Genomic DNA, 113327 nt, shown 5'->3' on the forward strand with positions numbered 1-113327 from the left:
CACTCCTCCGAGTACCTCGACAACCGGCAGCGCATCCTCGGCGCCGACCACGTCACCGTCATCGGATCGGGCCAGTCCGGAGCCGAGGTCTTCCTCGACCTGCTCCGCTCCCGTCCCGCCGGCCGCGAACGCCTCACCTGGCTGGCCCGCACCCCCTCCTTCGCCCCCATGGAGTACTCCAAGCTCGGGCTGGAACACTTCACCCCCGACTACACCCGCTACTTCCACTCCCTCCCCGAACCGGTCCGCGACCGCCTCGTCCCCGCCCAATGGCAACTCCACAAGGGCATCGACGCCGCCACCATCGCCGCCATCCACGAGGAGCTCTACCGCCGCACCCTCGACGGAGGCTGGCCCGAGGCCGTCCTCACGCCCGGAGTCAGCGTCCGCACCGCAGGCCGCGTCGCCACCACCAAGGTCGAACTCCACCTCGAACACGTGGACCAGGGCGCCCGCTCCCGCCTCACCACCGACGCCGTCGTCCTCGCCACCGGCTACCGCGAACGCCCCCTCTCCCGCCTCCTCGCCGGACTCGACCCCTACCTGCGCAAGGACTCCTCCGGCCGGCCCCGCATCGACGACCGCTACCGGATGATCACCGACCCGGCCGTCACAGGAAGCGTCTTCGTCCAGAACGGCGAACGCCACACCCACGGCGTCGGAGCCCCCGACCTCGGCCTCGCCGCCTGGCGCAGCGCGGCCATCCTGAACACCCTGACGGGCAAAGAGCCCTACCCCCAGCCCACCCGCACGGCCTTCACCACCTTCGGCCTCGAACAGCGGGAGCACACCCGGCCCCAACCCGCCGGGGAACTGCTCCCACTGGTCGAGCACCCGTAAGGAGAAACGTTTAGAGCACCATCGGCTAGAAGACAGGTGCCCCGGCTCGGGTCAGCCGCCAGTCCACGGACGCGAACTGCGCCGGGTCCACCGTCCCCTTCGCCTTCACCCACTGGATGATCGTGTTGCGTATTTCATCCGAGTTCGCCCACAGCTGCTTCGACTGCGGCACGTGCGGGAAGTTCCCACCACCCGAAGCCCGGTAGTTGTTCACCGCCAGCACGAACTGCGCCGCCGGATCCACCGGCTTCCCCTGGAAGGACAGCCCCGAGATCCGCGAGCCCACCGGCTCGGAGATGTCGACGTCGTACGTCAACCCGTACACGGCGTCGTAGTTGTAGTCCGGCGTACCCTCCGCGTTCGTCAGCTTCGCCGGATCCACGACATCGCCCGGCGCCGTCCGCACGTAGTACCTCGCCGAATACTCCAGGTAGTCCTTGACCTGCGCACCCGTCAGCAGCCGCGCCTCCAGGGTGTTCTCGAACGGATACAGACCCGCCGCATCCCTGATCGTCACCTGCCCGGCCGGAATGGACGCCGTCCGCGAGAAACATGAAGCCTGCGACAGCACCGGCAGCGCAGCCCACTCCGTACCCGCCAGCGCACCCTTCACCGTCTCCGCCTGCACGTGGTTGATCAGATCGATGATCGCCACGTCCTTCACCGGGCCGTCCACCGAAGACATCGCCTGCGTCGACGTACCGATCACCTGGTTCACATACGCCACGACCTTGCGGTGCTCGTCCGACAGAAGTCCCACGATCGCCGGGTCCTCCACCGCCGTATTCGAGTTCAGCACCCGGGCCGACACCTTCGACACCGACCAGCAGCCCTTCGCCCACGTCAGCTCGAAGTCGAACAGCGTCAGCCGCTGCCCCCACTTCAGCGGCTCGGACAACACCACGTCCTTGCCCGTCGCCTTGTTCCGCACCCGGTACTCCGGGATCTCCGTATGCGCGTGCCCCACCAGGATCGCGTCGATCCCCGGCACCTGCTCCGCCACCAGACCCGCAGCGTTCTCGATGTACGGCAACTGGTCCCCGTAGCTCGACGTACCACTCGAACCCGAATGCGCCGACACGATCACCACATCCGCACCCAGCGACCGCAGCCGCGGCACGTACTTGGCGGCCTGCTCCTCAAGACCAGGGAACGTCATCTTCCCCTGCACGTTCGCCTTGTCCCAGATCGCGATCCCCGGATTCGTCAGACCCAGCACCGCCACCTTCACGTCCCGCCCGTGCGGAGTGCGCAGCCGGTGCATGCTGTACGGCGGGAACGCCGGCCGCAGCGTCTTCGCATCCAGCGCGTTCGCCCCCAGCAACGGGAAGTCGCACTGCTCCTCGAACTTCCGCAGCACCGGAATGCCGTAATTGAACTCGTGGTTCCCCAGCGCCGCCGCGTCATAACCGATCGCGTTCATCGCCTGCGCCATCGGGTGAACCGGACCGCGCCGCGCGGTGATCGGATCCACCTTCGCGTAGTAGTACGAAAGCTGCGTCCCCTGAATGGTGTCCCCGGCATCGATCAGCAGCGTGTTGCGCCGCCCCTTCTCCGCCCGCACCTGGTTCACCAGCGTGGAGATCTTCGCCAGACCGACGTCGTTGTGCGCCTTGTCGTCGAACTCCTTGTCCGTGAAGTAGTCCCAGTTGAAGACGTTCCCGTGCAGGTCCGTCGTCCCCATCACCGTGAACGCGTACGTCCTCGCCCCCGAAGCCGAAGCGCCGCCGGCCACCGCGTCCGCCGCGGCGGCCGGGGTGCTCGTGGCCCCCGCCAACGCCACAGCCGCACCCGTCGCAGCTGAAGTGCCCAGAAATGTCCTACGGTCCAAAGCCATGCCATCTCCCCTTGTGAGGTGCGTGCACAGATAGGCAACGCGCGTAGATTCTGACCCAGCAGTAACAAGCCGCAACACCCCCAGCAGGTTTCGATCCGATGACCACCCCCGTACGAGCAGCAGTGCGAGAGTGAATCCATGACCCAGGACGCATCGCACCAGCCCTACGGAACCCCCGAAGTCCCCCGCGTCGCAGTCCGCGGCGAAGCCACCCTCGAAGTCGACCCCGAAATCGCCCGCATCGGCATCACCGTCAGCGCCCGCGGCACCGACCGGCGCACTGCCCTCGAAGACCTCACCCGCCGCAACAACGCCGTCCTCGACCTCGTCAAAAGCTACGGCGACCCCGTCGAAAAACTCGAAACCGGCGCCTTCTCCATCACCCCCGAACTCACCCGCCACGGCCGCGGCGAACGCATCCGCGCCTACCACGGACGCGTCCACCTCACCGCCGAACTCAACGACTTCACCACCCTCGGCGAACTCACCACCCGCCTCGCCGACCTCGAACTCACCCAGGTCGACGGACCCTGGTGGGCCCTGCGCCCCACCTCGCCCGCCCACGGCGAAGCCCGCCGTCAAGCCGTCCTCGAAGCCGTCCAGCGCGCCCGCGAATACGCCGCCGCCCTCGGAGCCGACCTCGCCGCCCTCGTCGAACTCGCCGACCTCGGAGCCGAGAACGCCCCCGCCCCCTTCCAGGCAGCCGGCGCCGGCATGCGCACCATGGCCTTCAGCGCCGCCGAAGACACCGGCGCCCCCGCCCTCGACCTCGAACCCCAACGCCAGACCGTCTACGCGCAGGTGAACGCACGCTTCACGATGACCCCTCCCCAGCTCTGAAAACCCGAACAATCAGCGCCCCGGGGGTGCTCATCAGAGCACCCCCATGCACATTCAACAATTGTCAACAAGCTTTTGCTCAAAGGTTGTTGAGTGGACACTCGGAACCAATTTCCTACTCCCTGGTAGGGGCATACGCTCGCCTCATGCGCCGAGCGAAAATCGTATGTACCCTGGGCCCCGCCACCGACTCATACGACCAGATCAAAGCCCTGGTCGAAGCCGGAATGGACATCGCCCGCTTCAACCTCAGCCACGGCACCTACGCCGAACACGAGGACCGCTACCAGCGCGTCCGCAAGGCTGCCGACGAAACCGGCCGCAGCGTCGGCATCCTCGCGGACCTTCAAGGCCCGAAGATCCGCCTTGGCCGCTTCCGTGAAGGCCCCGTACTCCTTGAACGCGGCGACGAATTCACCATCACCGTCGAAGACCACGAAGGCGACCGCCACACCTGCGGCACCACCTACAAGGGCCTCGCCGGAGACGTCACCACCGGCGAACGCATCCTCGTAGACGACGGCCGCGTCACCCTCGAAGTCACCGCCGTCGACGGCCCCCGCGTCCACACCCGCGTCATCGAAGGCGGCATGGTCTCCGACAACAAGGGACTCAACCTCCCCGGCGTCGCAGTCTCCGTACCCGCCCTCTCCGAAAAGGACATCGACGACCTCCGCTGGGCCCTGCGCATCGGCGCCGACATCATCGCCCTGTCCTTCGTCCGCAGCGGCAGCGACATCGAAGACGTCCACCGCATCATGGACGAAGAAGGCCGACGCCTCCCCGTCATCGCCAAGGTCGAAAAGCCCCAAGCAGTCGAAAACATCGACGACATCGTCGCCGCCTTCGACGGCATCATGGTCGCCCGCGGAGACCTCGGCGTCGAAATGCCCCTGGAACAAGTCCCCATCGTCCAGAAGCGCGCCGTCAAGCTCGCCAAGCGCAACGCCAAGCCCGTCATCGTCGCCACCCAGATGCTCGACTCGATGATCGACAACTCCCGGCCCACCCGCGCCGAAGCCTCCGACGTCGCCAACGCCATCATCGACGGCACCGACGCCGTCATGCTCTCCGGCGAAACCAGCGTCGGCAAATACGCCATCGAAACCGTCCGCACCATGGCCCGCATCGTCGAAGCCGCCGAAGAAGACATCCTCGCCAAGGGCCTCCCCCCACTCACCGACCGCAACAAGCCCCGCACCCAAGGCGGAGCAGTCGCCCGCGCCGCCGCCGAAATGGGCGACTTCCTCGGCGCCAAATTCCTCGTCGCCTTCACCCAGAGCGGAGACACCGTCCGCCGGCTCTCCCGCTACCGCTCACCCATCCCCCTCCTCGCCTTCACCCCCGACCCCGCCACCCGCTCCCAGCTCAACCTCACCTGGGGCGTCGAAACCTTCCTCGGACCCCACGTCGACTCCACCGACGCGATGGTCGCCCAGGTCGAAGAGGAACTCCTGCGCATCGGCCGCTGCGTACCCGGCGACGTCGTCGTCATCACCGCCGGCTCACCCCCCGGCGTCAGCGGATCCACCAACCTCGTCCGCATCCACCACATCGGCGACGCAGTCCGCTGACACCGCCCGCAAGCGGCTACAACACCTCACGTATAAGACGCACCGCGTCGGGCAACACCAAACGGCTCTCACCCGTACTCGGGAAGTGCCCGCCCGACGCGGTCACCCGCGCCTCCGCGCCCAGTTCCCGCGCGAACCGCACCACATGCTCACCCGTCGCCTCCCCGGTCACCGGGTCGTCCGCCGCGTGCAGCACACGGAACTCCCGCGCAGCCTTACGGATCCGCTGCCAGTCGAACTCCGGCGAGAAGAACGGCGCCAACGCGTCGTACCCCACCTCGCCGGACATCGACGCCACGAACACCACCCCCGCGAACGCCCCCTCGGCCTCGGTGTCGTGCTCCTGCAGCAGCCGCAGCACATTCACCCCACCCAGACTGTGACCCACCAGCACCGTCTCACCGGCCGGCGCACCCTCCACCGCCGCCTCCAGCTCCTTCAGCCACACACCGGGCTCCGGAGCGAACGGTTCGGGGAAGTTCGGAATCCGCACCTCGTGCCCCTCCGCGGCAAACTCCTCACCCGTCGCCGCATACCAGTGCTCCCCGGCATTCATCCCGTACCCGTGCGCGATCACGATCTTGCCCATGGCTCCGCCCCTCGTGGCTCTCGGTCGATCCTTAAATCGAAACGCTACGCCGCGTTTCGATAAAACGCTAGGGCTATCGTGAAGCCGTGTCAATCACTCCTTCGGGCAACCCGCCCCGCACCGGCGGCCGCCTCCGCAACGAAGACGCCCACCACTCCGTCCTCGAAGCCACCGCCGCACTCCTCGTCGAGAACGGCTACGGCGCCCTCACCATCGAAGGCGTGGCCAAGCGCGCCAACGTCGCCAAAAGCACCGTCTACCGCTGGTGGAAGTCAAAGCCCGCCCTCGTCATGGACGCCTACGCCCACGAAACCGCCGCCCGCGTCCCCGAACCCGACACCGGCACCCTCACCGGCGACCTCACCGCCTTCGTCACCGACCTCTACCGCGTCGGCCGCGACCCCGTCCGCGCCAAAGCCCTCACCGGCCTCATGGCGGAAGCCCAGCTCGACCCCGCCTTCGCCGAACCCTTCCGCGCCTGGGTCGCCACCCGCCGCGAGGTCGTCGCCACGCTCCTGACGAGGGCGGTCACCCGGGAAGAACTCCCCGCCGCCACGGACCTCGACCACGCGGTCGACCTGGTCTTCGGCCCCTTCTGGTACCGCCTCCTCATCGCCCACGCCCCCCTCGACCCCGCTGACGCCGAAGCCCACGTGGCCACCGTGCTGCACGGCCTGGCGGGCCGCGTAGGCGAATGAGTGCCAAGTCGCCTTGACCTCAAGCCGACTTGAGGTCATACGCTCGCAGTATGACGATCAAGGAATACACACAGGACCAGCTCGCGGCCCAGCCCATCGGCTACTGGGCCCGCGAGGCCGCCAACCTCGCCATAGGCGGCCTCCGTGCCGCCCTCGCCGAGGAGAACCTCACCCAGCCCCACTGGTGGACCCTCAACCACGTGGCCGCCTCCCCGGCCCAGTGGAAGCGAACGGACCTCACGGAGAAGCTCACCCCGTACGACGACCAGGACACCGACTTCGAGGCCCTCTACGACGACCTGGTGGCCCGGGGGTGGCTCACGGAAGCGGATGGGACGCTGACCCTGACCGAAGCGGGCGAAGCCGGCCGGGTCCGCGCGCACGACCGCAATGCGGAGGTGCACGCGCGGATGCGGGAGGGTGTGGACGATGCGGCGTACGCGGCGACCATAGACGGCCTGCGCCGCATGGTCGCCAACCTCGGCGGCAGCGGCGACCTGCCGGGCTAGTACTTCGGCCCGATGTGGGCGTCCATGAGCGCGACGGACTCCTTCCTCGCGATGGACACGTTGAAGGGGTCGCTGCCGCGGGCGAGGATCGTCCACCGGACGCCGACCTTGGCGAGGGTGTCCGTGCAGAGCTTCCGGATGTCGTCGGACTTGTTCGTGAAGAAGTACCGGGGGTACTCGTAGCGCTTGCCGTTGCGGACGGTCCAGTTGGTGACCCGGCACCCGTCGGAGTGGATCAGCCCCCGGATGAACTCCCACGGGTTCGCGTCGACGATTGCCTGCTGCCAGTCCTCCAGGGCGATGCGGCGATCATGCTTCTTGCCGGGTCCATGCTGAGGGAACAGGCACGTCCAGTGGTGGGTGTAGGACTTGACCTCCACGCAACCCTGCCGCTGGACCCGTCCCACTTTGGGGAAGGACATGACGAGGTGCATCGCTGCTTCGGCGGCGTCGATGAGGCCGGGCCAGGAGGCGTCGCACCAGATGGACAGGTGGTGCTGTTTGTACTTGGAGATGATGTGGCCGTCGCCGAGGTGGAGCCCCAGGAGATAGGCGTACGCGGGCTGGTTGATTTCTCGGACGGTGCATCTCGGGCAGTCGGTCGGCCGGACGTACGCCTCACCGCGGTGTCTTCGGTCCTCGGACCGCCACCAGCCGATGGTGCCGCGCGGTATGCCCAGGTGTTCGGCGACCACTCGATTGGTCACGCCCCGGCGCATCAGTAGGACTGCTTCTTCGCGTATCGAAGGATTGTGCTCCACCCTTGGGAGCTTCGTCGCTGTTCGTCCAGTTGGTCGCAATTCGAAGTTGCGTTCACTGCGACGAGTGAAGATCCTAAAATCGCTCGGCGACCTTGGAAACGAAGGAGAAGTGCCCCGGGTCGGATTCGAACCGACGCTGAATGGGTTTTGAATCCATGGCCTCTGCCGCTGGGCTACCGGGGCCCCTTCGAAACGAAGGATACCTAAGACCCTCCGTGTCACAAACATACAGGAGCTAGGTAGGCTCGGGGGAGCTGAATCGCCTTGCACCAAGGAGCCCCCGTGACCGCCGAGCACGAGTCGACGCCCACGCCCGACGCCGACCAGTCGCACGTTCCGCCGCTGACGACCCGCGTCGTCATCGCCGAGGACGAGGCGCTCATCCGTCTCGACCTCAAGGAGATGCTGGAGGAGGAGGGCTACGCCGTCGTCGGGGAGGCCGGAGACGGCCAGACCGCCGTCGAGCTGGCCCGGGAGCACCGTCCCGACCTGGTCATCCTCGATGTGAAGATGCCCGTCCTGGACGGGATCTCCGCCGCCGAGAAGATCGCGGAGGAGTCCATCGCCCCCGTGCTGATGCTCACCGCGTTCTCGCAGCGCGATCTCGTCGAGCGCGCCCGCGACGCCGGGGCCATGGCGTACCTCGTGAAGCCCTTCAGCAAGAGCGACGTCGTCCCCGCCATCGAGATGGCCGTGTCGCGCTTCGCCGAGCTCCGCGCGCTGGAGAAGGAGGTCGCCGACCTTTCCCTCCGCCTGGAGACGCGCAAGCTCGTGGACCGCGCCAAGAGCATCCTGCAGACGCAGTACGGGCTTTCCGAGCCGGCCGCCTTCCGGTGGATCCAGAAGACCTCCATGGACCGCCGCATGTCCATGCAGCAGGTCGCCGAGGCCGTCATCGAGGACGCCGAGGAGAAGAAGGCCGCCGCCGGCAAGGGCGAGTAGGACGTAGCGAGAACGAGTGAGGCCCGCCTCCGGATCCTGGATCCGGAGGCGGGCCTCACTCGTACACGAAGGGTGCTCAGTCCTCGCCGAGGTACGCCTTGCGGACGTCCTCGTTGACCAGGAGCTCGCGGCCCGGGCCCGACAGGACGACCTTGCCGATCTCCATCACGTGGCCCTGGTCGGCCAGGGAGAGCGCCGCCTGGGCGTTCTGCTCGACCAGCAGGATGGTGGTGCCCTGTGACTTGAGCTCGGCGATGGTCGCCATGATCTTCTGCATCATGATCGGCGAGAGGCCCATGGAGGGCTCGTCGAGCATGAGCAGCTTCGGGCGGGACATGAGCGCGCGGCCCATGGCGAGCATCTGCTGCTCGCCGCCCGAGAGGGTGCCGGCGGCCTGCTTGCGGCGCTCTCCCAGGATCGGGAAGAGGTCGTAGGCGCGCTGGACGTCCTTCTGGATGCCGTCCTTGTCCTTGCGGAGGAAGGCGCCCAGGAGGAGGTTGTCCTCGATGGTCATGCGCGGGAAGATGTGCCGCCCCTCGGGGGAGTGGGCGAGTCCGAGCGCGACGATGTCGTGCGCGGGGATCTTCTTGAGGGACTTGCCCTGGAACTTGATCTGGCCGCCGCGCGGTTTGATCAGGCCCGAGAGGGTGCGCAGGGTCGTCGTCTTGCCGGCGCCGTTGGTGCCGATGAGGGTGACGATCTGGCCGGCGTCGACGCTGAACGAGATGCCCTTGACGGCTTCGATCTTGCCGTAGGCGACGCGGAGGTCCTCGACCTCGAGGAGTGCGGTCACCGGTCTTCTCCGTCCGTGCTGCTGGTCGTGCTGTCCGTCGCCTCGTCGTGTGCGGCCTCGCTGTGTGCTTCGGCTGCTTCGACTTCGGCGAGTTCTTCGGCGCCGGGGGCGCCTTCGAAGGGTTCGCCGAGGTAGGCGGCGATGACGCGCTCGTCGCCCTGGACCTCGGCGGCGGTGCCTTCGATGAGCTTTTCGCCCTGGACGAGGCAGGCGACGCGGTCGCAGAGGTTGAAGATGAAGCGCATGTCGTGCTCGATGACGAGGACGGCGATGCCCTGGTCCCGGATGGCGAAGATGAGCTCTTCGGTGGCGCGGGTTTCCTGCGGGTTCATGCCGGCGGTGGGCTCGTCCAGGAGGATGAGGCCGGGGTCGCTGGCCAGCGCGCGGGCGATTTCGAGCTTGCGCTGTTCGCCGTAGGGGAGGTTGCGGGCGAGGTGTTCGGACTTGTGGGCGAGGCCGATGAACTCGAGGAGTTCCATGGCCTTCTCGCGGCTCGCCGCTTCTTCCCGGCCGAAGCTGGGGAGGCGCAGGAGGGAGGCCCAGAGGCCGACCTTGGTGCGGGTGTGGCGTCCGACGAGGACGTTTTCCAGGACCGTCATGTTGTTGAAGAGACGGATGTTCTGGAAGGTGCGGGCGACGCCGGCGGCGGTGACCTTGTACGACTTGGGCGGCAGGACCTTGTCCTTGTACCGGACTTCACCCTCGGTGGGGATGTAGAGGCCGGTGAGGCAGTTGAAGAAGGTGGTCTTGCCGGCGCCGTTGGGGCCGATGAGGCCGACGATCTCGCCGCTGCGCACGGTGAGGTCGACGTTCTTGACGGCGGTGAGGCCGCCGAAGCGCATCGTGACGCCGCGTGCGTCGAGGACGGTCTCCGCCGTGGTGGCGGGGGGCGTGTCGGTGGTGGTGGTCGTCATGGGTTCAGACCCCTGCCTTGCCGAGAACCGTGGGCGCTTCCATGTCCTCGTGGAGTTCGAGCTGGTTGCGCCGGTTGGGGATGATGCCTTCGGGGCGCAGGCGCATCAGGACGATGAGGGCGAAGCCGAAGACGAGGAGCTGGTATTCGCCGAGGAACTGGAGCTTGTTGGGGATCAGGAAGAGCAGTGATCCGCCGACGAGGGGTCCGGAGATGGTGCCCATGCCGCCGAGGACGACGGCGGCGAGCAGGAACGCGGAGTTCGGGGGCACGGCGTTGGCGAAGGTGTACTGGTCGGGGGTGACCGTGTAGCTGACGTGTGCCTGGACGGCTCCGGCGAGGCCGGCGAGGGTGGCGCCGAGGGCGAAGGCGATGAGCTTGACGCGGAAGCCGTTGATGCCCATGGCTTCGGCGGCGGTCTCGTCCTCGCGGATGGCGACCCAGGCGCGGCCGATGCGGGATTCCGCGCTGCGGCGGAAGACGAGGATCACGATGAGGGTGATCAGCAGCATCAGCAGGAAGTAGTTGGCGAAGCGGCCGATGGTGAATCCGGCGATGGTGTGTGTGGCGCCGAAGTCGAATCCGAAGAGGTTGACGTTCGGGATGCCGGCGATGCCGTTGGGCCCGTTGGTGATGTCGGGGCCGGAGGTGCCGTCGAGGTTGTTCATGGAGATGCGGAAGATCTCACCGAAGCCGAGCGTCACGATGGCGAGGTAGTCGCCGCGCAGGCGCAGGGTGGGTGCTCCGATGAGGACGCCGAAGACCATGGAGGCGGCGGCCCCGAGGAGGAGTGCGGCCCAGAAGGGGAAGTGCACGCCGAAGGGGGAGTTGGGGGAGCCGGAGACCAGGGCGGCGGTGTAGGCGCCGACGCCGAGGAAGGCGACGTAGCCGAGGTCGAGGAGGCCGGTGAGGCCGACCACGATGTTCAGGCCGAGGGCGACGGTGGCGAAGATCAGGATGTTGACGCCGAGGTTCGCGTACTGGTCGTCGGTCTGGGTGAGGGGGAAGGCGGCCGCGGCTGCGAAGGCGCCGACGAGGGCGACGTTGCGGTGGCGGGTGGTGAGGGCGGTGACGCGGGCGAAGAGGCCCGCCTTGTTGAGCGCTGCGGCACCGAATCCGGCGGTGATCAGGAAGCCGACGAAGAGTTCCTGGTACGGGGTGGTGATGCCGTAGGTGAAGACGGTGAGCGCGAGGCCGAGGACGGCGGCGATCAGGAGGATCTCGGCCCAGGCCGGGAGGGCGCGGGCGGGCTTGACGGGGCCGGAGGCGAAGGCGGCCTTGAAGGTCGTCCAGCGGTTGCCGGCTTCGTGCTTGTACTTGTCCCAGGCGGTGTCGTCGGGGTCGGGGCCTTCGAGCGTGGGGCGCTCGAAGGGGAGTCCGAAGGCGCCGATGACGGCGATGAGGCTGACCAGGGCGGCGATGCCGGCTCCGGGTTCGAGGTCTACGAGGAGTCCGAGTTCGAGGACGATCGAGACGACGGTGTACCAGGTGGTGGCGAACGCGGCGAGAGCGGCGAGTTTGATCGCTGCGTCGGCGCCGGCGGGGGTGAGCCAGCCCAGGCCCTTGGTGCCGTAGGAGGCGAGTCCGAAGAGGGCGGTGAGTGCGCCGCCGATGAGGACGAGCCACTGGAGGCCGGCGGGGGAGCCGTAGTAGGTGAGGTCCCCGGGGAAGGCGGTGCTCCAGGTCCAGGAGAGGAACGCGGAGACGACGGTGAGTGCGCCGCCGGCGGTGGCCAGCGCGCGGGCCGTCTTCTCGGGGAGGGGGATGAGTCCCTTGGCCGGTGCGGTGGTCTTCACGGTGTTCTCGGTGTTCGCGGTGTCCGCGGTGATGTTCGTCATGGAGGTCACACCCTGTCCGCCACGCGCTGGCCCAGCAGGCCTTGTGGCCGGAAGAGGAGCACGAGGATGAGAAGTACGAACGCCCAGGTGTTACCCCAGGACTGGCCGCCGAGCTGTTCGAAGCCGGGGATGTCGGCCACGTAGACGGTGGTCAGGGTTTCGGCGAGTCCGAGGACGAGGCCGCCGACCATGGCACCGTAGATGTTGCCGATGCCTCCGAGGACGGCGGCGGTGAAGGCCTTGAGGCCGAGGAGGAAGCCCATCTTGAACTGGACTTCGCCGTACTTGAGGCCGTAGGCGACGGCTCCGATGGCGGCGAAGACGGCTCCGAGCGCGAACGCGGTGGTGATGATGCGGTCGGTGTTGATGCCCATGAGCTTGGCGGTGTCGGGGTCCTGGGCGGTTGCCTGCATGCCGCGGCCGGTGCGGGTCTTCTTGACGAAGAAGCCGAGGAAGGCCATGGATATGGGGGCTGCGATCAGGAGGAAGACGTCGCCGGTCTGGATGGTGACGCTGCCGAGGTGGAAGGGTCCGCCGGGGATCTCGGGGAAGATCAGGGAGGATTCCGCTCCGGGGTACCAGGCCCATACCGCCTGCTGGAGGGCGATGGAGAGGCCGATGGCGGTGATGAGCGGGGCGAGGCGGGGAGCGTTGCGCAGGGGTCGGTAGGCGAAGCGTTCGGCACCGACGGCGATGAGGGTGGCGACGATGACCGCGCCGATGATCATGAGCGGAAGGGCGATCCACATGGTGGTGCCCCCGGGGAGCATCAGCCAGACGGTGAGCGCTCCGAATCCTCCGGTCATGAAGATCTCGCCATGCGCGAAGTTGATGAGCTGGACAATGCCATAGACCATCGTGTAGCCGATGGCGACGAGCCCGTACATGGATCCCAGTAGCAGGCCGTTGACCAGCTGTTGCGGCAGTTCGTGCACCGCAGGTCCTCCGAGTCTTTCGACGGATGTGACTCCGCGCGGGGCGCTTTTTGTGCGCGCCCCGCGCGGCAGGTGGGTCGTGCTCCCGTGGCCGGCCGTTCGAGCGGACTACCGGCTACGGGTCGTTCGGGTGGTCAGTGGGGGTCAGCCGAGGGTGCCGGACTCGACGGACTTCCACTCGGTGCCCTCGACCTTGTAGACGGTGAGCTGCTTGTTGGTGGCGTCACCGAACTCGTCGAAGGAGACCTTGCCGGTCACACCGTCGAAGGAGACGCCCTGGACGGCGGCGAGGACCTTGGCGCGGGCGTCGGCGGGGAGCTTGCCGTTGTTGGCGTCGACGGCGGCCTTGACGGCCTCGATGATCGCCCAGGCGGAGTCGTAGGAGTAACCGCCGTAGGCGGCGAAGGGCTCCTTGTATCCGGCCTTGGTGTAGTTGGCGACGAAGTCCTTGGCGGACGGCAGGCTCTCGACCGGGGCGCCGACCGAGGTGGCGAGGTCGCCCGCGGACTCGGCGCCGGCGAGCTCGACGTACTTCTTGTCGTAGATGCCGTCACCGCCGACGAGCGGGATCTTGGTGCCGGAGGCCTTGATCTGCTTGCTGAGCGGGCCGGCCGCCGGGTACTCGCCGCCGTAGTAGACGACGTCGGCGCCGGAGCTCTTGACCTCGGTCACGATCGCGGAGAAGTCCTTGCTCTCCGGGTCGATGTGGCCTTCGCCGACGACCTGGCCGCCGAGCTTGGTGAACTCGCCCTTGAAGGTGCCGGCGAGGCCCGCGCCGTAGGTCTTCTTGTCGTCGATCAGGAAGACCTTCTTCTTGCCCGCCTTGTTGAAGAGGTACTGCGCCGCGAACGGGCCCTGGATGGCGTCCGTGGTGGCGGTGCGGAAGTAGCTCTTGTAGGTGCGGACCTTCTCGCCGGTGGCCCACTTCGGTCCCTGGGAGAGGGACGGGCTGGTGTTGGCCGGGGAGATCTGGGCGAGCTTGGCGTCGTCGAAGACCTTCTGCATGGACTCCGAGACGGAGGAGTTCAGCGGGCCGACGACACCGAGGACGTCCTTGTCGGCGACGAGCTTGGTGGCGTTCTGCTGGCCGGAGGAGGCCTGGGCCTGGTCGTCGAGGGCCTGGATCTTGAAGGTGACGCCCTTGACGTACTTCTTCTCGTTGGCCTGCTTGGCGGCCAGGTCGGCGGAGTTCTTGATGCCGAGGCCGAGGGCGGAGAGGTCGCCGGTCAGCGGGGCGTCGACGCCGATGACCACCGTGGTGTCGCCGCTGCCGGCGTCGTTGGTCTTTTCTCCGCGCGATCCGCAGGCGGTGAGGGTGAGGGCGCCCGCAGCGAGCGCGGCGGTCACGGCAATGAGAGAACGCTGACGCACGATCAGTCCTTTCCTGGCACTGCGTCCCCCGTGGGACGCACCGTGTCGAACGCGGGGAACCGAACTGAAAGGAATCCGGCTGGTCGCGGTGACTGGCCGTGACTCTAAGCGGGTCTTAGGACGTTATGGAGGGCTGAGGCCAATGATGTGACTCTCTTGTTATGCCACGGCGTAATGCATAGCGGATGTCTGCGGGTGGAAAGGGGGAAATCCGGCCGGTTCGTCTTGTCCGCATGCTGAGACCGGTGAGGAGTGTTGGGTGGTTTGAGTACTGTCACGCCAGGACTCTGGGCCCTTTTGGTCATGACGGAGGCGAGGTGCTCGCGTCTCGATCTTCGGGACAGGCCCTGGTCAGGGCGGTGGAGAGATCTCGCGCATAACGGTCACCGGGGATGTAGCTGTGATCCTCTTTCTCAAACCCATTACTTAGGGTTACTTCCAGGAAAGGGAGTCCGGAATTCCGTGCCACATGCACGCAGTCTGTGACTCGAATCCGTACGGCGAGGTCACGGGCCTCGCCCGGGGCGAGCGTGGCCGGAAGTGGTGGCTGGACCTCGACCGTCAGCGCCCGCGAGGACTGCGTCAGCCGCTCCAGCGTGACGGCCGGACCGGCCCCGGCGCGCACACGCACGGTGAACGCGAAGGCCGCGGCGGAGGGGGTCTGCCCGGGGTCCTGTCCGGCGTCCTGCCCGGCCGGACCGGCGTACGCGAGGGAGAACGCCTGCGAGGGTGCGGGCGGCCGGTACGGGGCGGGGCGCGGCCGGGCCGCGTACAGCGCGGCCCCGGTGGCGAAGACGGCGGACGCGCAGGTCAGCGCCCCGAGGGCCAGGACGGTCCGCCGGTGGCCCTCGTAGGCCTCGCGGAGCCGCCGGACGGCTGGGGGTGTGTGCGGGGTGCGGGGGGCGGCGTGCGGGCCCTCGTGGGCCTCCGTGCCCTCCCCGGGCTCGACCGGGCCGATGCCGCCGCTCACTGCCAGGGACCGTCCGTCGGGGCGCCCGAACGGTAGCGGTCCTCGCAGCGGCGCTCCGCCTCCCGGGCGGTGAGCTCGCGCGCGGCCGCAGGGCCCTTGGTGTCCCGCTCGGCTCGGGCGTCGGCGAGGACGGCGCGCAGGATGTCGTTCTGGCCGCCGGACAGGCCCATGGACTGGTAGTCGAGGGCGACGGCGTCGCGGCCCTCGCCCGCGTCGAGGATGACGCCAGCCCAGTGGGTGATCAGACGGGTGCAGACGTCCTGGGGCGCCGGTGCGGCGGTGGCGGCGGTGGCGGCGGTGGGAGGGATGCCGGTGGGAGGGATGCCGGGATCGCTGCCGGCGCAGCCGAGCAGTGCGACGGTCAGCAGTGCCGTCGCCGTCACCGCCGCGGCCGAGGTGCGCCGCGGCGCCGGTCCGGATCCCATGCGGGAACGCTAGACCGGCGCCGCTGCGAGGGCAACGGCTAGTTGTGGCCGTCCTGTTGCGGGTTCACGTCGCGCAGCAGGCAGGTCAGGCGGGCGGTGCAGACCCGGCGGTCCTGTTCGTCCGTGATGACCACCTCGTAGGTGGCGGTGGAGCGGCCCCGGTGTACGGGGGTCGCGACGCCGGTGACCAGGCCGGACCGGGCGCCGCGGTGGTGGGTGCAGTTCAGGTCGACGCCGACGGCGACCTTGGTGATGCCGCCGTGCATCATCGCGCCGACCGAGCCGAGGGTCTCGGCGAGCACGGCGGAGGCCCCGCCGTGGAGGAGTCCGTAGGGCTGGGTGTTGCCCTCGACGGGCATGGTGGCGACGACGCGCTCGGCGGAGGCTTCGAGGATGCGGATGTCCATCCGCTTGCCGAGGTCGCCCGCCGAGAACAGCGCGGGCAGGTCGATGCCCAGGGCCGTGTACTCGTCGAGGACCTCCTGCGGGAACTTCACCGCGTGCTGCTGCTCGCCCATGGGCCGACTCCGTTCGTCAACGCTCGTTAACCGTCTTGTCCTCAGGTCGTTCTATCAGGCCGGTTCGAAGCGCACGACGACGGACTTGCTCGCCGGGGTATTGCTGGTGTCCGCGGTGGAGTCGAGGGGCACCAGGACGTTGGTCTCGGGGTAGTAGGCGGCGGCGCAGCCGCGGGCGGTCGGGTAGTGCACGACGCGGAAGCCGGGGGCGCGCCGCTCCACGCCGTCGCGCCACTCGCCGACGAGGTCGGTGTACGAGCCGTCGGCGAGCCCGAGCTCGGCGGCGTCCTCGGGGTTGACCATGACCACGCGGCGGCCGCCGGTGATCCCGCGGTAGCGGTCGTCGAGGCCGTAGATGGTGGTGTTGTACTGGTCGTGGCTGCGCAGGGTCTGCAGGAGCAGGCGCCCCGGCGGGAGGTGCGGGTACTCCACGGGGGCGGCGGTGAAGTTCGCCTTGCCGGTCTTCGTGGGGAAGCGGCGCTCGTCGCGCGGGGCGTGCGGGAGCTGGAAGCCGCCGGGGCGGGCGACGCGGGCGTTGAAGTCCTCGAAGCCGGGGACGACGCGGGAGATCCGGTCGCGGATGGCGGCGTAGTCCCGCTCGAAGTCCTCCCACGGGGTCGCTGACGTCTCGCCGAGGACGGCGCGGGCCATGCGGGCCACGATCGCGGGCTCGGAGAGCAGGTGCGGGGAGGCGGGGGCGAGGTTGCCGCGCGAGGAATGGACCATGCCCATGGAGTCCTCGACGGTCACGAACTGCGCCGTGCCCTTTTTGCCGGGAGCGCCGGCCTGGACGTCCTTGTCGGTGCGGCCGAGGGTGGGCAGGATCAGGGCGCGCCTGCCGGTGACCGCGTGGGAGCGGTTGAGTTTGGTGGAGACGTGCACGGTCAGGGAGGCGCGGCGGATCGCGGTCTCGGTGACCTCGGTGTCGGGGGTGGCGCCGACGAAGTTGCCGCCCATGGCGAAGAGCACCTTGGCCTCGCCGTCGCGCAGGGCCTGGATGGAGCGGACCACGTCGAAGCCGTGCTCACGGGGCGAGGTGATGCCGAATTCCTTGTCGAGGGCGTCGAGGAAGGCGGGTGCGGGGCGCTCGAAGATCCCCATGGTGCGGTCGCCCTGCACGTTGGAGTGGCCGCGGACGGGGCAGACGCCGGCGCCGGGGCGGCCGATGTTGCCGCGCAGGAGCAGCAGGTTGACGACCTCGCGGATGGTGGCGACGGAGTGCTTGTGCTGGGTCAGGCCCATGGCCCAGCAGACGATGGTGCGCTTCGAGGCCAGGACCATGGCGAGGGCGCGCTCGATGTCGGGGCGGGTCAGGCCGGTGGCGGTCAGGGTCGCGTCCCAGTCGGTCTCCTGGGCCGTGGCCGCGAACTCCTCGTAGCCGTGGGTGTGTTCGCGGATGAACTCCTCGTCGGTGGCGCCGCCCGCCTCGATGACCAGCTTGTTCAGGAGGCGGAAGAGGGCCTGGTCGCCGCCGATGCGGATCTGGAGGAACAGGTCGTTGAGGGCGGTGCCCTTGAGCATGCCGAGGGGGGTCTGCGGGTTCTTGAACCGTTCCATGCCGGCCTCGGGCAGCGGGTTCACCGAGATGATCTTCGCGCCGGCGGACTTGGCCTTCTCCAGGGCGGAGAGCATGCGGGGGTGGTTGGTGCCCGGGTTCTGTCCGGCGACGATGATCAGGTCGGCTTGGTGGAGGTCTTCGAGGGAGACGCTGCCCTTGCCGATGCCGATCGTCTCGTTCAGCGCGGAGCCCGAGGACTCGTGGCACATGTTCGAGCAGTCGGGGAGGTTGTTGGTGCCGAACTCGCGGACGAACAGCTGGAAGAGGAAGGCCGCTTCGTTGCTGGTGCGGCCCGAGGTGTAGAAGAGGGCCTCGTCGGGGGAGTCCAGGGCGCGCAGCTCCTGCGCGATCACCGCGAAGGCGCGCTCCCAGCTGACCGGCTCGTAGCGGTCGGCGCCCGCCTCCAGGAGCATCGGCTGGGTGATCCGGCCCTGCTGGCCCAGCCAGTAGCCGGAGCGGGTCTCCAGGTCGGCCAGCGGGTGTTCGGCGAAGAAGGCGGGGGTGACCCGGCGCAGGGTGGCCTCTTCCGCGACGGCCTTGGCGCCGTTCTCGCAGAACTCGGCGGTGTGCCGCTTGTCGCCCTCGGGCCAGGCGCAGCCCGGGCAGTCGAAGCCGTTCTTCTGGTTGACTTTGAGGAGGGTGCGGGCGGTACGGGCCAGCCCCATCTGCTCCTGCGCGATCCTCAGGGTGTGCCCGATCGCGGGCAGGCCCGCGGCCGCGTGCTTGGGGGGCGTCACCTGGGGTGCGTCCTGTACGGGATCCCCTGCGGGCGGCTTGGTGGCCATGGCGCTCCCCTTCGAGCGTACGTGCGAATGCAGCACATAGTGCCGCACTTCCGATCCTTTCACGGCCGCCGGGTGGCCGGGAGGGCGGTACGGAGCGTCCGGAGTCCGGACGGGTGCGCCGGGGGCGGCCGCTGCGACGGATGCGCCGGGGGAGCCGGGAGGGCCGGGAGGGCCGGGAGAGCCGGGGGGAAGTCGGACGGCGAGGCTCCCGGGCGGCGGCGGACCGCCCCCGGGAGGGGTGGCGTCCGGACCCGCGCGGGGCCGGGCCCGGACGGCCGTCCACTGACCGGGTGACCACCGGCGCCGGAAATGTCAGTGCGGCGGCCTAGGATCGGGGGCGTGGCAGATTCAGCATCGAAGAAGACCGACCAGCCGACCGCAGCGGACCGCCCCCGCCTGATGCTCATGGACGGGCACTCCATGGCGTACCGGGCGTTCTTCGCGCTGCCCGCGGAGAATTTCACCCTCGCGACGGGGCAGTCGACGAACGCCGTCTACGGATTCGCGTCGATGCTGGCGAACACGCTGCGCGACGAGGCGCCCACGCACTTCGCGGTGGCGTTCGACGTGTCCCGCAAGACGTGGCGCGCGGCGGAGTTCCCCGAGTACAAGGCGAACCGCTCCAAGACCCCCGACGAGTTCAAGGGCCAGGTGGAGCTGATCGGCGAGCTCCTCGACGCGATGGGCGTGCCGCGGTTCGCGGTCGACGGCTTCGAGGCCGACGACGTGATCGCGACGCTGGCCACGCAGGCCGAGGCCCTCGGCTTCGACGTGCTCATCGTCACCGGCGACCGCGACTCCTTCCAGCTGGTCTCCGAGCACACCACCGTGCTCTACCCGACCAAGGGGGTCTCCGAGCTGACCCGGTTCACCCCGGGAGAGGTCGAGGAGAAGTACGGCCTCACCCCCCAGCAGTACCCGGACTTCGCGGCACTGCGCGGCGACCCGTCCGACAACCTCCCCGGCATCCCGGGCGTCGGCCCGAAGACCGCCACCAAGTGGATCACCCAGTTCGGGTCGTTCGCGGAGCTCGTGGAGCGCGCGGACGAGGTCAAGGGCAAGGCCGGCGAGAGCCTCCGGGAGAACCTGGACGCCGTGAAGCTCAACCGGGTCCTGACCGAGATGGTCAAGGACGTCGCCCTGCCCAAGACCCCCGCGGAGCTGGTCCGCGCGCCCTACGACCGGAGCGCCGTCACCGGGGTCCTGGACGTACTGGAGATCCGCAACGCCTCCCTGCGCGAGCGACTGCTCGCCGTGGACCCGGGCGCCGCAGGGGAAGAGGCCCCGGCCCCGGCGTCCGCCGCCGCCGTGGAGCTGGACGGCTCCGTCCTCGGCGCCGGCGAGCTCGCGCCGTGGCTGGAGAGCCACGCGGGCACCCCGCTCGGCATCTCCACGGTCGACACCTGGGCGCTCGGCGCCGGCAACGTCTCCGAGATCGCCCTGGCCTCGGCCGGGGGAGCCGCCGCCTGGTTCGAGCCGTCCGCTCTGGACGAGGCCGACGAGCGGGCCTTCGCCGCCTGGGCCGCCGACGCGGCCGAGCCCAAGGTGGTGCACAACGCCAAGGCCCTGATGCGGGTCTTCCCCGAGCACGGCTGGACCCTGGCCGGGGTCGCCATGGACACCGCGCTCGCCGCCTACCTGGTCAAGCCGGGCCGCCGCTCCTTCGCACTGGACGTCCTCTCCCAGGAGTACCTGCACCGGGAGCTGGCGCCCGCCGCCGCCGACGGGCAGCTCGCCTTCGGCGCCGACGACACCGCCGAGGCGGAAGCCCTCATGGCGCAGGCCCGCGCCGTCCTGGACCTCGGCGACGCCTTCGCGGTGAAGCTGCCCGAGGTGGGCGCCGCCGAGCTGCTCCACGACATGGAGCTGCCCACCTCCGAGCTGCTGGCCCGCCTGGAGCGGGCCGGCATCGCCGTGGACCGCAGCCACCTCGAAGCGATGGAGCAGCAGTTCGCCGCGGCCGTGCAGCAGGCGGTGAAGGAGGCGCACGCGGCGGTCGGCCACGAGTTCAACCTCGGCTCGCCCAAGCAGCTCCAGGAGGTCTTCTTCGGCGAGCTGGACCTGCCGAAGACGAAGAAGACCAAGACCGGCTACACCACGGACGCCGACGCGCTCGCCTGGCTGGCCACCCAGACCGACCACGAACTGCCCGTGATCATGCTCCGCCACCGGGAGCAGGCCAAGCTGCGCGTCACCGTCGAGGGCCTGGTCAAGATGATCGCCGCCGACGGCCGGGTCCACACCAGCTTCAGCCAGACCGTCGCCGCGACCGGCCGGCTGTCCTCCACCGACCCCAACCTGCAGAACGTGCCGGTGCGCACCGACGAGGGCCGGGCCATCCGCCGCGGCTTCGTCGTCGGCGAGGGCTACGAATCCCTCATGACCGCCGACTACAGCCAGATCGAGCTGCGCGTCATGGCCCACCTCTCCGAGGACGAGGGCCTGCTCGAAGCCTTCCAGTCGGGCGAGGACCTGCACACCACCGTCGCCTCCCAGGTGTTCGGCGTCGAGCGCTCCGAGGTCGACGCCGAGATGCGGCGCAAGATCAAGGCCATGTCCTACGGCCTGGCCTACGGACTCTCCGCGTTCGGTCTCGCCCAGCAGCTGAACATCGAGCCCGGTGAGGCCCGCGGCCTGATGGAGACCTTCTTCGAGCGCTTCGGCGGGGTCCGGGACTACCTGGGCCGCGTCGTCGAGGAGGCCCGCGCCACCGGCTACACGGCCACCGTCTTCGGCCGCCGCCGCTACCTCCCGGACCTCAACAGCGACAACCGCCAGCGCCGCGAGGCCGCCGAGCGGATGGCGCTGAACGCGCCGATCCAGGGCACCGCCGCGGACATCGTCAAGGTCGCGATGCTGCGCGTGGACAAGGCGATCACCGGAGCGGGGCTGAAGTCGCGGATGCTGCTCCAGGTCCACGACGAAATCGTGCTGGAGATCGCCCCCGGAGAGCGCAAGAAGGTGGAGGAGCTGGTGCGCCGCGAGATGGCCGCCGCCGTCGACCTGCGGGCCCCGCTGGACGTGTCCGTGGGCGTCGGTCCCGACTGGGAGTCCGCCGCGCACTGATCGCCCGCACCCGTGATCCGGGTAGCGCCCGTTCCCGCCTACTGAGTGGGGACGGGCGTTCTCGTGTCCGCGTCCTTGTCCGTGTCCGCGTCCGTGTCGGCGGACGGGAGGTCGCGGACCCGCCGGTGGCGCAGGCGCACGAGGACCCCGTACAGCAGCAGTCCCACGGCGAGACCGCCGCCCGCGCCGAAACATATGGTCGGGATGATGTCGAGCGGCGTGCGGATCCGGTCGAAGTAGGTGAAGAAGCGCAGCACGCGCATAGTGACCCCGGCCGCCACGCAGACCAGGACCAGCGCGAGCGCGCCCCACACCCCGGCCCGGCCGAGCACGGGGACGGACGCGGGGGCCGGCGAGTCCGGCAGCCGGCGCAGCGCGGTCGCCGTGAACCAGACCAGGAAGCAGGCCGCGAGCGCCGAAGTCCCGTACTGCAGGTACGAGTAGAGGGGAAGTCCGAGGGCGAGCGGTTCGCCCAGCTCCGGCAGGATGCGCGTCCCGAAGCGGTCGACGTGCGTGAAGGCGTCCCACACCACGTGCGTGAGGGAGCCGATGGCCGCCGAGACGTAGAACCACAGGGCCAGCGCGGGCAGTCGGCGCCCGCGCCATTCCTCGCCCCGGACGAAGGCGTGCACCCTGCCCTGCCGGCCGCGGGGCAGGAGTGCGATCAACGGCTCGCGCAGCAGCAGCCAGCACGCCGCGAGGGCGGCGGTCAGGACCGCGTCGGTGGTCAGGACGCCGGGCAGGGAGTGCGTGAAGGTGCTGTACGGCCTGAGGCCCGGCACCACGATGTCGACGAAGTAGAGGGTGTCCGGAGCGAACGACCCGAGGACCAGGGCCGATCCGACGAGGGGGCCGCGCGCACGACCGGACCGGCGGATGGCCGGAAGTACGGCGGCCGCGTGGCTGAGAGTGAACGGCATGAGGACCTTGTCTCGGGTGGCTCGGCTCATCGACCGGTGCGGTGCGCCCGGCGCGTCCAGTATGGGTGGCCTGCGGAACTCATGAGGAAATCGTGAATTCCCGCCCACGATGCGTGCCCTGTTCAGCGAGTTGACGTAGGGTCACGCGGACGTCGAGGGGGAGGGGGGTCCGGCTCATGGCGGCTCGGATTCGAATACCGGCAGGCGCGTCCGCGGGGATACCGGCGCGGTTCGGCCGGGTGATGCGCAAGGGCGGGGCCGCCGTGCTCGTCTCCGCTCTCGTGGCCGCGGTGCTGACCGCCTCGCAGGGACCGCTCGCGGCCGGAGCAGACGCGTCCGCGGTCGCGGAACCCGGGCCCCCGCCCGAGGGCTCCGCGGGCGACGGCTCCTACTTCACCGCGCTGCCGCCGCTGGTGAGCCCCGAACCGCCGGCCGTGCTGCTCCCCGAGGACGGGGCGACGCCTCCTCCCGTGGTGCCGGCCGCCGCGGATCCGGGGCCGCGCAACGAGCCCGCGGCCATGGGGGGCGCCGAGGGCGCGCAGGGCATTCCGGCGAGCGTGCTCGCCGCGTACCGGGGCGCGGAACGGACGGTCGGCGGGAACGACCCCGGGTGCGGACTGCGCTGGCAGCTCCTCGCGGCGATCGGCAAGGTCGAGTCCGGGCAGGCGCGCGGCGGCCAGGTCGACGCCTCCGGCACGACGCTGCGGCCGATCCGGGGGCCGGTGCTGGACGGCAACGGCTTCGCGAACATCCGGGACACCGACGGCGGGGCCTACGACGGGGACTCCCGCTACGACCGTGCGGTCGGGCCGATGCAGTTCATCCCGTCCACCTGGGCCTCGTGGGGCCAGGACGCCAACGGCGACGGCCGCCGTGACCCCAACAACGTGCACGACGCCGCGCTCGCGGCGGGCCGCTACCTGTGCGCCGGTACGCGTGACCTGCGGGTGGAAGCGGATCTGGACCGGGCCGTCCTGTCGTACAACAACTCCTCCGCGTACCTGCGGACGGTGCGGTCGTGGTTCACGTACTACCTGAAGGGCGCGCACGAGGTCCCGGACGGCCGTGGCGGTGGTGGTGGCGGTACCGGTTCTGGTTCCGGTTCCGGTTCGGGTGGCAAGGGCACCCCGGCGGTGACACCTCCGCCGCCGTCCCCGACGCCGAAGCCCACGCCTTCGCCCACCCCGACTCCGAGCCCGACGCCCACCCCGAGCCCGACGCCCACCCCGAGCCCGAAGCCGACGCCCACCCCGAGCCCGACTCCTTCGCCGAAGCCGACTCCGAGCCCCACGCCGACTCCGAGCCCCACGCCCACGCCGAGTCCGACGCCCACGCCGAGCCCGACGCCCAGCCCGACGCCGAGTCCGAAGCCGACCCCCAGCCCGACCCCGACCCCGAGTCCGAAGCCGACTCCGAGCCCGACCCCGTCGCCGACGCCCGAGCCCGCTCCGAAGCCCACGGCTTCGGTCTCCCCGTCGCCGAAGCCCAAGCCGTCGCCCAAAACGTCACCGTCCGCGTCCGCCGCCGCTCCGGCGCCCACACCGGCTCCCTGACGCGCCCGACGCCCCTGACACGCGCCGCCCCCGCCCCCTGAGCGGGGGCGGCGACCCGGCGTGACCCGGCGCGGCCCGGGTCCCCGCGCGAGCAGTGGCGCAAACGGTTCTCATCTGTCACCCGCATTGCTACGGTGCCACCGCCCTGACACCCCATCAGATTCCGGAGGCCCCGGCATGCGCGCATTCGTCGCCGCCGCCAGCGGTCTCGTCCTCGCGGCGCTCCTCGTCTTCGCCATCACGGCGACGGGGGCGCCGGAAGGCAAGACCTCACCCAAGCCCCTGCTCACCACCGCGCCCGCCGCGCCCGGAAAGTAGAGGAGGGCCCGGCCATGCGACGCAGAGCAAGCCTCGTCCTGCTAGCCGTAGCCGTGTTCTGTGCAGCCCTCGCGCCGCTGCTGCGCTGGTACGCGTACCCCCGACTCGCGAAGATCCCGCCGAGCCAGTACCAGGAGATGGTGCTGGAGGCGAAGGACGCGACCCTCATCGACTACGCCACCATGCAGCCGAAGAAGGTCGACAAGGTCACCATCGTCCAGACCCTCAAGGGCAACGTCGAGGCGTCGAAGGAGATAGAGGCCAGCGCGGGCAAGGACGTCGTGGTCTGGGACACCTTGACCCACATCATGGGCCCGGACGGGAAGATGGTCTCCCAGATCCCCGAGCGCTACATCTTCGACGCCCACAGCCAGGACCCGGTGCACGCCACCGGCGAGGCCGTGGACGGGGACCCGGTCAAGCGCGAGGGCATCGAGTTCAAGTGGCCGTTCTTCACCGAGCCGCGCGACTACCTCTACTTCGACGCGCAGACCCGCACCTCCTCGCCCATCCACTACGTGGGGCCGCGCAAGTTCAAGGGCATGGACGTCTACTACTACGAGCAGACCGTGCCGTGGACGAAGGTCGGGCTGCCGAAGAAGATGCCGTTCGACGGCATCGACCCGGCGACGTTCGAGCAGACCACCGGAACCAGCCTCTGGTACACGACCAAGGCGATGTTCTGGGTCGACCCGGTGACCGGGGCGCCCGTCAACGCCGAGCAGGAGATCCAGCAGGAGATGCGCGGCGGGAGCCTCGCGGGCAGCGCGCCCGACGGGAAGCTCACCGTCTTCGCCGGGCACGTGAAGATCCGCGAGGACTACAGCGACTACACCGTCGACCTGGTGAAGTCGAACCGGGTCATGGTCCTCGGGCTGCACACGTACGCCCCGATCGGGCTGGCGGCCGGCGGGCTCGCGCTCTTCGGGCTCGCGCTCTGGCTGGAGGCGCGCGGCCGGCGCCCCCGCCAGGAGGAGCCGTTCAGCGCTTGAGCCGGGCGTTGGTGTGCCGGGTGGGCTCGGCGGTCGCCGGGTCCTCGGGCCACGGGTGCTTGGGATAGCGGCCGCGGAGCTCGGCGCGGACGGCGCGGTAGCCGCCCTGCCAGAAGGAAGCCAGGTCGGCGGTGACCGCGGCGGGCCGGCCGGCGGGCGACAGGAGATGGACGAGTACGGGGACCCCCGCGATCCGGGGGGTTTCGGCCAGCCCGAACAGTTCCTGGAGCTTGACCGCGAGTACGGGCTGCCCGTGCTCGGCGGCGTAGTCGACCCGGATCCGCGAGCCGCTCGGCACCTCGATCCGCTCGGGGGCCAGCTCGTCGAGCCGGACGGCCTCCCCGGTGGCCCAGGGGAGCAGCCGGTTCAGCGCCTGCCCGGCGTCGATCCGTGCGAGGTCGCCGCGGCGCCGGGCCCGCGACAGCTCGGGCTCCAGCCAGTCGTCGGCCCGCTCCAGCAGTTCCCCGTCGTCCGCCACGTCGGGCCAGGGCGGGCCGAGCGTGCGGTGCAGGAAGCCGAGCCGGGCCCGCAGTGCCTGCGCGTCCGGGGTCCAGCGCAGCAGGCCGAGTCCGTCGGTGCGCAGCCCGTCGAGCAGTGCGCTCCTGACGAGGTCCCGGTCGGGGTCGCGCAGGGGCCGCGCGGCGAGCTCGATGGCACCGAGGCGGGTGACCCGGCGGGCCACCAGGTCGCCGTCCTCCCAGTGCACCTCTTCACCCTCGCGGAACAGGTGGCCCGCCGCCGTGCGGGCGGTCTCCTCGTCGAGGAGGGCGCCGAGGCGGACGCGGGCGGAGGCGGAGTGCGGGGGTCTGTCGGCGACTGCGATCGCCAGCCAGGGCGCGCTGCGCAGGCCGGATCCCTCGCCGAGCTCGGCCCCGGTCCCGGAGGCCATGAGGAAGGCACCCTGGCCCTTGGCCTTGGCGACCCGCTCCGGGAACGCCAGCGCGGCCACGAGCCCGGCGGCCGCGTCATCGGGGACGGAAAACCCCGCAGGGCCGCCCTCCGCCGCCGCGCGCTCCAGGCGGCGGGCCTCCGCGCGCCAGCGCGATGCGTAGGGGTCGCCGCCCGCGCGGGCACGCCGCCAGGCCGCGGCCAGGTCGTCGCCGTACTCCCGCGGCGGCTCTTCGCTGAGCAGGGCCACCAGTTCCGCCGCCCGCCGGGGGCCCAGCGCGGCGGAGCCGTCGAGCAGGGCCCGGGCGAGGCGCGGGTGCAGGCCGAGCCGGGCCATCCGCAGCCCCCGCGGGGTCGGCCGGCCCGCCGGGGACACCGCGCCCACCGCGAGCAGCACCTCCCGCGCCGCGGCCATCGCTCCGGCCGGCGGCGGATCGAGCAGGGCCAGGCCGGTCGCGTCCGGGTCGCCCCAGCAGGCGGCCTGGAGGGCGAACTGCGCGAGGTCCGCGATCCGGATCTCGGGGGAGGGGTACGCGGGCAGCCGCCCGTCCTCCGCTTCGGCCCAGCAGCGGTACACCGTGCCGGGGGCCTCGCGCCCGGCTCGGCCCGCGCGCTGGCGGCCGGCGGCGCGGGACGCCCGCACGGTGGCCAGCGCTCCCAGGCCCCGGGCATGGTCGACCCGGGGTTCGCGGGCCAGCCCCGAGTCCACGACGATCCGTACGCCGGGCACGGTCAGGCTGGACTCCGCGACGGCGGTGGAGAGGATGACCCGGCGGTGCGGCGCGGGGGACAGCGCCGCGTCCTGGACGGCGGCGGGGGCGCGGCCGTGTATCTGGAGGACTTCCGCGTCGGCCGCGCCGAGCTGACCGGCGACCCGGGCGATCTCGCCGACGCCGGGCAGGAAGCAGAGGACGTCGCCGGAACGTTCCGCCAGCGCCCGCCGCACCACCGAGGCCACGTGCGTGAGCTGCGCCGGATCCACCCGCATCCCGTGCGGGGGCCGCACCGGGCAGGCCGGCGGGGCCCACACGGTCTCCACCGGGTACGAGATTCCCGCGGCCTCCACCACGGGGGCGCCACCCAGCACCCGCGACCATCCGGCCGCGTCCGTGGTCGCCGAGGCCGCGAGGAGCCGCAGCTCCGGGCGCAGGGTCGCGCGTACGTCCAGGAGGAAGGCGGCGACGGTATCGGCGTCCAGGTGCCGCTCATGGCACTCGTCCAGGATCACCAGGTCGGTTCCGGAGAGCTCCTGGTCGCGCTGGAGCCGCTGGAGCAGCACTCCGGTGGTGACCACCTCGACGACGGTGGACGGTCCGACGTTCCGCTCGCCGCGCACCGTGAAGCCCACGGAGGCGCCGACCGGCTCGCCGAGCAGCCAGGCCATCCGGCGGGCCGCCGCGCGGGCGGCGATCCGGCGGGGTTCGGCGACGACGACCCTGCGGCGCGGCCCGCCTCCCACCAGCCCCGCCAGTACCAGCGGCACCAGCGTGGTCTTGCCGGTGCCGGGCGGGGCGCAGAGCACGGCGGTGCCGTGGGCGTCGAGCGCCGAGACGAGCGCGGGCAGGGCTTCCCGTACGGGAAGGGCGTCGAGGTCGGCCGTACGGATCACGCGCTGTCCCGTCACCGGCTCAGTCCCGCTCGCACACGAAGATCGCCGTACCGGGGATGAGGTTGCCGCGCAGCGGGGACCAGCCGCCCCACTCCTGGCTGTTCCACGCGGGCCACTCCGGCTCGACCAGGTCGACGAGGCGGAAGCCGCCCGCGACCACGTCCCGTACCCGGTCGCCGATCGTGCGGTGGTGCTCCACATATACGGCGCGTCCCTGCTCGTCCTGTTCGACGTACGGGGTGCGGTCGAAGTAGGAGGCGGCGACGGACAGCCCCTCGGGGCCCGGCTCGTCGGGGAAGGCCCAGCGGACGGGATGGGTGACGGAGAAGACCCAGCGGCCGCCGGGGCGCAGGACGCGGCGCACCTCGCGCATGACGTTCACGGGGTCGGCGACGAAGGGGACGGCCCCGTAGGCGGAGCAGGCGAGGTCGAAGGAGCCGTCGCGGAAGGGGAGGCGCCCGGCGTCGGCCTCGACCAGGGGGACGTCGTCGCCGATCCGCAGGGCGTGCTGGAGCTGGCGGTGGGAGAGGTCGAGGGCGACGGGGCGGGCGCCCTGGGCGGCGAGCCAGCGGGAGCACTGGGCGGCGCCGGCGCCGATCTCCAGGACGTCCTTGCCCTTGAGGGAGGCGGCGGGCCCGAGCAGGGCCGCTTCCGCCTCGTCCAGGCCCTCGGGTCCCCAGACGAAGCGGTCGTCGCCGAGGAACGCCCCGTGCTCGCTCTGGTACTCGTCGGCGTTGCGGTCCCACCAGCCCCGGCTCGCGCGGCTGCTCTCCGCTTCCCCCGCGTCACGCCGCGTGGCCTCGGAATCGTCTTCGGCGGCCGATCCGGCTTCGTACGCCTCTTCGGGGGCGTAGTCCTCTTGGTTCATGGGGCCCGTCGTCGTAGTCTGCGAATGTCTGCGGAAAGCGGGCGGGAAGGGCCATCGGCGCCTGCCTGCCCGTTAATTGTGCCGGTTGTGCGGTGATCCGCCCGGGGTGTGCGCCTTCGCGCATTGACCCTGTCCGGCTGCCCCCGTATGCTACAAGTTGCGCTGCGAGCCTGTGCTCCTCAGACCTAGCAGGCTGCGCTTGTATCTGTTGATGTCCCCTCGGTTTTCGAGGCCCCCACCCCGCATTTCGCGGAACTGGGGCTTCCTTGGCTGTCCGGCTTCTTCGGCAGATGCCGATAAGGGCTCCCGGCGTAGCAGTACCTACGACTTTCTGTCCGTAACCGGAGCCCTTACCCACATGACGAGCAGCACCGAGACCACCGCCACCACCCCGCAGGTTGCGGTCAACGACATCGGTGACGAGGCCGCGTTCCTCGCCGCGATCGACGAGACGATCAAGTACTTCAACGACGGCGACATCGTCGACGGCGTCATCGTGAAGGTCGACCGTGACGAGGTCCTCCTCGACATCGGTTACAAGACCGAGGGCGTGATCCCGAGCCGCGAGCTCTCGATCAAGCACGATGTCGACCCGAACGAGGTCGTCAAGGTCGGCGACGAGATCGAGGCTCTTGTTCTCCAGAAGGAGGACAAGGAAGGCCGTCTGATCCTGTCCAAGAAGCGCGCGCAGTACGAGCGCGCCTGGGGCACGATCGAGAAGATCAAGGAAGAAGACGGCATCGTCACCGGTACCGTCATCGAGGTCGTCAAGGGTGGACTCATCCTCGACATCGGCCTCCGCGGCTTCCTGCCGGCCTCCCTCGTCGAGATGCGTCGCGTCCGCGACCTCCAGCCCTACGTGGGCAAGGAGCTCGAGGCGAAGATCATCGAGCTGGACAAGAACCGCAACAACGTGGTCCTGTCCCGCCGTGCCTGGCTCGAGCAGACCCAGTCCGAGGTTCGCCAGACGTTCCTCACCACCCTGCAGAAGGGTCAGGTCCGCTCCGGCGTCGTTTCCTCGATCGTCAACTTCGGTGCCTTCGTGGACCTGGGTGGCGTCGACGGTCTCGTCCACGTCTCCGAGCTGTCCTGGAAGCACATCGACCACCCGTCCGAGGTTGTCGAGGTCGGCCAGGAAGTCACCGTCGAGGTCCTCGACGTGGACATGGACCGCGAGCGCGTCTCCCTGTCGCTGAAGGCGACGCAGGAAGACCCGTGGCAGCAGTTCGCCCGGACGCACCAGATCGGTCAGGTCGTCCCGGGTAAGGTCACCAAGCTGGTTCCGTTCGGTGCGTTCGTCCGCGTGGACGAGGGCATCGAGGGTCTGGTCCACATCTCCGAGCTGGCCGAGCGCCACGTGGAGATCCCGGAGCAGGTCGTCCAGGTCAACGACGAGATCTTCGTCAAGGTCATCGACATCGACCTCGAGCGTCGCCGGATCTCGCTGTCGCTGAAGCAGGCCAACGAGTCCTTCGGTGCCGACCCGGCCTCGGTCGAGTTCGACCCGACCCTCTACGGTATGGCTGCCTCGTACGACGACGCGGGCAACTACATCTACCCCGAGGGCTTCGACCCCGAGACCAACGACTGGCTCGAGGGCTTCGACAAGCAGCGCGAAGCCTGGGAGGGCCAGTACGCCGAGGCGCAGACGCGCTTCGAGCAGCACCAGGCCCAGGTCATCAAGAGCCGCGAGGCCGACGAGGCCGCCGCTGCCGAGGGTGCGGCCGCTCCGGCCGCGGGCAGCAGCAGCAGCGCCGGTGCGGGCATCTCGGGTGGTTCGTACTCCTCCGAGGGTGCGGACGAGACCTCTGGCGCCCTGGCGTCCGACGAGGCCCTCGCCGCGCTCCGCGAGAAGCTGGCCGGCGGCCAGAGCTGATCGCAGCAGCACGGTGTGAGCCGAGCTGATCTTCACCGGTAAGGCCCGTCCCCTAAGGGGGGCGGGCCTTACCGCGTTGTACGGCCGTGCCGCGCGTTCCTGTGAACACCGCCTGCTGAACACCGCCTCGTGAAAACGGTCAGAACCGTCAACTGGGGAATGGTCACGGTTCCTTGGACGTTCTTGCCAGAGAACGCGGCGGAGGAGGAGTGGTGGCAGTGCTTGATCCACAGGGTTTGTACGAATGGGACGCCAAGGGCCTGGCGGTGGCCGACCTGGCGCTCGCCCAGGACTCGGCCGGGCTGGTCATGCTCTACCACTTCGAGGGGTACATAGACGCGGGTGAGACCGGCGAGCAGATCGTCGAGCGGCTGCTCGACACGCTGCCCCACCAGGTCGTGGCCCGGTTCGACGCGGACCGCCTGGTGGACTACCGGGCGCGCCGTCCGCTGCTGACGTTCCAGCGCGACCACTGGACGGAGTTCGAGGAGCCCCGGCTCGAGGTGCGCCTCGTCCAGGACGCCACCGGCGCACCCTTCCTGCTGCTGTCCGGCCCCGAGCCGGACGTGGAGTGGGAGCGCTTCTGCGTCGCCGTCCGGCAGATCGTCGAGCGCCTGGGCGTGCGGCTCTCCGTCAACTTCCACGGCATCCCCATGGGCGTCCCCCACACCCGGCCCGTCGGGATCACCCCGCACGGCAACCGGACCGACCTGATGCCGGGTCACCGCAGCCCCTTCGACGAGGCCCAGGTCCCGGGCAGTGCCGAGTCCCTGGTCGAGTTCCGCCTCGGCCAGGCCGGGCACGACGTGCTGGGCGTCGCCGCCCACGTACCGCACTACGTGGCGCGCTCCCCGTATCCCGACGCCGCGCTGACCGCCCTGGAGGCGATCACCGCCGCCACGGGGCTGGTCCTGCCGTCGGTCGCGCACGCGCTGCGCACCGAGGCGCACCGCACGCAGACGGAGATCGACCGGCAGATCCGGGAGGGCGACGAGGAGCTGGTCAGTCTCGTGCAGGGGCTGGAGCACCAGTACGACGCGGCGGCCGGCGCCGAGACCCGGGGCAACATGATCGCGGAGCCCGCGGAGATCCCGTCGGCGGACGAGATCGGCCTCGAGTTCGAGCGGTTCCTGGCGGAGCGCGAGGGCGAGGGCTGAGGAACCGCCCGGGCAGGGGGTCCGTACGGGCCCCAGGACGCGGGGGCTAGTCTGCCGGGCATGTTGAAAGTTGGCCTGACAGGCGGAATCGGCGCCGGCAAGAGCGAGGTCTCGCGGCTGCTGGCGGGGTACGGGGCGGTCGTCGTGGACGCCGACCGGATCGCGCGGGAGGTCGTGGAGCCGGGTACGTCCGGGCTCGCGGCGGTGGTGGAGGCCTTCGGGGAGTCCGTACTGACTCCCGGGGGCGGGCTGGACCGGCCGAAGCTGGGGTCGATCGTGTTCGCCGACCCGGCGAAGCTGCGGATCCTCAACGGGATCGTGCACCCGCTGGTCGGGGCCCGGTCCGCCGAGCTCGAAGCCGCCGCGGGGGCCGACGCGATCGTGGTGCACGACGTACCGCTGCTCGCGGAGAACGGGCTCGCTCCCCTGTACGACCTGGTCGTCGTCGTGGACGCGGCGCCCGCCACCCAGCTCGCGCGGCTCACGGGGCTGCGGGGCATGGAGGAGTCGGAGGCCAGGGCCAGGATGGCGGCGCAGGCCACGCGCGAACAGCGGCTGGCCGTGGCCACGCTCGTGATCGACAACGACGGGCCGCTGGAGGCGCTGGAGCCGCAGGTGCGCAAGGTGTGGGAGGAGCTCACGGTGCGGGCGGCGGGCGGCGGGTCGTGACCAGGGCCGCGTGACGGGGACGAATGGCGGGGCGGCGTGACCGGCGCCGCGTGACGGGGGCTGCGGCCACGGCCGCGTGACGCTGATCGCGACGGCCGGCCATTGCTCGCCCGACGGCCGGCCCCCGGTGGCGGCCTCCGGTGGCGGCCTCCGGGGCGTGACCGCACGATGCGAGACACGGAGCCGATCCGCCGCTCCCTCCAGCGCTCCGGGCACGTCCCGCCGAAGAAGGGTGCCGCGCATGCCCGTCGACCCGTCCCTCGCCGCCGTACTCGACCAGGTCAACGCCCACCCGGTCCCCCGGGTCATCGACACCGATCCCGAGGTGCTGCGCGAGGTGAACCGCGCGATGGGCGCCGGCTTCGCACTGCCGGAGCCGATCGAGGTCGGCTCGGTGGAGGACACCGCCGTCCCCGGACCCGCCGGACGGATCCCCGTCCGCGTCTACCGGCCCGAGGACGGCGGACCCGTTCCCACGGTGGTCTTCTTCCACGGCGGCGGCTGGCTCACGGGCGACCTCGACACCCATGACGACGTCACCCGGCGGATGTGCCGCGACGTGAACGCCGTGGTCGTGGCCGTCGACTACCGGCTGGCCCCCGAGCACCCCTTCCCCGCCGCCTACGACGACTGCCTCGCCGCCGCCCACCACGTCGCCGACCACACCGACGACTACGGAGGCCGCCGCGACCGCCTCGCCGTGGCCGGCGACAGCGCCGGAGGCAACCTCGCCGCCGCCGTCGCCCTCACCTTCCGCGACGAAGGCCGACCGCTCGCCGCGCAACTCCTGGTCTACCCCGCCACCGACTTCGTCGGCGACCACCCCTCACGCACCGAGAACGCCGACGGCTACGCCCTGCGCACCCAGGACGTCCTGGATCTCCAACACCTCTACGCGGGCGACGACCCCGCCGTCCGCGGCTCCTGGCAGGTCTCCCCGCTGCTCGCCGAGAAGTTCACCGGCCTCGCCCCCGCGGTCATCGGCACCGCCCAGTACGACCCCCTGCGCGACGAGGGCAACGCCTACGCGGAAGCCCTCACCGGTGCCGGCGTGGACGTCTTCGCCCGTACCTACGACGGACTGATCCACACCTTCCTCAACCTCTTCCCCGTCTCCCCGGCCGCCGACGCCGCCGTCACCGAGCTGTACGCCCAACTCGAGGACCGGCTCGGCTGACGGAATAGCGGGCGGCGTGCGGGGCGTTGAACGCGCCTGTAGAGGGAAGGAACAGACCGTGTCCGACACCACGCCGCAGCTCCCGCCGCCCCCTCGGTCCTCGTCGCCCGAGACGCACGTCATCGACTACCGGGCCGCGGAGCAGCTCCTCGCCGCGCGCGACCCGCGCGGTGCGGTGAAGCTGCTCGACTCGGTGATAGCCGCCCACCCGGAGAACACGGCGGCCCGGCTGCTGCGCGCCCGGGCCTTCTTCGCCGCCGCCCAATTGCGGCCGGCGGAGCTGGAGTTCGAGATCGTGCTGGAGCGGGAGCCGGACAACGCGTTCGCCCACTTCGCACTGGCACGCACCCACGAGCGCGCCGGCCGCCCGGACCAGGCCCGCAAGCACTTCCGCCTCGCGGCCGCCCTGGACCCCCAGCCGGACTACCTGGCGGCGGCCCGCTTCGAGAAGTAGCCCGGCCGGGCTCCGGGCAGACGCCCCGGGACACCACACCTAGGCCGTCTCTTTCGGATCTTGCCTGGCCCGCGTGGTCCGGCAAGATCCGAAAGAGACGGCCTAGTGGCCCGGGGGCTCGTACGGGGGGATGTCGCGGCCCGGCTGGTAGTGCGGGCCCTGGTGGATGCGGCGGATCACCACGGTCAGGTCCACGGCCGCGAGCACGGCGATGGCCGCGCAGGCCGCGGCCCACCCGGGCCGGGCGGCGAGCGAGAACGCCGCCGCCCCGGCACCGGACCAGATCAGCCCCCACAGGCTCAGCCAGAAGCGCAGCCGCAGCGCGCTGCGGGCCGTCACCGGCTCGTTTCCGGTGCGCATGGCCATCACCGCCCAGACGTCGTCGCCCACCCCGGCTTCCCCGTCCCTTCCATGGTCCCACCGGGGGCGCGGAGCGTCAGGGGTTGAGCTTGTTCACGGCCCTGACGGTCGTCTTCTTGAAGGCCGGGACGGGTGCCTCGTTCAGGTACCCCATCTGCCCCCACCTCACGAACGTCACCGTGGAGCCGTCGCGCCCGATGCCGAACAGGTGGACGCCGGGCTCGGACTCCGGCATGGAGGTGTGCACCCCGTAGACGTGCGCGCCCTCCTCGACGCTGAGCTTGCCGTAGTCCTGCCAGGAGGCCGTACCGCCCGGGGTCTTGCGCAGCCAGTCGGCGGCGCAGGCCGCCACCTTGCGCTCCAGGGCCGCCTTGAGCTTGATGGCCGCGGCGCTGGAGGACGTGCGCACGGACACCTGTACCGCGTTCGTGTCGAACTCGGTGCCGAAGTCGCGGTACCAGCTCCCGGTGGCGGGGAGCACGCCGTCCGCACAGAACGGCGCGAACTCGGGCAGCCCCTTGGTGACCTTCCCGGCGTACCAGGCGGAGCCGGGGTGCGGGGGCAGGTCGGCGCCCGCCAGGAACCCGGGCGCGGTGACGGCGGCCGAGGAGGTGGTGGAGGCGGTGAGGACGAGGGCGGTGGCGGCGGCCGCGGTGGCCGCGAGGACGGCGGCGGTCCGGGCGGTCCGGGCGGGCCGGGCGGGTCCGGTGGATCGGGCGGTGCGTCGGAACATGGTCGGTTCTCCCCGTGTGGTCCGTGACGGTGCGGTGGTGTCTCTCGAGAAGGCTGTACCCCGGCTCGGGCCCACGCCGGCGTTTCGGGACGAACTCGGGACGGTGGAACGGCCGTACGCACCGTCATCTGCGGGAACATCGTTGGCATGGAACGGAATTCCGGGACGGGGAGATCGGCCGAGGCGCAGGCGTTCGCACGGTCGATGAGGGAACTGAAGGAGCGGAGCGGGCGGAGCTACGGGGCTCTCGCGCGAGGGCTCCACACGAGCACGTCGACCCTGCACCGCTACTGCAGCGGTGAGGCGCTGCCCGCGGAGTTCGTGGTGGTGGACCGCTTCGCGCGGGCCTGCGGGGCGACTCCGGCGGAGGCGGTGGAACTGCACCGGGCCTGGCTGCTGGCGGATGCCCGGCGGCGCGCGGTCTCGGTGGCGGAGGTGGCGGAGGCGGTGGGGGCGTCGCCCGAGGGTGAGGGCGGCCGGGAAGACCCGGAGGCCCGGCCGGAGGAGGTGGCCGCGGATCCCGATGTTCCGGGGGCGCCGCTGCCGCGCCGGTCCGGGCACCGGCTGCGGCTGGCCGGGGTGGCGGTCGCCGCGGTCGTGGCCCTCGCGGTGGGCGTCTGGTGGCTTCCGCAGACGGGCCCGGACCACCGGGCACCCCAGGCCGGACCGACGGCGCCGGTGGGGGCCACGGGGACGGCCGGGGCCACGGGGACGGCGGCGACGGCCGGGCCGACGGCGTCGGAGACCGCGCCGGGAGGGACCGGGCCCGCGGCGCCACCCGCGGCGACCGGCCCGGGGGCCGGCCCTACGGCCGCTTCGGCGGGCACTTCGGCGGGCACGACGGGAGCGCCGACCGGGCCCGCCGCGACGGGCGGCCCCACACCGGCCTCCCCGCCCCTGCGCGCGGCCGTGCGGTCGCACGTGTGGGCGGCGGGCTGCGATCACGCGTACCTCTCCGAACAGGCGCCCTCGGCGGTGCCCCCGCCCCCGGTGGAGGCGGACGCGCCCGCGTGGGCGGCGGGGCGGGAGGCCGTCCACGCGGGGACGCAGATCGTGGAGATCACCCTGCTGGGCACGGGTCCGGCCGCGGTGGTCCTGGAGGACTTGGAGGTACGGGTGGCCGGGCGGCGGTCCCCGCCGGCGTGGAACGTCTACGAGATGTCGCAGGGCTGCGGCGGAGGGCTCACCCCGGCCGGCTTCGCGGTCAACCTGGACGCGCCGCGCCCACTGGCCCGTCCGGTGGCCGGCAACAACGAGGGGGAGAAGATCGAAGCCCCCGCCTTCCCGATCCGGGTCTCGGCCGCCGAACCGGCCGTCCTACGGGTGGTGGCGAGCACCACCGGCTGCGACTGCGACTGGTCCCTGGACCTTCACTGGAGCGGCCCCACCGGCTCCGGCACCCTCCGCCTCGACGAGGCCGGCCGGCCCTGGCGCATCTCGGCCGTCTCCGCGGACCGGCCGGTGTACGGATACGCAACCGAACAGGGCCGCTGGGCCCGCTGACCGCCGGGCGCGAGCACCACCCGTACCGCAGCCCCGCGGCACTCCCGGGCTGCCGGGCCGCGTGCCGTCGGACCGCCGTGCGCCGGGCGCCGTGCTGCCGGACCGACGGGTTCCACGGTCTCCGGGGTTCCGGGAAAGGCACAGCTCAGCGGCATTGTCAGTGGCCCCGCCTAGACTCGACGCAGACGGGATCCGTCTGACCGAGGAGACCGCGGAGACCGCGAGAGGGGGGACATCATGGCCATGCCGACGACGCGCCACGCACCGGCGCAGCCGCCCGGGTCCGGGTCCGCTCTGCCGCGGCACGCCGCCGTGTTCCTTCCGGCCGCGGTGCCCCGCGAGAGCCGCATCGCGTTCTGGGCCCCCGACGGGGACCCCCTGCCCGCCGAAGGCGCCCCGGACGCGCTCCAGGTGGTCCGCCCCCATGGCGAGGGCGTCCGTACCCGCACGGTGCCCGCCGTCACGCTGACGGTCACCGCCGCCCTGCCCGTGCTCGTCCGTGCGGTCCGCAGGCCCGGGACCCATCCCGCGACCCGTGCCTGGGGGACGGCCGCCGTCCAGGCGCTGTCCCTCGTCGCGCGGGGCCGGCTGCTGCCCGGGCTGACCCCCGAAGGCATCGACGCCTGGCGGGCCGGACCCCTGGACGCCGAGGACATCGCGCATCTGCGCGCGGTCGCCGCCGCGATGCCCCACGAGGGGTACGCCACCCCGCTCGCCGGACGCCGCCCGCTCCACCTGCCCGAACCGGAGGCACTGGTCAGGGCGTTCCTCGATGCCGTCGCCGACAGCCTGCCCCGCACCCCGGCGGCGCCCTTCGCCGCGGGCCGGCCGTTCGCGGCCCGCGAGCCGCAGCAGGTCCCGGGGATACGGGACTGGGCCGCGCAGGTCGCCTCGGGCGCGGACACCGGAGTCGGCATCTCGCTCCGCCTCGACCTGTCCTCCTTCCGCCTCTTCGACGAGGCCGAGAGCGGGACGGAACCGGGCGAGGACCTGCGCCGCGCCGGGGCCGCCGTCGTCCAGGTGCACAGCCTCGCCGACCCGACGCTGGTCACGGACGCCTCGATGCTCTGGGCGGGCGCCGCCGCGGCCGGCTTCGGACCCCGTGCCCGGATCGACGCCGTCCTCGCGCTGCGACGGGCCGCCCGGGTGTGGCCGCCGCTGCTCCGGCTGCTCGACCAGCCGGTTCCCGACGTGCTGGCCCTTTCGGACCCCGAGCTCGAAGACCTGCTGGGCCGGGCCGCGACCCGGCTGGCGGAGGCCGGAGTCCCTGTCCACTGGCCGCGCGAGCTGGCTCGTACGCTGTCCGCGACCGCGGTCGTACGGTCCACCGCGCCCGGTTCCGCGACCGACGGCACCGCCTTCTTCGACGCCGAGCACCTCTTCGCCTTCTCCTGGGAACTGGCGCTCGGCGGGGACCGGCTCACCCCGGGGGAGATGGACGCGCTCGCGCAGGCCCACCGGCCCGTGGTGCGGCTGCGCGACCAGTGGGTGCGGGTCGATCCGGAGCTGGTGCGCAAGGCGCGCAAGCGGGAGCTGGGTCTGCTGGACCCGGTGGACGCGCTGGCCGCCGTACTGACGGGGACCGCCGAGGTCGAGGGGGAGCCGGTGGCCGCGGTGCCCGTGGGGGCGCTGGCCGCCCTGCGGGACCGGCTGACCGGGGAGCTGGCGCCGCTGCCCCAGCCGGCCGGGCTCAAGGCCACCCTGCGCGACTACCAGGCCCGCGGTCTGGCCTGGCTGGACCTGATGACCTCGCTCGGACTCGGCGGCTGCCTCGCCGACGACATGGGCCTGGGCAAGACCGTCACCCTGATCGCGCTCCACCTGCACCGCGACCGCCCCGAGCCGACGCTGGTGGTCTGCCCGGCCTCGCTGCTGGGCAACTGGCAGCGCGAGATCGAGAGGTTCGCCCCCGGCACGCCGGTGCGCCGCTTCCACGGCGCCGGCCGCAGCCTCGAAGGACTGTCCGGCCAACCCGCCGGGGGATTCGTCCTCACCACCTACGGAACCATGCGCGCGGGAGCGGCCCGGTTGGCCGAACAGCCCTGGGGCATGGTCGTCGCGGACGAGGCCCAGCACGTCAAGAACCCGCACTCGGCGACCGCGAAGGCGCTGCGCACGATCCCGGCGCCCGCCCGGGTGGCGCTGACCGGCACCCCGGTGGAGAACAACCTCTCCGAGCTGTGGGCGCTCCTCGACTGGACCACGCCCGGACTGCTCGGCCCGCTCACCGCGTTCCGGGCCCGCCACGCGCGGCCCGTGGAGCACCAGACGGAGGAGGACGGGGGCAACGAGGCCGCGGTCGCCCGACTGGCCGCGCTGGTCCGGCCGTTCCTGCTGCGGCGCAAGAAGTCCGATCCCGGGATCGCCCCCGAACTGCCGCCGAAGACGGAGACCGACCACCCCGTCTCCCTCACCCGCGAGCAGGCCTCCCTCTACCAGGCGGCGGTCGACGAAGCGATGGCGGTGATCGGTGCGAGCGAGGGCATCGAGCGGCGCGGAATGATCATGAAGCTGCTGGCCTCGCTCAAGCAGATCTGCAACCACCCCGCTCAGTATTTGAAGGAAGGAGAGCCGCGGATCGCGCACCGCTCCGGGAAGCTGGCCCTCCTCGACGAGCTGCTCGACACGATCCTGGCCGAGGGCGGCTCGGTGCTGGTCTTCACCCAGTACGTGACGATGGCCCGGCTCCTCGAGCGGCACCTGACGGCGCGCGGGATCTCCCACCAGCTGCTGCAAGGGGGCACGCCCGTTCCGCGCCGGGAAGAGCTCGTGGACCGGTTCCAGGCGGGCGAGGTGCCCGTGTTCCTGCTGTCCCTCAAGGCGGCCGGCACCGGCCTCAACCTCACCCGGGCCGGGCACGTCATCCACTACGACCGCTGGTGGAACCCGGCCGTCGAGGAACAGGCCACCGACCGCGCCTACCGGATCGGCCAGACCCAGCCCGTCCAGGTGCACCGCATCATCGCGGAGGGCACCGTCGAGGACCGGATCGCCGAAATGCTGGAGGCGAAGCGGGCGCTGGCCGATGCCGTGCTGGGCTCCGGCGAGACGGCGCTGACCGAGCTCACCGACCGCGAGCTGGCCGACCTCGTTTCCCTGCGGAGGCCCGGATGATCACCGCGCGCGACGACCGCCGCCGCACCTTCGAGACCGTGCCGCCGGGGGTGGAGGCCGTCAGCTGGTGGGGCCGGGCCTGGGTGTCCGCCCTGGAGGAGGTGGCCCGCGACGGAGCCCGCCTGACCCGCGGGCGGACGTACGCCGCCGAGGGCCACGTCGATGCCGTCACCGTCACCCCGGGCCGGATCGTGGCCTACGTCCGGGGCAGCCGGGCGCGGCCGTACCGCACCGAGCTGTCCCTGCCCGCCTTCTCGGACACCGAGTGGAGCGAGCTGCTGGAATCGGTGGTCGCCGATCCGACGGCGCTGGCCGCACTGCTGGAGCGGGAGGTCCCCGAGTCCCTCTCCGAGTCGGTCCTGCCCGGTGCGGGGGAGCTCGTGCCGCGCTGCTCCTGCCCCGACGTCGCCCGCCCGCCCTGCAAGCACGCCGCGGCCCTGTGCTACCGCGCGGCCCGGCTCCTGGACGCCGACCCCTTCGTCCTGCTCCTGCTGCGCGGCCGCGGCGAGCGCGAGCTGCTGGAGGAGCTCACCCGCCGCAACGCCTCACACGCCGCGCGCGAACAGCCCGACGGGACACCGGACTTCCCCGGGGTACCGGCCCGCGCCGCGCTCGTACGCACCGTGCTGCCGCCGCTGCCCGCTCCGCTGGCGGCGCCCTCCGCCGTCGGGATGCCGCCCGCGTATCCGGCCGACCCGGCGGCCCCGGACCCGCTCGCCCTGGACCAGCTCGCCGCGGACGCGGCCGCCCGCGCCCTGGCGCTGCTGCGCACCGCCGAGGATCCGATGGCCGGGCTGAGCCGCTGGCAGGACGCCGTCCGGCTGGCCTCGGCCCACCCGACGGCCGGGCTCACCGGCGCCGCCCGCACCCTCTACCGCGAGCTGGCCCGGGCCACGGGACGCAGTACCACCGACCTGGCCCGGGGAGCGGCCGCCTGGAGGCAGGGCGGTCTGCCCGCCCTGCTCACCCTCGAAGAGCCCTGGGAGCCGCCGGCGGGCCCCTTCGACCGGGCCCGCCCGGCTCTTCTCGCCGCCGGCCAGGGCTCGTTCCGCCCCGACCGGAACCGGCTGACGGGCCCCGGCCGGCAGCTCCGGCTCGGCCGGGACGCCCTCTGGTACTCCTACGAGAACCGCCTGGGCGATGACGACTGGTGGCCCACGGGCCGCGGCCCCGCCGCGGATCCGGTCACGGCCCTGCTGGGCTGAGCCCGGCCGCCCAGCGGTCGAGGGTGATGAAGTCCTGCGGGCGCAGGCCGTGGCGGGGGTGGATGCGCAGGAGCAGGGCCGGGGCCGGGTGGTGGGAGGCGACCCAGGCGCGGTCCCTGGGCGTGATCAGGTCGTCGACCCAGGCGAAGGGCCGGCCGGCCGCCCATTCCACGAGCGGGCGGGTCTTCCAGAAGAGGCCGTCGGGGTCGCGGCTGAAGGGTTCCGGCCATTCGATGACAGGAAGATCAGCGGGTAGTCCGATGTGCGGGGAGATCAGTGTGTTGGCCTCGTGCGTCCAGGCGGTGGCCCAGGCGATGTCGTAGGGCAGGGCCAGCAGCCGGGCGCCGTGGGCCGGGTGCAGGCGCACCCGCACACCGCGCCGGGCGCTGCGGGATTCCGGTGCGCGGTAGGACAGCCAGATGCTCGGGCGCATCCGGTGGCTGGTGTATCCGCGGAGCCCCGCGAGGCGGGACCGGAACGGGTTGAGGGGGCCGTCCACGTCGAGGAGGAGCAGCGGGCGAGTCATGAAGTAGGGATTACCCAGTACACGATGGAGTGAAATGCCTACCGGCGCTATAACCCGAATGGGGTTACGGCGTTGTTTCCGGTACGGGTGCAAGGCCCGTGGACCCTTCCGGAAGGCAGGAAATCTGATGCGTCACAGTCGTCGGAATGGCTTGATCGCGGCGGTGGTTGCGGGGGGTGGACTCGCGGTCGCGGGTGCGGGTGGCTTCGCCTACGCCGACGCGGAGGCGGGCGGGCAGGCCGTGCGTTCGCCGGGGGTGCTGTCGGGGAATCTGCTGCAACTGCCGGTACACGCCCCGGTGAACGTGTGCGGCAACACCGTGAGCGTGGTGGGCGTGCTCAACTCGGCGGCCGGGAACCGGTGCGTCAACGCGGACCGGGGCGCCGGGCAGCAGGGCAAGCCGGGACATCCCGGGTCTCGGCCGTCCGACCCCTCGTACCCGTCGAAACCCGGCGCCGGAAACGGTGCGGGGAACGGCGGGCACAGCGGCCACGACGGAGACGACCGGGACGGCGGGCACGGTGGGCCCGGCCGGGGTGCGGTGGCCGACGGGCGCGGAAAGGATTCTCCGGGGCTGCTGTCCGGCAATGGGCTCCAGCTCCCCGTCCAGGTGCCGGTCAACATCAGCGGCAATTCGGTGAGTGTCGTCGGCGTCGGCAACTCCTCCGTGGGCAACACCTCGGTCAACGGCTCGACCCCGGTCGTCGGCGAGCCGGTCCGGCCTCCCGTCGCCGTGCGGCCGGTCACCCCGCGGACCCCGCAGACCCCGCCGGCCCCGCCCCGGGGTCCCGCGCTCGCCCACACCGGGGCCGAGAACGTCGGCTACCTGCTGTCCGGCGGCGGCGCCATGCTGCTCGGCGGAGTGCTGCTCTACCGGCGCTTCCGGCTCAACTAGCCTGCGACGCGGGCGCCTCGGAAGCTGCCCGCCAGCCGTCCAGGATCGCGTCGATCCGGGGCGCCAGCCGGGCCCGGGCGGCGAACCGGGGCACGCCCCCCATCAGCAGGGCGTCGTACTCGGTGTCGAGGTGCCGCACGGCCGCCCGTACCGCCGCGTACACGGCGGGCGGGTCCAGAGCCCGGCCGGCCGCACTGCGGCCCACCCGGCCGCTGCCGCGCACCGAGGCGTGCGCGGCGATGGCCCGGGCCCGGTCGGAGGGGCACCCGGGGAACAGCCGCAGGATCTCGGCGGCGAAGGCCGCCGTGAACCGGGTGTCCTCGGCCGCCCGGCGCAGCCGGTCGCGCTCCCGGCGGCGGGACCGTGCCTCGGCGTCCGCGAGGCAGGCCCGCTCGGCGTGGGCCAGGGCCGCGTCCTCGACGAGGATGCCCATGCGCTCGTAGCGGCGGCGGCGCCGGTGGAAGCGGACCACGACGGCGGACAGCGAACTGGCCTCGTGGGCGCGCCGGGTGAGGGCGGTGTCGCCGCGCGGCAGGTAGAGCAGGTGTCCGAGGTCGGCGCAGTCCAGGCAGCGGGGCACGCCGGCCTCGCGGACGAGGCGGCGCAGTGGTCCCTGCCTGCACTCCGCGCAGTGGATCTGCTTCGTCGACTCGAAAACGACCAGGCTCATGTCGAAGTGATACCGCCGTTCAGGCCGTATATCACCTTGTACGTATGGGTACTTGCGGTTTCACGGAGTCTTCCCTGACCTCATGGTGTCCTCCTACCGTGAGTCGAGTGGGCCGCGGCCGGTCCATGGAGGAGGGAAACATGGTTGGACGGCAGGCGACGGCCGGGCGCCCGAGGGTTGCGGGCAGGCGTCCGAAAGCGGAGGTGGCTTCCGACCTCGTGGTGAGAGAGGTCGAGATAGAGCCCGGCGGCTGCACCGGCTGGCACTACCACCGCGTCCCGTTGATAGCGGTGGTCAAGTCCGGCACCCTGACCCGGATCCTGCACGACGGTACGGTCGAGGTGCATCACACCGGCACCAGCTTCGTCGAGCCCGCCGGCCGGCGCCACGTCCACCTCGGCCGCAACCTGGGCGCCGAGCGGGTCGTGCTCTGTGTGACCGCCGCCCTCGCCGAGGGCGACCCCTTCGCGCTGCCCACCGAGGCTCCGCCCGGGGCCACGCAGTGCGCGTGCCCCACGCGGACGCGATGAGCTCCGGCCCCGTGAACCAGGGCGCCGCTCAGACGAGCCGGCGGATCTCCCCGCGCACGCGGTAGAAGCCTCCGGCCGCCGGGTGCAGGCCGTCCACCACGTACCGGGCGCCGGGCTCCCGTATCCCGCGGGGGAACTGCACGTTCCACGAGGGCTCGAAACCGCCCGACACCACCTGCACGCGCATCCGCTGGCCCAGCTGCACGCACTCCACGACCACACCGCCCGCGGGCACCGAGGACACGGACACCGTCGCCACCGCGGCGGGGGTGGCGGCCGGGGTGAAGACGGGCAGGGCGGCCGCCGACTTCACGTCCACGGCCGTCGGCACCGATCCCTCCCGGGCGGCCGCGATCGCGGCCTCGCTCGCGTCCACGCACACCAGCGAACCGTCCGTGGTCACCAAGTACAGCCGCTCGTCCAGGTACTGCATGGACAGCGCGGCCCCGCTGCCGGTGCCGAGCTTCCACAGCCGGCGCCCGTCGGAGTCGAAGCAGTACACGGACGAGGCCAGGTCACCGGCGAAGACGTGCCGGCCGTCCGGCGAGGTCGCGCAGGAGTAGACCGCCGCGTCGCACCGGTACGAGGCCTCCAGCGCGCCCGTCGCCTTCGACAGCCGCTCCACCGTGTTGCGGCCGGTCCCCGCGTACACCGCGTGGTCCTCCTGCCAGCCGAACAGGACCGACCCGTTGGTCGGTGTGTGCCACAACTGCCCGCCGCCGTCCGGGGCGTAGGCCGTGACCCCCTTGCTGTGACCGTGGTAGACCGCCCGCTCGTCCGCGCGCACCATCCACGCGTTCTCGCCGGCCGAGCGCCGCGACCACTGGAACTCGTCCTCGTGGTCGATGACCGTCAGCCCGCCGCTGCGGTCGGACACGTTCAGCACGCCCTCGCGGATGTCGAGCCAGAAGATGTCCACGTCGGCCGCGATGTCGTACGCCCCGAACGGCACCTTCGAGGACAGGTCGTACACCGTGCCGTCGTCACAGCCCGCGTAGATCCAGAACTCGTCCGCCACCAGACACTTCACCCCGTCCGGCAGCGAGTACCGGGCCAGCACCTCGCCGTCGTGGCTCACCGTGTAGACGTCCCCGGCCTGGTTGCCGACCCAGCAGCGGTCCTCGTCCACGTGGATCCCGAAGGCGGAGGACCCCGTACGGAACCGCCACAGCACCGGGGCCACGGCGCGCGCGGTGGACGGGGTCGACGTCACCTGGCGCCGCGTCACCGACCGGGCCGCGCGTGCTCCCCGCACCGCCGGGGCGTAGCCCTTGCGGACCTTCTCCCCGACCTTCTTGGCGGCGGCCGCCCGTGCCTTCTCGGCGGTCGGGAAGGAGGAACTCTGCAGCTGGCCGTCCGCGCCGATGCGTCCGTACCGCACGGAGACGGCGGTGCCGTCGACGGTGACCTCGTAGAACTTGTGGGCACCGCCGTCCTCCTGGGACAGCTCCAGATACGTCGTCTCCCGAGCCATGACAGACCCCTCCCCAAGGCCGGGCCACCGGCCCCCTGTGCGCCGGTGATCCCTCTTGAAAAACGTTAGGGGCGACCACTGACAATGGGTTGGTGCAGCTGGAAGCGATCACATGGCAGCGGATGGCCGAGCGGCTCGCCGGTCACCTGGACGACAGCGAGAAGGACAACGAGAAGGACAACGAGAAGGACGGCGGCGAGGGCGAGACCGGCCCGGAAGGCCGATGGCGGCGCGTGGGCATCGACGGGGCGCCCGCCGCCCGCACCGGCGTCCTCGCCGCGGAACTCGCCGACGCGCTGCGCCTGCGCGGGCGTTCGGTCCTGGTCGTGGCGGCCGAGGGCTTCCTGCGCCCGGCCTCCCTCCGCTTCGAGTTCGGCCGCGAGGACGTGGACTCCTACCTCGACGGCTGGTACGACACGGCGGCGCTCTGGCGGGAGGTCTTCGGTCCGACCGACCCCGGCGGCACCGGTCGGGTGCTGCCCGACCTCTGGGACCCGGCCACCGACCGGGCGACCCGCAGCCCCTACGCCGAACTCCCGCCCGGCGGCGTGCTCGTCGTGCACGGCCCGCTGTTGCTGGGACACTGGTTCCCCTTCGACCTCAGCGTCCACATCGGCCTCTCCCCGGGCGCGCTCGCCCGCCGCACCGAGGAGTCCGCCCGCTGGACCCTCCCCGCCTTCGCGCGGTACGAGGCCGAGACCGGCCCGGCGGACCGGGCCGACGCCCTGGTCCGGGCCGACGATCCGCGCCACCCGGCCTGGACGGACCTGCGCCCGGGGCGCACCGGCTGACTCCGCGGGGCCGCCGCGCGCCCACCTCCGCGACCGCGTCCGCGTGCATCTGCGTACGTCCGCGTACGTCTTCGTACTCCCGCCCCGTCACGGAGGTCCGGGAACCGCAACAGGGGGATTCCGGCACGGTGACGATCGGTTCCGGCCATCGCTCCGGCCGGAACCGCACGCTACGTTGACGGCACGCTTCGACGGTGGCCACCCCGGTGGCGCCTTGGCAGAGGGAGAAGGCAATGCGCGCACACGGCACGGTGGTTCGGGACGAGAGACGGACCCGCACGCAGGCGGCGCTCGCAGCGCTGGCCCTGTGCGCGACCCTGGCCCTCACGGCTTGCAACGGGGACGACGAGACCGGTGCGGCGGGCACCCCCGCGAGCCCCGTCACCAGCGCGGCGGCCACGGTCACCAGCACGCCGACCGCCTCGCCGTCACCGTCCTCCGCTCCGTCGAAGAAGCCGGCTCCCACCGCCACCGCCACCCCCACCGCCACTGCGACCGGCACCCCGGCGGGCACGAAGAAGCCGCCGGCGCCCGGTTCCCCTTGCGACCACAAGATGCCGATCTCGCCCGACGAGGTCGCCGTCTACCGCTACACCCCCGAGGGCGGGGTCCACAGCCTGATCGTGAAGCACGGCAACTGGGGCTGCGCCGCGCCCGGCATGGACGCCGCCCCCTTCGACACGGTGGGCAAGGAGACCTACCTCAACATCGCCGAGGATGCCAAGATCACGGCCGTCACCCCCGTCATCGCCAGCCCGGTGAGCAAGCCGATCACGCTCCAGCAGCTCATCGACTGGCTGATCGCCCACCCGAACCAGGGCCGGGTCTTCCGCTACCACCTGAACGGCGCCGGCGTGATCGACTGGATGGACCAGCAGTACACGTCGTAACGCCCACTGGCGCGGCCGTACGGTCTTCCCCCTTCCCCCTTCTCCCTACGGCCGCCCGCCCAGCCGTGTCACCGCCAGCGCGGCCGCCCGGCAGCCCGCCCCCGCGGCCCACGCCGAGCCCGCCCCCGCCAGCCGGGCCGCGAGGAAGGCTCCCGTGAAGGCGTCCCCGGCGCCCGTGGAATCCACCGCCTCGGCGCTCTCCGCCGCGACCTCGGCCGTCACCCGGCCGTCCTCGGCGATGAGCGCTCCGGCCCCGCCCCGGGTGACCACCACCAACGGCACCCGCCGGCTCAGCTCCGCCGCGGCCCGCGCGACCCCGGCCGCCCCGGCCGGCCCGTGCGACCCCGCGAGCAGCAGCGCCTCGTCCGAGTTCGGCAGCAGTACGCCGACCCCTGCCGCGGCGGCCAGGAAGCGCTCCGGACCCAGCGCGGCCAGGAACCCGGCCGAGGCCGGGTCCACGCTCACCGGTACGTTCCGGGCGCGGGCGGCCCGGAGCGCGACCAGGGCCAGCTCCCGGCTCGTGTCGGCGAAGAACAGGTAGCCCGACAGGTGGAGATGGGCGACCCCGTCCAGCAGTCCGGGCTCCCAGTCCGCGGGGGAGAGCCGCAGCGAGGCCCCGCTGTCGGTCAGGAAGGTCCGCTCCGCGTCCTCGCCGACCAGCGCCACCACCGTCCCGGTCGGCTCGGCGGGATCGACCACCAGTCTGGGCCGCACCCCCGCGTCGAGCAGCGCCCGCTCGTGCCACCCGGCCGAGTCGGCGCCGACCCGTGCGAGGAGGCGTACCTCGGGAGCGCCCGCGTGGGCGGCCCAGCAGGCGGCGTTGGCCCCGGCGCCGCCCGGCAGGGTCCGGATCCGGGCCGGAGTGTCGGTACCCGGAGCCAGTGGCTCCGCGTGCACCGCCACGACGTCCGTCACCACGTCCCCGACGACCAGCAGCGCCCCCGGCCCGGCGGGAGCGGCGGGCGCCGCGGTCACGGCCGGGCCGCCCAGGCCCGCGCGATCCGGGCGCCGAGGCGCACGTTGCCCCGTACCGCCGCGAGGTTGGCCTCCAGGGAGGCGCCGCCCGTCGCGCGCACCAAGAACCCCAGCAGGAACGGGGTCACCGCCTGCCCCGTGATGCCCCGCTCCCGGCACTCCGACAGCGCCTCGGCAAGGACCCGGTCGTGGAGCTCCGGATCGAGCTGATGCTCCGGCGCCACGGGGTTGGCCACGAGCAGCGCCGACTCCGCGCCACCGAGGAGGTCCTGAGCGGCCATCACGGCCGCCACCTCCTCGGGGCGGTGCACGGTCCAGTCGACAGGCTCGCCGGAATCGGCCAGGTAGAACCCGGGGAAACGATCCGTCCCGTAGCCGAGGACCGCCACCCCCAGGGTCTCCAGGCGCTGGAGCGTCGCGGGCACGTCCAGGATCGACTTCACCCCCGCGCACACCACGGTGATCCGGGTCCGCGCCAGCAGCGCGAGGTCCGCCGACTCGTCCTGCGACCGCGTCCAGTCCCGGTGTACGCCGCCCAGCCCGCCGGTGGCGAAGACCCGCAGCCCCGCCCGCGCGGCCAGGAAGGCCGTGGCCGAGACCGTCGTCGCGCCCGTCGCCCCCGCTGCGAGGGCGGGGGCGAGATCCCGGTGGCCGAGCTTGCGTACGCCCTCGCCGCCCGCGATGCGCTCCAGGCGGGCCTTGTCCAGCCCGGCGTACGCCACCCCGTCGACCACCGCGATCGTTGCCGGAACGGCTCCCTCCGACCGGACCAGCTCCTCCAGTTCCAGGCCCACCGCCAGATTGCGGGGGCGGGGCAGGCCATGGGCGAGGATGGTGGACTCCAGCGCCACGACGGGCTGCCGGCGGGCCAGGGCCTCGCGCACCTCCTCCGACAGGACCGGGACCGCGGCTGCGGCCGCGGCGGCCCCGACCGAGGACGATGCCGTGTGCTCAGATGCTGTGTGCTGTGACATGTCCCCATCCCTGGCACGCGATCCGGCCCCCCAAACGCCCGGACGCCGCACCGGCGCGAACCCGCCCCGGCGGCGTGCCCCGGTGGCCGGCCGCCCCCGGCCACCGGGTCACCGGCGCCGGCCTGATGCCCCGGCTCCGTCGCACGTGCCGCCCGTGTCGCCCGTGCCGGCCATGGGGCGGGTGCGCGGGGGTTGGGGTGGCGGGGTCGGCCAGGGCATCCGAGGGTGTGCCGCCGAGCGGGGCGAAGTCCCCTACCCACCCTTCCACCGTTCCCCGGGCCGGCCCGGACCCCGCGCCTCACACGCCGGCGGGGCTGGATTCGGCCGACGCCGCCCTGAGCGGTTCGCAGCCCGGGGCAGGAGCCCCGGGCTGCGCCGGAGCTCCTGCCCCGGTCCCCGCGCTGCGGCGCTTCCGGCCCGTCCGGGGTCCGAGGGCCGCGTCCGGGCCGGCCCGGGAGCACACCCGGCCCCGACGGCGTGTGAGGCACGGGTCCGGGCGGAGCCCGGGGGAGCGGTGGAAGGGCGGCTGGGCGACCCCGCCCCGCAGGGCCGAGCCGACCCTCACCCGCCCACCGGGCCCCAGGCCGGGGAGGCCCGCCAGGGCCGAGCCGTGTGAGTGATGCGTCAAGAAGGTGCACGGCGCGTCGAAAAGGGCGACAGGGTGACGGGTGGGGCGGGCGCGCGCTGGACGCTCTGATCACCCCGACGCGCCGGGCGCCCCGATTAGGCTCCCGGACCATGAGCACAAGTGATCACCGCGATGCCCCCGCCCCCGCATCCTTCGCCGTCTCCGTCCCGGACTTCCCCGACTCCGAGCTGGAGGTGGACGAGCTCGACCCCGCGCAGATCGTCTCCGGGAACCCCGTCGTGACGGGCAAGGTGCTGTGGGAGGCGCCGGACGGCTCGCAGGTGCGCGGGATCTGGCAGATCACCCCGGGCGTCGTCACCGACACCGAGGCGAACGAGCTGTTCGTGGTGGTCAGCGGACGCGCCACCGTCGAGGTGGAGGGCGGCGAGACCCTGGAGGTCGGTCCCGGCTCCGCATGTGTCCTGCGCGAGGGCGACAAGACCACCTGGACCGTCCATGAGACCCTTCGCAAGGCCTACCACATCAGCTACTGACCGGTACCGGTCCCGGTGTCGGAGGCCTTCGCCGGACGCCGGCGCGAGGTGAACAGCGCGAGCGCCGCCATCGGCAGCAACAGGGCGGCGGCGGCCGCGTTGAGCCAGCCGTAGCCCGCCTGGGACATGACCAGCCCGGCGGCGGCGCCGCCGACCCCGGCGGCCGTGTTCATGGTGAGGTCGCCCAGCCCCTGTACCGCGGCCCGCGCGGGCTGCGGCACCGAGTCGGTCAGCAGCGCCGAGCCGGACACCATGCCGGCGGACCAGCCCAGGCCGAGCAGGAAGAGGCCGACGCCGCTCTGGGTGTGGTTCCCGTCGGCCGTGCCGGCGAGCAGCGCGGCGATCGACAGCAGCCCCGCCGCGAGCCCGATCACGGACAGCCGGCCGATCCGGTCCGCGAGCCAGCCCATCACCGGCGAGAAGCCGAACATGCCGGCGATGTGCCCGCTGATGACCAGCCCGATGAGCTGGAGCCCGGCTCCGTGGTGCCCGAGGTCGACCGGGGTCATCACCATGATCGAGACCATGGTGGTGTGGGACACCGCGATGGTGAGCAGCGCGAGCCGGGCTCGGGGGGAGGCCTTGACGGCCGCGAACCCGGCGCGCAGCGAACGCCCGGCGCGGGTCTGGTCCTCGGCCGGGGCGAGCGCGCGGGCCGTCAGCAGCGGGTCCGGGCGCAGGAGTACGCCGATCAGCGTGGCGGTGAGCAGGAAGACGGCGCCGGCCCAGATGAAGGGCCCCGCCGTCGGGGGTATGGAGGTGCCGGCGAAGCTGCGGCTGGCCGGGGCGGAGAGGTTGGGGCCGAGCACGGCGCCGATGGTGGAGGCCCAGACGACGACGGAGATGGCCCGGGCCCGGTGGTCGGGCTCGGCGAGGTCGGCGGCGGCGAACCGGGCCTGGAGGTTGGCGGAGGAGGCGGCTCCGAAGGCCGCCATGCCGAGCATCAGCAGGGGGAAGCTCTTGATCGAGGCGGCGAGCACGACGAGCGCGGCCCCGGCCGCGCCGATCACGTAGGCCAGGACCAGGCCGGGCCGGCGGCCGCGCGCGGTCATCAGCGCGGCGAGCGGCAGGGAGACGGCCGCGGTGCCGATCACGGAGGCGGTCGAGGCGAAACCGGAGAGCGACTCCGTGCCGCTGACCTCGGTGGCCAGGACCGGGGCCAGGGCGATGCTGATGGGCACGCCGATCCCGCCCAGCACCTGGCCGGCGATCAGCACCCCGGAGGTGCGGCGCCGCAGCCTGGGCAGGTCGGCGGCGGTGACCGGGACGGAGGGCCGGGCGGTGCCGGGTGCGGTGCTCACGCGGTCCACCTCCGACACGGGTGCGAAGGGGCTGCCGGCGCGGCGCAAGGTGTGGTCACCGCCGCAGTTTCGCACCCCTCGCCAAGCGGGGGGAACAGGGTTTCGGGGAGTACGGGGAGCACCGGGAGCACGGCCCGCCGCCTCAGAACAGCGGCTGGGGGAGTACCCCCTCCAGGGCCAGGAGGCGGCGCTTGGTCTCCACGCCGCCGCCGAAACCGCCGATGCCCCCGTCGTTCTCCACGACCCGGTGGCAGGCCACCACCAGCGGCAGCGGGTTCGAGCCCATGGCGTTCCCGACGGCCTGGGCCGCGCCCGGTGCCCCGGCCCGGGCGGCCAGTTCGCCGTACCCCACGACCGCCCCGTAGGGAACGGTGCGGTCCAGCTCCAGCAGGACCTGCCGGTTGAAGCCGGAGCTGAGGCGCCAGTCCAGCGGCAGGTCGAAGCGGCGCAGCGTACCGGCGAAGTAGGCGTTCAGCTGGCGTATCGGCTCGGCCAGCAGGACCTCCTCGCCCGGCGGCGGGCGCCGGGCGTCCGCGCCGAGTCGGGAGATCAGCGCGGCGATCATCTTCTCCGCCCGGTCAGGTCCGGCATGGAACTCGACCTTGACCAGGCCCTCGGGGGTGGCGGCGAGGAGCAGCGGCCCGATGCCGATGTCGCCGCTGTCGACGACGGTCCATTCGAGGTGCGGCCCGCGGGGCTCAGGAGTGTCCACCTCTTCACGGTACGGCCCCCCACTGACAGCCCCCCACTGACAGCCCCCCACTGACAGCCCCCCCTGACGGCCCCCCGCTGACAGCGCCCCGCCCGTCAGTAGCCGCCGACCGCTTCCCGTACGACGTCGGGGTTGTCGGTGATGATCCCGTCCACGCCCATGTCCTGGACCTTCCGGGCGGTCGCGGCGTCGTCCACGATCCAGGTGTCCACTTTCAGCGCCTTGCCGTGGGCGCCGACCAGTCCGTGCACCGCGGCGACCCAGTCGCTGTTGATGGTGGTGTGCCAGGGGTTGATCCGGTCGGTGAACTCGGCGTACCGCGGCAGGTCGGCGAGGGCCGGGGTGCCGAGGAAGGCCGTGATCAGGTCGGGGCGCAGCTCGTGCACGGTGCGGACCGAGGCGGCGCTGAAGCTCTGGACCACCAGCCGGCGGGCCACGCGGTTCTCTTCGAGCCATCCGGTCTCACCCAGCAGGTCCAGGGTCTGCCGCTCGATCCCGGGGTAGAGCTCCGGCTTCTTGATCTCCAGGAGGAGCCGCTGCTGGTTGCGCTGGACCCGGTTCATGTAGGCCCGCAGGGTCGGTACGCGGGCGCCCGCGAACGCCTGCCCGAACCAGCTCCCCGCGTCGAGCCGGGCGATCTCCGCCGCGGTGAAGTCCTTCACCCGCCAGGGCTTGCGGTCGGGGAACACCTGCTCGACGTCGGTCGTCCGGGCCAGGGTCTCGTCGTGGATGACCACGAGCTCCCCGTCCCTGGTGCGCTGGACGTCGTTCTCGACCCAGTCGAAGCCCATCTCCATGGCGAGGTCGATCGCCTCCAGGGTGTTCTCCGGGGCGTACGCCGAAGCCCCCCGGTGGGCGTACACGATCGGGTTGGACAGCCAGTCAGGACCGGGCGCGGCCGAGGCGGAGCCCGCACCGCAGATGGTCAGGGTGAGTCCCAGAAAGGCGGCGGTGGCCGCGGCGGCGGATCGGACGTACATGCGCGTTCTCCTCGGGTCAGGGGCCCTGCTCCTGCCGTCAAACGGGCGCGGAGCGGCATTCGTTGCGGCGATGCACTGGCGGCGGCGCGTTTCCGACGCACTTTCAGGAGAGCCGCGTACGGCGATCATGGGGTTGACGATCACCGGGCCGCCACCGAACTACGACAAACGGACCAGGCCCGCACGGCTCCGTACGGGGCGGGCGGGCACCGAGTGTCAGTGGGGGGTCGTACGGTTGACCCATGCGGCCCGTATCGAAGATCGAACGCACGGTGGCGCCTTTCGAGGTCGTCAGCTCCTACACGCCCAGCGGCGACCAGCCGGCGGCCATCGCCGAGCTGGAGAAGCGCATCCGTGCAGGTGAGAAGGACGTCGTACTGCTCGGCGCGACCGGAACCGGCAAGTCGGCGACGACCGCCTGGATGATCGAGAAGCTCCAGCGGCCCACCCTGGTGATGGCGCCGAACAAGACGCTCGCCGCCCAGCTGGCGAACGAGTTCCGCGAGCTCCTGCCGAACAACGCGGTCGAGTACTTCGTCTCGTACTACGACTACTACCAGCCCGAGGCGTACGTACCGCAGTCGGACACCTACATCGAGAAGGACTCCTCGATCAACGAGGAGGTGGAGCGGCTGCGCCACTCCGCGACCAATTCCCTCCTCACCCGGCGCGACGTCATCGTCGTCGCCTCCGTGTCCTGCATCTACGGTCTCGGCACCCCGCAGGAGTACGTGGACCGGATGGTCCCGCTCAAGGTCGGCGAGGAGATGGACCGGGACCAGCTCCTGCGCCGCTTCGTCGACATCCAGTACACGCGCAACGACGTGGCCTTCACCCGCGGCACCTTCCGGGTGCGGGGCGACACCATCGAGATCTTCCCGGTCTACGAGGAACTGGCCGTCCGCATCGAGATGTTCGGCGACGAGATCGAGGCCCTGTCCACCCTGCACCCGCTGACCGGCGAGGTGATCAGCGAGGACCGCGAGCTCTACGTCTTCCCCGCCAGCCACTACGTCGCCGGCCCCGAGCGCATGGAGAAGGCGGTCCGCGGCATCGAGGCCGAGCTCGCCGAGCGCCTCGCCGAGCTGGAGAAGCAGGGCAAGATGCTGGAGGCGCAGCGCCTGCGCATGCGCACCACCTACGACCTGGAGATGATGCGCCAGATCGGGTCCTGCTCCGGCATCGAGAACTACTCGCTGCACATGGACGACCGCGAGCGCGGCTCCGCACCGAACACCCTCATCGACTACTTCCCCGAGGACTTCCTCCTCGTCATCGACGAGTCGCACGTGACCGTGCCCCAGATCGGCGCGATGTACGAGGGCGACGCCTCCCGCAAGCGGACCCTCGTCGACCACGGCTTCCGCCTCCCCTCGGCCCTCGACAACCGGCCGCTGAAGTGGGAGGAGTTCCAGGAGCGGATCGGCCAGACCGTCTACCTGTCGGCCACCCCGGGGAAGTACGAGCTCTCGCGCGGCGACGGCTTCGTCGAGCAGATCATCCGCCCGACCGGACTCATCGACCCGGAGGTCGTGGTCAAGCCCACCGAGGGCCAGATCGACGACCTGGTCCACGAGATCCGCCAGCGGGTGGAGAAGGACGAGCGGGTCCTGGTCACCACCCTCACCAAGAAGATGGCCGAGGACCTCACCGACTACTTCCTGGAGCTCGGCATCCAGGTCCGCTACCTGCACAGCGACGTGGACACCCTGCGCCGCATCGAGCTGCTGCGCGAGCTGCGGGCCGGCGAGTACGACGTCCTGGTCGGCATCAACCTGCTCCGCGAAGGGCTCGACCTGCCCGAGGTGTCGCTGGTGGCCATCCTCGACGCCGACAAGCAGGGCTTCCTGCGGTCGGGGACCTCGCTGATCCAGACCATCGGCCGCGCGGCGCGCAACGTCTCCGGCCAGGTCCACATGTACGCGGACAGCATCACCCCGGCGATGGCCCAGGCGATCGACGAGACGAACCGGCGCCGCGAGAAGCAGGTCGCCTACAACACGGCCCACGGGATCGACCCGCAGCCGCTGCGCAAGAAGATCAACGACATCGTGGCCACGATCGCCCGCGAGGAGCTCGACACCGAGGAGCTCCTCGGTACCGGCTACCGGCAGACGAAGGACGGCAAGGCCCTCAAGGCGCCCGTCCCGGCACTGGGCGGCAAGGCCTCGCAGGCCGCGTCGGGCGGCAAGGCCGGCGCCAAGGGGGCCAAGGGGGCCAAGGGTCCCGTGGTCGCCACCGACCGTCCCGCCGCCGAACTGGCCGCACTCATCGAGCAGATGACCGAACGGATGCGGGGCGCGGCCGCGGAGCTGCAGTTCGAGGTCGCCGCCCGGATCCGGGACGAGGTCGGCGAGCTGAAGAAGGAGCTGCGACAGATGAAGGAAGCGGGCCTCGCCTGACCCGGAGGCGGTCAGTAGGGTTGGCACCAGCCGCAGGTACATGCTGCGCACCCCCATCGGGGGAGGGCTATGGAGAGGGGACAGCGCGTGACGGTCAACATGACCAAGGGTCAGGCCATCAGTCTGCAGAAGGCGGACGGAGGCACGCTGACCGCGGTCCGGATGGGCCTCGGCTGGCAGGCGGCGAAGCGCCGGGGGCTGTTCGGCTCGCGGACCCGGGAGATCGACCTCGACGCTTCGGCGGTGCTCTTCGCCGACAAGCAGCCCGTGGACGTCGTCTTCTTCCGGCACCTGCAGAGCGACGACGGCTCGGTCAAGCACACCGGTGACAACCTCGTCGGCGGCGTCGGCCAGGGCGGGGACGACGAGTCGATCCTCGTCGACCTGCAGCGCGTGCCGGTGCACATCGACCAGATCGTCTTCACGGTGAACTCCTTCACCGGCCAGACGTTCCAGGAGGTGGAGAACGCCTTCTGCCGCATCGTCGACGAGACCAACGGCCAGGAGCTGGCCCGCTACACGCTGGACGGTGGCGGCCAGTACACCGCTCAGATCATGGCGAAGGTGTCGCGCGTCGGCGCCGGCTGGCAGATGACGGCCCTCGGGAACCCGGCCAACGGCCGTACCTTCCAGGACCTGATGCCGGCGATCCTGCCGCACCTGTAAGCAGGACCGGCAACACGGCGGAACAGCACGGCCGGTAGAACGGCACGGCCGGTGGAACGGCACGGCCGGTAGAACAGCACAGCACGGCAGGACCGGGCACGATCGAGGGCCCGGCGGAAGAACGGGTACGGGGGAGGGGCTGCACGATGACGGCCGAACTGGTCCGGGGGCAGAACCACCCCTTGTCCCGGAGCCGGGTGGAGATCAGGGTCTCGGCGGGCACACCCGTGCTCGCCCTGGCCCAGCTCGGTGACGACACGGGCCGGCTCGCCGGCCCCGGTGCGGTCGCCCACCCGGGCGCCCGCACCCTCCCCGGGCTGGAAGTGCCCGGGGAGGCCTCCGGGCAGCACCGCATAGCGGTCGACCTCGACGCGGTCGCACCGGCCGTCCACCGAGTCGGCTTCGTCCTGGCCCTGCCGCCCGGCGGGCCGGTGCGGTTCGGCGCGGTCCCCGCCTCCTACATTTCCGTGGCCGACCCGGAGGGCGCGGAGCTCGCCGGATACACGCTGACCGGACTGGAGTCGGAGACCGCGGTCGTGGCCCTGGAGCTGTACCGGCGCCAGGGCGCCTGGAAGGTGCGCGCCGTCGGCCAGGGGTACGCCGCCGGCCTCGGTGCGCTCCTGACCGACGCCGGACTGCCCGCTCCGGCCGCGGCCGAACTGGCCGCCGCCGCCCTCGGCACGGCTCCGGCCGGGGACATCACCCTGGCCGTCATGCCCGGCGGGCCGGCCCCGACCGTTCCGCGAGGGCTCCGGGCCCCGGCCACACCCCAGACGCCGGCCCAGGCGCCACAGGACGTTCCGGCCGCCCCCGGGCCCCCGCCGATGCCCCCGCAGCCGGGTCCGGACACCGCGGGCGGCCCGCCCACCATCAGCTACGCCCACCCGCGCCGCCGTACCAGCACCGAGTCGCCCGAGCCCGGGCCGCGCCCCGCCGCGCCGCCGCGGCCGGGCGAGGCGCCCCGCCCCGTCGCCGGGGACGCGAGCGGCTGGTCCATGGAGGAGCGGCTCTACAACCAGGTCTGGGGCATGTTCGAGGACTTGGCCCGCGCCGTCGCCGCCTACCGCGGCGCCGTCGAGTTCGCCGACTCCCGGATGGACCGCGAGCTCGACGAGGCGCTGTCCGACCCCCGTCACCGGCTCGGCGGCACCGCGAACGCCGCCCGGGACACCGCCCGGGCCCGCCGCGAAGAACTGGTCGCGCGGGCGCAGGAAGTCCTCGACCGGGACCTGGTCCAGCTCACCGCCGAGTCCGAGGTGGTCGAGCCCGCGCTGCCCGCGGCGTACGCGCGCTGGGACAACCCGGTCTGGCAGGCGCACTCCGTACCCGCCGAAGCCCCCCTCGCCCTGCGCCTGGGCGACCTCCACCTGCCCGAGCGGCCCGACCTGCGCATCCCCATGCTGGCCCGGGTCCCGCTGGAGCGCGGCCTGTGGATCGACAACGGCCGCACCGGCTCCGAGGCGGCCATGGCGATGGACACCGACCGGCTGCGCCGGGCCGCCATGGACATGGCCGTCGCGCACGCGGCGCGGATGCTGGCCGCGCACCCCGCAGACCGGTTCGCCGTCCACGTCATCGACGCGGCCGGCGCCGGAGCCGCCTCGCTGGCCCCGCTGGTGCGCGCGGGAGTGCTGGCCGGGCCGCCCGCCGCCGGGGCCGCGGGGGTCACCGAGACCCTGGAGCGGCTGACCCGCCGGGTGGACCTCGTACAGATGGCGGTGCGGGCCGGGGCTCCGGAGGACCTGCCGCCCGATGTGGACACCTCCGACCAGCTGCTGATCGTGCACGACTTCCCGCACGGGTTCGACGACCGCGCCGTCACCCGTCTGCGCTACCTCGCCGACGAGGGCCCGGCGGTCGGCGTGCACCTCCTGATGGTCGCGGACCGTGACGAGGCCTCGGCCTACGGGCCGCTGCTGGACCCGCTGTGGCGCTCGCTGATGCGGCTGTCGCCCGTACCGGACAACCACCTCGCCGACCCCTGGGTCCACCACGCCTGGACCTTCGAGCCGGACCTGCCCCCGCAGGGCAGCCGTGTCCTCGACCAGGCACTGGAGCGGGTCGCGGCCGCCCGGGGCGGCGCGCGGTAGCGGCGGCCGGGCGGTCCACCGCCCGGCCCCGATGACCGGCCGCTGACCAGTTCTTGGGGTCCCCTTTACCTTCGGCGCCCACTGCGGGTACCCTGGTGAGTGCGGAGGGGAGTATTCCTGCTTTCCTGCTACGGCGTGCCCGTCAATACGGACTGCAATCGGTCCCGGGGCGCCGGCCCGTGGCCTCCTGGCCGTCCGGGTGGAAGAGACCTCCGGCAGCGATGACGCTGACAAAGTTCTGAGCCATCTGCCGGAGGCGTGTAAATAGTGGACGTTTCGTTGCTCCTATGGGTGCTGACCATTCTCGGTCTGAGCATCCTCATCGGCGCCGATTTCTTCATCGGCCGCAAGCCGCACGACGTTTCCATGAAGGAAGCGGGCATCTGGACGGTCGTCTGGATCGTCCTCGCGGTGCTCTTCGGCCTCGGCCTGCTGGTGTTCGGGCACGGCCAGGCCTCGCAGGAGTTCTTCGCCGGTTTCATCACCGAGAAGTCCCTGAGCGTGGACAACCTCTTCGTCTTCGTCCTGATCATGGCGAAGTTCGCGGTCCCCTCGCAGCTCCAGCAGCGCGTGCTGCTGATCGGCGTGCTGATCGCCCTGGTCCTGCGCGCCATCTTCATCGCCGCGGGCGCCGCGATCATCACCAACTTCTCGTGGGTCTTCTACATCTTCGGCGCGTTCCTCATCTACACCGCGTGGAAGCTGATCCAGGAAGCCCGCAAGGACGAGGAGGAAGAGGAGTTCGAGGAGAACCGCCTCCTCAAGTCCATCGAGAAGAAGTTCGGCGTCGCCGACCGCTACCACGGCACCAAGCTCTTCATCCAGAGCAACGGCAAGCGCGTCCTGACCCCGCTGATGGTCGTCATGCTCGCCATCGGCACCACCGACGTGCTGTTCGCCCTGGACTCGATCCCCGCGATCTTCGGCCTCACCCAGGACCCGTACATCGTCTTCACGGCCAACGCCTTCGCGCTGATGGGTCTGCGCCAGCTGTACTTCCTCATCGGCGGTCTGCTCAAGAAGCTGGTCCACCTCAGCTACGGCCTCTCCGTCATCCTCGGCTTCATCGGCATCAAGCTCGTGCTGCACGCCCTGCACGAGTCGGGCCTGCACGTCCCGCAGATCTCCATCCCGGTCTCCCTGGGCGTCATCTGCGGTGTCCTGGTGATCACCACGATCACCAGCCTGATCGCCTCGAAGAAGCAGGCGGAGGCCGAGGCCGCCGCCGGCCCGGAGCGCATCGACGCCTGATCCGGTGCCACCCCGGTCGCCGCGCGACCGGGGTGGCACCGGCCTAGGCTGGTGGGACGTTTCCCTCGTCGTCGTACGACAGGAGGCCGACCCATGAGGCCGACCCGCATCAGGATGCGCAGGGCCTGTGTGGCGGTTGCCGCCGCCGGCCTGCTCATCGCCCCGGCCGTCGCGGGCTCCGCGTACGGGGCGACCGTCCCGGCGCCTTCCGTGTCCGCGGCTCCCTCACCGGACGGCGACACGGAGTTCCCGCAGCTCACGCCGGCCGTCGCCGCCCGACTGGACAAGGTCGTGCGTGAGGTGATGGACCTGGCGAAGGTGCCGGGCGTGACCGTGGGCCTTTGGTCACCAGGCAAGGGCAGCTACGTGAAGTCCTTCGGCGTGGCCGACAAGGCGACCGGCGCGCCCATGAAGCCCGACCTCGGGGTACGGATCGGCAGCGAGACCAAGACGTTCACGGTCACCGCCCTCCTCCAGCTCGTCGACCAGGGCGAGCTCTCGCTCGACGACCCGATCGGCAAGTACATCAGCGGCGTCCCGAACGGGGACCGCATCACCCTGCGCGAACTGGCGGGCATGCGCAGCGGGCTCTTCAACTACAGCGAGGACCCCGGCTTCGGCAAGGAGCTCAACGGCACCTCCACCTTCACGCCGCAGCAGCTGCTCGACATCTCCTTCAAGCACCCGGTGAACTTCGAGCCGGGCACGAAGTTCGAGTACTCCAACACCAACCTGATCCTGCTCGGCCTGCTCGTGGAGAAGATCACCGGCCGGCCGATCGAGGAGGTCATCGGGCAGGACGTGGTGAAGCCCGCCGGGCTGAGCGGCCGCACGCTCTTCCCCGTCGGCAAGGAGTTCCCCGAGCCGCACGCACACGGCTACACGAACGACCTGCCCGGCGGGGAGATCGTGGACGCGACCGACTTCGACCCGTCCTGGGCCTGGGCCGCCGGTGCGATGGTCTCCGACCTGGAGGACCTGCGCAGCTGGGCGAAGACCCTCGCCACCGGCACCCTGCTGACCCCCGCGACCCAGGCCGAGCGGCTGAAGACCCAGCCGATCGGCATCATTCCCGGCGCGGGTTACGGGCTCGGCATCTTCAACGTCCAGGGCTGGATCGGCCACAACGGCTCGCTGCCCGGGTACGAGACGCTGACCGTCTACCTGCCGGAGGAGCAGGCCACCATGGTCATCGTGCTGACCACCGACGACCTGCACAAGGGACAGGAGCCCAGCACGCTCTTCGGGGAGGCCGTCACCGGCATCGTGACCCCCGGCCACGTGTACCCGGGACACAAGCCGACCGAGGACAAGAGCGGCTGAGCGGCTGAGCGGCTATACGGGGGCGGCCGCTGCGGCCGCCCCTTGCTCCGCCCCCTGCTCCGTCTCCGCGCCCGTCCGCTGCCGGACGACCACCGGGTTGGTCTCCGGCAGCAGTGCGAAGCAGGCCAGCGAGACCAGGGCGATCGCCGTCAGGTACACGGCCACGGCCCAGGGCGGGCCGGAGCCGTCCGCCAGTGCCGTCGCCACGATCGGGGTCAGCGCACCGCCCAGCACCCCGCCCAGGTTGTAGCCCACGGCCGCGCCCGTGCAGCGGATCCGCGGGGCGTACAGCTCGGGCAGGTACGCGCCCACCACCGCGAACATCGTCACCATGCCGAGCAGGGCGCCGAACAGGCCCACGGTCATCAGCAGCGGGTCCGCCGTGCGCAGCAGCGCCACGAACGGGAACATCCACAGCGCGGAGGCGGTGCAGCCCGCCAGGCACAGCGGGCGCCGGCCGTAGCGGTCGCCGAGCACCGCGATCACCGGGGTGGCCGCTCCCTTGAGGGCGACGGCCACCATGATGCAGGCCAGCATCACGGACCGGTGCACGCCGAGGTGCTCGGTGGCGTACGCCAGGGACCAGGTGGTGACCGCGTAGAAGACGGCGTAGCCCACGGCCAGTGCCCCGCCGGTCAGCAGGAGCAGGCGCCAGTGGCCCCGCAGGACCTCGGCCAGGGGGGCCTCGGCCCGGTGGCCGGTCTCGGCCAGTGCGCGGAACTGCGGGGTCTCCTCCACCGACCGGCGCAGCCACAGCCCGGTCAGGGCCAGCAGTCCCGCCACCCAGAACGGCACCCGCCAGCCCCAGGCGGCGAACTGCCCGTCGGACAGTGTGCTCGAGAGGGTCAGCATCAGGCCGTTGGCCAGCAGGAACCCCACCGCCGGACCCATCTGCGGGAAGCTCGACCAGAGCCCGCGCCGCCCCTCGGGGGCGTGCTCCGAGGTCAGCAGCACCGCGCCGCCCCACTCCCCGCCGAGGCCGAGGCCCTGGAGGAAGCGCAGCAGGACCAGCAGGACCGGCGCGGCCATCCCGATGGAGGCGTACGAGGGCACGCAGCCCACCGCCACCGTGGCCAGGCCGGTGAGCAGCAGGGAGGCGAGGAGCACCGGGCGGCGGCCGTACCGGTCGCCGATGTGGCCGAAGACGGCGGAGCCGAGGGGCCGGGCGAGGAAGCCGACGCCGAAGGTGCCGAAGGCGGCGAGGGTTCCGGCGAGCGGGGAGAAGGAGGGGAAGAAGAGCGGGCCGAGCACCAGGGCGGCGGCGGTGCCGTAGACGAAGAAGTCGTAGAACTCGATGGCTGTGCCGACGAGGGAGGCCGCGGCGAGCCGGAGCATCGAGGGGGAGGGGGGTGAGGAGGGGGACGCCTCGGCGGTGGCCGGTACGGCCTTGGCCTGGGGGAGGGGAGCGGGGGAGGGATCCTGTTGCATGGTGCAGCAATTACCCCGCCCCGCCCCCCTCGGGACGTGCGTTCGGTCATCAATGACCGGAAGGGAGTGCGGTCCGGCGTGAGGTTGACGGGCCGTTGCCCCCTTCGGTGCCCGCTACCAGCCGCGCTCGCGCCATTCGGCCAGGTGGGGGCGCTCGGCGCCGAGCGTGGTGTCGTTGCCGTGGCCGGGGTAGACCCAGGTCTCGTCCGACAGCTCGCCGAACAGCTTGTTCTCCACGTCGTCGAGCAGGCTGGTGAAGGCCTTCCCGTCGCCCGAGGTGTTGCCGACGCCGCCCGGGAAGAGGCAGTCGCCGGTGAACACGTGCGCGTGGCCGTGCGGGTCGTCGTAGACCAGCGCGATCGAGCCGGGGGTGTGGCCGACCAGGTGGCGGGCGGTCAGCGTGACCCGTCCGACCGTGATCGTGTCCCCGTCCGCGACGAGCACGTCGGTGGTGACCGGGATGCCCTCCGCGTCGTGGGCGCCCGCGTACGTCCGCGCGCCGGTCGCCGCGACCACGTCCGCCAGCGCGCCCCAGTGGTCGCCGTGCCGGTGGGTGGTGACCACGGAGGCGATGCCGCCCTCGCCGATCAGGCTCAGCAGGGTCTCCGGCTCCGCGGCCGCGTCGATCAGCAGCTGCTCGTCGGTGGCCCGGCAGCGCAGCAGGTAGGCGTTGTTGTTCATGTCGCCCACCGCGACTTTGGAAATCATCAGGTCCGAGAGTTCGTGCACGTCGGCCGGACCGCCGACCTTGACCGCTCCGCTGTACGTCATGGACCCGATCCTAGAGCGGAGGGAGGGTCGGCAGGGGTCCGCCCTCGGTCGCCAGGGAGGCTCCCTTGTCCGCGCGGCCGGCCAGCCAGCCCAGGAGCGCGGCGGCGGTGCCGGTGACGGTGACGGCCGGGTCGCCCGCGGAGCCGGTCCGCCAGTGGCGTCCGTCGGTGGCGGACAGGGCGGTGGGCGGCACGTCCGGGCGTCCCGACCAGCGCTCGGCCAGGAACTCGATCTCCCGGCCGGTGAACTCCTCGGGCAGGTCGGAGAGCTCGTAGCCGATGTTCAGGTCCACGTGGTGCAGCTCGACCTCGATCAGGCGCCGGAAGGGCACCCGGGCCGCCGAGTCGGTGACCCCGTTGCGCAGTTCCACGGTGCGGGTCCAGTCCTGCGGGCGCGCGGCGACGGCCTGCCAGCGATCCGCGGAATTCCGGACGTCCTCGAGCTGTTCCAGCAGAGGACGCACCGCATCACGCTCGATGTCGGACTCCCGGGAGGTGGCGCTCTCGTACATCGGGCGGCCCTCGAAGACCTCGACCAGGGCGTCCGCGTTCCGGGCGAGGTGCGCCAGGACGTGGCCGCGGGTCCAGCCGGGGAGCAGTGACTCTTCGGCCAGCTTCGCGTTGTCCAGCTTCGCGACCGCGGTCAGCAGCCGATCGGTGGCCTCATGAACGGATCGCAGGTCGTGCGCATGATCAATCATGCGGCCGAGCCTAGTGGTTGAGGGTCCTCGCCACACGATCGGGTGAAGAGGCCTGCGGAGTGCCGGAAATCGAATGCACGTGCTATACGCTCGGAGTCCAGTCTCCCACTCCACCGCAGAGGCGCCCCCCAATACCCTGGGACGGGGGCCAGTGCCCCCGCTCTCTCAAGAAAGGTGCGGACCGGCGTGACCGACCGTCTCATCGTTCGTGGCGCTCGCGAGCACAACCTCAAGAACGTCTCTCTTGACCTGCCGCGCGACTCGCTCATCGTCTTCACCGGACTCTCCGGGTCGGGCAAGTCCTCCCTGGCCTTCGACACGATCTTCGCCGAGGGGCAGCGCCGCTACGTCGAGTCGCTGTCCTCGTACGCCCGCCAGTTCCTCGGGCAGATGGACAAGCCCGACGTCGACTTCATCGAGGGCCTCTCGCCGGCCGTCTCCATCGACCAGAAGTCCACCTCGCGCAACCCCCGCTCCACCGTCGGCACCATCACCGAGGTCTACGACTACCTCCGCCTGCTCTTCGCGCGCATCGGCAAGCCCCACTGCCCCGAGTGCAGCCGGCCGATCTCGAGGCAGTCGCCGCAGGCGATCGTCGACAAGGTGCTCGCGCTGCCCGAGGGCAGCCGCTTCCAGGTGCTCTCGCCGCTGGTCCGCGAGCGCAAGGGCGAGTTCGTCGACCTCTTCGCCGACCTCCAGACCAAGGGATACAGCCGGGCCCGGGTGGACGGGGAGACCATCCAGCTCTCCGAGCCGCCCACGCTGAAGAAGCAGGAGAAGCACACCATCGAGGTGGTCATCGACCGCCTCACCGTCAAGGACAGCGCCAAGCGCCGGCTGACGGACTCCGTGGAGACCGCCCTCGGGCTGTCGGGCGGCATGGTGATCCTGGACTTCGTCGACCTCGCCGAGGACGATCCCGAGCGCGAGCGGATGTACTCCGAGCACCTCTACTGCCCGTACGACGACCTCTCCTTCGAGGAGCTGGAGCCGCGCTCCTTCTCCTTCAACTCGCCCTTCGGCGCTTGCCCCGAGTGCACCGGCATCGGTACGCGCATGGAGGTGGACCCGGAGCTGATCGTCCCGGACGAGGACAAGTCCCTGGACGAGGGCGCGGTCTCCCCGTGGTCGCTCGGCCACACCAAGGACTACTTCCAGCGGCTGATCGGCGCGCTCGCCGGGGAGCTCGGCTTCCGCACGGACATCCCGTGGGCCGGACTGCCGCTGCGGGCGAAGAAGGCCCTGCTCTACGGCCACAAGACGCAGATCGAGGTCCGCTACCGCAACCGGTACGGGCGCGAGCGGGCCTACACCACGGCCTTCGAGGGCGCGGTGCCGTTCGTGAAGCGGCGCCACTCGGAGTCCGAGAGCGACGCCAGCCGCGAGCGCTTCGAGGGCTACATGCGCGAGGTGCCCTGCCCCACCTGCCAGGGCACCCGGCTCAAGCCGATCGTGCTCGCGGTGACGGTGATGGACCGCTCGATCGCGGACGTCGCCGCGATGTCGATCAGCGAGTGCGCGGACTTCCTCGGGCGCCTCAAGCTCGACGCCCGCGACAAGAAGATCGCCGAGCGGGTCCTCAAGGAGGTCAACGAGCGGCTCCGCTTCCTCGTCGACGTCGGCCTGGACTACCTCTCGCTCAACCGCGCCGCCGGCACCCTCTCGGGTGGCGAGGCCCAGCGCATCCGCCTCGCCACGCAGATCGGCTCCGGCCTGGTCGGCGTGCTGTACGTCCTGGACGAGCCCTCCATCGGTCTGCACCAGCGCGACAACCACCGGCTGATCGAGACCCTCGTCCGGCTGCGGGACATGGGCAACACCCTGATCGTCGTCGAGCACGACGAGGACACCATCAAGGTGGCCGACTGGGTCGTGGACATCGGCCCGGGCGCCGGTGAGCACGGCGGCAAGGTCGTGCACAGCGGCTCGCTGAAGGACCTGCTGAAGAACCCCGAGTCGATCACCGGTCAGTACCTGTCCGGCAAGCGGTCCATCCCGCTCCCGGACGTACGCCGCCCCGTGGACCCCTCGCGCAAGCTCACGGTCCACGGCGCCAAGGAGAACAACCTGCGGGACATCGACGTGTCCTTCCCGCTGGGCGTGCTCACGGCGGTGACGGGCGTATCGGGCTCCGGCAAGTCGACGCTGGTCAACGACATCCTCTACACGCACCTCGCCCGCGAGCTCAACGGCGCGCGTTCGGTGCCCGGGCGGCACACGCGGGTGGACGGAGACGACCTCGTCGACAAGGTCGTGCACGTGGACCAGTCGCCGATCGGCCGGACCCCCCGGTCCAACCCGGCCACGTACACCGGTGTCTTCGACCACGTCCGCAAGCTCTTCGCGGAGACGATGGAGGCGAAGGTGCGCGGCTATCTGCCGGGCCGCTTCTCCTTCAACGTGAAGGGCGGCCGGTGCGAGAACTGCTCCGGCGACGGCACGATCAAGATCGAGATGAACTTCCTGCCGGACGTGTACGTCCCGTGCGAGGTCTGCCACGGAGACCGGTACAACCGGGAGACGCTGGAGGTCCACTACAAGGGCAAGTCCATCGCCGAGGTCCTGAACATGCCGATCGAGGAGGCCGCGGGCTTCTTCGAGGCGGTCCCGACGATCTCGCGGCACCTCAAGACGCTGAACGAGGTGGGGCTCGGGTACGTCCGCCTCGGCCAGTCCGCACCGACGCTCTCGGGCGGTGAGGCGCAGCGCGTGAAGCTGGCCTCGGAGCTCCAGAAGCGGTCGACGGGGCGGACGGTGTACGTCCTGGACGAGCCGACGACGGGTCTGCACTTCGAGGACATCTCGAAGCTGATCAAGGTGCTGTCCGGGCTGGTCGACAAGGGCAACACGGTGATCGTCATCGAGCACAACCTCGATGTCGTCAAGACCGCGGACTGGGTCGTGGACATGGGCCCCGAGGGTGGGTACGGAGGCGGCCTGGTCGTCGCCGAGGGCACGCCGGAGCAGGTCGCCTCGGTGGGCGCGAGCCACACGGGCAAGTTCCTGCGGGACATCCTGGGCGCGGACCGCATCTCCGACGCGGCCTCCGAGCCGGTCGCCGGGCCGGCGAAGAAGAGGGCGGCGCCGCGGAAGAAGGCGGCGGCCCCGGCTGTCGCGAAGAAGGCGGCGGCCCCGACTCCCGCGAAGAAGGCCACGCGGGCCCGCAAGGCGTAGTCGCGGTCGGGCGGCGCGGGTCGCTCCCACCCGCGCCGCCGTAGCCGGGGGTCCCGGGCGCGGCCGCGGCCTAGGCGGCGATGCCGATGGCGTGGCCCGAGGTCGACGGGTCGGACAGGGTGGTCAGGAGGGCGTCGGCGACGTCCGCCCGGCCGATCACCTTGCCGCCCGGAACGTTGGCGTCGACCGCCCGCCGGTACGTCCCCGTGAACGGCCGGTTCAGCAGCTTCGGCGGCCGGATCACCGTCCACTGCGTACCGCTGGCGGCGATCGCCGACTCCATGACCGCGAGGTCCGCGTACAGGTCCCGCAGGGCCCGGCGCAGGATCGGGTAGACCACCACCCGGGTGAACGCGTCGTCCTCCGGCCCGTCCGGGGCCACCGGCGCGGCACTGACCGCCGACAGGCGGCTCACCCCCGCCCGGTCCATGGCGGAGACGATCGACCGCAGGGCCGGGCCCGCGATCGGGGTGAGCCTGGCCTGCTTGTTGTTCGCCGCGCCGAGCGCGGAGACCACCGCCTCCTGACCCTCCAGCACCGACGCGAGCGCCTCCTCGTCGGAGAGGTCCCGTACCACCGCCACCCGCAGCCGTTCGTGCGCGGGCACGTCCAGCCGCGCCGGGTCGCGGACGACCGCCGTCACCTCGTGGCCCGCTTCGAGTGCCTGCCGGACCACCTCGTGGCCGACCCCGCCCGTGGCTCCGAACACCGTGAGTTTCATCCTGGCTCCCGCATTCATGTGACGCATGATGTGTGGCGCATGGCGTGTGAGGCATGGTGCGTGAGGGGGTGGGTGAGTGCTTACTCACCCCCTGCTTCCGTTATGGTGAGTGAATGCTCACCCCGAAGTCAAGCCGGTCCACCCCGGAGCGCCTGCTCGATGCGGCCGAGGCCCTGATGCGCACCACAGGTCTGGCCAACGCCACCACGAAGGCCATCGCCCGTGAGGCGGGCTGCTCGGAGGCCGCGCTCTACAAGTACTTCGCGAACAAGGAAGAGCTGTTCGTCCGCGTGCTGATGGAGCGCCGTCCCAACGCCGGGGCGATGATGGCGGCGCTGACCGGCGATCCGGGGGACCAGCCGGTCGAGGAGCGGCTGACGGAGATCGCCCGGTACGCCTCGCTCTTCTACGCCGAGGCCATGCCCCTGTCCGCCTCGCTCTTCGCCGATCCTGTCCTGCTCACCCGCCACCGCGAGGGCGTGCGGAGCATCGGCGCGGGGCCGCACGTGGTGCTGGAGGCCCTCACCGGCCATCTGTTCCGCGAGCTGGAACGCGGCCGCCTGCGCCCCGACGCCGACCCGGCCGCCGCCGCCGCGCTGCTGCTCGGCGCCTGCTTCCAGCGTGCCTTCTTCCTGCACTTCTCCGGGCCCGACACGGTCGGGCCGGTCGAGGAGTTCGCCCCCGCGGTCGCCGCTACGGTGTGGGCCGCCCTCCGCTGAGCTCGGAGGCGTACGGAGGCTCCGCGCCCGCCCTGGTGCAGGTCAGCGCGGCTGCCGCGGCGGCGTAGGACAGCACCTCGGGCCAGTCCACCGGGCCCGGGACGCCCGCGCCGGCCGCGAGCCGGTGCAGCAGGGCCGCGTTCACGGTGTCGCCCGCGCCGATGGTGTCCACCACCGCGACCCGGCGTGCGGGCACCGAGTGCTCCGCGCCCTCCCGCGTCCACGCCGTCAGGCCTCCGGCGCCCCGGGTGAGCACCACCGCCGAGGGCCCTGCCGCCAGCCAGTCGCCGGCGCGGCCGCCCAGCCACGCCGCGTCCTCCTCCGACAGCTTCAGCACGCCGACGTGCGGCAGCCAGGACAGGAAGCGGGCCCGGTAGGCGGCCGGGTCGGAGATCAGCGCCGGGCGGATGTTGGGATCGAGCAGGGTCAGCAGCCCGCGCCCGGACTCCCGGCGCAGCAGGGTCTCGTAGGCGCCGGCCCCCGGCTCCAGCACCAGCGAGCAGGTGCCGAGCGCGAGGGCCCGTACCCCCTCGGGGAGCGCGGGCGGCAGCCGGAACAGCCGGTCGGCCGTTCCCTCGACGTAGAAGCCGTACGCCGCCGAGCCGTCCGGGGCCAGCGAGGGCACCGCCAGCGTGGTCGGCTCCGGTCCGCGCTGCACCAGGGAGAGGTCCACCCCGGCCGCGCGGAGCCCCTCGAGCAGCGAGGCGCCGAAGCCGTCCGTCGAGATCCGGGAGCAGAAGGCGGTCGGCACGCCGAGCCGGCCGAGCGCGACGGCGGTGTTGTACGGTCCGCCGCCCGGCCGCGGCAGCAGGGCGCCCGGCGGCTCTGCGACGGGCACCAGGTCGATCAGGGCTTCTCCACCGACGACGATCACGCGGGGGAAGGTATCCCATCGGGCGCGGGTATCGTCGGGTGGGCCCGCCGGGCCCGCCGGGCCCGGCCGGGCCGGTCCCGGCCCCGCCGCATCGTGACCCGACCTCACGTCATCCTCACTCCGGGAGAACCGCATGTCCGCCTCGCAGTCCGCCGCCCGCCGTACCGTCCTCAAGGGCGCCGCCGCGATCGTCGGAGCCGTCGGCGGCGGTGCTGCGCTCACGGCCTGCTCCACCGAGACCAACAGCGGTTCCGGCTCCCCGGCGGTCCCCGCCGAGCCCGTCGAGCTGGGTGCGGCGGCCGAGGTGCCGGTCGGCGGCGCGAAGCTGTTCCGGGAGAAGAAGCTCGTCGTCAGCTGCGCGGAGGCGGGCCAGTACAAGGCCTTCAGTGCCCAGTGCACCCACTCCGGCTGCGTACTGGACAAGATCGTCAAGGGTGAGGGCAACTGCCCCTGCCACGGCAGCCGCTTCGACGTGACCACGGGCAAGGTGCTGCGCGGCCCGGCCACCGACCCGCTGCCGGAGGTTCCGGTGAAGGTCGAGGCCGGCAAGCTCGTCGCGGGCTGACCGTCTGCCAGCCAGCCAGCCAGCCAGCCAGCCAGCCAGCCCGGCCGACCGGCCGGCGCCGTGGCCGCCGGCCGCCGCTCCCTCAGTCCCAGTCCCACCCGATCCCCAGGATCCCGCGCCGGACCCCCTGCTCCACCAGGTGCACGGCCCTGTGCGGTCCGCTCGGGTTCAGGTCCGCGAGCCGACCGCGCGGCGCGTCCGGCCCGCTGCGCGTGAATCGGCGGAAGCGCACCGGCAGCGCCGCCTCGTCGAAGCGGACCTGGAGCACGTACTGCCCGCCCGTGTAGCTGAAGCCGCGCACGTACTCGGTGCTGCGGCCGGCGGTGCCGTCCTCGAAGCCGTAGCCGAAGACGTAGGTGTCGCCGGCGCGCAGCCGGGCGTCGAAGAGGAGCTCGGCCACGACCAGCTCCGCTTCGGGGTGGCGGCGGATCCGCCCGGTCCGGCAGTTCTCGTCGGCCCGGACCCGGATCCGCTCGGGATCGCAGCCGGGGTCGCCGTGGTGGACCGCGATGTACCGGTCGACCCCGTCGCGGTGGGCCCGTACGACGTGCTGCGATTCGCGGCCGAGCAGTTCCCCGGCGGGCCCGATCCGCACCCGCTCGTGGTGTCCGACGGTGTGCAGGCCGCCGTCGGCGGGCAGTTCCATGCCGGCCAGCAGCTCCTCCACGGCCGCACCCACGCTGAACAGCGCCCGGTACGAACGCGCGGGCGGCCGGGCCGTGCCGGGCGCGGCGGGATCAGGCGCGGCCAGCAGTCGCAGCAGGGCGCCCTCGGGCAGCTCCAGGATCTGCTCCAGGGCCCGTACGGCCTTCAGGGACTCGGGGCGGCGCGGCCGCCGGGCGCCCTGCTGCCAGTAACTGAGGCTGGTCACCCCGAGCTTGATGCCGCGGGCGGAGAGCCGGTGCTGCACCCGGTGCAGGGGCAGTCCGCGGGCGGTGAGGGCGGCGCGGAGCGCGAGGGGGAAGGGGCCGTCGCGCAGCAGGTGCGGCAGGTCCCGGGCGGCCTGCGCGCGGGCGTCGTCCGAAGGGGGGCCGGCCGGCCGGGAACCGTCCGCGGGCGGTCTGGCCGAGAAGGTGCCGTTCGCGCTCGACCGCATGGCGGCTCCTCCTGTGAACGTTCACGCGACGGGGTGCGGGCGGTCCGGCGGGTGGCGCCCGTGGTCCCGGTGGGGCCAGGTGGGATGACGGCGGGCGTTCACACTCTGGCCCCACCGTTCACACCGCGATGTCACGCCGTATTGAAGCGTGTTGACCTGTTCCCGACAACACCCCGATGCTCCTCCACAGCGTCCGGACGCGCTCCTCCACCCCCACTCCCCACCTGGGAGGAACGCGATGCGCCACACAAAGCGGCGGCTCACCCTCGCCGCCTTCGTCACCGCCCTGCTCCTCGCCCTGCCCACCGCTGCCGCCACCGCCGCCGATGCCGCCGCCGGTACGGGCACCACGACCGCCACCTCTTCCTCAGCCGCCGCACCCGCCGAGAGCTCGGCCCTGGCGTCCAAGCGGCTGAACATCACCATGCAGGCCCAGCAGAAGACCAACTGGTGCTGGGCCGCCGGCGGGAACACCATCGCCACCTGGTTCGGCCGCACCTACAGCCAGAACCAGTTCTGCAACGCCGCCTTCAACCGGCAGCAGGGCTACGACTGCCCCAACAACCAGGCCACCCTCGGCAACGTCCAGACCGGCCTGCGCTGGGCCGGCATCTCCTCCGGCTCCTACGTGACCGGCTGGCTCCAGTACTCCACCGTCCAGACCGAGATCAACGCCAACCGCCCGATCGAGACCCGCATCCAGTGGTCCAACGGCGGTGGCCACATGCACGTGATCTACGGCTACGACACGGCGAACAGCTGGGTGTACTGGGGAGACCCGTGGCCCTCCAGCGACCGCTACAACTGGGCCTCCCACGCCTGGTACGTGGACAACAGCACCTTCTCCTGGACCCACTCGCTCTACCGGATCGGGGCGTGACCTCATGAATTCCCGCCTCCTGAACCCCCGCCTCCTGAACCCCCGTCTCGCCGCCGCGGCCGTCGCCGCGACCGCCGTACTGGCCCTGGCCCCCGCCCAGGCGTCCGCGGCGCCCGTACCGCAGCCCCAGAGCGCCGGCGCCGAGAACCTGGCCGCCGCGGGACGGGCGGCGGCCGCCCCCGAGACGCTCGCCACCCTGTCCCGCTTCTTCGCCCGCGAGGGCAAGGTCTCGCTCGCCGCCGCGCAGCCCCGCATCGAGGGCGAGACGGTTCCCGTGCACTACCTCTCGCCGGAGTTCGTCGCGGGGAAGGCGGGGGCGAGCGTGGCCCGGCTTGAGTTCCTCGCCAGCAAGGCCGTCTCCTCGGACGGACAGCAGGCCGCCCTGTGGACCGCCAAGACGGCGGCGGGCTGGCAGGTGGTGAACATCGCCACCGGCGACGACGAGTTCCGCTACGCACGGCTCGGCGCGGCGAAACTGCCCGGCGGGACCGTGTTCCGCGAACCGCAGATCGACGCCTGGTACGTGGCCGGCGGCGAGCGGGTACTGCCCCTGGACGAGGACGCGGCCACGGCCGTGGGCGCACGGGGCACGAGCCTGGCCGCCTACCGGACCCGGGTCGTGAAGGCCTACGGGGACAAGCTGCCGGGATCCGCCTACGGCAAGTCCGGGAAGGCCGGTGGCTTCGCCCCCACGGAAGCCACGGCCACGGCCACGACGACCACCGCATCCTCGGCGCACTCCCTCGCCGGACTCCCGACGGCCGCCGGAGCCGTGGCTCTGGCGCTGGGCGCGGCCGGCGCGGTGGCCGCCCGGCGTGCCCGGCGGCAGCGGGTGGTGCGGGCGTAACCACCCGAGGGGCCCGGCCGCCTGCCGGGCGGCCGGGCCCTGCAGGGCTGCGGCCGTCTCTTTCGGATCTTGCCCGGGCCTGACCGGCAAGATCCGAAAGAGACGGCCTCGGCCCGCTTGTCGGCGGGCGACAGTAGGGTGGTTGGCATGGCCGACCCTTCCAGCTACCGCCCCGAGCCGGGGCAGATCCCCGACTCCCCGGGGGTCTACAAGTTCCGCGACGAGCACCGCCGGGTGATCTACGTAGGGAAGGCCAAGAGCCTGCGCCAGCGGCTGGCCAGCTACTTCCAGGACCTCGCCGGGCTGCACCCCCGTACCGCCACCATGGTGACCACGGCCGCCTCCGTGGAGTGGACCGTGGTCTCCACCGAGGTCGAGGCGCTCCAACTCGAATACTCCTGGATCAAGGAGTTCGACCCCCGGTTCAACGTCAAGTACCGGGACGACAAGAGCTACCCCTCCCTCGCCGTGACCATGAACGAGGACTACCCGCGGGTCCAGGTCATGCGCGGACCCAAGAAGAAGGGCGTGCGCTACTTCGGCCCGTACGGGCACGCCTGGGCCATCCGCGAGACCGTCGACCTGATGCTCCGGGTCTTCCCCGTCCGCACCTGCTCCGCCGGGGTGTTCAAGCGCTCCGCCCAGATCGGCCGCCCCTGCCTGCTCGGCTACATCGGCAAGTGCTCCGCTCCCTGCGTCGGCCGGGTCACGCCCGAGGAGCACCGCGAACTCGCCGAGGACTTCTGCGACTTCATGGCCGGCCGCACCGGCACCTACCTCACCCGCCTCGAACAGCAGATGCACGAGGCCGCGGAGGAGATGGAGTACGAGAAGGCCGCCCGGCTGCGCGACGACATAGGGGCCCTGCGCCGGGCGATGGAGAAGAACGCGGTCGTGCTCGCCGACGCCACCGACGCCGACCTGTTCGCGGTCGCCGAGGACGAGCTCGAAGCCGCCGTGCAGATCTTCCACGTCCGCGGCGGCCGGGTCCGCGGCCAGCGCGGCTGGGTCACCGACAAGGTCGAGGCCGTCGACACCGCCGGACTCGTCGAGCACGCCCTCCAGCAGCTGTACGGGGAGGAGAAGGGCGAGGCCGTCCCCAAGGAGGTGCTGGTCCCCGCCCTCCCCGAGGACACCCCGGCCCTGAGTCAGTGGCTCGCCGAGCGGCGCGGCTCGCAGGTGAGCCTGCGCATCCCGCAGCGCGGGGACAAGAAGGCGCTGATGGAGACCGTCCACCGCAACGCCCAGCAGTCCCTCGCCCTGCACAAGACCAAGCGCGCCGCCGACCTCACCACCCGCTCGCGGGCCCTGGAGGAGATCGCCGAGGCGCTGGACCTGGACGGTGCGCCGCTGCGCATCGAGTGCTTCGACATCTCCCACCTGCAGGGGGACGACGTCGTGGCCTCCATGGTCGTCTTCGAGGACGGGCTGGCGCGCAAGGGCGAGTACCGGCGCTTCCAGATCAAGGGCTTCGAGGGGCAGGACGACGTCCGCTCCATGCACGAAGTGGTCTCCCGGCGCTTCCGCCGCTACCTCCAGGAGAAGCTGAAGACGGGGGAGTGGTCGCCCGAGTCCCCCGGCCCCGCCGCGAGCGGGGAAGTCGAACAGGACACGCCCGAGGACGACGGGCGTCCCAGACGCTTCGCCTACCCGCCGCAGCTCGTCGTGGTCGACGGCGGGCAGCCCCAGGTGGCCGCCGCCAAGCGGGCCCTGGAGGAGCTGGGGATCGACGACGTCGCCGTGTGCGGCCTCGCCAAGCGCCTGGAGGAGGTCTGGCTGCCCGGGGAGGACGACCCGGTGGTGCTGCCCCGCAGCAGCGAGGGCCTGTACCTGCTCCAGCGGGTCCGTGACGAAGCCCACCGGTTCGCCATCCAGTACCAGCGCAACAAGCGCGGCAAACGCCTGAAGGCCGGCCCCCTCGATGAGGTTCCCGGGCTCGGCGAGAGCCGCAGGCTGGCCCTGATCAAGCACTTCGGTTCGGTGAAAAAGCTGAGACAGGCGACAATCGACCAGATCTGCGAGGTCCCGGGCATAGGCCGCAAGACGGCCGAGACCGTGGCCGTGGCCCTCGCCCAGGCGGTTCCCGCCGGTCCCGCCGTCAATACGGCGACCGGGGAGATCATTGAGGATGAGACCCCCGCGTCCGCGGGAGCAGCATCCGATCGGGGGACCGAGCAATGACCGAGCGCGAAACCCGCCGCGACCGAGGATCCGAGCAGGATTCCGTAAGCGACATCGCATCCGAGTACGACCGAGACGGAGCACAGGTGAGTACGGGCACGACAGTGGAGCCCGGAGATACCGCCGAGGCGGCCATCCCCGAGCTGGTGATCATCTCTGGTATGTCCGGGGCCGGCCGCAGTACGGCGGCCAAGTGCCTCGAGGACCTCGGCTGGTTCGTCGTCGACAACCTCCCGCCCGCGCTGATCACCACCATGGTGGAACTCGGCGCCCGCTCGCAGGGCAACGTGGCACGCATCGCCGTCGTCGTCGACGTCCGCGGGCGTCAGTTCTTCGACGCGCTGCGCGAATCCCTCGCCGACCTGGAGACCCGCGGGGTCACCCGGCGGATCGTCTTCCTGGAGTCCTCGGACGACGCCCTCGTCCGCCGCTTCGAGTCGGTCCGCCGCCCGCACCCGCTCCAGGGCGACGGACGCATCGTCGACGGCATCGCCGCCGAGCGCGACCTGCTGCGCGAGCTGCGCGGCGACGCCGACCTGGTCATCGACACCTCCAGCCTGAACGTGCACGAACTGCGCGCCAAGATGGACGCCCAGTTCGCCGGCGACGAGGAGCCCGAGCTGCGGGCCACCGTCATGTCCTTCGGCTACAAGTACGGACTCCCCGTCGACGCCGACCTCGTCGTCGACTGCCGCTTCATCCCCAACCCGCACTGGGTCCCGGAGCTGCGCCCCTTCACCGGTCTGAACGAGGAGGTGTCGGGCTACGTCTTCAGCCAGCCCGGCGCCAAGGAGTTCCTCGACCGCTACACCGAGCTGCTCCAGCTCATCGCCACCGGCTACCGACGCGAGGGCAAGCGGTACGTGACCATCGCGGTCGGCTGCACCGGCGGCAAGCACCGCAGCGTCGCCATGTCGGAGAAGCTCGCCGCCCGCCTCGCCTCCGAAGGAGTCGAGACCGTCGTCGTCCACAGGGACATGGGGCGCGAGTGACCGGACGTACCATGCGGCTCCGCCGCCTGCGCCGCCTCACCACCGGCAAGGGTGAGGGCGGCGCGGGCCGTACGGGCCTGCGCCGGGGCGAGGCCTCCGAGGTGGCGGCGCCCAAGGTCGTGGCGCTGGGCGGCGGCATGGGCCTCTCGGCCTCGCTGACCGCCCTGCGCCGGATCACCGGCGAGCTGACCGCCGTCGTCACCGTCGCCGACGACGGCGGCTCCAGCGGCAGGCTGCGCGAGGAGCTCGGCGTCCTGCCGCCCGGAGACCTGCGCAAGGCTCTGGCCGCGCTGTGCGGTGACGACGACTGGGGCCAGACCTGGGCGCGGGTGATCCAGCACCGCTTCCAGTCCCAGGGCGACCTGCACGAGCACGCCGTCGGCAACCTGCTGATCGTCGCGCTGTGGGAACAGCTCGGCGACCCCGTCCAGGCCCTGGACCTCGTCGGCAAGCTGCTCGGCGCCCAGGGCCGGGTGCTGCCGATGTCGGCGGTCCCGCTGGAGCTCCAGGCCCTGGTCAAGGGCCACGATCCGGCCCGCCCCGAGGACGTGGACACCGTACGGGGACAGGCCACCGTGGCGCTGACCCCCGGCGAGGTGCTCTCCGTACAGGTGGTGCCGAGCGACCCGCCGGCGGTGCCGGAAGCGGTCGCGGCGGTGCTCGACGCGGACTGGGTCGTGCTCGGTCCGGGATCCTGGTTCTCGTCGGTGATTCCGCACCTGCTGGTGCCCGAATTGCTCGACGCGCTGGTCGAGACCAAGGCCAGAAGGGTGCTCTCGCTGAACCTCGCACCACAACCCGGCGAAACAGAGGGCTTCTCTCCGCAGCGTCATTTGGAGGTTTTGGCCCGACACGCCCCTAAACTCGCCCTGGACGTGGTGCTGGCCGATCAGGCTGCCGTGCCCGATCGCGAGTCCCTCGCCGATGCCGCAAAACGGTTCGGTGCCGCGGTCGAGCTGGCGCCGGTTGCCAGGCTGGACGGCTCTCCGAAACATGATCCGGAGCTGCTGGCCGCCGCGTACGACCGTATTTTTCGGATGCATGGAAGGATCGGCCCATGGCGATGACGCCCGCGGTGAAGGATGAGATCGCCCGCCTGCCTGTCACCCGCACCTGCTGCAGGAAGGCGGAGGTCTCGGCGATCCTTCGGTTCGCGGGCGGGTTGCACCTGGTGAGCGGCCGGATCGTCATCGAGGCGGAACTGGACGCGGGGATCGCGGCCCGCCGCCTGCGCAAGGACATCCTGGAGATCTTCGGACACTCCTCGGATCTGGTGATCATGGCTCCGGGCGGTCTGCGCCGGGGCAACCGGTACGTGGTCCGCGTGGTCGCCGGCGGCGACCAGCTCGCGCGCCAGACCGGCCTCGTGGACGGCCGCGGCCGTCCGATCCGGGGTCTGCCCCCCCAGGTGGTCTCCGGGGCCACCTGCGACGCCGAGGCGGCCTGGCGCGGGGCCTTCCTGGCCCACGGCTCGCTGACGGAGCCGGGGCGCTCCTCGTCCCTGGAGGTCACCTGCCCCGGTCCGGAGGCCGCCCTGGCCCTGGTCGGCGCCGCCCGCCGGCTCTCCATCGCGGCGAAGGCCCGTGAGGTCCGCGGCGTGGACCGGGTCGTCGTACGGGACGGGGACGCCATCGGCGCCCTGCTGACCCGGCTCGGCGCCCACGACTCCGTGCTGGCCTGGGAGGAGCGGCGGATGCGGCGCGAGGTGCGCGCCACCGCGAACCGCCTCGCCAACTTCGACGACGCCAACCTGCGCCGCTCGGCGCGGGCCGCCGTGGCCGCCGGGGCCCGGGTCCAGCGTGCCCTGGAGATCCTCGCCGAGGAGGTCCCCGAGCACCTCGCGGCGGCCGGCCGGCTGCGCATGGAGCACAAGCAGGCCTCTCTGGAGGAGCTGGGCGCGCTCGCCGACCCGCCGCTGACCAAGGACGCGGTCGCGGGCCGGATCCGCCGCCTGCTGGCGATGGCCGACAAGCGGGCCCAGGACCTCGGGATCCCGGGCACCGAATCGAACCTCGACCTCAGCGACAGCGAGGAGCTGGCCGACAACATGGCCGGCTGAGCGGGAGAGCCGGGCGGGAAAGCCGAGCGGAAAGCCTCCGAAAGGGGCCCGCACGATCACTCGTGCGGGCCCCTTTCCGGTATGCCCCATTGACATGAGCATGGGCTGGTCGTGAGCCTGTCGTCCGAAGCTTTCGTGGCAGACGACAGCTTTCGTGGCAGACGACGCCCAGGGGGGCACATGAGGCACCGCGCGAGATCGATCCTCGCCGCAAGCGCATTCGTCTTCGGCACCACACTGGCCGCACTACCCGTGGCGGCCCAGGCCCAGCCGGGTCCGGCGGACAGGTCCGCCGCCGACGAGGTACGGGTCTACGACGCCGACATCACCAAGGAGCAGGTCCCGCTGGTCCTGGCGGCCGGCCAGGACGCACACGAGCTCTCCGAACGCGCCCCCGAGACCGGGACCGCCAAGGTCGAGCTCTTCCTCACCGGCGGACAGGCCAAGGAACTGGCGGCGAAGGGGATCAAGCTCGCCGAACGCAAGGTCGGGGCCAAGGCCGCGGCGCGCTCGCTGGCGGCCGGCGACGGCGTCTTCCGTCCCTACAGCGGCAAGGGCGGGCTCCAGGAGGAGATCCTGCGCACCGCCCAGGAGAATCCCGGCCTCACCAAGGTCGTCTCCATCGGCAAGACCGTCCAGGGCAAGGACATCCTCGCCCTCAAGGTCACCAAGAACGCCAAGAAGTCCCGGGACGGAGGCAAGCCCTCCACGCTGTTCATGTCGAACCAGCACGCCCGTGAGTGGATCACCCCCGAGATGACCCGGCGGCTGATGCACCACACCCTCGACAACTACGGCAAGGACCCGCGGATCACCAAGCTGGTGGACTCCACCGAGCTGTGGTTCCTGCTCTCCGCCAACCCCGACGGCTACGACTACACCTTCGCCCCCGACGGCCAGCGGCTGTGGCGCAAGAACCTGCGCGACAACAACGCCGACGGCAAGATCACCGCGATCGACGGCGTCGACCTCAACCGCAACTTCGCCTACAAGTGGGGCTACGACAACGAGGGATCCTCGCCCAACCAGGCGAGCGAGACCTACCGCGGCGCCAAGGCCGCCTCCGAGCCCGAGACGGTCGCCCTGGACAAGTTCCAGAAGCGCATCGGCTTCGACTACGCCGTCAACTACCACTCCGCCGCCGAGCTGATCCTGTACGGCGTGGGCTGGCAGGTGGCCACCCCCACCCCCGACGACGTCGCCTACAAGGCGCTCGCCGGCACGCCGGAGAACCCGGCCGTCCCCGGCTACTACCCGCAGGTCTCCTCCGAGCTCTACACCACCAACGGCGAAGCGGACAGCCAGGCCGCCAACGCCAACGGCATCATGATGTTCACGCCGGAGATGACCACCTGCCAGACGGCCTCCGCCATCGACCCGGACGACCAGTGGAAGCCCGAGGACTGCGCCTCCGGCTTCAACTTCCCGGACGACGAGAAGCTCATCCAGGCCGAGTTCGCCAAGAACATCCCCTTCGCGCTCTCCGTGGCCGAGAGCGCCGAGCGCCCGGACCGGCCGAAGTCCTCCCTGGGCCTGACCGCCGCGGACTTCACCCTCGACCCCTTCACCACCTCCTACGCGGCCCGCGGCGAGGACCAGAAGGTCGCCGTCACGGCCCGCAAGGCGCTGAAGGACAAGGAGCTGAACTACCGCATCAACGGGGGCCGCACCCACGACGAGGACCTCGAGGCCTGGAAGGGCGGTGAGGTCTACGGCGGCGACGACAACAACTGGTTCGACGAGTACCGCGCCGAAGTCGAGGGCGCCAGGCCCGGCGACAAGGTCGAGGTCTGGTTCACCGGCCGCGACCGCGGCAAGCAGGTCTCCAGCGAGCACTTCACGTACACGGTGGCCCAGCGCCCCCGCGCCGACGTGCTGGTGATCGCCGAGGAGGGGGCGCCGGCGCAGCACGCACAGACCTACGTCGACGCCCTGCGCGCCAACGGCAAGAGCGCGGCGGTCTGGGACGTGGCCGTCCAGGGCGCCCCGCACCACCTCGGAGCCCTCTCCCACTTCCGCACGGCCGTCCACTACACCGGCGCCAAGTCCCCGGGTGGCGACACCCAGCTCGCGGTACGCGACTTCCTCAACGAGGGCGGCAAGCTGATCGAGGCCGGCGAGCTGGCGGGCGGCAACGCCCAGGTCGGCCGCGCCGTCACCAACGACTTCAGCCAGTACTTCCTCGGCGCCTACGGCCGCGCGGGGGTCACCGGCCCCACCGGCTTCACCGGCGCGGGCTCCCTGACCGGGGCCAAGGGCGCCCTCGGCGACGCCGCGGGCAACCCGCTCGACCGCCCGGGCTCCTACACGGTCACCTCCGACACCCTGCCCGCGGCGCAGTTCCCGCAGTTCAAGAGCGCGCAGTCGGGCCAGTACGCCGGAGTCGTGAACCCGTACGCCCCGTACGCCGGAGCGTCCATGGCCTCGGCCACGCACGAGGACGACGACTGGAAGCGCCTCACCCGCACCATCGACCTCACCGGGGTCACCGCGGCCGACCAGCCGAAGCTCAAGATGGCGCTGAACTGGAACACCGAGGAGGGCTACGACCACGCGGTGCTGGAGTCCCGTACCGCGGGCGGCGACGACTGGACCACGCTGCCCGAGGCGAACGGCCTGACCACCACCACCGTTCCGGAGGAGTGCGGGGCCGGGTTCTTCATCAACGGCCACCCGTTCCTGCGCCGCTACCTCACCCTCGACGCCGGCGGCTGCACCCCGCAGGGCACCAGCGGCACGTGGAACTCCTTCACCGGGTCCTCCGGCGGCTGGAAGCAGGTCTCCTTCGACCTGAGCGCGTACGCGGGCAAGACCGTCGAGGTCTCCCTCGCCTACATCACCGACCCGGGCTCGGGCGGCCGCGGAGTCTTCGCGGACGAGGCCCGCGTCTCGACCGGCGGCACGGACCAGGCGGCCGAGGGCTTCGAGTCCTCGTTCGGTGTCTGGACCGCCCAGGGCGCACCTGCCGGAAGCCCTGATGTTCCGGGCGATTGGTCCCGGTCGGGCGAGCTGTTCAAGTCCTACGCCTCCGTCACTACGCGTGACACGGTGCTCCTCGGCTTCGGCCTGGAACACGTGCCGGCCGCGGCGGACCGTGCCGTACTCGTCGGTAAGGCGCTCCGCTCGCTGAACCACTGATCAGAGGCCCTGACTGCGCTCACCGTGAGTGACCGGGCACAAAGTCCCCGAGGTCCCGTACTCGTCCGAGAGTGCGGGGCTTCGGGGCGTGTCAGACGATGGTCGATGTCACTCCGAAGCTCACGGAGAGGTAGTGTCGTAAGCGGTCGGGGACATCCCATACAGCTCGCTGGCGGACAGGCCGGCGCACCAACGAGGAGATCGGTTCGTGACGATCCGCGTAGGCATCAATGGTTTTGGCCGAATTGGCCGCAACTACTTCCGGGCGCTCCTGGAGCAGGGAGCGGACATCGAGATCGTCGGTGTCAACGACCTGACTGACAACGCAACCCTGGTTCACCTCCTCAAGTACGACACGATCCTGGGCCGTCTCAAGGCCGAGGTCAGCCACACCGACGACACCATCACCGTCGGTGGCAACACCTTCAAGACCTTTGCCGAGCGCGACCCCGCGAACCTCCCCTGGGGCGAGCTGGGCGCCGACATCGTCATCGAGTCGACCGGCATCTTCACGAAGAAGGCCGACGCCGCCAAGCACATCGCGGCCGGCGCGAAGAAGGTCCTCATCTCGGCTCCGGCCAAGGACGAGGACATCACGATCGTGATGGGCGTCAACCAGGAGAAGTACGACGCGGCGAACCACCACGTCATCTCCAACGCCTCCTGCACCACCAACTGCGTGGCGCCGATGGCGAAGGTCCTCCTGGAGAACTTCGGCATCGTCAAGGGCATGATGACGACGGTCCACGCCTACACGAACGACCAGCGCATCCTGGACTTCCCGCACTCGGACCTGCGCCGCGCCCGCGCCGCCGCCGAGAACATCATCCCGACCACCACGGGTGCCGCCAAGGCCACCGCGCTGGTCATCCCGGAGCTGGCGGGCAAGCTCGACGGCATCGCGATGCGCGTCCCGGTCCCCACCGGTTCCGTGACCGACCTGGTCATCGAGCTGGAGCGCGAAGTCACCAAGGACGAGGTCAACTCGGCCTTCCAGAAGGCCTCTCAGGGCCAGCTCAAGGGCATCCTGGACTACACCGAGGACGCGATCGTCTCTTCCGACATCGTGAACTGGCCGTACTCCTGCACCTTCGACTCCTCCCTGACGATGGTCCAGGGCAAGAGCGTCAAGGTCATCGGCTGGTACGACAACGAGTGGGGCTACTCCAACCGCCTCGTCGACCTGACCGTGTTCGTCGGCGGTCAGCTCTAAGCACCAAGACAGGCACCACGATGTGAGCACCGGGGCTCGGGCAGCGCGATGAAGCGCTGTACGGGCCCTGTTGCTTGCCTCGTACCCCTCTCGCCCCGCACGGGTAAAGTCCTGGGCTGGGAAAAGGAGTAGAAAACAGCATGAAGACGATCGACGAACTTCTCGCCGAGGGCGTGTCCGGCAAGCGTGTCTTCGTACGCGCCGACCTGAACGTGCCGCTCTCGAACGGTGAGATCACCGATGACGGCCGCATCCGCGCCGTGCAGCCCACCATCGCGAAGCTCGCCGAGGCCGGCGCCCGCGTGGTCGTGGCTTCGCACCTGGGCCGCCCCAAGGGCGCCCCGGACCCGGCCTTCTCGCTGGCGCCCGCCGCCGCCCGCCTCGGCGAGCTGCTCGGTACGGACGTCGCGTTCGCCACCGACACCGTCGGCGCCTCCGCCAAGGAGACCGTCGCGGCCCTCGCGGACGGTCAGGTCGCCGTCATCGAGAACCTGCGCTTCAACGCCGGTGAGACCGCCAAGGACGACGCCGAGCGCGGCGCCTTCGCGGACCAGCTCGCCGAGCTGGCCGACATCTACGTCGGCGACGGCTTCGGCGCTGTCCACCGCAAGCACGCTTCGGTCTTCGACCTCCCCGCGCGCCTCCCGCACGCGGCCGGCTACCTCATCGCCACCGAGGTCGGCGTCCTGAAGAAGCTGACCGACGAGGTCAAGCGCCCGTACGTCGTCATCCTCGGCGGCGCCAAGGTCTCCGACAAGCTGGCCGTCATCGACCAGCTGCTCGGCAAGGCCGACCGTATCCTCATCGGCGGCGGCATGGCGTACACCTTCCTCTACGCCAAGGGCTACGAGGTCGGCATCTCCCTGCTCCAGAAGGACCAGGTGGACGTCGTCAAGGAGTACATGGCGCGCGCCGAGAAGAACGGTGTCGAGCTGGTCCTCCCCGTCGACATCCTCGCCTCCAAGGACTTCCCGGACCTGAAGACCAAGGCCCCGGCGGACTTCATCACCGTCGACGCGGACAAGATCCCCGCCGACCAGGAGGGTCTGGACATCGGTCCCAAGACCCGCGAGCTGTACGCCACGAAGATCGCCGACGCCGAGACCGTCTTCTGGAACGGCCCCGTGGGCGTCTTCGAGCACCCCGACTACGCCGGCGGCACCCGCGCCATCGCGCAGGCCCTCGTCGACAGCGACGCCTTCACCGTCGTCGGCGGTGGCGACTCGGCCGCCGCCGTGCGCACGCTCGGCTTCGACGAGAACGCTTTCGGCCACATTTCGACCGGTGGCGGCGCCTCCCTCGAGTACCTCGAGGGCAAGACGCTCCCCGGCCTCGCCGCACTGGAGGTCTGAACCCCGATGACTGAGAACACCGCCGGCCGTACCCCGCTGATGGCGGGCAACTGGAAGATGAACCTCAACCACCTCGAGGCCATCGCCCACGTCCAGAAGCTCGCCTTCGCCCTGGCCGACAAGGACTACGACTTCGTCGAGGTCGCGGTCCTGCCGCCCTTCGTCGATCTCCGTTCCGTCCAGACCCTGGTCGACGGCGACAAGCTGAAGATCAAGTACGGCGCCCAGGACATCTCGGCCCACGACTCCGGTGCCTACACCGGCGAGATCTCCGGCCCGATGCTCTCGAAGCTGAAGTGCACGTTCGTGGCCGTCGGCCACAGTGAGCGCCGCCAGTACCACGGCGAGAGCGACGAGATCTGCAACGCCAAGGTCAAGGCCGCCTACAAGCACGGGATCACCCCGATCCTGTGCGTCGGCGAGGGCCTGGACATCCGCAAGGCCGGCCAGCAGGTCCCGTACACGCTGAGCCAGCTCGACGGCGGGCTCAAGGACGTCCCGGCCGAGCAGGTCGAGTCCATCGTGATCGCGTACGAGCCCGTCTGGGCGATCGGGACCGGCGAGGTCGCCACCCCCGAGGACGCGCAGGAGGTCTGCGGTGCCATCCGCGTCCGTCTCGCGGAGCTGTACTCGCAGGAGCTGGCCGACAAGGTCCGCATCCAGTACGGCGGCTCGGTCAAGTCCGGCAACATCGCCGCGATCATGGCCCAGCCCGACGTCGACGGCGCCCTGATCGGCGGCGCGGCGCTGGACGCGGACGAGTTCGTGAAGATCGTCCGGTTCCGCGACCAGTGACGTTCATCGTGAGTATGCGGTAGGGCGGATCCGTCGTACCCTTGCGGGGGCCAGCAGGCTGAATCAGCCGCTGGCCCCCGTGCTCGTAACAGGCAATGCGGGAAAGCCGGAAAGCCAGTAAGCCCAGAAAGTAGGAATCAGCCGTGATTTTGGGGTTCGAGATCGCCTTGGTCGTCTTCAGCGCCCTGCTGATGCTGCTCGTGCTGATGCACAAGGGCAAGGGCGGCGGTCTTTCCGACATGTTCGGCGGCGGTATGCAGTCGTCGGTCGGCGGCTCCTCGGTCGCGGAGCGCAACCTCGACCGCATCACCGTGGTGATCGGTCTGCTCTGGTTCGCCTGCATCGTCGCGCTCGGCCTGCTCATGAAGACCGGCAGCTGAACCGTTCTGGCCATTCCGGCCGTCCGGTCGGCTCCCCCCGGCCTATCATGAGGTCCGGCGTCCTTGTCTGGAATGGGTAACTCCACTCCTGGACGGGCGCCCCGCCTTACGTAGACTTGGGCGCCCGCGACGGAATCCACTCACGCTTCGCGGCACCATCACGCAGGGAGTTACGACCGTGGCAAGTGGCAACGCGATCCGTGGTAGTCGGGTCGGAGCGGGGCCGATGGGCGAGGCCGAGCGCGGCGAGTCCGCGCCCCGCCTGCGCATCTCCTTCTGGTGCTCGAACGGGCACGAGACGCAGCCGAGCTTCGCCAGCGACGCGCAGGTGCCGGATACCTGGGACTGCCCGCGCTGCGGGTTCCCGGCCGGCCAGGACCGGGACAACCCGCCCGCGCCGCCGCGCACCGAGCCGTACAAGACGCACCTGGCGTACGTACGGGAGCGGCGCACGGACGCCGACGGCGAGGCGATCCTCGCCGAGGCGCTCGCGAAGCTGCGCGGCGAGATCTGACGCGTCCCCACCGAACAACCGAAGTGGCAACCGGCCCGGCCCGCAGGAGTCTTCTCTCCTGCGGGCCGGGCCGCTTTGTGTCGGTTGTGCCGCTTCCCATCCCTTAGGTTGGAACCGGCGGGGCACGACAGGACAGGAAGTGGGTTGATGTCCGAGATGAACGCAGACAGCCGTACGAGGCTCAACCGGACTGCCGAGTGGCACGCACTCGGCAAGCACCGGGACGAGTTGGGGCAGACGCATCTGCGGGAGCTGTTCGAGACGAATCCGGGCCGGGGCACCGGCTACACCCTGCAGGTCGGCGACCTGCACATCGACTACTCGAAGCACCTCGTGACCGACGAGACGCTGACGCTGCTGCGCGAACTGGCCGCGGCGACCGGCGTGGCCGGGCTGCGCGAGGCCATGTTCCGCGGCGAGAAGATCAACACGACCGAGGACCGGGCGGTCCTGCACACCGCGCTGCGCGCACCGGCCGACGCGGTCGTCGAGGTGGACGGGGAGAACGTCGTACCCGGCGTCCACGCGGTCCTCGACAAGATGGCGGCCTTCGCCGGCCGCATCCGGTCGGGGGAGTGGACCGGCTCCACCGGCAAGCGCATCAAGAACGTCGTCAACATCGGCATCGGCGGCTCCGACCTGGGTCCGGCGATGGCGTACGAGGCGCTGCGCGCCTTCTCCGACCGGGGCCTGACCCTGCGCTTCGTGTCCAACGTGGACGGCGCGGACCTGCACGAGGCCGTGCGGGACCTGGACCCGCAGGAGACGCTCTTCATCATCGCGTCGAAGACCTTCACGACGATCGAGACCATCACCAACGCCACCTCGGCGCGTGCGTGGCTGCTCGCGGGCGTGGGCGGCGACCAGGCGGCCGTGGCACGGCACTTCGTGGCGCTGTCGACCAACGAGGAGAAGGTCTCCGAGTTCGGCATCGACACGGCCAACATGTTCGAGTTCTGGGACTGGGTCGGCGGGCGCTACTCCTTCGACTCCGCGATCGGGCTGTCCCTGATGATCGCGATCGGCCCGGATGCCTTCCGGGAGCTGCTCGGTGGATTCCACGCCATGGACGTGCACTTCCGCACGGCGCCCGCCGAGGAGAACGCCCCGCTCCTGCTGGGCCTGTTGGGGATCTGGTACGGGGCGTTCTTCGACGCCCAGTCGCACGCGGTGCTCCCGTACAGCCACTACCTCTCCCGGTTCACCGCGTACTTGCAGCAGCTGGACATGGAGTCCAACGGCAAGTCCGTGGACCGCGAGGGCAACCCGGTGGACTGGCAGACCGGGCCGGTGGTGTGGGGCACGCCCGGCACCAACGGCCAGCACGCCTACTACCAGTTGATCCACCAGGGCACCCGGGTGATCCCGGCGGACTTCATCGGCTTCGCACGGCCGGTGGGCGAACTGTCGCCCGCGCTGGCGGCCCAGCACGACCTGCTGATGGCGAACTTCTTCGCGCAGACGCAGGCGCTGGCCTTCGGCAAGACGGCCGACGAGGTCCGGGCGGAGGGCGTCGCCGAACCGCTGGTCCCGCACAAGACCTTCGCGGGCAACCACCCGACGACCACGATCCTGGCGACCGAGCTGACTCCGTCCGTACTGGGCCAGCTCATCGCGCTCTACGAGCACAAGGTCTTCGTCCAGGGCGCGGTGTGGAACATCGACTCCTTCGACCAGTGGGGCGTGGAGCTCGGGAAGGTGCTGGCCAAGCGGATCGAGCCCGCGCTCACCGACGGCACGGAGGTACCGGGCCTGGACCAGTCGACGCGCGCGCTGGTGGCGACGTACCGCTCGCTGCGGGGCCGCTGACGGCAACCGCCGGCCAACGCCGACAGGGCCCGCTCTCCCCGGGGAGAGCGGGCCCTGTCGTGTCCTACGGGATCAGGCGGAGGCCGGGGGGTACATGGCCGGCGGGAGCTTCGCGGCCGCCGCGCGGTCGAGGAGCCACAGGGTGCGGGAGCGGCCGTACGCGGCGGCCGCCGGCGCCTGGACCTCGCCCGCTCCGCCCAGCGCGATCGCCACCGCTCCGGCCTTGTCCTCGCCGGCCGCCAGCAGCCAGACCTCGCGGGCCGCCCGGATCGCCGGGAGGGTGAGCGAGATCCGGGTCGGCGGCGGCTTGGGCGCGCCGTGGACGCCGACCACCGTGCGCTCGCTCTCGCGGGACGCGGGGTGCTCGGGGAACAGCGAGGCCACGTGCGTGTCGGGGCCCACGCCCAGCATCAGGACGTCGAAGCGGGGGACCGGACCGTGGTCCTCGGGGCCGGAGGCCTTCCGGAGCTCCGCCGCGTAGGAGGCGGCCGCCGCGTCCACGTCGACCCCGTAGGGGCCGTCGGAGGCGGGCATGGCGTGGACCCGCGCGGGGTCCACCGGGACGGCGTCCAGCAGGGCTTCACGGGCCTGGACGTGGTTCCGCTCGGGGTCGTCGGCGGGCACGTAGCGCTCGTCGCCCCACCACAGGTCGATCCGGGACCAGTCGATGGCGTCCCGGGCCGGGGCCGCGGCCAGCGCGGCGAGCAGGCCGTTGCCGTTGCGGCCGCCGGTGAGGACCACGGAAGCGGTGCCGCGGGCGGCCTGTGCGTCCACGATCTTCGTGATCAGCCGGGCGGCCGCGGCCTGGGCCATCAGCTCCTTGTCCCGGTGGACGACGACCTGGGGAGTCGTCATACCCATGTGCTGCCGCCTTGTCGGTAGTTCGGGGTTCTGTTCAGGATGCCGCTGCGCGGGGCTTCCCCCACCCCGCCCCTTCCCGAAACCGGGGCTCCGCCCCGGGCCCCGTGCGAGCGCTGCGCGCTCGTGCCCTCAAACGCCGGGCGGGCTGGATGGATCCAGCCTCGCCGGCGTTTGAGGCGCGGGATCCGGGGCGGAGCCCCGGGGAACGGTGGAAGGGCGGGTAGGGGACGGCTCCGCGCAGCGGGGCCGTTACTTCGCCGCGGCCTTCTTGGCCGGCTTCGCCGGAGCCGGCTTCGCCGCCGGGGCCTCCGCCTTGGCCGGGGTTTCCGCCTTGGCGGCGGCCGGCTTCGCGGCATGCTCCACCACGGGGGCCAGGCGGGCCACGCCGAACTTCAGCGAGGCCTCGTAGGTGTTGTCCGGGTCCAGGCGGCGGAGTTCCTCCGCCAGGAGCTCGGCCGTGTCGCGGCGCTTCAGCGCCACCGCACGGTCGGGCTGCCCCGGCATGCACAGCGTGGCCAGCGCCCCGTCCGCCCGGTCCAGGACGATCTCGCCGTCCTTGGTCTCCAGGCGCACCGCGGTGAGCCCGGGGCCCGCCGAGGAGGTGCGCTTGACGGGGACCCCGAGCCGGTCCGCGAGCCACATCGCCAGCAGCTCGCAGCTCGGGTTGTCGTCCTCGCCCTCGACCGTGGCCGAGGACACCGAGTGGGTCTGCTGGTCGAGCGCCGCCGCCAGCATGGAGCGCCACGGGGTGATCCGGGTCCAGGACAGGTCCGTGTCCCCGGGCGCGTAGGCCGCGGCCCGGCTGCCGAGCGCCTCGATCGGGTCCTCGGCGGAGTAGGTGTCCGTGATCCGGCGCTGGCCGAGCGCCCCCAGCGGGTCGCCCGCCAGGTCCTGCGGAGCGCCCTCGGGCCACCAGACGACGACGGGCGCGTCCGGGAGGAGCAGCGGGAGAACCACCGACTGGGCGTGGTCGACCAGTTCGCCGTGCAGGCGGAGCACGACCGTTTCGCCGGTGCCGGAGTCCGTCCCCACGCGGACTTCCGCGTCGAGACGGGCATCGCGGCGGCTGCGCGGCGAGCGGCTGACCCGCTTGATGACCACGACGATCCGCGAAGGGTGTTCGCGCGACGCGTCGTTCGCCGACTTGAGCGCGTCGTACGCGTTCTCCTCGTCGGTCACGATCACCAGCGTGAGCACCATCCCGATGGCAGGCGTGCCGATGTCCCGGCGCGCCTGCACCAACGAGGCGTTGATCTTGCTGGAGTTGGTCTCCGTGAGATCGATCTTCATGGCCGGCGCCAGCTCCGTCCGTCTCGTGCGAGCATCTCGTCCGCCTCGACCGGTCCCCAGGTGCCCGACGGGTACTGGGCGGGCTTGCCGTGCGTGTCCCAGTACTGCTCGATCGGGTCGAGGATGTTCCAGGACAGCTCGACCTCCTGGTGGCGCGGGAACAGGTTCGCGTCGCCGAGGAGCACGTCGAGGATGAGCCGCTCGTAGGCCTCGGGGCTCGACTCCGTGAAGGACTCGCCGTAGGCGAAGTCCATCGTCACGTCCCGGACCTCCATGGAGGTGCCGGGAACCTTGGAACCGAAGCGCACCGTCACGCCCTCGTCCGGCTGGACCCGGATGACCAGGGCGTTCTGCCCCAGCTCCTCGGTCGCGCCCGATTCGAACGGCAGGTACGGGGCCCGCTTGAAGACGACCGCGATCTCGGTCACCCGGCGGCCCAGGCGCTTGCCCGTCCGCAGGTAGAACGGGACGCCCGCCCAGCGGCGGTTGTTGATCTCCAGGCGGATGGCCGCGTAGGTGTCGGTCTTCGACTTGGGGTCGATGCCGTCCTCTTCGAGGTACCCGACGACCTTCTCGCCGCCCTGCCACGCCGCCGAGTACTGGCCGCGCACGGTGTGCTTGCCCAGGTCCTCGGGCAGCTCCACGGCGGTCAGCACCTTGAGCTTCTCGGCCACCAGCGCCTTGGGGTGGAAGGAGCCGGGCTCCTCCATCGCGGTCAGCGCCAGCAGCTGGAGCAGGTGGTTCTGGATGACGTCGCGGGCCGCGCCGATGCCGTCGTAGTAGCCGGCCCGGCCGCCGATGCCGATGTCCTCGGCCATGGTGATCTGTACGTGGTCGACGTACGACCGGTTCCAGATCGGCTCGAACATCGTGTTGGCGAAGCGGAGCGCCAGGATGTTCTGGACGGTCTCCTTGCCCAGGTAGTGGTCGATCCGGAAGACCTCGTTGGGCGGGAAGACGTCGTGCACGAGCTGGTTGAGCTCCTGCGCACTGGTCAGGTCGTGCCCGAACGGCTTCTCGATGACCGCGCGCCGCCAGGAGCCTTCCTTCTGCGCCAGCCCGTGTTTCTTGAGCTGGGCGACGACCTTGGGGAAGAACTTCGGCGGGACGGACAGGTAGAAGGCGAAGTTGCCGCCGGTGCCCTGCGCCTTGTCCAGCTCCTCGATCGTCGACTTCAGCGTCTCGAACGCCTGGTCGTCGTCGAAGTCGCCCTGGACGAAGCGGCAGCCCTGGACGAGCTGCTGCCAGACCTCTTCACGGAAGGGGGTGCGCGCGTGCTGCTTGACCGCGTCGTGAACCTCCTGCGCGAAGTCCTCGTCCTGCCATTCCCGTCGGGCGAAGCCGATCAGGGAGAAGCCCGGCGGGAGCAGGCCGCGGTTGGCGAGGTCGTAGACGGCAGGCATCAGCTTCTTGCGCGACAGGTCACCCGTAACGCCGAAAATGACCAGGCCGGACGGCCCCGCGATGCGCGGGAGCCGCCGGTCCTGTGCGTCACGAAGCGGGTTCGCTCCGTTTACAGACAAAGTGTTCAGGCCTCCGTGGGGGCGAGGCGCTCAAGCTCCGCCTCGGTCGACTTCAGCAGGTCGTTCCAGGACACCGCGAACTTCTCGACGCCCTCTTCCTCGAGCAGCTGCACCACATCGTCGTACGAAATGCCCAGCTTCGCGACCGCTGCGAGCTCGGCGCGCGACTCCTCGTACGTGCCGCGGATGGTGTCGCCCTCGACCACGCCGTGGTCGGCGGTGGCCTCGAGGGTGCCCTCGGGCATGGTGTTCACGGTGCCGGGGGCGACCAGGTCCACCACGTACAGGGTGTCCTTGTACGCCGGGTCCTTGACGCCGGTCGAGGCCCAGAGCGGACGCTGCTTGTTGGCGTGCGCCTTGTCCAGGGCGGCCCAGCGCTCGGTGGAGAAGACCTCTTCGTAGGCCTCGTAGGCCAGACGGGCGTTCGCGAGCGCCGCCTTGCCCTTGAGGGCCTTGGCCTCGTCGGTGCCCAGCGAGTCGAGGCGCTTGTCGATCTCGGAGTCCACGCGGGACACGAAGAAGGAGGCGACCGAGTGGATCTTGGAGAGGTCCAGGCCCGCGGCCTTCGCCTTCTCCAGGCCCGCCAGGTAAGCGTCCATGACCTCGCGGTAGCGCTCCAGCGAGAAGATCAGCGTGACGTTGACGCTGATGCCCTTGCCGATGACCTCGGTGATCGCCGGCAGGCCGGCCTTGGTCGCCGGGATCTTGATGAGCGTGTTCGGGCGGTCCACCAGCCACGCGAGCTGCTTGGCCTCGGCGATGGTCGCCGCGGTGTTGTGGGCCAGCCGCGGGTCGACCTCGATCGAGACGCGGCCGTCCTGGCCCTCGGTCGAGTCGTAGACCGGGCGCAGGATGTCGGCGGCGTCGCGGACGTCCGCCGTGGTGATCATGCGGATCGCCTCTTCGACGGTGACCTTGCGGGCGGCCAGGTCGGCGAGCTGCTGCCCGTACCCGTCGCCGCCGCTGATCGCCTTCTGGAAGATCGCCGGGTTGGTGGTGACACCGACCACGTGCTGCTGGTCGATGAGCTCGGCCAGGTTGCCGGACGTGATGCGCTTGCGGGACAGGTCGTCCAGCCAGATCGCCACGCCCTCGTCGGAAAGGCGCTTCAGTGCGTCTGTCATGGGAATTGCATCTCCTACTGGTCTGGGTGCGGGAGTCAGCGCGCGGCGGCGGCGAGCGACTCGCGTGCGGCGGCGGTCACGGCTTCGGCGGTCAGGCCGAACTCGCGGTACAGCACGGCGCCGTCGGCGGAGGCACCGAAGTGCTCCAGCGAGACGATCCGGCCCGCGTCGCCGACGTAGCGGTGCCAGGTCAGGCCGATGCCGGCCTCGACCGCGACACGCGCCTTGACCGAAGGCGGCAGGACGCTGTCCTTGTATTCCTGGGACTGCTCCTCGAACCACTCGACGGACGGCATCGAGACGACCCTGGCCGGGACGCCCTCCGCCTGCAGCGCCTCGCGCGCGGCGACGGCGAGCTGGACCTCGGAGCCGGTGCCGATGAGCACGACCTGGGCGGGGCCGCCCTCAGCCTCGAAGAGCACGTACCCGCCCTTGGCGGCGTCCTCGTTGCGCTCGTAGGTCGGCACGCCCTGGCGGGTCAGCGCCAGTCCGTGCGGGGCGCCTTTGCCGAAGACCTTGGTGTGGCGCTTGAGGATCTCGCGCCAGGCCACGGCGGTCTCGTTCGCGTCAGCCGGGCGGACCACGTTCAGGCCCGGGATGGCGCGCAGCGCGGCGACGTGCTCGACGGGCTGGTGGGTCGGGCCGTCCTCGCCGAGGCCGATGGAGTCGTGCGTCCACACGTAGGTGACCGGCACGTGCATCAGCGCGGAGAGGCGCACGGCGTTGCGCATGTAGTCGGAGAACACCAGGAAGGTGCCGCCGTAGATGCGGGTGTGGCCGTGCAGGGCGATGCCGTTCATGGCCGCGGCCATGGCGTGCTCGCGGATGCCGAAGTGGATGGTGCGGCCGTACGGGTCGGCCTCCGGCAGCGGGTTGCCCACCGGCAGGAACGAGGAGTTCTTGTCGATGGTGGTGTTGTTGGAACCGGCGAGGTCGGCCGAGCCGCCCCACAGCTCCGGGATGACCGCGCCGAGCGCCTCGAGGACCTTGCCCGAGGCGGCGCGGGTGGCGACGCCCTTGCCGGCCTCGAAGACGGGGAGCTTGTCCTCCCAGCCCGCGGGCAGCTCGTTGGCGTTGATGCGGTCGAACTCGGCGGCGCGCTCCGGGTTGGCGGTGCGCCAGGCGGAGAACTCCTTCTCCCAGGCGGCACGGGCCTCGCGGCCCCGGTCGCCGAGGGAGCGGGTGTGCGCGATGACCTCGTCGGAGACCTCGAAGGTCTGCTCCGGGTCGAAGCCGAGCACGCGCTTGGTCGCGGCGACCTCGTCGTTGCCGAGGGCCGAGCCGTGCGAGGCCTCGGTGCCCTGGGCGTGCGGGGCCGGCCAGGCGATGATCGAACGGGCCGCGATGAAGGAGGGGCGCTCCGTCTCGGCCTTGGCGGCCTGCAGCGCGGCGAACAGCGCCTTCGGGTCGAGGTCGCCGTTCTCCTGCTGCGCGACGCGCTGGACGTGCCAGCCGTACGCCTCGTAACGCTTCAGGGTGTCCTCGGAGACGGCCGTCTCCGTGTCGCCCTCGATGGAGATGTGGTTGTCGTCCCACAGCAGCACCAGGTTGCCGAGCTTCTGGTGGCCGGCCAGTGCGGACGCCTCGTGGGAGATGCCCTCCTGGAGGCAGCCGTCGCCCGCGATCGCGTAGATCATGTGGTCGAACGGCGAGGTGCCCGTGGGAGCCTCGGGGTCGAACAGGCCGCGCTCGTAGCGGGCGGCCATGGCCATGCCCACCGCGTTGGCGATGCCCTGGCCCAGCGGGCCGGTGGTGGTCTCGACGCCCGCGGTGTGGCCGTACTCCGGGTGGCCGGGGGTCTTGGAACCCCAGGTGCGGAAGGCCTTCAGGTCGTCCAGCTCGAGCCCGAACCCGCCGAGGTACAGCTGGGTGTAGAGGGTCAGCGAGGAGTGACCGGCGGAGAGCACGAAACGGTCGCGGCCGACCCACTCCGGGTCCGCCGGGTCGTGCCGCATCACCTTCTGGAAGAGGGTGTACGCGGCGGGGGCCAGGCTCATGGCCGTGCCGGGGTGGCCGTTACCGACCTTCTGGACCGCGTCGGCGGCCAGGATCCGGGCGGTGTCGACAGCACGCTGGTCCAGTTCGGTCCAGTCGAGCTCTGTGGTCGTCGGCTTGGTGCTCACCGTGGGTCAGGGCTCCTCTCCACATGTCTGGTTCCCGGTGACGAACGGTGCACCGGCGCGATTCCGAGCCTACCCCCGCCACAGCGTGCAGCTATTCGAGTACCCGCGGTCCGCTCGTGACGTCTGAGCGCCGATCGGACCAACACGGGGCGACCCCCGCGCGGGACGAGCCAATGGCTACGTCTAGAGTGGCGTGGTACGCGCAAGCCTTTACGGGACCTTCATGTTTAAAAGGTTCACGTCGGAGCTTGCTGGATTCTCTGTCAGGGGTGTGCGTGACGGCCGTCGAATCCCGTCCAGCGGGGGTGCTCGGGACGAGCCCCAACCACCGGCCGTTCGGGGCCCGGGCCATGGCTTTCGTGGCACTGACCAAGCCGCGGATCATCGAGCTTCTGCTCATCACGACCGTGCCGGTGATGTTCCTCGCCGAGCAGGGCGTGCCCTCGCTGTGGCTGGTCCTCGCCACCTGCTTCGGCGGGTACCTGTCCGCGGGCGGCGCCAACGCGCTGAACATGTACATCGACCGCGACATCGACGCGCTGATGGACCGGACCTCGGGACGCCCGCTGGTGACCGGCATGGTCAGCCCGCGCGAGTGCCTGGTCTTCGGCATCGGCCTCGGGATCGCCTCCACCCTGTTCTTCGGGCTGCTGATCAACTGGCTCTCGGCCGCGCTCGCGCTCGGCGCGCTCCTCTTCTATGTCGTCGTCTACACGATGCTGTTGAAGCGGCGCACCTCGCAGAACATCGTCTGGGGCGGCATCGCGGGCTGCATGCCGGTGCTCATCGGCTGGTCGGCCGTGAAGAACGAGGTCTCCTGGGCCGCCGTCATCCTCTTCCTCGTCATCTTCTTCTGGACGCCGCCGCACTACTGGCCGCTGTCGATGAAGGTGAAGGACGACTACGCGCGGGTCGGCGTGCCGATGCTGCCGGTCGTGGCGGGCAACAAGGCCGTGGCCAAGCAGATCGTCCTCTACAGCTGGGTGATGGTGGCGGTCTCACTCCTGCTGACCCCGCTGGGGTACACCGGCTGGTTCTACACCTCGGTCGCCCTGGTGGCCGGCGGCTGGTGGCTGTGGGAGGCGCACGGGCTGAACGCGCGCGCCAAGTCGGGCGTGACGGGCGCGAAGCTCAAGGAGATGCGGCTGTTCCACTGGTCGATCACCTACGTGTCGCTGCTCTTCGTCGCCGTCGCGGTGGATCCCTTCCTCCGCTGAGGCTCCGTCCGTCCGGGCTTCCCCCGTCGACGGCTCCTCCGTTCGTGCTTCCTCCGTTCGCTACTCGCCGGTAGCATGCTGCCCATGGCAGACACCGAGGAGACCGCCGCCACGGCGGACAAGAAGCAGGACCGTACGGCCGCGAAGCTGGCCAAGCAGATCGGCGCGTTCGCCAAGCAGCACGGCGGCGCCGAGGGCCACCTGGCGCACATCGGCCAGGCGGGAACCCGGATCGTCCTCGTCGGCACCGACGGAGGCTGGGGCGACCTGGTGGCCCCGGCGTACGACACCGCGCGGCTCGCGGCCGAGAAGGCCGGGCTGACCCTTCACGAGGAGTTCGACGGCGAGTTCGCCGCGCGGGTGCGGACCGGTCCGTACGAGTGGTCCCGGATGGCCGGCATCCAGCTCGGCGGAACCGCGAACCCGGCGGCCTGACCCGGCCGATCTTGGCCTGATCTTTGGCCTGATCATTGGCTTGAACGTTTCTGCTTCTTGATCACCTCTGCGTCACCCGCTCGGTCAACAGCGCGAGCAACACCTCACACCCCGCTCACCCGTTAGGACGTGTGGAAGCCCCTTCCTCACGTCCGCAACGGGATGCCCGGATGATCGAAACGCCGCCGCTGGTGGACCAGTACTGCCAGGGAGTGCTCCGCACGGAGCTCGGCCTCGCCACCTTCGAGGCCCAGCTCGTCCCCTCGGCCGGCCCGCCAGCCGCCGGCACCACCTTCTTCGACACCCAGACCGGCTTCGCGGTGCGCCGCTGGTGCCCGCCGCTGCTCGGGCTCGAAACGCACTGCGCCCCCGCCCTCTACCTCGCCCGGCGGCGCGAGCTGGGCGCCGCCGAGTCGGCCCGCCGGCTGCTGCGCGGCTGCGGGGTCGGCGCCCGGCTCGTCGACTCCGGGATGCCCGGCGACCTCACCGGGCCCAAGGAACTGGCCCTGGCCGGCGAGGCGGAGGCCTTCGAGCTGGTGCGGCCGGAGCTGCTGGCCGAGCAGGCGGCGGACGCCTCCGGGACCGTGGCCGCCTTCCTGGCCAACCTCGCGGGGGCGGTCCACCACGCCGCGGCCGGGGCCGTGGCCTTCACCTGCGGGGCGGGAGCCGGAGCCCGGCCCGGGGCGCAGAGCGCGGCCCGGGACTGGGGAGCGGCCCTCGAAGCGGCGCCCGAGCCGCCCGGTCCGGGCGAGGTGCGGGGCGCGGCCGGGCGCTGGCTGGCCGCGCGGGCCGAGGGCGGGGTCCTGCGGGATCCCGTACTCCTGCGGCACCTGGCGTGGAGCGCGGTGTCGGCCGGGCTGCCGCTCCAGCTGCACACGGGCGCGGAGCCGGGGGAGCCGGAGCGGCTGACCGGGTTCCTGCGGGCGACCGAGGGCCTGGGGGCGCGGCTGGTGCTGATCGGCGGGTACCCCCACCACCGGCAGGCCGCGCGGCTGGCCGCGGCCTTCCCGCACGTCCACGCCGACCTCGGCGCGGCGCTGGGGCCCGCGGGGGCACGGGCGGCCGCCGTACTGGCGGAGTGCCTGGAGACCGCGCCGTTCGGGAAGCTGATGTTCTCCGGCGGCGGTCGGCAGCTGCCCGAACTGCACGCGGTGGGCGCGCTGGTCTTCCGGGAAGCGCTCGGCCGGGTGCTCGGCGGCTGGGTCGCGGACGGCTCCTGGTCCTGGCGGGACGCGGAGCGCGTGGCGGCGATGGTCGCGGCGGGCAATGCCCGCCGCGTCTACCGGCTGGACGAACGGGGCTGACGAACGGTGCCGGCCGGCGGTCGGCCCCGCCGGGTCAGCGGCTCAGACCGCGGCGAGGCTGGCGTCGCCCCGGGCCGGGATCCCGGCCTCCTCGGACGGACGCTCGCGCAGGCTCAGGACCACCCGGACCACCGAGATCCACACCAGGCAGGAGCCGAGCATGTGGGCCGCCACGAGGGCCTCGGGCACCTCGGTGAAGTACTGGACGTAACCGATGGCGCCCTGCGAGAGCAGCACGACCAGCAGGTCGCGGGCGCGCGCCCGGGTGTCCACGGGGGCGTCGACCACGCGCAGCACCAGCCACATCGCGACGGCGAGCGCGCACACCACCCAGGCGGAAACGGCGTGCACGTGGGCGGTGGCCGACCAGTCGAACGGCATCCGCCTGATCTCGCTGCTGTCGCCGGCGTGCGGGCCGGAACCGGTGACGACCGTGCCCGCCGCGATCAGCACGGCGGTGGCCGCGAGCAGCGCCCAGGAGAGCTTGCGCACCGGAGAGGGCACCCGCGGCCGGGCCGGGCCGTCACCCTCGCGGGTGCGCTGCCAGGTGATCGTCGTCACGGTGATCAGCGAGGTGGCGAGCATGAAGTGCCCGGCAACGCTGTAGGGGTTGAGGCCCGTCAGCACGGTGATGCCGCCGAGGACCGCGTTGCCCATCACGATGGCGAACTGGAGCCAGCCGAGCCGGGTCAGCGAGCGGCGCCACGGCTTGGCGCAGCGGGCGGCGGTGATAGCCCAGCCAACGGCCGCGCAGAGCACGTACGTCAGCATGCGGTTGCCGAACTCGATGGCGCCGTGGAAGCCCTGTTCCTGGGTCACGATCAGGCTGTCGCTCGTGCACTTGGGCCAGGTGTCGCAGCCGAGACCGGATCCGGTCAGCCGCACGGCGCCGCCGGTGACGACGATGACGACGCTCATGACAACCGCTGCGAGCGCGGCTCGCCGGACGGTCCGGGGTGACGGCGTCCAGCGGCTGGCGAGATATGAGAGGGGGGTCAACACGGCCCTTATCGTACGCGGACACTTGTGCAAAGTTTCACGAGGGGGTGGCGGTGGCTCCCTCAGGGCCGATGACCAGCCGGAACCGGGCCCCGGCGGGGTCGCCTTCCGTGTGCCACCAGACGCGGATCCGCCAATGGGCGCCCTCGCCCGGGTAGTCGGCCGAGGTCGCGAAACCCCGCACCAATTCGGTCCCTACGTCCTCGGCCGTCCTATTTCTCACTTCCGCCCCGCTGTGCCATGGATGTGACTGTACGTTCCACAGTCCGTCGGGGCCGCGGACCTCGACGCGCCACACCGCGACCCAGGGGGTCACCTCCAGCATCGTGTGGACCTGGTCGGCCTCCAGGCCCAGCCCGGCGGCGATCTCCGCCTCGGGGACGCCCTGCACGCGGGCGGCCACCACGGCCTGGGGCAGCAGCCGTTCGGGCAACAGCCCGCGGGTGCGCAGGCCGGCCAGGGAGGCGAAGGACAGGAAGCGCAGCCGCAGTTCGAGCTGGCGGCCGATGTGGTCCAAGGCCTCCTCGGCCTCCTGCGACTCGTCGGAGCCGGGAGCGGCGAGCAGCAGCCGCCGGAAGGAGCCCTCCGCGTCGACCGCCCAGGCCACGGACTCCTCGGCCAGGCCCAGCTCCGCGAGCCGGTCGCCGAGGAACACCTTCGCCTGCGCGAGGCCCCGCTGATTGACCGGATCCTCCTGGTCCAGGGACGCCCAGACCTCGACCGCGCCGCGCGTCAGGTCCCGGGCCCGCTCGCCGGCGGCCCGTTCCATGGGGCTCGGGCCGCTCTCGGAGCCGGGGCCCAGCGGGTGCTTCGGCAGCCGCTCCCCGTCACTGAGCGGCCAGGACAGCCAGACGCCCTGGTTGATCAGTCCCCGGGCGTACCAGCGGGCGTACTCGGCCGCGTGCCCGGCCGCCTGCTGCGAGAACCGCAGCCCCTCCTCGATGGCGGCCAGCGCCCCGCCCCGGTCCCCGCCCGCGAACCGGCGGGCCGCCAGGTCGCCCAGGCGCAGACCCAGCCGGGCCGCGCACTCGGCGTCGGCGCGGGCCGGCTCGCGCAGGGCTCCGATCAGCTCGGCCAGCAGGGCGTCGGCCTCCGCGGGCTCCGCGTGCGCCGCGCCCGACCGGATCCGTGCCCACTGTTCGTCCAGCCGCAGAACGGCCTCCCGCTGCGCCATGCCGCCCCCCGGCGTCTGTGGTGCGCTCCCCTGTGGAGGCGACCATCCTCCTGCCGGGGCAACGCTCGGGGGAAGGGATTCACTCCCAGCGGAACCAGCGCGCCGCGGCCCCCAGGCCGAGTACGGCCCAGACCGCCAGGATCGCCGCGTCGCCCCAGGGCAGCGCGGTCCCGTGCTGCAGCACCTCGCGCAGCCCGTCGGAGAGCGCGGAGATCGGGAGCAGGCCGAGGACGGACTGGACCGCTCCGGGGAACTTGTCCATCGGCACGATCACCCCGCCGCCGACCAGGAGCAGCAGGAAGACCAGGTTGGCGGCGGCCAGGGTGGCCTCCGCCCGCAGGGTGCCCGCCATGAGCAGGCCGAGCCCGGAGAAGGCGGCGGTGCCGAGCAGGATCAGCAGGGCGGCGGACAGCGGGTCCCCGTGCGGGGACCAGCCCAGGGCGAAGGCGATCACCGTCAGCAGCGCGATCTGCAGCACCTCGGTGACCAGCACGGACAGCGTCTTGGCGGCCAACAGCGCCCAGCGCGGCAGCGGGGAGGCCCCGAGCCGCTTGAGGATCCCGTAGCGCCGATCGAAGCCGGTGGCGATGGCCTGGCCGGTGAAGGCGGTGGACATCACGGCCAGCGCCAGGATGCCGGGGGCGAGGAAGTCCACGGACTTGCCCGTGCCCACGTCGATGATGTCGACCGCCGAGAACAGCACCAGCAGCAGCGCCGGGATGATCACGGTCAGCAGCAGCTGCTCCCCGTTGCGCAGGAGCATCCGGGTCTCCAGAGCCGTCTGCGCCAGGATCATGCGGGACACGGGCGCGGCGCCCGGGCGGGGGGTGAACGTACCGGCACTCATGAACGCAGCTCCTTACCGGTGAGCTCCAGGCTGTGTCGTCCCGGGGGACGACCCCCGGACCCCCGGCGAGGGTGGGTGGCGATCGGCGTCATGAACGCAGCTCCTTACCGGTGAGCTCCAGAAAAACGTCTTCGAGGGTGTGCCGCTCCACCGAGAGGCTGGCGGGCATCACCCCGTGCTGCGCGCACCAGGAGGTGACGGTGGCCAGCAGCTGGGGGTCCACGTCGCCGGTGACCCGGTAGACGCCGGGGAGGAGCTCGGCGGCCTGGGTGCCGTCGGGCAGGGCCTTCAGCAGGGAGCCGACGTCGAGCGCGGGGCGGCCGGTGAAGCGCAGGGTGTTCTCGGCGCCGCCGCGGCACAGCGCGTCGGGGGTGCCGTGGGCGATGACCTTGCCCGCGTCGACGATGGCGACCTCGTCCGCGAGCTGCTCGGCCTCGTCCATGTGGTGCGTGGTGAGCACGACCGAAACCCCGTCGGCGCGCAGTTCCCGTACGAGTTCCCAGGTCGCGCGGCGGGCCTGCGGGTCGAGGCCCGCGGTCGGCTCGTCCAGGAAGACCAGCTCGGGGCGGCCGACGACGGCCATGGCGAGGGCGAGGCGCTGCTGCTGGCCGCCGGAGAGCCGGCGGTAGGGGGTGCGGCCGCAGCCGCCGAGGCCGAGGCGGTCCACCAGGGTGGGGACGTCCAGGGGGTCGGCGTGCAGCTTGGCCATGTGGCGCAGCATCTCGACGGCCCGGGCGCCGGAGTAGACCCCGCCGGACTGGAGCATCACGCCGATGCGCGGGCGCAGGGACCCGGCCTGGGTCACGGGGTCGAGGCCGAGGACGCGGACGGATCCGGCGTCGGGGCGGCGGTAGCCCTCGCAGGTTTCCACAGTGGTCGTTTTGCCCGCGCCGTTGGGACCAAGGACTGCGGTGACCGAGGCCCTCCGGACGGTGAGGTCCAGGCCGTCCACCGCCGTTTTGGGGCCGTACCGCTTCACCAGTCCGCGGATTTCCACGGCGGGGTCGTTGCTCATGGGGAGTGAGTCTACGGAGCCGCTGGAGGTGACCGGGGTGGGGTCGTAGGTCCCGCCCCCGCAGGGTCACGGACCTGCCCATTCGTGACTTTATCGTCCGCCTCGGGATGCGGCCGGACCCTAACGTCGAATGGTGAACAGCATCGCTCAGAACGTCGAAGCCACCTCGGGGCAGGCCGAGCACAAGGCCCATGACCTCGGGCATCCGCCGCGCTACTTCGTGTCGGCGATGCTCGCGGGCGCCTACATCGCCGTCGGCGAGGTGCTGCTCCTGGTCGCGATCTCGCCGTTCGTGGCCAAGGGCTCGCCGGCCGTGAAGCTGCTGGAGGGTGCGGTCTTCCCGATCGCCCTGACCATCGTGATGTTCGCCGGCGCCCAGCTCTTCACCAGCAACGTGATGGTCATGCTGGTCGGCGCCCTGTCCGGGCGGACCGGTCCGAGGGACCTGATCCTGTCCTGGACGCTCTCGCTGGCCGGGAACCTGGCCGGGGCCTTCGCCTTCGGGGCCATGGTGCACGCCTCCGGCGTGGTCTCCTCGCCCTCGGCGCGGTCCATGCTCACCGAGATGGTGCACGGGAAGATGGCGCTGAGCGGCGGGCAGCTGTTCTGGCGCGCGGTCCTCTGCAACATGCTGGTCTGCCTGGCCATCTGGATGTTCACCCGGGCCCGCGGCGATGCCGCCAAGATTTTCGTCCTGTGGCTGCCGGTGGCTGTTTTTGTCGCCGTCGGATTCGAACACTGTGTAGCGAACATGGCTGTTTTCAGCCTCGCGATCCTGGATGGCTCAGCCGGGTTCGGTGATCTTTTCCGGAATCTGATGTTCACCGTGCCGGGGAACATCGTGGGAGGGGGATTGCTGGTGGGGGCCGTTTACTGGTTCACCGGCGGGGCCCTGCGGGAAGCCGGAGAGTCGACTTCCGCTTAACGCTCCGTAGATAAATAAGGTAACCCTTAGTGATGGAGGCCACCAGAGGTGGTCTCCATCACGGCTTGTCGGGGCCCGACTAATTACGCAACAATGGCGTTGTGAAATACGGCGAACGGATGAGCGAGGCCCCCCAGGGCGAACTCGCGACCGGGGAGCGGTCAACCCGCAACCGGGTCGCGCGGTCGATCCTGGATCACGGTCCTTCCACCGTCGCCGACCTCGCCCAGCGCCTCGGCCTCACCCAGGCCGCCGTTCGCCGCCACCTCGACACGCTCGTCGCCGACGACGTCGTCGAACCCCGTGAGCAGCGCGTGTACGGCGCACGGACCCGAGGTCGGCCCGCCAAGGTCTTCGCCCTGACCGACTGCGGTCGGGACGCCTTCGACCAGTCCTACGACTCGCTCGCCGCCGACGCCATGCGCTGGATCGCGCAGGCCGCCGGGGGCGGGGAGCAGGGCGAGGCGGCCGTGGCCGCCTTCGCGAAGGCCAGGCTGACGGCGCAGGCGGAGACCTACCGCGAGGCCGTGGAAGCGGCCGACCCCGCGGAACGCACCGAGGCCCTTGCCAAGGCGTTGACCGGAGACGGGTACGCTGCTACGGCGAAGAGCGCTCCCGGTCCGCACAGCGGTGAACAGCTCTGCCAGCACCACTGCCCGGTCGCACACGTCGCCGAGCAGTTCCCGCAGCTCTGCGAGGCGGAGACCGAGGTCTTCTCCCGCCTGCTCGGGACGCACGTGCAGCGTCTCGCCACGATCGCCCACGGCGACGGGGTGTGCACGACGTTCATTCCACGCAGTGGGAGCGGCGTCCGTGCCGCAGGCGCCACACAGACCGACATTTCAGTATCTGCAAGTACGGCCGGGAGGAACCCCGCATGACCACGGAGACTGCTCACCCTGAGCTCGATGGCCTGGGCACCTACGAATACGGATGGGTCGACTCCGACGCGGCCGGCGCGGTCGCCAAGCGAGGCCTGTCCGAAGAGGTCGTCCGCGACATCTCGGCGAAGAAGTCCGAGCCGGAGTGGATGCTGAACCTCCGTCTCAAGGGCCTCAAGCTGTTCGGCAAGAAGCCCATGCCCAACTGGGGTTCCGACCTCTCGGGCATCGACTTCGACAACATCAAGTACTTCGTGCGTTCCACCGAGAAGCAGGCCGCTTCGTGGGAGGACCTGCCGGAGGACATCAAGAACACGTACGACAGGCTCGGCATCCCGGAGGCGGAGAAGCAGCGCCTCGTCGCCGGTGTCGCGGCCCAGTACGAGTCCGAGGTCGTCTACCACCAGATCCGTGAGGACCTGGAGGAGCAGGGCGTCATCTTCCTCGACACGGACACCGCGCTCAAGGAGCACCCGGAGCTCTTCCAGGAGTACTTCGGCACGGTCATCCCGGTCGGCGACAACAAGTTCGCCTCGCTGAACACCGCCGTGTGGTCGGGCGGCTCGTTCATCTACGTCCCCAAGGGCGTCAAGGTCGACATCCCGCTCCAGGCCTACTTCCGTATCAACACGGAGAACATGGGCCAGTTCGAGCGGACGCTGATCATCGTCGACGAGGACGCCTACGTCCACTACGTCGAGGGCTGTACCGCCCCGATCTACTCCTCGGACTCGCTGCACAGCGCCGTGGTCGAGATCATCGTGAAGAAGGGCGGCCGCTGCCGCTACACGACGATCCAGAACTGGTCGAACAACGTCTACAACCTGGTCACCAAGCGCGCCGTGGCGTACGAGGGCGCGACCATGGAGTGGATCGACGGCAACATCGGTTCCAAGGTCACCATGAAGTACCCGGCGGTCTACCTGATGGGCGAGCACGCCAAGGGCGAGACGCTCTCCATCGCCTTCGCGGGCGAGGGCCAGCACCAGGACGCCGGCTCCAAGATGGTCCACATGGCGCCGAACACCTCCTCCAACATCGTCTCGAAGTCGGTGGCCCGAGGCGGCGGCCGCACCTCGTACCGCGGTCTGGTCGAGATCGGCGAAGGGGCCCACGGCTCCAAGTCCAACGTGCTGTGCGACGCGCTCCTGGTCGACACCATCTCCCGCTCGGACACCTACCCCTACGTGGACGTCCGCGAGGACGACGTGTCCATGGGCCACGAGGCGACCGTGTCCAAGGTCTCCGACGACCAGCTCTTCTACCTGATGAGCCGCGGTCTGACGGAGTTCGAGGCCATGGCGATGATCGTGCGCGGCTTCGTCGAGCCGATCGCCCGTGAGCTGCCGATGGAGTACGCGCTGGAGCTGAACCGGCTGATCGAGCTGCAGATGGAAGGCTCGGTCGGTTAGTCCCGGCCCGCCCGACGTCCCGCAGCAGATTCTTTAAGGAAGAGAGCAACACGACAGCCATGGCTGAGGCTCAGAACATTCCGGCGGGTTCGACCACCGCCGGCGCGATCGCGGTGGCCGCCGAGTCCACCGTCGCCACCCGGATGAGTGCCCCCCCGTCCTTCGACGTGGCGGACTTCCCCGTGCCCACCGGACGCGAGGAGGAGTGGCGCTTCACGCCGCTCGCCCGCCTCAAGGGTCTGCACGACGGCACCGCGGTCGCCAACGGCACCATGAAGGCCCAGATCGACGCGCCGGAAGGCGTCACGATCGAATCCGTCGAGCGCGACGACGCCCGCGTCGGCAAGGCCGGCACCCCGGTGGACCGGGTCGCCGCCCAGGCGTTCTCGTCCTTCGCCAAGGCCACGGTCGTGACCGTGCCCAAGGAGGCGGTGCTCACCGAGCCCGTGCGCGTCACGCTGCACGGCGAGGGCGGCACCACCTTCGGCCACACCGTCTTCGACGTGAAGGCCTTCGCCGAGGCCGTCATCGTCATCGACCACACCGGTGACGGCGTGCGCGCGGCCAACGTGGACTTCCTCGTCGGCGACGGCGCCAAGCTCACCGTGGTCTCCGTGCAGGACTGGGACGACACCGCCGTCCACTGCTCCCAGCACAACGCCCTGGTCGGCCGCGACGCGACCTTCAAGTCGATCGTGGTCACCTTCGGCGGAGACCTCGTACGCCTCCACCCGCGCGTGAACTACGCCGGTCCCGGCGGCGAGGCCGAGCTCTTCGGCCTGTACTTCACGGACGCCGGCCAGCACCAGGAGCACCGCCTCCTGGTCGACCACAAGGCCCCGCACTGCAAGTCGAACGTGGTCTACAAGGGCGCGCTCCAGGGCCAGGACGCCCACGCCGTCTGGATCGGTGACGTGCTCATCGAGAAGACCGCCGAGGGCACCGACACCTACGAGATGAACCGCAACCTCGTCCTCACGGACGGCGCGCGGGTCGACTCGGTGCCGAACCTGGAGATCGAGACCGGCGAGATCGTCGGCGCCGGCCACGCCTCCGCGACCGGCCGCTTCGACGACGAGCAGCTCTTCTACCTGCAGTCCCGCGGCATCCCGGCCGACGAGGCCCGCCGTCTGGTCGTGCGCGGCTTCTTCGCCGAGCTCGTCCAGCAGATCGGTGTCGACGACATCGAAGAGCGCCTGCTCGCCAAGATCGAGACCGAGCTCCAGGGTTCCGTCTGATGACCTACATCAAGGCCTGTGCGCTGAGCGAGCTCGAGGAGAACGCCCCCAAGCGGGTCGAACTCGAGGGCACTGCGGTGTCCATCATCCGCGCCGAGGGCGAGGTGTTCGCGATCAACGACATCTGCTCGCACGCGAACGTCTCGCTCTCCGAGGGCGAGGTCGAAGACTGCATGATCGAGTGCTGGCTGCACGGATCGTCCTTCGACCTGCGCACCGGAAAGCCGTCCGGTCTGCCCGCGACGCGCCCTGTCCCCGTTTACCCCGTAAAGATCGAAGGGGACGACGTGCTCGTCTCCCTCACCCAGGAGTCCTGAGGTATCCATGGCAACGCTTGAAATCCACGACCTGCACGTCTCCGTCGAGGCCGAGCAGGGCGCCCGCGAGATCCTCAAGGGCGTCGACCTCACCATCAAGCAGGGTGAGACGCACGCCATCATGGGTCCGAACGGCTCCGGCAAGTCCACCCTGGCGTACTCGCTGGCCGGGCACCCGAAGTACACCATCACCGGTGGAACCGTGACCCTCGACGGCGAAGACGTCCTGGAGATGTCCGTCGACGAGCGCGCCCGCGCCGGCCTGTTCCTCGCGATGCAGTACCCGGTGGAGATCCCCGGCGTCTCGGTCTCCAACTTCCTGCGCACCTCGGCCACCGCCATCCGCGGCGAGGCGCCGAAGCTGCGCACCTGGGTGAAGGAGGTCAAGTCCGCGATGGAGCAGCTCCAGATGGACCCGGCCTTCGCCGAGCGCAACGTCAACGAGGGCTTCTCCGGCGGTGAGAAGAAGCGCCACGAGATCCTTCAGCTGGAGCTCCTCAAGCCGAAGATCGCGATCCTCGACGAGACCGACTCCGGCCTCGACGTGGACGCCCTGCGTCAGGTCTCCGAGGGCGTCAACCGCGTCCACGCGACCGGTGAGGTCGGCACCCTGCTGATCACGCACTACACGCGGATCCTCCGCTACATCAAGCCCGACTTCGTCCACGTCTTCTCCGAGGGCCGCATCGCCGAGTCCGGTGGCGCCGAGCTCGCCGACAAGCTGGAGGCCGAAGGCTACGAGTCGTACAGCACGAAGGGTGGCGCGACCGCGTGACACAGCTGCCTGGCCTCCTCGACATCGAGGCGATCCGCAAGGACTTCCCCCTTCTGGATCGTGTGGTCCACGACGGGAAGAAGATCGTTTACCTGGACAACGCGGCGACTTCGCAGAAGCCCCGCCAGGTACTCGACGCGCTCAACGAGTACTACGAGCAGCACAACGCCAACGTCCACCGCGGCGTGCACGTGCTCGCCGAGGAGGCCACGGCGCTGTACGAGGGCGCTCGCGACAAGGTCGCCGCCTTCATCAACGCTCCGAGCCGCAACGAGGTGATCTTCACCAAGAACGCCTCGGAGTCGCTCAACCTGGTCGCGAACATGCTCGGCTGGGCGGACGAGCCCTACCGGGTCGACCGCGAGACCGAGATCGCCATCACGGAGATGGAGCACCACTCCAACATCGTTCCGTGGCAGCTGCTCTCGCAGCGCACCGGCGCGAAGCTGAAGTGGTTCGGCCTCACCGACGACGGCCGGCTCGACCTGTCCAACATCGAAGAGGTCATCACGGAGAAGACGAAGATCGTCTCCTTCACGCTGGTCTCCAACATCATGGGCACGGTCAACCCGACCGAGGCGATCGTCCGGCGCGCGCAGGAGGTCGGCGCGCTGGTGCTGATCGACGCCTCGCAGGCCGCTCCGCACATGCCGCTCGACGTGCAGGCGCTCGGTGCCGACTTCGTGGCCTTCACCGGTCACAAGATGTGCGGCCCGACCGGCATCGGCGTCCTCTGGGGTCGCCAGGAGCTGCTCGAGGACCTGCCGCCCTTCCTGGGTGGCGGCGAGATGATCGAAACCGTCTCGATGCACTCCTCGACGTACGCCCCGGCGCCCCACAAGTTCGAGGCCGGTACGCCCCCGATCGCCCAGGCCGTCGGCCTCGGCGCGGCCGTGGACTACCTGACCGCGATCGGCATGGACAAGATCGCCGCGCACGAGCACGCGATCACGGAGTACGCGATCAAGCGCCTCGCGGAGGTCCCGGACCTGCGCATCATCGGCCCGACCACGGCCGAGGACCGCGGCGCCGCGATCTCCTTCGTGCTCGGTGACATCCACCCGCACGACGTCGGTCAGGTACTGGACGAGCAGGGCATCGCGGTCCGCGTGGGACACCACTGCGCCCGCCCGGTCTGCCTCCGGTACGGAATTCCGGCGACGACGCGAGCGTCTTTCTACCTGTACTCCTCTCCGGCCGAGGTAGACGCACTGATCGACGGGCTGGAGCACGTACGGAACTTCTTCGGATAAGACGAAGCGACGAAGGCGACGAGGGCGCAGTGAAGCTGGAATCCCTGTACCAGGAACTGATCCTGGACCACTACAAGCACCCGCGCGGGCGAGGCCTGCGCGACGGCGACGCCGAGGTGCACCACGTCAACCCGACGTGCGGTGACGAGATCACCCTGCGCGTGAAGTACGACGGCGAGACCCTCACGGACATCTCGTACGAGGGCCAGGGCTGCTCCATCAGCCAGGCCGGCGCGTCGATACTGAACGAGCTGCTCGTCGGCAAGGAGCTGGGCGAGGCGCGGAAGATCCAGGAAGTCTTCCTGGAGCTGATGCAGTCCAAGGGCAAGATCGAGCCCGACGAGGCCATGGAGGAGGTGCTGGAGGACGCGGTCGCGTTCGCCGGCGTCTCCAAGTATCCGGCCCGGGTGAAGTGTGCTCTGCTGAGCTGGATGGCCTGGAAGGACGCGACCGCCCAGGCACTGGGCGACGCCGAGAGGAAGACGGCATGACCGAGAACGCGACGCCCGAGGCGTCCATCAAGCCGGCCACCGAGGAAGAGGTCCGCGAGGCCCTCTACGACGTGGTCGACCCCGAGCTGGGCATCGACGTCGTCAACCTGGGCCTGATCTACGGCATCCACGTCGACGACGCGAACATCGCGACCCTCGACATGACCCTCACCTCGGCGGCCTGCCCGCTGACGGACGTCATCGAGGACCAGGCGAAGTCGGCTACGGACGGCATCGTCAGCGAACTGCGCATCAACTGGGTGTGGATGCCGCCGTGGGGCCCGGACAAGATCACCGACGACGGCCGCGAGCAGCTGCGCGCGCTCGGTTTCAACGTCTGATCGACGTCTGCCCCAGGCAGGACCCGCACGACGGCCGTCCGACGGCCGAGTGAACACACGACCCCCGGCACACCCGTGCCGGGGGTCGTCTGTTTTCCCGGAGGACGGGCCGCGTGCACCGGGAGTTGGCCACGGTGGCCGAATCTTCTCGACGGCCGTCACATCGTGACGGCGCAGACGAGAGGACCTCCGTTGACCGTTCGCCCTTCACCGGCACGCCGCCTCGGTGCCGTGGGAGCCGCCGGGGCCGCCGCCCTGCTCGCCGCCGGACTGAGCGCGCCCGCCCACGCCGCCCAGGAAACCGCCGCCGAACCGACCATCGCGCTCTCCGCCGGGTACCTGTCCGGGGCCGTCGGCGCGATCGGCGACCCGGGCGTCACCGTGGACATCGCGCAGGAGGGGATGCCCGCCGCCTTCCTCAAGGTCGACGTCCTCTCCTCCAGCAACCCGGCCGTCGCCGGGCCCGGCGACGTGCGCATCGGACGGACCGGTCACGGCGAGCGTGAGCTGACCGTCCGCCCGCGGGCCCGGGGCTACACCGACCTGACGCTCCGGGTGACCGGACGCGGCGGCAAGACGGCCACGGCCACCCTCTCCTACGCCGCTTCTGCGCGGGTGGGAACCGGCGCCTTCGCCACCCGCTACCTCACGGGCTCCGCCGACTCCTCGGCCGCCGTGGACGTCGGCGACGGCTACGCGGTGGTGGCCGACGACGAGACCAACGTGCTGCGCCTGTACGACCGTTCCCGCTCGGGCGCCCCCGTGAAGACCTGGGACCTCGGCCCCGCGCTCGGTATCAAGAAGGAAGCCGACATCGAGGCGGCCGCCCGGGTCGGCGACACCGTCTACTGGACGGGTTCGCTCGGCAACAACAAGGACGGCAAGTACAAGGCCGAGCGCAACACCGTCTTCACCACCCGGCTCACCGGGACGGGCGCAGACACCGAGATCGTCTTCGGCTCCGCGTACAAGACCCTGCGCGAGGACCTGATCGCCTGGGACACGGCGAACGGCAACCGCTACGGCTTCGCGGCGGGCACGGCGGCCGGCCGGATCCCGAAGAGCATCGACGGGTTCAACGTGGAGGGTCTGGAGTTCGCTCCCGGTTCGACCACCACCGCCTACCTGGGCTTCCGCGCCCCGCTGGCGCCCTCGGTGCCCGGTGGCAAGGCACTGGTCGTGCCCGTCACCAACATCGACCGGGTCGTGGCCGACGCGGCCAAGCCGGTCTTCGGCGAGCCGATCGAGATGGACCTCGGCGGGCTCGCCATCCGTGACATCCGCAAGAACGCCGCCGACCAGTACCTGGTCCTGGCCGGCTCCTGGGCGGCGGACGACAACTCCGACCCCTACGCCCTCTACCAGTGGGACGGCGTCCCGGGCCACGCCCCGGTCAAGCGGGCCGACCTGCCGACCACCGACCCCGGCGGCTGGGAAGCCGTGATCTCCGTACCCGACCTGCGGGTGCCCGGCGCCCGCGTCCAGCTGATCACCGACAGCGGCTCCGCCGACCTGTACGGGGACGGCACCGAAGCCAAGGACCTCGACCACCCGGAGTGGAAGAAGTCCCGGTCCGGATGGTTCATGCTCGGCCCGATCCGTGGAGGAACCCGATGAAGAAGCAGCAGCAGACGAAGACCTACCTCGGGGCCGCCGGCATCGCCGCGCTGCTCCTCGCCGCCACGACGATGCCCGCGCAGGCGGTGACGTACGGCACGCCCACCCTCTCGCTGTCCGCCTCCTACCTGTCCGGGGCCGTCGGCGCGACGGGCGACCCCACGGTGAACGTGACCGTGGCGCAGAGCGGTGCGGACGTGTCCGCGCTCACCGTCACCGCCTCCGCGTCCAGCAAGGCCTCGGTCGCCGGGACCGGGGACGTGAGCGTCACCGGCGCCGGTGCGGTACGGCAGCTGGCCGTGACCGCGCGCGGCCGCGGCTACACCAACCTCACCGTCAAGGTGACCGGCCTGGGCGGCAAGACCGCCACCAAGACGCTGTACTTCGCGGCTTCCTCAGCGGTGCAGAACCCGGCCGACGCGCGCTACTTCACCGGCGCCTCGGACTCCTCGGCCGCCGTGGACGTCGGCGGCGGGTACACGGTCGTCGCCGACGACGAGAGCAACGTGCTGCGCCTGTACGACCGGTCCAACTCGGCTGCCCCGGTCAGGACCTGGGACTTCAGCTCGCAGCTCGGCGTCACCAAGGAGGTGGACATCGAGGGCGCGACCCTGATCGGCGGCACCATCTACTGGACGGGCTCGCTCGGCAACAACAAGGACGGCGAGTACAAGGCGCCCCGCAACACGGTGTTCACCACCACGCTGAGCGGCTCCGGATCCACCGCGCAGCTCGCGTACGGGCGTTCGTACAAGAAGCTCCGCGAGGACCTCGTCGGCTGGGACACGGCGAACGGCAACCGCTACGGCTTCGCGGCCGGTACGGCCGCCGGTGAGGCGCCGAAGCAGATCGACGGGTTCAACGTGGAGGGTCTGGAGTTCGCTCCCGGTTCGACCACCACCGCCTACCTGGGCTTCCGGGCCCCGCTGGCCCCGGCGGTGATCGGCGGCAAGGCGCTGGTCGTGCCGGTGACCAACTTCGACAAGGTGATCTCCAGCGGGACCAAGGCCACGTTCGGCGCGGGCATCGAGCTCGACCTCGGCGGGCTCGCGATCCGCGACATCCGCAAGAACGCGGCCGACCAGTACCTGATCCTGGCCGGCTCCTGGGCGGCGGACGACAACTCCGACCCGTACGCCCTCTACCAGTGGGACGGGATCGCGGGACACGCCCCGGTCAAGCGCGCAGACCTGCCGACCACCGACCCCGGCGGCTGGGAGGCCATCGTGGCGGTGCCCGACCTGTCGGTCGCGGGCGCACGGGTGCAGCTGATCACCGACAGCGGCTCCGCCGACCTGTACGGGGACGGCACCGAGGCGAAGGACCTCACCCACCCGGAGTGGAAGAAGTCCCGCGCGGCCTGGTTCACGCTGAACTGAGCTCCCCGGACGGCCCGCACGGCCCGGACGGCCCGGACCGCCGGGTGAGCTCCACCGCCAGGTCCTCGCGGCGCAGCCGCCGGTCTGCGTAGAGCAGACCGGCGGTGAGCTGCGGGAAGCAGAGCAGCAGCGTCTGCGCGACCATCCCGCCCAGTGCGGTGAGGATCGCGTGCACGAAGCCGCCGTCCACCGCCGGGATCAGGCTGAGCGCCCCGGCGAAGGCGAAGGGCAGCTGGACGGCGTACGCCGCCGGGGCGGCGACCGAGGCGGCGAGGGCGGTGAGCCCGAGGGTGCGCCACCAGGCCCCGCGCACCAGACGGGCCGAGCGGCGCAGGGCGCCGAGCGGGCCCAGACCCTCGTGGACGGCGACCGTCGGCGCGAGCGCGAACAGGACCCCGAGGACGAGTGCGGCCGGCAGGGTCGCCGCCGCCGTCAGCGGGGGCAGCCCGGCGGCCAGGAGGGCGGCGCCCGGTCCGGTCACGGCGCCGAGGACCAGGAGCTGGGTGCCGAGGACGGCCGCGAAGCGGGGGCGGGCGGCGCGCAGCAGCGTACGGGCGGTGGCGGGGCGGCCGAGCAGCGCCGGGCGCAGCACGGCCCCCGTCAGAGCGGAGGCCAGGGCGCAGGTCAGCAGGGTGGCCAGGGCCGCGGCGGGAACGAGGGCGGCGACGGGCCGGGCGTTCAGGGCGAGGGCCGCCGCGGCGGCCGCGGCGACCAGCAGCAGTGCGCCGAGCTGGCCGAGCAACAGGGCGGTCGCGAGGCGGCCCCCGTACCGGGCGAGGGTGGCGCAGGCGCCGGCGAGTATCTCGCCGGGGGTCAGTGGCCGCAGGGATATCACCCCGGGCCGGGGAGGCTGCGGCGGCAGCCAGCCGCCGCCCCAAGGCGTCCACGGCCGGGTCGCGTGCTGCGTCGCGTGCCGGGTCCCTTGCTGCGCTTCGTGTCGCGTCCCGTCCTGGGTCATGCGCATCTCCCCGTCCCTCGTCCCCCGGCGCGCACGGCTGGGCGCCGCCGCGGGCGGACACCGTAACGGCCGGGGCCGGGGAAGTCCCGGGGACACACGGATATGTACGGTCGTCCATAACGATGTGTACAGTCGTACGCATGCCCTACGTACTGCTCGCCGCCGCCATCGCCGCGGAGGTCGCCGGCACGACCGCCATGAAGTTCAGCGAGGGCTTCACCAAGCTGTGGCCCTCGCTGATCACGCTGGTGGGCTACGTCATCGCCTTCACGCTGCTCGCGCAGACGCTGAAGTCGATGTCGGTCGGGACGGCGTACGCGATCTGGGCCGGCGTGGGCACGGCCGCGATCGCCGCGATCGGCATGATCTTCATGGGGGAGGCGGCGACGGCCGCGAAGATCGGCGGCATCGCCCTGGTGATCGCCGGGGTCGTGCTGCTGAACCTCGGGGGGACGGCGCACTGACCGCGGACCGGCCCGGCGGCCCGGACGCCCACAGGCGCGGGCTTCACGGTACCGTCGACGCTCGCGAAGTGATCAAGAGGCGGACGTGTCCGGTGGGCGGACGTTCGTACGGGGCGCAGGACGTCGCTGCGTGCCACCGCATCTCGCTGTGTACCGTGGTGCACATGCCGTACCTGCCGCTCCTCACCACGGGAGCAGCCCGCTGATGGCCGGATCGGTGCGCCGGTACGACCCGGACCGGCGGGACCGGATCATCGCCGCCGCGATCCGGGTGGTGGGGGCGCGCGGCATCGCGGGGCTCAGCCACCGCAGCGCGGCCGCGGAGGCCGACGTACCGCTCGGCTCGACCACGTACCACTTCAAGACCCTGGACGACCTGCTGGTCGCCGCGCTGCGGCAGGCCAACGAGGGCTTCGCCCGGGCGGT

Annotated in this window: 101 protein-coding genes and 1 tRNA gene (2 of these 102 cut by a window edge); 60 read left to right on the top strand and 42 right to left on the bottom strand. The window is 71.4% G+C overall.

Translation table 11 applies throughout. The annotated features are described in order from the left end of the window. On the top strand, window positions 1–840 hold the 3' portion of the coding sequence (locus ACFYM0_RS26180; protein ID WP_388505571.1) for a lysine N(6)-hydroxylase/L-ornithine N(5)-oxygenase family protein. The gene continues 570 nt to the left of window position 1, outside the view; 840 of the gene's 1410 nt are visible here — the last part of the coding sequence; the start codon falls outside the window, past its left edge; its stop codon occupies window positions 838–840. A gap of 25 nt (window positions 841–865) precedes the next feature. Here ACFYM0_RS26180 and ACFYM0_RS26185 read toward each other — a convergent pair whose 3' ends face one another. After that, the gene (locus ACFYM0_RS26185; RefSeq protein WP_388505572.1) at window positions 866–2677 is read right to left on the bottom strand and encodes a bifunctional metallophosphatase/5'-nucleotidase; all 1812 of its coding nucleotides are present in this window, start codon (window positions 2675–2677) and stop codon (window positions 866–868) included. A gap of 138 nt (window positions 2678–2815) precedes the next feature. On the opposite strand from ACFYM0_RS26185, the gene ACFYM0_RS26190 reads away from it, so the two are divergent. Then, window positions 2816–3517 carry an SIMPL domain-containing protein gene (locus ACFYM0_RS26190; protein ID WP_388505574.1) on the top strand — a complete coding sequence of 234 codons (702 nt, stop codon included), beginning with the start codon at window positions 2816–2818 and terminating at the stop codon, window positions 3515–3517. 146 nt (window positions 3518–3663) lie between these two features. Continuing rightward, window positions 3664–5091 (top strand): pyruvate kinase, encoded by a 1428-nt coding sequence (gene pyk, locus ACFYM0_RS26195; RefSeq protein WP_388505576.1) that lies wholly within the window; start codon window positions 3664–3666, stop codon window positions 5089–5091. A 16-nt stretch (window positions 5092–5107) separates the two neighbouring features. Here the strand turns inward: pyk and ACFYM0_RS26200 are convergent, their stop codons facing one another. Beyond that, complete coding sequence (locus ACFYM0_RS26200) at window positions 5108–5680, bottom strand: RBBP9/YdeN family alpha/beta hydrolase (protein WP_388505578.1); 573 nt, start codon at window positions 5678–5680, stop codon at window positions 5108–5110. 86 nt (window positions 5681–5766) lie between these two features. On the opposite strand from ACFYM0_RS26200, the gene ACFYM0_RS26205 reads away from it, so the two are divergent. Both ACFYM0_RS26205 and ACFYM0_RS26210 read left to right on the top strand, forming a co-directional pair. Then, window positions 5767–6378: a TetR/AcrR family transcriptional regulator gene (locus ACFYM0_RS26205; RefSeq protein WP_388505580.1), complete on the top strand. Its 612-nt coding sequence runs from the start codon at window positions 5767–5769 to the stop codon at window positions 6376–6378. A gap of 50 nt (window positions 6379–6428) precedes the next feature. Continuing rightward, window positions 6429–6887: a MarR family transcriptional regulator gene (locus ACFYM0_RS26210; RefSeq protein WP_388505582.1), complete on the top strand. Its 459-nt coding sequence runs from the start codon at window positions 6429–6431 to the stop codon at window positions 6885–6887. Here the strand turns inward: ACFYM0_RS26210 and ACFYM0_RS26215 are convergent. Together ACFYM0_RS26215 and ACFYM0_RS26220 are read right to left on the bottom strand one after the other, a co-directional pair. After that, window positions 6884–7606: a helix-turn-helix domain-containing protein gene (locus tag ACFYM0_RS26215; RefSeq protein ID WP_388505584.1), complete on the bottom strand. Its 723-nt coding sequence runs from the start codon at window positions 7604–7606 to the stop codon at window positions 6884–6886. The two genes, ACFYM0_RS26210 and ACFYM0_RS26215, sit on opposite strands and share 4 nt — an antisense overlap. Window positions 7607–7758: 152 nt before the next feature. Further along, window positions 7759–7831: transfer RNA gene (locus tag ACFYM0_RS26220), tRNA-Leu, on the bottom strand. Window positions 7832–7930: 99 nt separating this feature from the next. Here ACFYM0_RS26220 and ACFYM0_RS26225 point away from each other — a divergent pair. Beyond that, complete coding sequence (locus tag ACFYM0_RS26225; RefSeq protein ID WP_250744985.1) at window positions 7931–8590, top strand: ANTAR domain-containing response regulator; 660 nt, start codon at window positions 7931–7933, stop codon at window positions 8588–8590. A gap of 76 nt (window positions 8591–8666) precedes the next feature. Here the strand turns inward: ACFYM0_RS26225 and ACFYM0_RS26230 are convergent, their stop codons facing one another. From ACFYM0_RS26230 to ACFYM0_RS26270, 9 genes are all read right to left on the bottom strand, one after another. Next, window positions 8667–9383, bottom strand: a complete 717-nt coding sequence (locus ACFYM0_RS26230; protein ID WP_250744986.1) for an ABC transporter ATP-binding protein — start codon at window positions 9381–9383, stop codon at window positions 8667–8669. Beyond that, window positions 9380–10297, bottom strand: a complete 918-nt coding sequence (locus ACFYM0_RS26235) for an ABC transporter ATP-binding protein (RefSeq protein WP_388505586.1) — start codon at window positions 10295–10297, stop codon at window positions 9380–9382. The genes ACFYM0_RS26230 and ACFYM0_RS26235 overlap by 4 nt, the downstream gene beginning before the upstream one ends. Window positions 10298–10301: 4 nt before the next feature. After that, window positions 10302–12134, bottom strand: coding sequence for a branched-chain amino acid ABC transporter permease (locus tag ACFYM0_RS26240; protein WP_388505588.1), 1833 nt, complete (start codon window positions 12132–12134; stop codon window positions 10302–10304). Between the two features lie 5 nt (window positions 12135–12139). Then, a complete protein-coding gene (locus tag ACFYM0_RS26245) occupies window positions 12140–13069 on the bottom strand; it encodes a branched-chain amino acid ABC transporter permease (protein ID WP_250744988.1) in 930 nt (309 codons plus the stop codon). Between the two features lie 144 nt (window positions 13070–13213). Beyond that, complete coding sequence (locus tag ACFYM0_RS26250) at window positions 13214–14440, bottom strand: branched-chain amino acid ABC transporter substrate-binding protein (RefSeq protein ID WP_388505590.1); 1227 nt, start codon at window positions 14438–14440, stop codon at window positions 13214–13216. Between the two features lie 301 nt (window positions 14441–14741). Further along, window positions 14742–15410, bottom strand: coding sequence for a Tat pathway signal sequence domain protein (locus tag ACFYM0_RS26255; protein ID WP_388505591.1), 669 nt, complete (start codon window positions 15408–15410; stop codon window positions 14742–14744). Continuing rightward, window positions 15407–15835, bottom strand: a complete 429-nt coding sequence (locus tag ACFYM0_RS26260) for a hypothetical protein (RefSeq protein WP_388505593.1) — start codon at window positions 15833–15835, stop codon at window positions 15407–15409. The genes ACFYM0_RS26255 and ACFYM0_RS26260 overlap by 4 nt, the downstream gene beginning before the upstream one ends. A 38-nt stretch (window positions 15836–15873) precedes the next feature. Then, on the bottom strand, window positions 15874–16353 hold the full coding sequence (locus ACFYM0_RS26265; RefSeq protein WP_327252179.1) for a hotdog fold thioesterase: 480 nt from the start codon (window positions 16351–16353) through the stop codon (window positions 15874–15876). 54 nt (window positions 16354–16407) lie between these two features. Beyond that, window positions 16408–18696 (bottom strand): FdhF/YdeP family oxidoreductase, encoded by a 2289-nt coding sequence (locus ACFYM0_RS26270; protein ID WP_388505595.1) that lies wholly within the window; start codon window positions 18694–18696, stop codon window positions 16408–16410. Window positions 18697–19035: 339 nt separating this feature from the next. Between ACFYM0_RS26270 and polA the strand changes: the two genes are divergently transcribed. Further along, on the top strand, window positions 19036–21762 hold the full coding sequence (gene polA, locus ACFYM0_RS26275) for a DNA polymerase I (RefSeq protein WP_388505596.1): 2727 nt from the start codon (window positions 19036–19038) through the stop codon (window positions 21760–21762). A gap of 38 nt (window positions 21763–21800) precedes the next feature. Here polA and ACFYM0_RS26280 read toward each other — a convergent pair whose 3' ends face one another. Beyond that, window positions 21801–22682, bottom strand: a complete 882-nt coding sequence (locus ACFYM0_RS26280) for a DUF4184 family protein (protein WP_388505598.1) — start codon at window positions 22680–22682, stop codon at window positions 21801–21803. Between the two features lie 176 nt (window positions 22683–22858). On the opposite strand from ACFYM0_RS26280, the gene ACFYM0_RS26285 reads away from it, so the two are divergent. The 3 genes from ACFYM0_RS26285 (at window position 22859) to ACFYM0_RS26295 (ending at window position 25545) form a co-directional block, all read left to right on the top strand. After that, entirely contained in the window at window positions 22859–24235 is a 1377-nt protein-coding gene (locus ACFYM0_RS26285; RefSeq protein ID WP_388505599.1) for a lytic murein transglycosylase, read from the top strand. Between the two features lie 177 nt (window positions 24236–24412). Then, window positions 24413–24553: an SPW_0924 family protein gene (locus tag ACFYM0_RS26290; RefSeq protein WP_250744997.1), complete on the top strand. Its 141-nt coding sequence runs from the start codon at window positions 24413–24415 to the stop codon at window positions 24551–24553. Window positions 24554–24567: 14 nt separating this feature from the next. Continuing rightward, a complete protein-coding gene (locus tag ACFYM0_RS26295) occupies window positions 24568–25545 on the top strand; it encodes a DUF3068 domain-containing protein (RefSeq protein WP_388505601.1) in 978 nt (325 codons plus the stop codon). Here the strand turns inward: ACFYM0_RS26295 and hrpB are convergent. Beyond that, complete coding sequence (gene hrpB, locus ACFYM0_RS26300; RefSeq protein ID WP_388505842.1) at window positions 25535–28042, bottom strand: ATP-dependent helicase HrpB; 2508 nt, start codon at window positions 28040–28042, stop codon at window positions 25535–25537. The two genes, ACFYM0_RS26295 and hrpB, sit on opposite strands and share 11 nt — an antisense overlap. A 19-nt stretch (window positions 28043–28061) precedes the next feature. After that, a complete protein-coding gene (locus ACFYM0_RS26305) occupies window positions 28062–28910 on the bottom strand; it encodes a class I SAM-dependent methyltransferase (protein WP_388505602.1) in 849 nt (282 codons plus the stop codon). A 358-nt stretch (window positions 28911–29268) separates the two neighbouring features. Between ACFYM0_RS26305 and rpsA the strand changes: the two genes are divergently transcribed. The 5 genes from rpsA (at window position 29269) to ACFYM0_RS26330 (ending at window position 34243) form a co-directional block, all read left to right on the top strand. Further along, window positions 29269–30786 (top strand): 30S ribosomal protein S1, encoded by a 1518-nt coding sequence (gene rpsA, locus ACFYM0_RS26310; RefSeq protein WP_243338283.1) that lies wholly within the window; start codon window positions 29269–29271, stop codon window positions 30784–30786. 218 nt (window positions 30787–31004) lie between these two features. After that, window positions 31005–31943 carry a PAC2 family protein gene (locus tag ACFYM0_RS26315; RefSeq protein ID WP_356516342.1) on the top strand — a complete coding sequence of 313 codons (939 nt, stop codon included), beginning with the start codon at window positions 31005–31007 and terminating at the stop codon, window positions 31941–31943. 60 nt (window positions 31944–32003) lie between these two features. Next, a complete protein-coding gene (gene coaE, locus ACFYM0_RS26320) occupies window positions 32004–32612 on the top strand; it encodes a dephospho-CoA kinase (RefSeq protein WP_388505605.1) in 609 nt (202 codons plus the stop codon). Between the two features lie 241 nt (window positions 32613–32853). After that, window positions 32854–33789 carry an alpha/beta hydrolase gene (locus ACFYM0_RS26325; RefSeq protein WP_388505607.1) on the top strand — a complete coding sequence of 312 codons (936 nt, stop codon included), beginning with the start codon at window positions 32854–32856 and terminating at the stop codon, window positions 33787–33789. 58 nt (window positions 33790–33847) lie between these two features. Then, on the top strand, window positions 33848–34243 hold the full coding sequence (locus ACFYM0_RS26330) for a tetratricopeptide repeat protein (protein WP_266909598.1): 396 nt from the start codon (window positions 33848–33850) through the stop codon (window positions 34241–34243). 102 nt (window positions 34244–34345) lie between these two features. Here the strand turns inward: ACFYM0_RS26330 and ACFYM0_RS26335 are convergent, their stop codons facing one another. Together ACFYM0_RS26335 and ACFYM0_RS26340 are read right to left on the bottom strand one after the other, a co-directional pair. Continuing rightward, window positions 34346–34603 carry a DUF6343 family protein gene (locus ACFYM0_RS26335; RefSeq protein WP_388505844.1) on the bottom strand — a complete coding sequence of 86 codons (258 nt, stop codon included), beginning with the start codon at window positions 34601–34603 and terminating at the stop codon, window positions 34346–34348. A gap of 76 nt (window positions 34604–34679) precedes the next feature. Beyond that, window positions 34680–35336, bottom strand: a complete 657-nt coding sequence (locus ACFYM0_RS26340) for a hypothetical protein (RefSeq protein WP_388505609.1) — start codon at window positions 35334–35336, stop codon at window positions 34680–34682. A 147-nt stretch (window positions 35337–35483) separates the two neighbouring features. On the opposite strand from ACFYM0_RS26340, the gene ACFYM0_RS26345 reads away from it, so the two are divergent. From ACFYM0_RS26345 to ACFYM0_RS26355, 3 genes are all read left to right on the top strand, one after another. Then, complete coding sequence (locus tag ACFYM0_RS26345) at window positions 35484–36839, top strand: helix-turn-helix domain-containing protein (RefSeq protein WP_388505611.1); 1356 nt, start codon at window positions 35484–35486, stop codon at window positions 36837–36839. A gap of 243 nt (window positions 36840–37082) precedes the next feature. Next, complete coding sequence (locus tag ACFYM0_RS26350) at window positions 37083–39953, top strand: SNF2-related protein (RefSeq protein ID WP_388505846.1); 2871 nt, start codon at window positions 37083–37085, stop codon at window positions 39951–39953. Continuing rightward, entirely contained in the window at window positions 39950–41158 is a 1209-nt protein-coding gene (locus ACFYM0_RS26355) for an SWIM zinc finger family protein (RefSeq protein ID WP_388505613.1), read from the top strand. The genes ACFYM0_RS26350 and ACFYM0_RS26355 overlap by 4 nt, the downstream gene beginning before the upstream one ends. On the opposite strand, the gene ACFYM0_RS26360 is transcribed toward ACFYM0_RS26355, so the two are convergent. Next, a complete protein-coding gene (locus ACFYM0_RS26360; RefSeq protein WP_388505615.1) occupies window positions 41139–41684 on the bottom strand; it encodes a hypothetical protein in 546 nt (181 codons plus the stop codon). The two genes, ACFYM0_RS26355 and ACFYM0_RS26360, sit on opposite strands and share 20 nt — an antisense overlap. A gap of 163 nt (window positions 41685–41847) precedes the next feature. On the opposite strand from ACFYM0_RS26360, the gene ACFYM0_RS26365 reads away from it, so the two are divergent. Beyond that, window positions 41848–42579, top strand: a complete 732-nt coding sequence (locus tag ACFYM0_RS26365; protein ID WP_388505617.1) for a chaplin — start codon at window positions 41848–41850, stop codon at window positions 42577–42579. Here ACFYM0_RS26365 and ACFYM0_RS26370 read toward each other — a convergent pair. Then, window positions 42572–43249, bottom strand: coding sequence for a DUF2293 domain-containing protein (locus ACFYM0_RS26370; protein WP_388505619.1), 678 nt, complete (start codon window positions 43247–43249; stop codon window positions 42572–42574). The genes ACFYM0_RS26365 and ACFYM0_RS26370 overlap by 8 nt on opposite strands. 203 nt (window positions 43250–43452) lie before the next feature. Between ACFYM0_RS26370 and ACFYM0_RS26375 the strand changes: the two genes are divergently transcribed. Next, window positions 43453–43779, top strand: a complete 327-nt coding sequence (locus tag ACFYM0_RS26375; RefSeq protein WP_388505621.1) for a cupin domain-containing protein — start codon at window positions 43453–43455, stop codon at window positions 43777–43779. 28 nt (window positions 43780–43807) lie between these two features. Here ACFYM0_RS26375 and ACFYM0_RS26380 read toward each other — a convergent pair whose 3' ends face one another. Beyond that, entirely contained in the window at window positions 43808–45253 is a 1446-nt protein-coding gene (locus ACFYM0_RS26380; RefSeq protein WP_388505623.1) for a WGR domain-containing protein, read from the bottom strand. Window positions 45254–45345: 92 nt separating this feature from the next. Between ACFYM0_RS26380 and ACFYM0_RS26385 the strand changes: the two genes are divergently transcribed. Together ACFYM0_RS26385 and ACFYM0_RS26390 are read left to right on the top strand one after the other, a co-directional pair. Next, a complete protein-coding gene (locus ACFYM0_RS26385) occupies window positions 45346–46044 on the top strand; it encodes a uridine kinase (protein ID WP_388505625.1) in 699 nt (232 codons plus the stop codon). Window positions 46045–46277: 233 nt separating this feature from the next. After that, window positions 46278–46934, top strand: a complete 657-nt coding sequence (locus tag ACFYM0_RS26390; protein ID WP_388505627.1) for a hypothetical protein — start codon at window positions 46278–46280, stop codon at window positions 46932–46934. Window positions 46935–46979: 45 nt separating this feature from the next. Here the strand turns inward: ACFYM0_RS26390 and ACFYM0_RS26395 are convergent, their stop codons facing one another. Together ACFYM0_RS26395 and ACFYM0_RS26400 are read right to left on the bottom strand one after the other, a co-directional pair. Continuing rightward, a complete protein-coding gene (locus ACFYM0_RS26395; RefSeq protein WP_388505629.1) occupies window positions 46980–47909 on the bottom strand; it encodes a carbohydrate kinase family protein in 930 nt (309 codons plus the stop codon). Next, on the bottom strand, window positions 47906–48883 hold the full coding sequence (locus ACFYM0_RS26400; protein WP_388505631.1) for a pseudouridine-5'-phosphate glycosidase: 978 nt from the start codon (window positions 48881–48883) through the stop codon (window positions 47906–47908). Before ACFYM0_RS26400 ends, ACFYM0_RS26395 begins: the two co-directional genes overlap by 4 nt. Window positions 48884–49621: 738 nt before the next feature. Between ACFYM0_RS26400 and ACFYM0_RS26405 the strand changes: the two genes are divergently transcribed. Next, a complete protein-coding gene (locus tag ACFYM0_RS26405; RefSeq protein WP_388505633.1) occupies window positions 49622–50005 on the top strand; it encodes a cupin domain-containing protein in 384 nt (127 codons plus the stop codon). Here the strand turns inward: ACFYM0_RS26405 and ACFYM0_RS26410 are convergent. From ACFYM0_RS26410 to ACFYM0_RS26420, 3 genes are all read right to left on the bottom strand, one after another. Continuing rightward, window positions 49999–51306 carry an MFS transporter gene (locus tag ACFYM0_RS26410; protein WP_388505635.1) on the bottom strand — a complete coding sequence of 436 codons (1308 nt, stop codon included), beginning with the start codon at window positions 51304–51306 and terminating at the stop codon, window positions 49999–50001. The two genes, ACFYM0_RS26405 and ACFYM0_RS26410, sit on opposite strands and share 7 nt — an antisense overlap. Before the next feature lie 142 nt (window positions 51307–51448). Next, entirely contained in the window at window positions 51449–52018 is a 570-nt protein-coding gene (locus ACFYM0_RS26415) for a methylated-DNA--[protein]-cysteine S-methyltransferase (protein ID WP_388505637.1), read from the bottom strand. Between the two features lie 95 nt (window positions 52019–52113). After that, the gene (locus tag ACFYM0_RS26420; RefSeq protein ID WP_388505639.1) at window positions 52114–52998 is read right to left on the bottom strand and encodes a glycerophosphodiester phosphodiesterase; all 885 of its coding nucleotides are present in this window, start codon (window positions 52996–52998) and stop codon (window positions 52114–52116) included. Between the two features lie 242 nt (window positions 52999–53240). Between ACFYM0_RS26420 and uvrB the strand changes: the two genes are divergently transcribed. The 5 genes from uvrB (at window position 53241) to ACFYM0_RS26445 (ending at window position 60730) form a co-directional block, all read left to right on the top strand. Then, window positions 53241–55400, top strand: coding sequence for an excinuclease ABC subunit UvrB (gene uvrB / locus ACFYM0_RS26425; protein WP_388505641.1), 2160 nt, complete (start codon window positions 53241–53243; stop codon window positions 55398–55400). A gap of 87 nt (window positions 55401–55487) precedes the next feature. Then, window positions 55488–56066: a TerD family protein gene (locus ACFYM0_RS26430; RefSeq protein ID WP_254383773.1), complete on the top strand. Its 579-nt coding sequence runs from the start codon at window positions 55488–55490 to the stop codon at window positions 56064–56066. Window positions 56067–56212: 146 nt separating this feature from the next. Beyond that, a complete protein-coding gene (locus tag ACFYM0_RS26435) occupies window positions 56213–58156 on the top strand; it encodes a TerD family protein (RefSeq protein WP_388505643.1) in 1944 nt (647 codons plus the stop codon). 267 nt (window positions 58157–58423) lie between these two features. Further along, window positions 58424–59407 (top strand): TerC family protein, encoded by a 984-nt coding sequence (locus tag ACFYM0_RS26440; RefSeq protein WP_388505645.1) that lies wholly within the window; start codon window positions 58424–58426, stop codon window positions 59405–59407. A gap of 93 nt (window positions 59408–59500) precedes the next feature. Beyond that, the gene (locus ACFYM0_RS26445; RefSeq protein WP_388505647.1) at window positions 59501–60730 is read left to right on the top strand and encodes a serine hydrolase domain-containing protein; all 1230 of its coding nucleotides are present in this window, start codon (window positions 59501–59503) and stop codon (window positions 60728–60730) included. A 12-nt stretch (window positions 60731–60742) separates the two neighbouring features. On the opposite strand, the gene ACFYM0_RS26450 is transcribed toward ACFYM0_RS26445, so the two are convergent. From ACFYM0_RS26450 to ACFYM0_RS26460, 3 genes are all read right to left on the bottom strand, one after another. Next, complete coding sequence (locus ACFYM0_RS26450) at window positions 60743–62065, bottom strand: MFS transporter (protein ID WP_388505848.1); 1323 nt, start codon at window positions 62063–62065, stop codon at window positions 60743–60745. 207 nt (window positions 62066–62272) lie between these two features. Then, a complete protein-coding gene (locus ACFYM0_RS26455) occupies window positions 62273–62929 on the bottom strand; it encodes an MBL fold metallo-hydrolase (protein WP_388505649.1) in 657 nt (218 codons plus the stop codon). Between the two features lie 10 nt (window positions 62930–62939). Continuing rightward, on the bottom strand, window positions 62940–63629 hold the full coding sequence (locus tag ACFYM0_RS26460; protein ID WP_388505650.1) for a maleylpyruvate isomerase family mycothiol-dependent enzyme: 690 nt from the start codon (window positions 63627–63629) through the stop codon (window positions 62940–62942). A 186-nt stretch (window positions 63630–63815) separates the two neighbouring features. Here ACFYM0_RS26460 and uvrA point away from each other — a divergent pair, with 186 nt between their 5' ends. Continuing rightward, the gene (gene uvrA / locus ACFYM0_RS26465) at window positions 63816–66803 is read left to right on the top strand and encodes an excinuclease ABC subunit UvrA (protein WP_388505652.1); all 2988 of its coding nucleotides are present in this window, start codon (window positions 63816–63818) and stop codon (window positions 66801–66803) included. 70 nt (window positions 66804–66873) lie between these two features. Here uvrA and ACFYM0_RS26470 read toward each other — a convergent pair whose 3' ends face one another. Continuing rightward, window positions 66874–67524, bottom strand: a complete 651-nt coding sequence (locus tag ACFYM0_RS26470; protein WP_388505654.1) for an NAD(P)-dependent oxidoreductase — start codon at window positions 67522–67524, stop codon at window positions 66874–66876. A 113-nt stretch (window positions 67525–67637) separates the two neighbouring features. Between ACFYM0_RS26470 and ACFYM0_RS26475 the strand changes: the two genes are divergently transcribed. Further along, a complete protein-coding gene (locus tag ACFYM0_RS26475; protein WP_388505656.1) occupies window positions 67638–68243 on the top strand; it encodes a TetR/AcrR family transcriptional regulator in 606 nt (201 codons plus the stop codon). On the opposite strand, the gene ACFYM0_RS26480 is transcribed toward ACFYM0_RS26475, so the two are convergent. Then, window positions 68218–69117 carry a carbohydrate kinase gene (locus ACFYM0_RS26480; RefSeq protein ID WP_388505658.1) on the bottom strand — a complete coding sequence of 300 codons (900 nt, stop codon included), beginning with the start codon at window positions 69115–69117 and terminating at the stop codon, window positions 68218–68220. The genes ACFYM0_RS26475 and ACFYM0_RS26480 overlap by 26 nt on opposite strands. Window positions 69118–69250: 133 nt before the next feature. Here ACFYM0_RS26480 and ACFYM0_RS26485 point away from each other — a divergent pair, with 133 nt between their 5' ends. Continuing rightward, window positions 69251–69682 (top strand): Rieske 2Fe-2S domain-containing protein, encoded by a 432-nt coding sequence (locus ACFYM0_RS26485; protein ID WP_388505659.1) that lies wholly within the window; start codon window positions 69251–69253, stop codon window positions 69680–69682. An 82-nt stretch (window positions 69683–69764) separates the two neighbouring features. Here ACFYM0_RS26485 and ACFYM0_RS26490 read toward each other — a convergent pair whose 3' ends face one another. Further along, window positions 69765–70778: a hypothetical protein gene (locus ACFYM0_RS26490; RefSeq protein ID WP_388505660.1), complete on the bottom strand. Its 1014-nt coding sequence runs from the start codon at window positions 70776–70778 to the stop codon at window positions 69765–69767. A 238-nt stretch (window positions 70779–71016) separates the two neighbouring features. Between ACFYM0_RS26490 and ACFYM0_RS26495 the strand changes: the two genes are divergently transcribed. The 13 genes from ACFYM0_RS26495 to pgi all read left to right on the top strand — a co-directional run bounded on the left by ACFYM0_RS26495 (window position 71017) and on the right by pgi (window position 86938). After that, complete coding sequence (locus tag ACFYM0_RS26495) at window positions 71017–71658, top strand: papain-like cysteine protease family protein (RefSeq protein ID WP_388505662.1); 642 nt, start codon at window positions 71017–71019, stop codon at window positions 71656–71658. A 4-nt stretch (window positions 71659–71662) separates the two neighbouring features. Further along, window positions 71663–72505, top strand: coding sequence for a hypothetical protein (locus ACFYM0_RS26500; RefSeq protein ID WP_388505664.1), 843 nt, complete (start codon window positions 71663–71665; stop codon window positions 72503–72505). Window positions 72506–72652: 147 nt separating this feature from the next. Next, the gene (gene uvrC, locus ACFYM0_RS26505) at window positions 72653–74686 is read left to right on the top strand and encodes an excinuclease ABC subunit UvrC (protein ID WP_388505666.1); all 2034 of its coding nucleotides are present in this window, start codon (window positions 72653–72655) and stop codon (window positions 74684–74686) included. After that, window positions 74683–75678, top strand: a complete 996-nt coding sequence (gene rapZ, locus ACFYM0_RS26510) for an RNase adapter RapZ (RefSeq protein WP_388505667.1) — start codon at window positions 74683–74685, stop codon at window positions 75676–75678. The genes uvrC and rapZ overlap by 4 nt, the downstream gene beginning before the upstream one ends. Continuing rightward, window positions 75675–76745, top strand: coding sequence for a uridine diphosphate-N-acetylglucosamine-binding protein YvcK (yvcK, locus tag ACFYM0_RS26515; protein ID WP_388505669.1), 1071 nt, complete (start codon window positions 75675–75677; stop codon window positions 76743–76745). Before rapZ ends, yvcK begins: the two co-directional genes overlap by 4 nt. Then, on the top strand, window positions 76736–77737 hold the full coding sequence (gene whiA, locus ACFYM0_RS26520) for a DNA-binding protein WhiA (protein WP_112449750.1): 1002 nt from the start codon (window positions 76736–76738) through the stop codon (window positions 77735–77737). Before yvcK ends, whiA begins: the two co-directional genes overlap by 10 nt. 180 nt (window positions 77738–77917) lie before the next feature. Then, window positions 77918–80875, top strand: coding sequence for a M14 family zinc carboxypeptidase (locus ACFYM0_RS26525; protein WP_388505671.1), 2958 nt, complete (start codon window positions 77918–77920; stop codon window positions 80873–80875). Window positions 80876–81083: 208 nt separating this feature from the next. After that, window positions 81084–82088 carry a type I glyceraldehyde-3-phosphate dehydrogenase gene (gene gap, locus ACFYM0_RS26530; RefSeq protein WP_243338363.1) on the top strand — a complete coding sequence of 335 codons (1005 nt, stop codon included), beginning with the start codon at window positions 81084–81086 and terminating at the stop codon, window positions 82086–82088. A 140-nt stretch (window positions 82089–82228) separates the two neighbouring features. Beyond that, a complete protein-coding gene (locus ACFYM0_RS26535) occupies window positions 82229–83440 on the top strand; it encodes a phosphoglycerate kinase (protein WP_388505673.1) in 1212 nt (403 codons plus the stop codon). Between the two features lie 6 nt (window positions 83441–83446). Next, the gene (tpiA, locus tag ACFYM0_RS26540) at window positions 83447–84235 is read left to right on the top strand and encodes a triose-phosphate isomerase (protein WP_388505675.1); all 789 of its coding nucleotides are present in this window, start codon (window positions 83447–83449) and stop codon (window positions 84233–84235) included. A 143-nt stretch (window positions 84236–84378) separates the two neighbouring features. Continuing rightward, complete coding sequence (gene secG, locus ACFYM0_RS26545) at window positions 84379–84615, top strand: preprotein translocase subunit SecG (RefSeq protein WP_266909659.1); 237 nt, start codon at window positions 84379–84381, stop codon at window positions 84613–84615. A 178-nt stretch (window positions 84616–84793) separates the two neighbouring features. After that, the gene (locus ACFYM0_RS26550; protein WP_007263454.1) at window positions 84794–85129 is read left to right on the top strand and encodes an RNA polymerase-binding protein RbpA; all 336 of its coding nucleotides are present in this window, start codon (window positions 84794–84796) and stop codon (window positions 85127–85129) included. A gap of 156 nt (window positions 85130–85285) precedes the next feature. Beyond that, window positions 85286–86938 carry a glucose-6-phosphate isomerase gene (gene pgi, locus ACFYM0_RS26555; protein WP_388505850.1) on the top strand — a complete coding sequence of 551 codons (1653 nt, stop codon included), beginning with the start codon at window positions 85286–85288 and terminating at the stop codon, window positions 86936–86938. A gap of 72 nt (window positions 86939–87010) precedes the next feature. On the opposite strand, the gene pgl is transcribed toward pgi, so the two are convergent. From pgl to tkt, 5 genes are all read right to left on the bottom strand, one after another. Beyond that, window positions 87011–87793, bottom strand: a complete 783-nt coding sequence (gene pgl, locus ACFYM0_RS26560) for a 6-phosphogluconolactonase (protein ID WP_388505852.1) — start codon at window positions 87791–87793, stop codon at window positions 87011–87013. A gap of 255 nt (window positions 87794–88048) precedes the next feature. Then, window positions 88049–89089, bottom strand: a complete 1041-nt coding sequence (gene opcA, locus ACFYM0_RS26565) for a glucose-6-phosphate dehydrogenase assembly protein OpcA (protein ID WP_388505678.1) — start codon at window positions 89087–89089, stop codon at window positions 88049–88051. Further along, on the bottom strand, window positions 89086–90612 hold the full coding sequence (gene zwf, locus ACFYM0_RS26570) for a glucose-6-phosphate dehydrogenase (RefSeq protein ID WP_266909668.1): 1527 nt from the start codon (window positions 90610–90612) through the stop codon (window positions 89086–89088). Before zwf ends, opcA begins: the two co-directional genes overlap by 4 nt. Before the next feature lie 5 nt (window positions 90613–90617). Continuing rightward, complete coding sequence (gene tal, locus ACFYM0_RS26575) at window positions 90618–91736, bottom strand: transaldolase (protein WP_388505680.1); 1119 nt, start codon at window positions 91734–91736, stop codon at window positions 90618–90620. 35 nt (window positions 91737–91771) lie between these two features. Further along, a complete protein-coding gene (gene tkt / locus ACFYM0_RS26580) occupies window positions 91772–93859 on the bottom strand; it encodes a transketolase (RefSeq protein ID WP_388505682.1) in 2088 nt (695 codons plus the stop codon). A 269-nt stretch (window positions 93860–94128) separates the two neighbouring features. Here tkt and ACFYM0_RS26585 point away from each other — a divergent pair, with 269 nt between their 5' ends. The 3 genes from ACFYM0_RS26585 (at window position 94129) to ACFYM0_RS26595 (ending at window position 96815) form a co-directional block, all read left to right on the top strand. Then, window positions 94129–95076: a heme o synthase gene (locus ACFYM0_RS26585; RefSeq protein WP_388505854.1), complete on the top strand. Its 948-nt coding sequence runs from the start codon at window positions 94129–94131 to the stop codon at window positions 95074–95076. A gap of 84 nt (window positions 95077–95160) precedes the next feature. Continuing rightward, the gene (locus tag ACFYM0_RS26590; protein WP_388505683.1) at window positions 95161–95511 is read left to right on the top strand and encodes a hypothetical protein; all 351 of its coding nucleotides are present in this window, start codon (window positions 95161–95163) and stop codon (window positions 95509–95511) included. A 170-nt stretch (window positions 95512–95681) separates the two neighbouring features. Next, on the top strand, window positions 95682–96815 hold the full coding sequence (locus ACFYM0_RS26595) for an amidohydrolase family protein (RefSeq protein ID WP_388505685.1): 1134 nt from the start codon (window positions 95682–95684) through the stop codon (window positions 96813–96815). Between the two features lie 42 nt (window positions 96816–96857). Here ACFYM0_RS26595 and ACFYM0_RS26600 read toward each other — a convergent pair whose 3' ends face one another. From ACFYM0_RS26600 to ACFYM0_RS26615, 4 genes are all read right to left on the bottom strand, one after another. Then, window positions 96858–97847, bottom strand: a complete 990-nt coding sequence (locus ACFYM0_RS26600) for a heme A synthase (protein ID WP_388505686.1) — start codon at window positions 97845–97847, stop codon at window positions 96858–96860. Window positions 97848–97851: 4 nt separating this feature from the next. Further along, window positions 97852–98988, bottom strand: coding sequence for a hypothetical protein (locus tag ACFYM0_RS26605; protein WP_388505688.1), 1137 nt, complete (start codon window positions 98986–98988; stop codon window positions 97852–97854). A gap of 79 nt (window positions 98989–99067) precedes the next feature. Then, a complete protein-coding gene (locus ACFYM0_RS26610) occupies window positions 99068–99835 on the bottom strand; it encodes an ABC transporter permease (protein WP_388505690.1) in 768 nt (255 codons plus the stop codon). 88 nt (window positions 99836–99923) lie between these two features. Continuing rightward, complete coding sequence (locus ACFYM0_RS26615; protein ID WP_388505692.1) at window positions 99924–100850, bottom strand: ABC transporter ATP-binding protein; 927 nt, start codon at window positions 100848–100850, stop codon at window positions 99924–99926. A gap of 133 nt (window positions 100851–100983) precedes the next feature. On the opposite strand from ACFYM0_RS26615, the gene ACFYM0_RS26620 reads away from it, so the two are divergent. The 11 genes from ACFYM0_RS26620 to ACFYM0_RS26670 all read left to right on the top strand — a co-directional run bounded on the left by ACFYM0_RS26620 (window position 100984) and on the right by ACFYM0_RS26670 (window position 111479). Beyond that, entirely contained in the window at window positions 100984–101775 is a 792-nt protein-coding gene (locus ACFYM0_RS26620) for a formate/nitrite transporter family protein (RefSeq protein WP_388505694.1), read from the top strand. Between the two features lie 101 nt (window positions 101776–101876). Continuing rightward, complete coding sequence (locus tag ACFYM0_RS26625) at window positions 101877–102656, top strand: helix-turn-helix transcriptional regulator (protein WP_388505696.1); 780 nt, start codon at window positions 101877–101879, stop codon at window positions 102654–102656. Further along, complete coding sequence (gene sufB / locus ACFYM0_RS26630) at window positions 102653–104068, top strand: Fe-S cluster assembly protein SufB (protein WP_243338403.1); 1416 nt, start codon at window positions 102653–102655, stop codon at window positions 104066–104068. Before ACFYM0_RS26625 ends, sufB begins: the two co-directional genes overlap by 4 nt. A gap of 59 nt (window positions 104069–104127) precedes the next feature. After that, window positions 104128–105306: a Fe-S cluster assembly protein SufD gene (gene sufD, locus ACFYM0_RS26635; RefSeq protein ID WP_388505698.1), complete on the top strand. Its 1179-nt coding sequence runs from the start codon at window positions 104128–104130 to the stop codon at window positions 105304–105306. Beyond that, window positions 105306–105623 (top strand): bifunctional 3-phenylpropionate/cinnamic acid dioxygenase ferredoxin subunit, encoded by a 318-nt coding sequence (locus tag ACFYM0_RS26640; protein ID WP_327252120.1) that lies wholly within the window; start codon window positions 105306–105308, stop codon window positions 105621–105623. The genes sufD and ACFYM0_RS26640 overlap by 1 nt, the downstream gene beginning before the upstream one ends. A gap of 7 nt (window positions 105624–105630) precedes the next feature. Continuing rightward, on the top strand, window positions 105631–106398 hold the full coding sequence (gene sufC / locus ACFYM0_RS26645) for a Fe-S cluster assembly ATPase SufC (RefSeq protein WP_327252119.1): 768 nt from the start codon (window positions 105631–105633) through the stop codon (window positions 106396–106398). Further along, window positions 106395–107651 (top strand): cysteine desulfurase, encoded by a 1257-nt coding sequence (locus ACFYM0_RS26650; protein WP_327252118.1) that lies wholly within the window; start codon window positions 106395–106397, stop codon window positions 107649–107651. The genes sufC and ACFYM0_RS26650 overlap by 4 nt, the downstream gene beginning before the upstream one ends. A 29-nt stretch (window positions 107652–107680) precedes the next feature. Beyond that, window positions 107681–108142, top strand: a complete 462-nt coding sequence (gene sufU, locus ACFYM0_RS26655; protein WP_266909696.1) for a Fe-S cluster assembly sulfur transfer protein SufU — start codon at window positions 107681–107683, stop codon at window positions 108140–108142. Next, window positions 108139–108483 (top strand): metal-sulfur cluster assembly factor, encoded by a 345-nt coding sequence (locus tag ACFYM0_RS26660; protein WP_073913993.1) that lies wholly within the window; start codon window positions 108139–108141, stop codon window positions 108481–108483. Before sufU ends, ACFYM0_RS26660 begins: the two co-directional genes overlap by 4 nt. A gap of 231 nt (window positions 108484–108714) precedes the next feature. Next, on the top strand, window positions 108715–110100 hold the full coding sequence (locus tag ACFYM0_RS26665; RefSeq protein ID WP_388505701.1) for a hypothetical protein: 1386 nt from the start codon (window positions 108715–108717) through the stop codon (window positions 110098–110100). Next, the gene (locus ACFYM0_RS26670; protein ID WP_388505703.1) at window positions 110097–111479 is read left to right on the top strand and encodes a DUF3616 domain-containing protein; all 1383 of its coding nucleotides are present in this window, start codon (window positions 110097–110099) and stop codon (window positions 111477–111479) included. Before ACFYM0_RS26665 ends, ACFYM0_RS26670 begins: the two co-directional genes overlap by 4 nt. On the opposite strand, the gene ACFYM0_RS26675 is transcribed toward ACFYM0_RS26670, so the two are convergent. Further along, window positions 111466–112437: a hypothetical protein gene (locus ACFYM0_RS26675; RefSeq protein WP_388505705.1), complete on the bottom strand. Its 972-nt coding sequence runs from the start codon at window positions 112435–112437 to the stop codon at window positions 111466–111468. The two genes, ACFYM0_RS26670 and ACFYM0_RS26675, sit on opposite strands and share 14 nt — an antisense overlap. 140 nt (window positions 112438–112577) lie before the next feature. On the opposite strand from ACFYM0_RS26675, the gene ACFYM0_RS26680 reads away from it, so the two are divergent. Both ACFYM0_RS26680 and ACFYM0_RS26685 read left to right on the top strand, forming a co-directional pair. Next, window positions 112578–112901, top strand: coding sequence for a DMT family transporter (locus ACFYM0_RS26680; RefSeq protein WP_388505707.1), 324 nt, complete (start codon window positions 112578–112580; stop codon window positions 112899–112901). Window positions 112902–113106: 205 nt separating this feature from the next. Then, window positions 113107–113327 carry the beginning of a TetR/AcrR family transcriptional regulator gene (locus ACFYM0_RS26685; protein WP_388505709.1) on the top strand. The gene runs 328 nt beyond the window's last position, so only the first 221 of its 549 coding nucleotides appear in the window; it begins with the start codon at window positions 113107–113109; its stop codon lies off the right edge, out of view.

It is taken from the genome of Streptomyces sp. NPDC006487 (genome assembly GCF_042870555.1).
Taxonomy (GTDB): domain Bacteria; phylum Actinomycetota; class Actinomycetes; order Streptomycetales; family Streptomycetaceae; genus Streptomyces.

What these genes read in the sequence shown, in the direction of transcription:
- ACFYM0_RS26435 (WP_388505643.1), top strand. Translation starts at nt 56,213, where the DNA reads ATGACGGCCGAACTGGTCCGGGGGCAGAACCACCCCTTGTCCCGGAGC.
- uvrC (WP_388505666.1), top strand. Translation starts at nt 72,653, where the DNA reads ATGGCCGACCCTTCCAGCTACCGCCCCGAGCCGGGGCAGATCCCCGAC.
- ACFYM0_RS26350 (WP_388505846.1), top strand. Translation starts at nt 37,083, where the DNA reads ATGCCGACGACGCGCCACGCACCGGCGCAGCCGCCCGGGTCCGGGTCC.
- ACFYM0_RS26235 (WP_388505586.1), bottom strand. Translation starts at nt 10,297, where the DNA reads ATGACGACCACCACCACCGACACGCCCCCCGCCACCACGGCGGAGACC.
- ACFYM0_RS26240 (WP_388505588.1), bottom strand. Translation starts at nt 12,134, where the DNA reads ATGACGAACATCACCGCGGACACCGCGAACACCGAGAACACCGTGAAG.
- ACFYM0_RS26280 (WP_388505598.1), bottom strand. Translation starts at nt 22,682, where the DNA reads ATGCCGTTCACTCTCAGCCACGCGGCCGCCGTACTTCCGGCCATCCGC.
- ACFYM0_RS26455 (WP_388505649.1), bottom strand. Translation starts at nt 62,929, where the DNA reads ATGACGTACAGCGGAGCGGTCAAGGTCGGCGGTCCGGCCGACGTGCAC.
- ACFYM0_RS26400 (WP_388505631.1), bottom strand. Translation starts at nt 48,883, where the DNA reads ATGTCACAGCACACAGCATCTGAGCACACGGCATCGTCCTCGGTCGGG.
- ACFYM0_RS26460 (WP_388505650.1), bottom strand. Translation starts at nt 63,629, where the DNA reads ATGATTGATCATGCGCACGACCTGCGATCCGTTCATGAGGCCACCGAT.
- ACFYM0_RS26675 (WP_388505705.1), bottom strand. Translation starts at nt 112,437, where the DNA reads ATGACCCAGGACGGGACGCGACACGAAGCGCAGCAAGGGACCCGGCAC.
- ACFYM0_RS26265 (WP_327252179.1), bottom strand. Translation starts at nt 16,353, where the DNA reads ATGGGCGAGCAGCAGCACGCGGTGAAGTTCCCGCAGGAGGTCCTCGAC.
- tpiA (WP_388505675.1), top strand. Translation starts at nt 83,447, where the DNA reads ATGACTGAGAACACCGCCGGCCGTACCCCGCTGATGGCGGGCAACTGG.
- ACFYM0_RS26670 (WP_388505703.1), top strand. Translation starts at nt 110,097, where the DNA reads ATGAAGAAGCAGCAGCAGACGAAGACCTACCTCGGGGCCGCCGGCATC.
- pyk (WP_388505576.1), top strand. Translation starts at nt 3,664, where the DNA reads ATGCGCCGAGCGAAAATCGTATGTACCCTGGGCCCCGCCACCGACTCA.
- ACFYM0_RS26475 (WP_388505656.1), top strand. Translation starts at nt 67,638, where the DNA reads ATGCTCACCCCGAAGTCAAGCCGGTCCACCCCGGAGCGCCTGCTCGAT.
- ACFYM0_RS26215 (WP_388505584.1), bottom strand. Translation starts at nt 7,606, where the DNA reads ATGCGCCGGGGCGTGACCAATCGAGTGGTCGCCGAACACCTGGGCATA.
- ACFYM0_RS26260 (WP_388505593.1), bottom strand. Translation starts at nt 15,835, where the DNA reads ATGGGATCCGGACCGGCGCCGCGGCGCACCTCGGCCGCGGCGGTGACG.
- ACFYM0_RS26605 (WP_388505688.1), bottom strand. Translation starts at nt 98,988, where the DNA reads ATGGCGCAGCGGGAGGCCGTTCTGCGGCTGGACGAACAGTGGGCACGG.
- coaE (WP_388505605.1), top strand. Translation starts at nt 32,004, where the DNA reads ATGTTGAAAGTTGGCCTGACAGGCGGAATCGGCGCCGGCAAGAGCGAG.
- ACFYM0_RS26445 (WP_388505647.1), top strand. Translation starts at nt 59,501, where the DNA reads ATGAGGCCGACCCGCATCAGGATGCGCAGGGCCTGTGTGGCGGTTGCC.
- ACFYM0_RS26390 (WP_388505627.1), top strand. Translation starts at nt 46,278, where the DNA reads ATGCGCGCACACGGCACGGTGGTTCGGGACGAGAGACGGACCCGCACG.
- ACFYM0_RS26490 (WP_388505660.1), bottom strand. Translation starts at nt 70,778, where the DNA reads ATGCGGTCGAGCGCGAACGGCACCTTCTCGGCCAGACCGCCCGCGGAC.
- sufB (WP_243338403.1), top strand. Translation starts at nt 102,653, where the DNA reads ATGACCACGGAGACTGCTCACCCTGAGCTCGATGGCCTGGGCACCTAC.
- sufD (WP_388505698.1), top strand. Translation starts at nt 104,128, where the DNA reads ATGGCTGAGGCTCAGAACATTCCGGCGGGTTCGACCACCGCCGGCGCG.
- ACFYM0_RS26185 (WP_388505572.1), bottom strand. Translation starts at nt 2,677, where the DNA reads ATGGCTTTGGACCGTAGGACATTTCTGGGCACTTCAGCTGCGACGGGT.
- ACFYM0_RS26210 (WP_388505582.1), top strand. Translation starts at nt 6,429, where the DNA reads ATGACGATCAAGGAATACACACAGGACCAGCTCGCGGCCCAGCCCATC.
- ACFYM0_RS26525 (WP_388505671.1), top strand. Translation starts at nt 77,918, where the DNA reads ATGAGGCACCGCGCGAGATCGATCCTCGCCGCAAGCGCATTCGTCTTC.
- ACFYM0_RS26420 (WP_388505639.1), bottom strand. Translation starts at nt 52,998, where the DNA reads ATGTACGTCCGATCCGCCGCCGCGGCCACCGCCGCCTTTCTGGGACTC.
- rapZ (WP_388505667.1), top strand. Translation starts at nt 74,683, where the DNA reads ATGACCGAGCGCGAAACCCGCCGCGACCGAGGATCCGAGCAGGATTCC.
- ACFYM0_RS26615 (WP_388505692.1), bottom strand. Translation starts at nt 100,850, where the DNA reads ATGAGCAACGACCCCGCCGTGGAAATCCGCGGACTGGTGAAGCGGTAC.
- ACFYM0_RS26190 (WP_388505574.1), top strand. Translation starts at nt 2,816, where the DNA reads ATGACCCAGGACGCATCGCACCAGCCCTACGGAACCCCCGAAGTCCCC.
- ACFYM0_RS26595 (WP_388505685.1), top strand. Translation starts at nt 95,682, where the DNA reads ATGATCGAAACGCCGCCGCTGGTGGACCAGTACTGCCAGGGAGTGCTC.
- tal (WP_388505680.1), bottom strand. Translation starts at nt 91,736, where the DNA reads ATGACAGACGCACTGAAGCGCCTTTCCGACGAGGGCGTGGCGATCTGG.
- ACFYM0_RS26305 (WP_388505602.1), bottom strand. Translation starts at nt 28,910, where the DNA reads ATGAACCAAGAGGACTACGCCCCCGAAGAGGCGTACGAAGCCGGATCG.
- ACFYM0_RS26380 (WP_388505623.1), bottom strand. Translation starts at nt 45,253, where the DNA reads ATGGCTCGGGAGACGACGTATCTGGAGCTGTCCCAGGAGGACGGCGGT.
- ACFYM0_RS26360 (WP_388505615.1), bottom strand. Translation starts at nt 41,684, where the DNA reads ATGACTCGCCCGCTGCTCCTCCTCGACGTGGACGGCCCCCTCAACCCG.
- ACFYM0_RS26370 (WP_388505619.1), bottom strand. Translation starts at nt 43,249, where the DNA reads ATGAGCCTGGTCGTTTTCGAGTCGACGAAGCAGATCCACTGCGCGGAG.
- ACFYM0_RS26200 (WP_388505578.1), bottom strand. Translation starts at nt 5,680, where the DNA reads ATGGGCAAGATCGTGATCGCGCACGGGTACGGGATGAATGCCGGGGAG.
- ACFYM0_RS26485 (WP_388505659.1), top strand. Translation starts at nt 69,251, where the DNA reads ATGTCCGCCTCGCAGTCCGCCGCCCGCCGTACCGTCCTCAAGGGCGCC.
- opcA (WP_388505678.1), bottom strand. Translation starts at nt 89,089, where the DNA reads ATGAAGATCGATCTCACGGAGACCAACTCCAGCAAGATCAACGCCTCG.
- rpsA (WP_243338283.1), top strand. Translation starts at nt 29,269, where the DNA reads ATGACGAGCAGCACCGAGACCACCGCCACCACCCCGCAGGTTGCGGTC.
- ACFYM0_RS26290 (WP_250744997.1), top strand. Translation starts at nt 24,413, where the DNA reads ATGCGCGCATTCGTCGCCGCCGCCAGCGGTCTCGTCCTCGCGGCGCTC.
- ACFYM0_RS26450 (WP_388505848.1), bottom strand. Translation starts at nt 62,065, where the DNA reads ATGCTCCGGCTCGCCGCGGCCTCCCTCGTCGGCACAGCCATCGAGTTC.
- ACFYM0_RS26610 (WP_388505690.1), bottom strand. Translation starts at nt 99,835, where the DNA reads ATGAGTGCCGGTACGTTCACCCCCCGCCCGGGCGCCGCGCCCGTGTCC.
- ACFYM0_RS26285 (WP_388505599.1), top strand. Translation starts at nt 22,859, where the DNA reads ATGGCGGCTCGGATTCGAATACCGGCAGGCGCGTCCGCGGGGATACCG.
- ACFYM0_RS26660 (WP_073913993.1), top strand. Translation starts at nt 108,139, where the DNA reads ATGACCGAGAACGCGACGCCCGAGGCGTCCATCAAGCCGGCCACCGAG.
- ACFYM0_RS26335 (WP_388505844.1), bottom strand. Translation starts at nt 34,603, where the DNA reads ATGCGCACCGGAAACGAGCCGGTGACGGCCCGCAGCGCGCTGCGGCTG.
- ACFYM0_RS26405 (WP_388505633.1), top strand. Translation starts at nt 49,622, where the DNA reads ATGAGCACAAGTGATCACCGCGATGCCCCCGCCCCCGCATCCTTCGCC.
- ACFYM0_RS26345 (WP_388505611.1), top strand. Translation starts at nt 35,484, where the DNA reads ATGGAACGGAATTCCGGGACGGGGAGATCGGCCGAGGCGCAGGCGTTC.
- ACFYM0_RS26295 (WP_388505601.1), top strand. Translation starts at nt 24,568, where the DNA reads ATGCGACGCAGAGCAAGCCTCGTCCTGCTAGCCGTAGCCGTGTTCTGT.
- ACFYM0_RS26640 (WP_327252120.1), top strand. Translation starts at nt 105,306, where the DNA reads ATGACCTACATCAAGGCCTGTGCGCTGAGCGAGCTCGAGGAGAACGCC.
- ACFYM0_RS26270 (WP_388505595.1), bottom strand. Translation starts at nt 18,696, where the DNA reads ATGGCCACCAAGCCGCCCGCAGGGGATCCCGTACAGGACGCACCCCAG.
- ACFYM0_RS26535 (WP_388505673.1), top strand. Translation starts at nt 82,229, where the DNA reads ATGAAGACGATCGACGAACTTCTCGCCGAGGGCGTGTCCGGCAAGCGT.
- ACFYM0_RS26325 (WP_388505607.1), top strand. Translation starts at nt 32,854, where the DNA reads ATGCCCGTCGACCCGTCCCTCGCCGCCGTACTCGACCAGGTCAACGCC.
- pgl (WP_388505852.1), bottom strand. Translation starts at nt 87,793, where the DNA reads ATGACGACTCCCCAGGTCGTCGTCCACCGGGACAAGGAGCTGATGGCC.
- uvrB (WP_388505641.1), top strand. Translation starts at nt 53,241, where the DNA reads ATGCGGCCCGTATCGAAGATCGAACGCACGGTGGCGCCTTTCGAGGTC.
- whiA (WP_112449750.1), top strand. Translation starts at nt 76,736, where the DNA reads ATGGCGATGACGCCCGCGGTGAAGGATGAGATCGCCCGCCTGCCTGTC.
- sufC (WP_327252119.1), top strand. Translation starts at nt 105,631, where the DNA reads ATGGCAACGCTTGAAATCCACGACCTGCACGTCTCCGTCGAGGCCGAG.
- ACFYM0_RS26355 (WP_388505613.1), top strand. Translation starts at nt 39,950, where the DNA reads ATGATCACCGCGCGCGACGACCGCCGCCGCACCTTCGAGACCGTGCCG.
- ACFYM0_RS26590 (WP_388505683.1), top strand. Translation starts at nt 95,161, where the DNA reads ATGGCAGACACCGAGGAGACCGCCGCCACGGCGGACAAGAAGCAGGAC.
- ACFYM0_RS26500 (WP_388505664.1), top strand. Translation starts at nt 71,663, where the DNA reads ATGAATTCCCGCCTCCTGAACCCCCGCCTCCTGAACCCCCGTCTCGCC.
- ACFYM0_RS26495 (WP_388505662.1), top strand. Translation starts at nt 71,017, where the DNA reads ATGCGCCACACAAAGCGGCGGCTCACCCTCGCCGCCTTCGTCACCGCC.
- ACFYM0_RS26340 (WP_388505609.1), bottom strand. Translation starts at nt 35,336, where the DNA reads ATGTTCCGACGCACCGCCCGATCCACCGGACCCGCCCGGCCCGCCCGG.
- pgi (WP_388505850.1), top strand. Translation starts at nt 85,286, where the DNA reads ATGAACGCAGACAGCCGTACGAGGCTCAACCGGACTGCCGAGTGGCAC.
- ACFYM0_RS26470 (WP_388505654.1), bottom strand. Translation starts at nt 67,524, where the DNA reads ATGAAACTCACGGTGTTCGGAGCCACGGGCGGGGTCGGCCACGAGGTG.
- ACFYM0_RS26680 (WP_388505707.1), top strand. Translation starts at nt 112,578, where the DNA reads ATGCCCTACGTACTGCTCGCCGCCGCCATCGCCGCGGAGGTCGCCGGC.